The organism is Massilia genomosp. 1 (assembly GCF_011682185.1).
Lineage (GTDB): Bacteria > Pseudomonadota > Gammaproteobacteria > Burkholderiales > Burkholderiaceae_D > Telluria_A > Telluria_A rubra.
Genome location: NZ_WHJF01000008.1, coordinates 1 through 111,567, shown reverse-complemented (window position 1 = coordinate 111,567; position 111,567 = coordinate 1). Strand labels below are relative to the sequence as shown.

Here is a 111,567-nt window from a genome sequence, read left to right as displayed (position 1 = left end):
GCTCTTATCGATCGGCCGCCCCAGCACGATTTCATACACGCGCTGTAAATCGGAGAGGGTGAATTCCGGCGCCAGCAGGTGTGCCGGCAGCGAGGTGTATTCGACCTTGTTGCGCAGCCGCTGGACTGCCGTGGCCAGGATCACGCCGTGATCGAACGCCAGGTCCAGGTCCACCCCGGCCGCGCCGACCGGATGCCAGGAGGCGGCGTCGGCTCCCGCTCCGTGCTGCAATGCGATATGGCTTGATCCGATCAGTGCAAAATAGGCGAACGTGGCCGACCAGCCGCGCGGATCGCGCGTGCTGCTGCCGAATCCCTGCAATTGCTCGAGATAGGGCGCCGTCACCCCGGTCTTTTCGCGCAGCTTGCGCAAGGCCGTTCCGTCCAGGTCCGGGTCGTTACGGATATCGATAAACCCGCCGGGCAGCGCCCATTGCCCTTTGGCCGGATGGGCGCCACGGCGTACCAGCAGCACGTGCAAGGCTTGCTCCCGTACCGTGAAAATCACCAGGTCGACGCTGGTCAATGGCACATCGAATGCGTGGACGTTGTAGCTGGCGAGATATTCCTGTTCAGTGAGATCGGCGTTACCCATCGTTGTCCCCGTTGTCGTGAAGACGGATTCTATCACTTTTGCCGCGTTAGTTAAAAAATACAACTAAGTTAGTTGTATTTTTCCACTAAGTCATTTATGCTGGAGCGATGCAAATCAATGGCAACCATAAAAAGAAGGAACGGCAATGAGTATCAATCGGGATCGTCGCGCATCGATTGCGCAAGAAACCCTGGCGGTCATGGAACGGGGAAGTTACCAGAACGGGCGCGGGGAGGAGGTGTCGATAACCGCTGCGCAGGCGCTGGCCGTGGCGCAGTCGCGCCATTACTCGTCCGACAGCCTGGCGCAATTGCGCCAGGCGCCGGTTCGCGGCGAAGCGACAACCACGCAGTTCGAGGTGCGCAACGAATCGAGCCTGGCCGCCGCGCGGCGCATTGTCGGCGCGGGACGCCCGGACCCGCTGTGCCTCAATTTCGCCTCCGCGAAAAACCCGGGCGGCGGTTTTCTCGGCGGCGCCGAAGCGCAGGAAGAAAACCTGGCCAAGTCGTCCGGCCTGTATGCGTGCATCGTGCAGATGACGCAGATGTACGCCGCCAACCGTGCGCTGCGCTCGTGCATCTACAACGACGACATGATCTATTCGCCCAAGGTGCCGGTGTTCCGCGACGATGCGTACGGGTTTCTCGACGCGCCTTATCTGGCCAGTTTCGTCACCGCGCCCGCCGTCAACCGCGGTGCGCTGGCGCGCAATGAACCGGAACGCATGCCGGATGTGGAAGCGTGCATGCTGCGGCGGATCGACAAGCTGCTGGCGCTGGCCCTGCATCACGGCCACACCGACCTGATTCTCGGCGCCTGGGGTTGCGGCGTGTTCGGCAACCTGCCCGGTGAGATGGCCGGCTGGTTTGGCGCGCAGTTGCTGCATAACCCGCGCTACCAGAATGCGTTCGCCCACGTTACGTTTGCGGTGCTCGACCGACACGATCGCGGCACCTTCGCCGCATTCGATGAGGTATTCGGCAGGCTGTAAGATGGCGCCATGCGTGCCATGTGCATGTCAGCCTGATCGGAAACTTTGATCATTCGGCCGCAATCTGGTAAAACCATGCTCCGCGTATCCGGCCGATTCCCGGCCGCACGCATATGCATATCTACAAGGAGCGTCATGCCGAAGTCCCCCACCACCATTCGCACCATTCGTGCCGCCGTCGCGCTGGCCATGCTGTCGCTGTGCGCCGCTGTTTCCGCCGCCGAACCCGCGTGGGTCACCAAAAGTAATGCCAACGCCAAGCTGGTACTGAACGTCATGGCCAAGTACGAGCCCGAAAGCGCCAGCGACCTCGGCGTCGACGGTTATGACGAGCAGATTAGCGACCTCTCGCGCGATCACTTCGAGCAGACCAATAAAGATACCCGCGCCGTCATCGCCGAACTGCAAAAACGCCGCAAAGCCGAGCTTGATGCCAAAATCCGTCAGGATATCGATATCCTGATCGGCAGCGCCGAAGACCAGCTGCGCGCGGCCAGTCTCAATCGTCAATACTTTGTGCCGTTCGATAACCTGGCCGCGCAGCTGTTTGGCGTGGTGCGCCAGACGCTCGATCCGCGCATTCCGAAAGAACGCCAGAAGACCCTGCTGGTGCGCCTGCAGAAATACGCCGGCCTGGCCAAGGGCTATCGCCCGGTCACCGAGCTGGCGGCCGAGCGCCTGCAGGAACGCCTGAAAGCGAACAAGGCCCTGATCGGTCCTTTCAAGGATGAAGTTGAACAAGCGATCAACGATAGCCCGACCCTGATCAAGGGCATCAAGGAGCTGCTCGCCAAAAGCGAGCTGCAAGGCTGGGAACCGAGTTTCGCCGCGCTCGAAACGCAGCTGACCGCCTACAATGAACACGTGAAAAAGCAGATCCTGCCGCGCGCCCGTAGCGACCATCGTTTGCCGGCCGAGGTGTATGCGAACAACCTGCGCCAGTTCGGCGTCGATATCAGTCCGCAGGAATTGATCGCCAAGGCGCTGACCTCGTTTGCCGAAATCCGCAACCAGATGAATATCACGGCAGGCCTGATCGCGCGCGAGCGCAAGCTGGCCAATCCGGATTACCGCGCCGTCATGGCCGAGCTGAAAAAGCAGCAGATCGCGCCCGAGCGCGTGATGACCTTGTACGCCGACCGCCTGACCCAGATCGAAGCGGCTGTGCGCGAACAGAAGATCGTGTCGCTGCCCGAGCGCAAGGCGGTGATCCGCATGGCCAGCACGGCCGAGAGCGCCGCGCAGCCGGCTCCGCACATGAATCCGCCACGCCTGATCGGCAACACCGGCGAATACGGCGAGTTCGTCCTGACCGCCGGCATGCCGCCCGACGCCAAGGGGAACATGCTCGCTTTCGACGACTTTACCCACGAAGCGGCCACCTGGACCCTGACCGCGCACGAAGCGCGGCCCGGCCACGAGCTGCAATTTGCCAAGATGATCGAAACCGGGGTGTCGACCGCGCGCGCGGTGTTTGCGTTTAACAGCGTCAACGTCGAGGGCTGGGCCTTGTACGCGGAAGCCGAAATGCAAGCGTACGAACCGCTCGACGGCCAGTTGTTTGCGCTGCAAGCGCGCATGCATCGCGCCGCCCGCGCCTTCCTCGATCCGATGGTCAACCTGGGCGAGATCACGCCCGAGGGCGTGAAAGCCTTTCTGATGGACGAGGTCGGTATGTCGGAAGGCATGGCGACCCAGGAAGTGCAGCGCTACACCTTCCGCGCGCCGGGCCAGGCGACCTCGTATTTCTACGGTTACCAGCGCTTGATGGAAACGCGCCAGGCGGCCGAGGTGGCTTTGCGCCGCAAGTTCAAGCGCCAGGCCTTCAACGACTTCGTGCTGGCGCAGGGGCTGGTGCCGCCGACCTTGCTGCGCCAGGCCGTGCTGCAGGAATTCGTCCCGGCCCAGCGCTAACGCGCAGCGGCACGCAATGTGCCGCATAACAACACTCCTTGACGATATCGCACGCGGCGGGCTTACAATCGTTGGCATTGGTTCGCCCCCTGAACGTTCGTCAAGGAGATTGTCGTGATGTTTTCCCATCTGAAAATTGGTGCGCGCCTGGCAATCGGGTTCGGCTTGACGATTTGCATCTTGCTGGTGATGTCGCTGCTCGGCATCAACCGCATCCGCTACACCAGTTCCCTGACCGACCATATCGTCAACGACCGCTACGTGCAGGTCGAGCTGACCAATGTGATGCGCAGCTACGCCAACCGTGGCGCCCAGTCGCTGCGCAACGCCATGCTGGCGCCCGATCCGGCCCAGGCCACAGCCTTGTTGAACAGCATGCTCGACGCCGACCGCACCGGCGCCGAGGCAGCCGCCAAGCTGGGCGCGATGATGCTCTCCGATGAAGCTAAACAATTGTTCCAGGACCAGGCCAAGGCTTTCGATGCCTATTTCCAGCTGCGTTCGCAAGCGGTCAAGCTGTTCGGGCAGGGCGGGCGCGAGGGCGCCGTGGCCTTCCTGTTCAAGGATGTCATTCCGGTGCAGAACGCCTACTTCGGGCGGCTCGACGCGGTCCTCAAGTACCAGACGGGCCTGATGGCGCGCGATGGCCAGGAGGCGGCGGATGCGTCGAGCTCGGCCGCAATGTTGATGTTGCTGCTGCTGGCGCTGGCGAGCGCGGTGTCGGCGCTGGCGGGCTGGCTGATCACGCGCTCGGTGACCGTGCCCATCGGCGAGGCGGTGGCGCTGGCCGAGACGGTGGCGCGCGGCGACCTGACCACCCGCATCGTCGTCACCCGCCAGGATGAAACCGGGCGCCTTCTCAATGCGCTCAAAGACATGGTCGAGAGCCTGACCCGTACCGTCGGCGCGGTGCGCAGCGGCACCGATACGATCACCACCGCCTCGACGGAAATTGCGGCCGGCAACATGGACCTGGCCTCGCGCACCGAAAACCAGGCCGCCAGCCTCGAAGAAACCGCCTCGTCGATGGAAGAACTGACCTCGATCGTCAAGCAAAACGCCGACAACGCGCGCCAGGCCAACACCTTGGTGGTTTCCGCCGCCGAGCACGCCAACAAGGGTGGCCGGGTGGTCAGCGACGTGGTCGGCACGATGGGGGCGATTCGTGAAAGTTCGGGCAAGATCGTCGATATTATCAGCGTGATCGATGGCATTGCGTTCCAGACCAATATCCTGGCCCTGAACGCGGCGGTCGAGGCGGCCCGCGCCGGCGAGCAGGGTCGCGGCTTTGCGGTGGTGGCGTCCGAAGTGCGCAACCTGGCGCAGCGCTCGGCCAGCGCGGCCAAGGAAATCAAGGCGCTGATCGACGATTCCGTGGGCAAGGTCGAGACCGGTAGCGGGTTGGTGACTCAGGCCGGCGCGACCATGGACCAAATCATGGGCTCGGTGCGCCAGGTGGCCGATATCATGGGCGAAATTGCCGCCGCCAGCGCCGAGCAGAGCGCCGGGATCAACCAGGTGAATGGGGCGATCGTGGCGATGGACAATGCCACCCAACAAAACGCGGCCCTGGTCGAGCAGGCCGCCGCGGCGGCGGCGAGCATGCAAAGCCAGGCCGTGCAACTGGCCGAGGCGGTCAGCGTGTTCAAGCTGCATGGCGACGAGGTGGCTGGCGCGGCGCTGCGCACGCCGGCGCGCGCCAGGGCCGTGCCTGCGGCGACGGCCAGGCCGGCCGTCAAGCCAGCCACCCGGCTCGCCGGCGCCGCTCCGAAGCCCGCGTCCAAGCCGACGCCCAAGGCGGCCGCCGATGCCGACGCGTGGGAAGCGTTTTAGGATTCTGCGCCGCTGCCGATCTTGGCGTCCAGGCCGCTCAGGATCAGGTCCAGTCCGGCCTCGAAGCGGGCGTCGAAATCGAGGTCGAACAAGTCTTCCATGACCGCCAGCACATGCGGATAGCGTTGCGCGGCCAGCGCTTCGAAGGGAGCGCGGCGGCCGGCAATGTCGGGCGCGGCCGGGGCTGACGGATCGAGCGCCTGTTCTTCCATCACAAAACCGAGCACGTAGTAGAGGATCGAAAACGCGCCCCAGCCGGCCATGCGGGTGCCGGCGCCGGCCTCGCGCAGCGGGCCGATCATCGACTCGGCCACGCGCAGCACATTGTCGGTGACGACGTACGTGCCGGCAAACACGCGCGCGCCGTCGCGCCGGGCCAGCAGGGCGGCGCGCACCGCCCGCGCCGTGGCGCCCACCGCGGTGCGCCATGCGGGGGGCGCTGCCCCGTCCGCAGGCGCGGGCGGCGCGACGCCGGCCATCAGTGCATCGGCCATGCCATCCATCAAAACCTGCTTGTTGGCAAAGTGCCAGTAGAGCGACGCCGCCTTGATGCCGAGCGCGTCGGCCAGGCGCCGCATCGTCAATCCTTCCAGTCCCACTTCATCGAGCAAACCCAATGCCGTGGCGATCGCCACCTCGCGCGAAATTCCCATGCGGTCCTCTTTTTCTTGACAATCTAACGTTGTTAGGCGTACCTTGATGACTCCCCTAACAATGTTAGCTTATATGACGATGACAAGCAATGCAGAGGTAATCGTAGCCGGGGCGGGCCCGGTCGGGCTGTTGCTGGCGTGCGAACTGGCGCTGGCGGGCGTGTGCGTGACGGTGCTGGAACGGCGCACCGAGCCGGTGCCGCAGTCGCGCGCACTGACCATGCACGGGCGCACCCTGGAAATGCTGGCGCTGCGCGGCGTGGCCGGGCGCTTTCTGGCGCGCGGCATGCCGATTCCCAGCGGCCACTTTGCCGGCCTGCCGACCCGGCTCGATTTCAGCGCCTGCGACAGCACCTATCCTTTCACCTTGTTCCTTGCCCAGCGCGTGACCGAAGAATTGCTCGAAGCCTGGGCGGGCGAGCTGGGCGTGGACCTGCGGCGCGGCGTGACGGTCGAATCGACCGGGCAGGACGAGGACGGCGTGTGGGTCATGGGTACCCAGCGCGGCACGCCATTGCGGCTGGCGGCGCGCTACCTGGTCGGCGCCGACGGCGCGCGCAGCCTGGTGCGGCGCCAGGCCGGCATCGCCTTCGATGGCTTGCCGCCAACGAAGACGGCGATGCTTGGCGATGTGCTGCTGGGCGCGCCGCCGGCCGGGCGTGCCTTAAGTCTCGGCAACCCGGCCGGCGGCTTGATGGTGGTGCCGCTTGGCGGCGAACTGTACCGGGTGATCGTGGTCGATGCGCAAGAGATCGACTTGCCGGTGGAAACGCCGCTCACCTTGGACGGACTGGCGGCGGCGACGCGGCGCGTGGCCGGGGACGACTTCGGCATGCATGCGCCGCAATGGCTGTCGCGTTTTTCGAACCAAACCTGCCTGGCGCAGTCCTACCGTCAGGGGCGCATATTCCTGGCGGGCGACGCCGCGCACATTCATTTGCCGGCTGGCGGGCAGGGCATGAATGTGGGCATGCAGGACGCCATGAACCTGGGCTGGAAGCTGGCCGGCGTGCTGCGCGGCAGGGCGGATCCGGCGTGGCTTGCGGGTTTGCTCGACACGTACGAAGCGGAGCGCCATCCGGTCGGGGCGGCGCTGTATCGCAACACCCTGGCGCAAAGTGTACTGATGATGGATGCGTTCGACCCGGCGGGCCAGGCCTTGCGCGCCACGTTGAGCGAGCTGATGAAGGGGGCGGAACTGAACGCGGTGCTGGCGCATGACTTGTCGGGCTTTGGCATTCGCTACCCGGCGGCGCTGCTTCCCGTGGAAGTGGGGGGAGGGGCGTGCGCGCACTGGACGGGGCGGCGCCTGCCCGATTGGCCGCTGCGGCATGCCGATGGCACGGCGTCGTCGCTGTACCGGCACCTCGCTGGCGGGCGCTGGGTGGTGTTGCGTGTCGATGGCGGCGCGCAGGCTGGCGTGCCGCGCGTGTTCGATGGCGCCTGGGCTGGCGCGCGATGCGATCGCGGCTGGGTGGACATGATCACGGCAGCGGTGCCGGGAAGGGAGGCGGAACTCGATGGCGTGGCGGCGCTGGTCGTGCGGCCGGATGGCTATGTGGACCACGCCATTGCGGCCATGCAGTCAGCGCACGCCTGAGGCCGACGGTTTCAAGGCCGTCGCCCCGCGCAGGCTGGGGGCCAGGTTCGTCGCCCTGATCCCGACGTCCCCAATATCGTCGCTCTGGTTCCGACGTCCTCAACATCGTCGCTCTGGTCCCAGAGTCCTCAACATTGTCGCCCCCGCGCAGGCGGAGGCCCAAGTACCTCATTGCGTCGCCGGCGGCGGGAACGATGGGATGGCGCCCAGTCAGGCCAGCTATGCGCCGCCCTCGCCGGCATGGCGTGCCAGGGCGTCGTGGAGCGGGAGGTTGGCGTCATGCACGGCGGCATAGTGCTCATTAGCGGCAACGAGGCGCTTGGCCTCGGCAAGCGTCATGCCATACGATGCACGGATCGCCACGATTGCTGCGGCAATCGCGCATCGCTGCGAGAACAACAGGGCAATCATGTCCTGCGGCGACGTTCCGTTCGCCGCCAGGGCCTTGAGACTGTCGTTCGAGGTGTCATCGAGCCGATGTCGCTTTGTGATCATCGCCGGCATTGCCTGCTCATTCGCCCAGTTGCAGGCGTTGCTGGTGCCGCACGACCCAGTCGACTTGCTCGGCCGTGTCCGGCACCTCGACGCCGCGCGCAGCCGATATCAGCTTGAACGCCGCCCCGGCCGTGTAACCGTGCCGTACCAGCACGGCGGCGGCCAGCAAGCCGGTACGCCCGATCCCCGCGCGGCAATGGATCACCGTATGCGCACCATCGTCGATCCGTTGCGCGATTTCGCGCACCAGGGCAAACACGCCGGGTGAGGCTGGCAAGCCACGGTCGGCAATCGGGAACGAGGTGAACGCGATCCCGTTGGAGGCGCACAGCGCCGGCGCGTCGGTCAAACCCAGTTCGCGGATTTCGTGCCGCTCAAGCAAGGACACCATCTCCGTCACGCCATGTCTGGCGATCGCGGAAAATTCGTCCTCAATCCATTCGCCCGCGACCGGTTTGGCCATCACAGCCAGCCATCCCCGGCCAATGTTGGCGACTTTGTAAATGTCCGGCCCCATTTTGTCCTTGCTTGTTCCATCAATGTGCATGCAGGCGAGAGCGTCTTACTCGCGATCGCCATCGCCTTCGTCGAGCGCGACAGAGGCCTTGCTTTTCGCGCCCGAGGGCGAGCGCAAGGGCCGGCGCCGGCGTGCCGCGCGCGCCGCCCGCACCCCGTCCAGCCAGTCGCGCCCGGACCCGGCCAGCGCCGCGTCGATCACCTCTTGCGGCAGGCAATACACCGACGCCCAGCCGGCCCGGCCATCGGCCGTGTTGGTCGGAAAATCCCTGCGCTCGATCGGCCAGCCGTACTTGCGGATCAGCGCCCGGATCACCGTGCTCAAGCTTTGCTTTCTTTGGTCGAAAATACTCTCAATCCCTGTCATGTCGTCGGACGCCAGCAACACCGCCAGCACATCGGCGCGCAGGGTGCCTGGCATTTTGGGATAGCGGAATGGTTTGTCGCTGGCGCTGCTGGTGCTTCTGATTGTCACTATAACGTCCTGTCGGGCCGGGTGGTCGAAACGATATTGACGATGATAACGTGCTATGTGGGGTAACGGACAGAACAAATATTCCTTTCGGAGGATAAGGTAAGCAGCGTAGAATCAATTGTACGGAGTGCCGCCATGAAAACATCTTCTCTTGCCTTTGTTGCCTTATGCGCTTGCGCAGCGGGTGTACAAGCCCAGACCCAGACACAAACGTCCGTGTACCGGGCCGCCATTGCCGGGACCGAGGCGAAGCACGGCCTTGCCCTGGTCGATGTCAGCGACCTGTTCGAACCGGGCAGCCCGGAGACCGCCACCAGGGTGTTCGGCTATCCGGGCAAGCGCATGGGCTTGCAAGACATGACGGAGCCGCGCGGCATTGCGCTCAGTAATTTCGAGCGCGACCGCCAGAACAGCCGCGCCTGGGGCTTGTCGGTTGGCGTTTCAGGCGGACCGCTCACCCTGCGCCTGGCGCACCAGAACAAAAGCGTTGCCAAAGTGGCGCCATCGACCGCCCTCGGCGTGCGCATGGATGCCAAGAATTCCATCGCTGCCGCCAATGTGGACCTGGGCAGCATGAAGGTGTACGCCGCCTACAGCGCCAATCGCGGCTGGGGCAACTCGCCTTTGTGGAATCCCGACAATCCGTACGGCGCCGCCATGGCCAGCACGCCATCGACCGACAGCCGCGACATCCTGGTCGGCGTTGCCGTGCCGATGCGCGCCATGACCTACCTGGTCTCGTTCGTGCGCAAGAACGACCGCGACCGCGCCAACCGCGATGTCGATATGCTGGCTTTCGGCGCCACCTATCAGATTTCGCGCCGCACCGATTTCTATACCGCCTTTTCGCTGGTGAAACACCGCACCGGTCCCGGCTACATGGCCATGACCGCGCCCGACGGCGGCAAGGGCTGGTCGGCCCTGAACGTGGGCATGCGCCACGCGTTTTAAGTCATTCCCGCATGCGCGCCGTTCAGGCCATCGCACACCTTCCTTGCGCCACCAGATGTTCGAATTCCAGTGCGCCCACCGGGCGGCTGAAGAAGTAGCCCTGTACCTCGTCGCAGCCATGCTCGCGCAGGAAGGCCAGCTGTTCGGCTGTTTCCACCCCCTCGGCAATGACTTTCAGGCGCAGGCTGTGCGCCAGGGAAATGATCGACACCACGATGGCCGCTCCGTCGGCCCCGAGCGCAATATCGGCCACGAAGGATTGGTCGATCTTTAACACGTCGATCGGAAAGCGGCGCAGGTACGAGAGGCTGGAGTAACCGGTGCCGAAATCGTCGATGGCGATGTGGACGCCCAGCTCCTTGAGCCCGCGCAGGACGGTAATGGCGCTGTCGACGTCGCTCATGACCATGCTTTCGGTCAATTCCAGCTCCAGGTAGCGCGCCGCCAGTCTGCTTTCTTCCAGCGCATCGCCCACCGATTGCAGCAAGTCCTTGCCGGTGAACTGGCGCGCCGACAGGTTGACCGCCATGCGCAGCTTGCCCAGCCCGGCCTCTTGCCACGCCATGTTTTGCTGGCAGGCGGTACGGATCACCCAGGCGCCGATCGGGATGATCAGGCCCATTTCTTCGGCCAGGGCGATGAAGCTTGCCGGAGAGATCACCCCCAGCACCGGATGCTCCCAGCGCAGCAGCGCTTCCATGCCGACGATGGCGCCGCTGAGGACGTCGACCTGCGGCTGGTAATGCAGCACCAGTTCGTTGCGTTCGAGTGCGTGGCGCAGGTCGGCTTCGATCCGCAGGCGCTCCAGGGTGCGCGCATTCATCGCCGGGCAATAGAACTGATAGTTGTTGCGGCCCAGTTCCTTGGCCCGGTACATGGCGATATCGGCGTGCTTGGTCAAGGTCTCGGCGGTGGCGCCGTCCGCCGGATACACCGCCACGCCCAGGCTGCACGTGACAAAAAACTCGTGCGCCTGGATCAGCAGCGGTTCGGCGATGGCTTCCGTGATGCGCTGCAGCACGCGCAAGCCGGCGCCATTGCCCGGGTCGCCCGGCAGCACCACCACGAATTCGTCGCCGCCCATGCGCGCCACCGTGTCGGCCTCGCGCACGGCGCTTTTGAGGCGCTCGCCCAGCACGCGCAGCATGGCGTCGCCGGCTTCGTGGCCAAGCGTGTCGTTGACGAACTTGAAGCGGTCGAGGTCGACAAACACCACCCACAGCCCGGTGCCGGCGCGCGCCGCGTCGGCAATCGCACCCGACAGCCGTTCGTTGAGCAGGTGGCGGTTGGCCAGCCCGGTCAGGGCGTCATGGCCAGCCTGGTATTGCAGCTCGGCTTCGAAACGCATCACCGCGCTGATGTCGTACTGGGCCACCACGAAATGGCTGATCTGGCCGGCGTCGTCGCGCACCGGGGCGATGAACAGGTCGTTCCAGTAACCGCTGCCATCCTTGCGGTAGTTGCGCAGCACGGCGTGGCCTTCGCGCTGTTCGCTCAGGGCGGCGCTGATTTCGGCGATGTTCTGCTGGTCGTGGCCGGCGCCCTGCATCGACTTGAGGCTTTTGCCGATCACCTCGGCGGCGCTGTAGCCGGTAATCGCCTCGAACGCGGGATTGACGTACTCGACGGCGTAATCGGGACCCTCGGCGTTACAGATGATGACCGCGTTGGCCGACACCTCGATGACTTTTTCGCGCAGGCGCAGGGCTTTTTCGGTGCGTTTGCGCAAGGCCAGGTCTTCCGACAGGCGCAGGTTGGCAAATTGCAGCGCGGCGGTGCGCTCGCCGGCCACGCGCTCGATGGTGGAGTGGCGCGACACCAGGCTGTAGATGTACGCGGCCGCCAGCAGGCTCGACAGAATGCCGCCGAGCAGCGCGTACCAGGAGCCGGCGTGGCTCTCGATGAAGGAGCGCGGTTCCTGCGTCACTTCGATGAACCAGGGCTCGCCGGCCACCTGGAACACGGCGCCCACCGGCGCCGGGTGGTCGTACACCAGCCAGGCCGGCAGCAGCGCGCGGGCGCCGCCGCGCTCGGGAGGGCGCGGCGCCACGCCGTTCGAAAACGCCAGTTGCGCCGGCTCGGCCGAGGCGGTGGCGTAGATATTGATCGACATGCCGGGCCGGTCGAGCAGGCTGGCGCGGCCGAGCAGGGTATGGATCAGGTGGTCGACCCGGAACACGGCGGCCGTCTCGCCGATCACGGCGCGCTCGCGCTGGTAGGTGCTGGCCTGCGGCGCCTGGCGCTGGTAGACCGGCGCGAGCACCAGGAAGCCCGTATGAAAGCCGCGCTGCTGCACCAGCGACAGCAGGCCGGTGGCGGTGGCGCGGCCATTGCGGCGCGAGCGCGAGCGGGCGTCGTCATAGGTCAGCAGGGCTGCCGTGTCGAGCCCGAGCGCGGCGCTGTTGCCCTCGGCCGGTTCGATGTACTCGACCACGTTGTAGGATGCACGCCGCGGTGCCGGCCGCTGGCGCTCGTCGACGTACTCGGTGATGGCAAAACCGGGCGCGCGGTGGCGCATGGACGCCTCGTAGGCGGGGCGCTCGGCATCGCGCACCAGGCGCTGGAAACTGAGGCCGTGCAGCTCGGGATAGCGCGCCAGCAAGGGCGCGGTGAAGGCATGGAATTGTTCGCGGCTGATCACGCCGACCGTGTTGAACAGCTGGTTTACCACCATCAACTGCTCGATCGCGTCCGCCAGCCCGTCGGAGACGGCATGGATGCGCAGGCTGGCGTCCTGCTGGAAGGCCAGCGTGCGCGCCTGCGATTCAATCCGCCGCACCGAGGCGAACAGCAGCGCCGTCAGGCACAGGCCGACCAGCAGCGCAAGCGCGGCCGAGACCGAAACCGATATCCGAACCCGGTGTAGCAAATTTTTCATCGGCGAACCTCCTGCGTAGGCGCATCCGGATAATTGACGATCTGGTTGGCCGGATGACCACACTATATGCTTCCTGCCGATCCGTATGTGCGGTTCCGTACGGACGGTTGTGCCCAATTGTAATAGAATTGCGTCCAAGAATGACTGCGTGATATTCTGTCGGACTAACTCAACGCAGTATTCACTGGAAGAAGGGGCAGTTTCCAATGTCCAGTAAGCACGACCCAAATCAGAACCACTTGTTGGCCGCGCTGCTCGACGCCGAATTCGACCGTCTTGCCCCGCACCTCGAACTGCTTCCCTTGCTCCTGGGCGATGTATTGTCCGAATCGGGGGACAAGTTGCATCATTTGTATTTTCCCACCAGCGCGATCGTGTCCTTGCACTATTTGCTGGAAAACGGCGGCTCGTCCGAGATTGCCGGCGTCGGCAATGAAGGCGTGCTCGGCGTGTCGGTGTTCATGGGCGGCGACAGCACGCCCAGTCGCGCCGTGGTACAGACGCGCGGTCACGCTTACCGCTTGCCGGCGGCGATCCTGATGGAAGAATTCAACCGCGGCGGCCATGTGATGCGCCTGCTGCTGCGCTACACCCAGGCCCTGCTGACGCAAATGTCGCAAACGGCCGTGTGCAACCGCCACCATTCGGTCGAGCAGCAACTGTGCCGCTGGCTCTTGCTCACGCTCGACCGCCTGCCCACCAACGAACTGACCATGACGCAGGAACTGATCGCCAACATGCTCGGCGTGCGGCGCGAGGGCGTGACCGAAGCGGCCGGGCGCTTGCAGGGCTACGGCTACATCAGCTACCGGCGCGGCCACATCACGGTGCTCGACCGCGCCGGGCTGGAGCAGGACGTCTGCGAATGCTACGCGGTCGTCAAGAAGGAATTCGGACGCCTGTTGTCGGACACGCGCCACCGCCAGGGAAACCTGGCATGAGCGGTTTTCTGCAAAAAACCTCGGTCGAACGCCTGATGGTGATCGGCTTCGGCGCCACCCTGACGGTGCTGCTGCTGGTCGGCGCCATCGCCCTGAGCTATGCGGTCGATTCGGAAGGGGCGGTCAACCTGATCAAGGCGAGCATCATCCTGCTGCTGATTTTCCTGGCGCTGCTGTTCGTGCGCGTGCAACAGGCGATCAGCCTGCGCACGGAAACGGAACGCGCGCTGCACGCGGTGCCGCTGCTCAAGTCCGGCGCCTTGCAGGATGCGATTTTCAACAGCGCCAATTTTTCCAGCATCGCCACCGACGCCCAGGGCGTGATCCAGATTTTCAATGTTGGCGCGGCGCGCATGCTGGGCTACACGGCCGCCGAAGTGGTCGACAAGATGACCCCGGCCGATATTTCCGACCACCAGGAGCTGGAGGGACGTGCGGCTGAGCTGAGCCATGAAATGGGCGAAGCGATCGCCCCCGGCTTCGAATCGATGATCTACAAGGCGCTGCGCGGCATCGAAGATATTTACGAGCTCACGTATGTGCGCAAGGATGGCACCCGCTTTCCGGCGCTGGTCTCGGTCAGTGCCCTGCGCGACGCGGCCGGCACGGTGATCGGCTACCTGCTGATCGGCAGCGACAACACGGCCCGCAAGCAGGTCGAAGCCGAGCAAGCCTTGCTCGACCAGCGCCTGCGCGACCAGCAGTTCTACACCCGCTCGCTGATCGAATCGAATACCGACGCCCTGATCGCCACCGATCCGCGCGGCATCATCAGCGACGTCAACCAGCAGATGGAAGCGCTGACCGGCTGCACCCGCGACGAATTGATCGGCGCGCCGTTCAAGAGCTATTTTTCCGAGCCCGAACGGGCGCACGACGCCGTCACGCGCGTGCTGCGCGAAGGCAAGGTCACCAATGTCGAGCTGACCGCGGTGGCGCGCGACGGCACCCGGACCGTGGTGTCGTACAGTGCCAGCACGTTTTACGACCGCGACCGCAAGCTGCAGGGCGTCTTCGCCGCCGCGCGCGACGTGACCGAGCGCAAGCAGTTCGAACACGCTTTGCAGGAAACCAATGTTGAGCTGGAAAGCGCGCGCGCCACGGCCGACAAGGCCAACCGCGCCAAGTCCGAATTCCTGTCGTCGATGAGCCACGAACTGCGCACCCCGCTCAACGCCGTGCTCGGCTTTGCCCAGCTGATGGCGTCCGACGTGCCGCCGCCGGCGCCGCACCAGCAGCGCTCGATCGACCAGATCCTCAAGGGCGGCTGGTACCTGCTGCGCCTGATCAACGAAATCCTCGACCTGGCGATGGTCGAGTCGGGCAAGGTGACCATGTCGCAGGAATCGATGTCGCTCGGCGACGTGCTGATCGACTGCGAAGGCATGATCAGCCCGCAGGCCGCGACCCGCAATCTGGGCCTGCATTTCCCGATTGTCAGCAAGCAGCTGTTCATCCACGCCGACCGCACCCGCGTGAAACAGGTAATGATCAACCTGCTGTCGAACGCCATCAAATACAACCGCGAAGGCGGCTCGGTGAGCGTGACTTGCGACCTGGTGGCGGACGGGCGCGTGCGCGTGAGCGTGGAAGACACCGGCGCCGGCCTGGCGCCGTCGCAGGTGGCGCAGCTGTTCCAGCCGTTTAACCGCCTGGGCCAGGAAAACAGTAGCGAAGAAGGCACCGGCATCGGCCTGGTGGTCACCAAGCGCCTGGTCGAACTGATGGATGGGCGCATCGGCGTCGACAGCACGGTCGGCTCGGGCACCGTGTTCTGGGTCGAGTTCGCCGGGGCCGCCGAACCGGCGCTGGCGCTGGAGAACGACGACGACCTGGCGCGCGAGCGCCTGGCCGCCTCGCGCACCACCGGCAAGCAGCCGACCTTGCTGTATGTGGAAGACAACCCGGCCAACCTGGCGCTGGTGGAGCAACTGATGGAGCGCCGCGGCGACCTGCAACTGCTCACCGCCGTGGACGGCTACCACGGCGTCGAAATGGCGCGCGCCTGCAAGCCGGACGTGATCCTGATGGACATCAACCTGCCCGGCATGAGCGGCTACGGTGCGCTCAAGATCTTGCGCGAGGACAAGAGTACGGCGCACATTCCCGTGGTGGCGCTGTCGGCCAACGCCATGCCGCGCGACATAGAAAAGGGACTGGAAGCGGGATTTTTCCAATACCTCACCAAGCCGATCCGGGTACGCGAATTCATGGATGCGCTCGACCTGGCCATGCGGCACGCGGTCGAACAAAACGTCGTCGCCCCTGTGGCACCCGGCACTACTTTGAAAGAACCACATGCTTGACCCTTCTGAAATCCTGAGCGGAAACATCCTGATCGTCGATGATCAGGAAGCGAACGTCATGCTGCTTGAACAAATGTTGCGTAACGCGGGTTACAGCAACATTTCGACGACCCAGGATCCGCGCACCGTGTGCGCCGCGCACGCCGAACACGGCTACGACCTGATTCTGCTCGACTTGCAGATGCCGGAGATGGACGGATTCGACGTGATCGAAGGACTCAAGGAAATCGAAAAGGGCGGCTACCTGCCGGTGCTGGTGATTACCGCCCAGCCGGGGCACAAGCTGCGCGCGCTCAAGGCGGGCGCCAAGGATTTCGTCAGCAAGCCGTTCGACCTGATCGAGGTGCAGACGCGCATCCACAACATGCTGGAAGTGCGGCTGCTGTATCGTCGCCTGGCCGACTACAACCGCCAGCTGGAGCAGACGGTGCTGGAACGCACGGCCGAGCTGCGCGCCAGCGAGGCGCGCTTCCAGCGGTTTACCGAGCTGTCCTCTGACTGGTACTGGGAGCAGGATGCGCAAGGACAGCTGACCCGGTTTTCGGGGCCGGTCAGCGAGATGCTGGGGATCGGCGCGGAAGGCGAGGGCGGGGGTGGCTGGAACCCGGAGGAGCGCGCCGAGTTGCAGGAAAATATCGCCAGCCGCACGCCGTTTCTCGACTTCATCTTCACGCGCACGCGCGCCGACGGCAGCGTACAGTACCTGCAGGTGAGCGGCGAGCCGATGTTCGATAGCTCGAGCCGGTTCACGGGCTACCGCGGGATCGGGATGGATATCACCGAGCGCATGAACTGGCGCCCGCCGGTGAGCCCTTCGGTCAGCCGATAGCGTCAATGCCGTCATTCCCGGCCTCGGCGGCCCCCTTGTCGGGAATGACGGTTCTGAATTGATCGATCCGACAAACCATCAACCTTGTCCGTGCGACACCATCTTGCGTTTTTGCTTACGCTGTCATCTCACCATCCATTCTTTCAGGAGGCATCATGACAGGCACCAGCACGCTCGACCCCGATAACTTCCCGGAAACTCCCGACCGCACCCTGGGCAGCGGCCACGGCACGGGCGCCCTCGGCCCCAGCGATTCGTCCGACAGCGGCAGCGACCTGGTCGGCGCGGCCGGCAGGTCGCAAGACGAGGTGCTCGACCTCGGCAGCGGCACCACCTCCGACCTCGAAGCCGGCAGCGCGCTTGGCGCCGGCCCCGACCTCGGCGACCCCGACCTCGACAGCGATACCGATGCAAGCGGCACCGGCGAGCGCGCCGCCGCCGGACGCGACACCGTGGTGCGCGACGGCGCCGACATCGACGTCGATCATGTCGAATCGATTTCCTCGGTCCCGCTCGACGAGGACGACCTAGCATTCATGGCCAGTGCGCCGCCGGGCCAGGCGCCAGGCGGCAAAAAGGGCACCCACCGCTAACAGCGCGCCAAGCAAGGGCCGGGTGCGCATCGACAAGGCGGTGTAGGTGCTCGATTCTTCCACCCGCGCCACCATGCCCATGCCCTGGCGTTCGCGCATGGTATTGGCGGGGTCGGGCGCGTGCAGGGCGTCGCGCCGGGCCCGCGTGGCCGGCATGCCGCAAGGCGCGCGCTTCTGCCGGCGCAGCAGCGGGCCGCCCAGCAAGCGGTCGGTCAGCGCCGGCAGGTGATAGGCCGCCAGCGACATCAGGCGCGCGGCGCCGCCCACGTACACATCGCGGCGCGGATGGCGGGCCGCATACAAGATGGCCTGCGCCACCAGTTCCGGCGCGTAGATGGGCGGCAGCAGCGCCGGTTCTTTCTCCATATAGTTTTTCGCGTGTACCGTGAACAGGGTATCGACCGATGCCGGCTTGATCAGGGTGACCGCCACCGGCGCGCCCTGGTGCGCCAGTTCGATCCGCAGCGCATCCGTAAACGCCTTGACCGCGTGCTTCGAGGCCGCATACATCCCTTGCAGCGGCAGCGCCACGTCCGACGCTTCGCTGCCCACGTTGACCAGGGCGCCGCCGCGCCCCTTCATGTGCTTGAGCGCTTCGAGCGAGCCATGCACCACGCCCCAGTAGTTGGTCTGGAACAGGCGCTGATGGTCTTGCGGCGCGACCTCGTCGAGCTTGCCGAAAATAGCCACGCCGGCGTTGTTGACCCAGGTATCGATGCGCCCGAAGCGTTCCATCGCGGCGTGGCCGATGCGCGACACGTCGTGCGGCACGCCGACGTCGGCCGTGACGACGGCGACCTGGGCGCCATGCAGGCGCAGCTCGCCGGCCAGCTGTTCGAGCGCATCGCGCCCGCGCGCGGCCAGCACCAGGCTGGCGCCCTCGTCGGCGGCCATGCGCGCGGTGGTCAGGCCGATGCCGCTGGTGGCGCCGGTGATCACCATCACCTGGTCCTTGAGGGGTTTGAGTCGGGGTTTCATCACGCATCCTTTCGTCGGTGGGCTCACCAAGGACAGACAGCGCGGGAGGGTATTTGGTTCGCCGCCAGCGGGGCGCTGGCGGCGCGGGGCGCTTGCTTAGCCGAGATGTTTCTTGAAGAAGACCATGGTGCGCTGCCATGCCAGTTTGGCCGCCGCTTCATCGTAGCGCGGCGTGGTGTCGTTGTTGAAGCCGTGTTCGACGCCGGGATAGATGTAGTGCTGGTAGTCGACCTTGTTGGCCTTGAGCGCCGCTTCGTACGCGGGCCAGCCGGCCAGGATGCGTTCGTCTTTTTCGGCGTCGTGGATCAGCAGCGGTGTTGTGATCTTCGGCACTTCGGCCGCCGGTGCCTGGGCGCCGTAGAACGGCACCGACGCGGCCAGGTGCTTGACCACGGTCGGCAGGTAGTTGGCGATGCCGCCGCCGTAGCAGAAACCCACCACGCCGACTTTGCCGCTGCCGCCCGGCATGGCCTTGAGGATGGCGCTCGCTTCGACGAAGTCGGCGCGCGTCTTGGCCTGGTCGAGTTTGCCGAACAGTTCGCGCGCCTTGTCTTCGTCGCCGGGATAGCCGCCCAGCGGGAACAGGGCGTCGGGGGCGAAGGCGATGTAGTTCTCGAGCGCGACGCGGCGGGCGATGTCTTCGATGTGCGGATTCAAGCCACGGTTTTCATGCACGACCAGGATGGTGGGCAGCTTGCCTTTGGTCTCGGCCGGCTGGACCAGGTAGCCGCGCAACTTGCCGTAGCCCTGGGGGGAGGGATACTCGACATAGCTGGCCTTGATGCGCGGATCTGCCGGGGCGACGACCTGGGCCGCGAAACTGGGGGAGAGGGCCGCCAGCATGCCGGCCGCGGTGGCGCCGCCGACCGCATAGCGGCCGGCCTGCGACAGGAAGCCGCGGCGGTCGAGCTGGCCGTGTACATACTGGTCGAATAACTTCAGCACGTCGGGATCGAAATCGTTAGCGGTCATGCGGGTCATCGTTGACGTCTCCTCATCGTTGCGGTGGAGCCGGGAATGGCGCCGTGGCGATCCGATCATACCTTGCTTGAGGGCTTGATGCAGGGTGGGTGCGGGAGGGTGAAACAGGCATGCGTCGAACCGCCGTCCAGAGCCGCCCGGAGCCGTCGCAAGCAGTCCGCGAACGTCGCTCCCGCGCCAAGGCGGCCCTCGGCGGGGGGGCCAAGTTTTTGGCGCGGTTACCGGCTGCGGAACATACTTGGGCCCCCGCCGAGGGCCGCCTTGGCGCGGGGGCGACGGTGCAGGCGCGATGGTCCCGGGGCGACCTTGCAGAGGCAATGCCGCCCGGGCGGCCGCGATTACTTCTTGCCCGTCAGGTAAACCTGATCGAACACGCCACCATCGGCAAAGTGGGCCTTCTGCGCCTTGGTCCAGCCGCCCGCCGCTTCGTCAATCGTGAACAACTTGACCTTGGGGAACTGCGCGGCGTATTTGGCGGCAATCTTCGGCACCACCGGACGGTAGTAATTCTTGGCCGCGATTTCTTGCCCTTCGTCGGTGTACAGGAATTCCAGGTACGCTTGCGCCACCTTGCGCGTGCCGCGCTTGTCCACCACCTTGTCGACCACCGACACCGGCGGCTCGGCCAGGATACTGAGCGATGGTGCAACAATATCGACCTTGTCCGGGCCAAGTTCCTTGATCGCCAGCAAAGCTTCGTTTTCCCAGGCGATCAGCACGTCGCCAATGCCGCGTTCCACGAACGTCGTGGTGGCGCCGCGCGCGCCCGAATCGAGCACCGGCACGTTCTTGTACAGCTTGCTGATGAATTCCCTGGCCGTCGCTTCGGTGGCGCCCGGCTGGCGCAGGGCGTAGCCCCAGGCCGCCAGGTGGTTCCAGCGCGCGCCGCCCGAGGTTTTCGGATTCGGGGTGATCACGGCAACGCCCGGCTTGACCAGGTCGTTCCAATCCTTGATGCCTTTCGGATTGCCCTTGCGCACCAAAAACACGATGGTCGAGGTGTACGGCGCGCTGTTGTGCTGCAAGCGCTTTTGCCACTGCGGCGCGACAATGCCGCGCTCGGCGATGGCGTCGATGTCGTAGGCCAGCGCGAGCGTGACCACGTCCGCTTCCAGGCCGTCGATGACGCCACGGGCCTGCTTGCCCGAACCGCCGTGCGATTGCTTGATCGAGACCTTGTCGCCGGTCTTGGCTTTCCATTGCTTGGCGAACGCGACATTGACGTCCTGGTACAGCTCGCGGGTCGGATCGTACGACACATTGAGCAAGGTGACGTCAGCGGCGATGGCAGCTTGTGACAGCAGGGTCAGTGCGATCAGTGACTGGCTTATTGTTTTTAACAGCATGGCGGGCTCTCTCGGTGGGAAGTTCGGGAACACTCAGCATAAATGCCACCCACCGCAAAGAACACGAATTAAATCAGCTTTGCATATGCGTTTAATGCGCCTTGGAGAGGATCAGCAGCCAGCGGCGCATCAGCAGCACTTCGACGTGGCCCGGTTCGACCCCGGTGTCGCATTCGATGATGGGATTGACCGCGTAGAAGCGTTTGCGGAAATCGCGCGTGACCAGCACTTCGCGGCGGCCGAGGCGCATCATGAATGGGGTTGGAGCGTATTCGAGGCCGAAGTTACCGTTCAGTGGTGTCATGACAAATTCCTTTGTGGGTTTGCGTTGATCGAGTGATTCAAGAATAGCACAACGACTGTATAAAACCACAGGGCTGTATAAATAAACAGTTGTTTGTCGTTTTGGAGCATCGGGGGCCCGGCGCGCGATTCCGCCCGGCAAGGACGGGTAACATTTGGCTCTCAGCAACATTTTGATTGACTCCTGTGCAAGTCGCGGCGATACTGCGCGCACCCCGGCTGTTGCCGCATGTGATCTGGCGTATGATTCCAAATGTCACGTCCATGCCAGATGGAACCGGGAAAACGGTTTTCATGCAGCCCGCAGTGCTCCTCCAGGCCTGTTGCGGCGCGTTCATTGATTGGGGCTTTCCTTATGCCTGACCCAAAGGCGGTCGATACGGCGCTGTACAATTCCGTGCGCAAAGAGGTGGCGCGCCACATCCGGCACAAGCTGCGCAGCATGGAGTTCGACGTCACCGCACTCGAACTGCATAACTCGAGCTCGACCAAGACGCTGCGGGTGTACGTGACCATCAGCCGCACCACCAACCTCAAGGCACTCTACCTGGCCGAAACCATCGTCTGCCAGGAGTTGCAGGCGCAATTCGGCTTGCAGCCGCACGCCTTTTACTGGCGCTACTGTCCCGAGCACAAAGCGGCGGAGGCGGCCACGCCCGGGCCGGCAGCACACTGAAATGATTTGTCATGGCTAGTCAAAAAATCCTTGTCGTCGACGATTCGCTGGTGCAGCGCCTGATCGTCTCCGAATTGCTGACCCTGCACGGGCACCGCGTCATCCTGGCCACCGACGGCAGGGAAGCGGTGGCCATGGCGCGCAGCGAGCTGCCGGACCTGATCGTCATGGATGTGGTCATGCCCAACCTGAATGGCTTCCAGGCCACGCGCGCCATCACCAGCGACGAAGCGACCTGGCATATCCCGGTGATCCTGCTCACCAGCAAGGACATGGAGTCGGACCGGGTCTGGGCCTTGCGCCAGGGCGCCACCGCGTTCCTGAACAAGCCGCTCGACCACGCGGCGCTGCTGGAACTGGTCAACAGGCTGGAATAGACGGACTGGGGGAGCGTAGCGGCGGTCTGTGCGCTACCAAGGGCGGCGCCTCATGTAAGATTGCAAACGTTGCCGTGCCGCTGGTGCCGGCCGAGAACAATCGTCCATCGTCATCGTGATCAAAGTCCCTCCGCGTGTCCGCAGTTTCGTGGCCGCCCGCCTCAGTCCCGAAGGCGAGCTCGGCCTGCACGTGACCATCGGCGCCATCCTGATGATGATCGCCGCCGCCGTGTTCGGCAACCTGGCCGCCGACGTGGTCTCGCACGACGACATCACCGAGCTCGACGCTTTCCTGGCCGACTGGTTCCACAGCCACAAGAACAGCATCTGGACCAATCCCATGCTGTTCATCACCCACACCCACGACGTGCTGGGCGTGTCGATCATGGCGAGCGCGCTGGGCCTGTATTTCTACCTGAAAAAAGCGCGCTACTGGCTGATCTGCCTGGTGCTGGCAGTGCCCGGCGGACAATTGCTGAACGTGCTGCTCAAGACCATTTTCCAGCGCGCTCGCCCCAGCTTCGAGGAACCCCTGCTGACCCTGACCACCTACAGTTTCCCCAGCGGCCATACGCTGGGCGCCACCGTGTTCTACGGGGTGCTGGCGGCCTACCTGGTGTGCGTCGTGCCGCGCTGGAAGGTGCGCATCCCGGTGCTGCTGGGCGCCTGCGCCATGGTGGCGCTGGTGGCCCTGAGCCGGGTGTACCTGGGCGCACACTATTTGAGCGACGTGCTCGGCGCCATGGTAGAAGGCTGCGGCTGGCTGGCGGTGTGCATCACCTCCTGCTCGACCCTGCGGCGGCGGCGCGCCGCCCGCATCAGCGAATGAACTTTTTCCTTATCAACCCACTCCAAGGAGCGCTATCCTGACCTCCCCGACCCCGATCGCCGTCATCATCAACGGCAGCGCCGGCAGCGGCCATGACGACGCGCGCGCCGCCGAGCTGCGCGCCAAGTTCGCCGCCCACGGCATGGCGGCCGACGTCACCCTGGCGCGCGGCGGCGCCGAGTTGATCGGCGCGGCCAGGGCGGCGCGCGCCAGCGGCAAGCAGATCGTGGTGGCGGGCGGCGGCGACGGCACCATCAACGCGGTCGCCTCGCAACTGGTCGACAGCGATATCGCCTTCGGCGTGCTGCCGATGGGTACCCTGAACCACTTCGCCAAGGATCTCGGCATTCCGCTGGCGCTCGACGACGCCATCCGCAACGTGGCGCAGGGGCGGCGCACCAGGGTCGATGTGGGCGAGGTGAACGGCACGATATTCCTCAACAATTCCAGCCTCGGGCTGTATCCGGACATCGTGCGCGACCGCGAAAAGCAGCAGCGCCGGCTGGGACGCGGCAAGTGGCTGGCGGCTGGCTGGGCCACGCTGGCCGCGCTGCGCCGTTATCCTTTCCTGAGCCTGCGCCTGAAGGTGGGCGACGACGAGCACGCGCGGCGCACGCCGTTTGTGTTCATCGGCAATAATGAATATACGATGCAGGGCTTGAGCGTGGGCGAGCGCCAGCGCCTCGACGGCGGCAAGCTGAGCCTGTACGTGGCGCAGCGCCCGGGTCGGCTGGGCTTGCTGCGGCTGGGCTGGAGCGCCTTGTGGGGCAGCCTGGCGCAGGAGCGCGATTTCGACGTGCTCACCGTGGAAAACATGGAAATCGCCACCCGCCACACGCGTTTGCGGGTGGCCACCGATGGCGAGGTCACCGTCATGACGACTCCGCTGCGCTACCGGATCCGTCCGGCCGCGCTGACGGTCGTGGTCCCAACTTGAGGAGTTAACAATGCGTACATTGGTTCATCTGTCGGATTTGCACTTTGGCCGTGTCGACGAAAAATTGCTTGCCCCCTTGCGCGAGCTGGTCGAACGCATCGCGCCGGACGTGGTGGTGGTCTCGGGCGACCTGACCCAGCGCGCCAAGAGCGAGGAGTTCGAGGCCGCCAAGGCCTGGCTCGACACCTTGCCGGGGCCGCAGATCATCGTGCCCGGCAATCACGATATTTCGCTGTACAACGTGTTCCGGCGCTTTTTGCAGCCGCTCACGCGCTACAAGCGCTACATCACCGACGATCTCGACCCGATCTTCGTGGATGACGAAATCGCGGTACTGGGCGTCAATACCGCGCGTTCGCTGACCTTCAAGGACGGCCGGGTCAACGACGAGCAGGTGGCCATGATCCGCAAGCAGTTGGCCGGACTGGACCCGGCCATCACGCGCATCATCGTCACCCATCACCCGTTCGACCTGCCCAAGACCGAGGATGACGACGACCTGGTCGAGCGCGCGCCGGCGGCGATGAAGGCGTTCGCCGAATGCGGCGTCGACTTGCTGCTGTCGGGGCATATGCACACCAGTCATGCGGGCAACACCTCGGAGCGCTACCAGATGAGCGAGTACGCGGCGCTGGTGGTGCAGGCGGGCACGGCCACCTCGACGCGCGGGCGCGGGGAAGTAAACTCGTTCAACGTGGTGCGGGTCGAGCAACAGCGGGTCGAAGTGGACCGCTACGGCTGGGACGAGGTGGGCTTGCGCTTTTCGCTGATGAAGACCGAGCCGTTTTTGCGCACCGGCAATATCTGGTCGGGCCATACCGAAGGCTTGATGGCCAGCGGGATTTAAGGTACACGGCGCGCTGCCGGACAGTACAATAGCCCTTGAGCGGCGGCCGCAGCCGATGGCCACCCTCATTGACGGACGGGCTCAATGGCTGATATATCTTCTGCAAGTGTACGCGCCGCGCCGCTGACGATCGTGCGGGTGCAGGTGTGGAAGGTGCGCATTCCGTATCTGGCGCCCATGCAGTCCTCGCGCGGGCGCCTGGAAGTGGGCGAGAAGGTGTTGCTGCGCTTGAGCGCGCGCGACGGCACGGTGGGCCTGGGCGAGGCCTCGATCATCTTCCCGGCGCGCGATGGCGAAAGCGCGGACTCCGTGTTCCAGCGCCTGGCCGAGGTCAGCGGGCCGCTCCTGCTGGGCCAGGACGGCGCGCGCATCGTCACCTTGTTGCAGATGCTGGCCGGCCTGTCGTCGGAACGGCACGCCTTTCCCACTTCCCTGTGCGCGGTCGACCTGGCGCTGCACGACCTGAAGGCGCGCCACCTCGGCATTGCGGTGGCCGACCTGCTCGGCGGCGCCACGCGCGAGCGCTTTCCCCTCTCGCGCAGCATGGCCATGCCGGACGAGCGCACGGCGGTGCAGTCGGCCTGCGCCCTGGTGGAGAGGGGATACCGCCTGCTGACCCTGAAAGGCAGCGCCGACTGGCGCCACGATATCCGCATGGCGCGCGCGGTGCAGCGCGCCGTGGGCGAGCAGGCGCGCCTCGAAATCGATCCCAACCAGGCCTGGCAGTGCAAGGCGGCGCTGGCGGTCGATGTCGCCTTGCGCGAATGCGCGCTCGCATGCATCGAGCAGCCGTGCGCCTGGTGGGATATCGAGGCCATGCAACTGATCACGGAGCGCGCGCACGCGCCCATCGCGGCCGACGAAAGCGTGCTCAGCCCGGCCGACGCGATGCGCGTGGTGCGGGCGCGCGCGGCCGACATCATCACGGTCAAGCTGGCCAAGTCGGGCGGCTTGCGCGCCTCGGCCGCCATTGTCGAGATTGCCTCGGCCGGCGGACTGCAGTGCAACCTCGGCTCGAAACACACCTTCGGGGTGGGCAGCGCGGCCCTGTTGCACTTTGCCGCCGCGCACCCCGCCGTGGGCGAATTCATCGGCTACGGTTCCGCGCGCGAGCGCTTCGCCGGCGACATCATCAATGAAACCATCGATATCCGCGATGGCCAGGCGCGCTTGCCGCCCGGCCCCGGCTTCGGCGTGACGCTCGACGAGGCGGCCGTGGCGCGTTTCGCCCTGGCCAGCGCCGACCTGGCGCTGGCCAGGTGAGGCCGGTGTCCGCTTTCAGCGCGGAGGCGCGCCGCGCGCTGCTGCTGCAAGCCTTGCCCGACTTGTTGCCGATGGCCTCGGCCTACCATGCCGGCTGGGTGGTGCTGCAACTGCTGGGCGTGATCAGCGGCCTGGCCAGCGAGCGCGCGCAGATGGTGCGCCACCTGCGCGCACTGGCGCGTACACGGCCGCTCTCCTCGGCCTGCATCGCCGGCAGCGCCGATTGCGGCCTGCTGTCGGTGCTGCACGAGGCCTTTGGCGAGGGCGTCGCCGCGCTCGATGTGGGCATCGCCGACCGCTCCCCGGCGCCGCTGGCGCTGTGCCGGCGCTACGCCGGGGCGATGGGGTTTGCGGTGACGCCGCAGGAGTGCGACCTGCGCGCGCCGCCCGACCCGGACGCGCCGGGCGTGGACCTGGTGCTGGCCCATTCCCTGCTCAGTTTTATCGCGCCGCACGAGCGCGCCGCGCTGATCGGGCAACTGGCGGCGCGGCTGGCGCCGGGGGGCAGCTTGCTGCTGTATCAAAGCGTGCGCGCGCAGCATGGCGCAGCATTGCTGGCGTATGCGCCGCAGCAGGTCGAGCGCATGGTCGCGGCCAGCCTGGCCGCCCAGCGCACGGCGGCGCTGCACTTGCCGCTGCTGGGCGAGAGCGCGCTGGAAGGCATCGTGCGCGCCTTTTGCGCCGCCAAGACCACCCATGCGGTGGCGTCAGGGGACGAGCTGGCCGCCGCTGCCCGCGCCGCCGGCCTGGGCGCGGTGCGCTGCGCGCCGCTGGCGGCGCGCGAACTGGCCGGGCACCGGTCCGCCACGCCGGACAGCCTGTATGTCAAATGGATGTTGCAGGGACAGCGGATGCGCTGAGCTCAGGACGCCGGCGCCGCCACCAGCGAGATGAATTCTTCGAACTTGCCGCTCGCGCTGCGGGCAATGTGGTCCACCCGCAGCGCGTCGACGCGCACGCCGGGCGGCAGGCGCCGCGCCACCTGCGCCGCCAGGCTGGTTTCCTGGTCGGGCGAGAGCGCATCGGTGCTGACATAGCGGATCTGCACCTGGTCGGGCGCCCTCTGGACCACCTGGCGCTGGACGATGCCGGTCGCGCCGCTGTCGCGAAAGCCGAAGGTGGGCCAGTAGCGCTTGCCATCGGCCGTCACCAGCATGTTGCGGGTGCGCCCCAGGATGCGCGTGAGCACCGGCAGGCCGCGCCCGCAGGGGCAGGGCGGGCCGGCTTCGGCCATGTCGCCCAGCTCGTAACGGATCAGGGGCATGGCAAAATTGAGCAGGCCGCTCACCACCACCCGTCCGCAAGCGCCCGGCGCGCAGGCATTGCCGGCGTCGTCGAGCACTTCGAGCAGCACGTTTTCGGACTGGACATGATAGTGGCCGCTGTGCGGGCAACGGATCGCCAGGTAACCGAATTCCTCGGATGAATAGCTGTCGTTGACCGGCACGCCCCAGGCTTCGTGGCAGGCCTGGCGCACGTGCGCATCGAGCGGTTCGCCGAAGGTGCGCACTTCGCGCAGGCTTGGGAGGCGCACGCCTTGCTCGAGCGCGAGTGTGGCCAGTTGCAGGGCCAGCGAGGGGTAGGTCAGCAGGTAGCCCGGCGCGCGTTGCACCAGCCATGCCAGCTGGGCCTGGACATCGACGCTGACCGGGCACAGATAGGCTGGGCCGGTGTGGAACATGCGGGTCGCCATGCCCCAGTTGTCGGCCTCGGCGGCCTCGCCGCGCCGGATGATGCACAGCGTTTGCAGCAGGTCGCGACGGTGCCAGGCATGGTCGCGCAGGGTCAGCGCTTCCCAGATCAGCTGGTTCAGGCAGGTTTTGCGGAAGCGCACCGGCGTGCCGGTCGAGCCGGAACTGCTGCCGTCCGCCAGCGGGCCGTGCTCGGACGGCACGGCGTTGCTCTGAAGCTGGTCGAACTGCGCTTGCAGCTCACGCCGGGACAAGCACGGCAGCCGTGCGACATCGTCCGCATGCACGGGCGCGCCCTCGCTCCATTGCGCCACCAGGCCGGCTGGCCAGTGGGCGCGGTACCAGAGTACGCTGCGCGCGGCGTGGCGCACGATCTGCGCCAGCTGGACCGACTGGCGCGCCGCGATCTCATGCGGGGCCAGCCATTGCTCGCTTTCCATCTGGCGCAACAGGGAGCAGACCAGGCCGCCCCGCACATCCGGGACGGCCGGCCACGCGATGCCGGCCAGGTTGCTTTTCAAACGCCATGCGGGTGGGTCGGTCGGCATCGCTCTCCTCAGGCCAGGTTCGGCGGCGGCGCTCAGAACTGCTTGCGCAGCTTGAACGAGACGCTTTGCGCCCGGAAGCCGCGATGGGCTTCGGCGTCGTAGCGCGCCGTCAGTTCGGTGTTACCGTCGCGCAGCAAGGTCACGCCGGCGCCGGCGCGCGCAAACAGCGGCTTGGCGTCGATCCCGCTGGTGGTGAAGGCCGGTCCGCCGCCGGCAAAGGCCGCCACCAGCGCGGTTTGCTCGGCCAGGAAATCATAGCCGAGCCCGAAGTTGCCGGAGAACGTCAATTGCTTCGATGGCGAATGATTGAACTTGGCGTCGGCGTACAGGATGAACTGCTTGGCGCGCTGGCTGTTCACCAGCAGGTTCAAGGCGCCGGCCCCGCTTTCGGTGTAGGCCTTGTTCTTGACGGTGGTGTAGTCCAGGCGCACCGATGGGACAAGGCTGGTTTGCTCGCTGAGCCGCACAACGCGCCCGATGCCGCTGCCGGCATGCAGGCTCATGCCGCGATAATCGCTGCTGGCGACACGCGTCAGGCCGCCGAAACTGATGAGCCGGCGAGCTTCGGTCTTGTTGCTGCCCGCGTCGAGTTGCCAGCTGATGTCGGTATCGGCGTCGAGCTTGTGGCTGCCGTAGGTCATCAGTTGCAGCAGGTCGATATCGGCCGACTGCGGGCGCGCGCCGTTGCCGTCCAGATTGGTCCGGGCGTAGGTCAGCGCAACGCCGATCCGGTCGGCGCTGCTGACAACGCCGTCCGCTCCGACGATCAGGCCGCCGCTGTCGGCCTTGTAGCCGAGCGTGCCATCGCGCTCGCTCTGGCGCGCCCAGGCGCCGAACGGCTTGGCCCACATGGCGCGCTCGCTGCCGTAGCCGTCGCCGGCCGACAGGCCGCGATTGGCTTCGATGCGCGCTTGCACCACGCGGTCGGTCAGGTTCATGGTGGCGGCCACGGCGGCGGCCATGCCGCCACCCGCCAGCGGCAGGGTCTGGCCGACCGCATCCGAAACTTCTTGCGCGGTCGACAGCTTGCCCAGCGCGGTGATGACCTGGCCCATGTCGCCGCCGGCGCTGCTGGCGATCAGGCCGTCGAACACGCGCGCCGCGCCGCCGCCGGACGAGTTGCCGGTGGTGACGATGGCCGAGACGGCGGTATTGGCCGGCTGCGGCTCGATTGGCGGCACCGGGGTCGGCACCGGCGTCGGTACCGGCGTCGGAACAGGGACCGGCACCGGCACTGGAACCGGCACCGGCACCGGCGGCGGCACCGGCACCGGCGGCGGCACCGGCACCGGCGTCGGCACAGGCACAGGTGTCGGGACCGGAACCGGCGTCGGCACAGGCACAGGCACAGGCACCGGCGTTGGCACGGGAACGGGCGTCGGCACCGGCACCGGCACAGGCACAGGCACAGGAACCGGCGTCGGCACAGGCACAGGTGTCGGGACGGGTGTCGGTTCCGGCGTCGGCACGGGTGTTGGTGTCGGAACCGGCGTTGGCGTTGGCACTGGTGTCGGCGTCGGGGTTGGTGTCGGCGTCGGGGTTGGCGTCGCCGAGGCGATCACCAGGTCGATGGACTTGCCGTTTTTAACGCCGGTCAGGTTGAACAGGAAGCTGTTGTCGGTGACAGGCATGATGGACGCCGTGGTCAGCGTGCCGCCAGCCTTGATGACATCGGCCAGGATGGTGCCGTTGGCCAGCACCGGCGCGCCGCCGACATCGACATCGATGTTGCTGCTGGCGGACATGTCGACATTGCCTGTGACGTTCAGTTTGCCGTAGGTGGTGGCGTTGGTCAGGCCGGTGCGGAAGATGCCGCCGACGCTCTGGAGATAGTCGCCGGTCAAGGTCACGGTATGGCCGGCGGCGACCGACAGGATCCCGCTGTTGCTCATGCTTGTGGCGCCGATGGCCAGCGCGCTGCTTGAGCGCAGGGTGCTGCCGGCGCTGATATTCATCTGGCCCAGGCCGGCGAAATTGCCGCCGGGCGTGAACGCGGCGGTATTGAGCGCACCGGTGCCGAGATTGACCACGCTGCCGGCGCCGCCGGTGACGTTGCCGGTCACGCTGGCGCTCGTGCCCAGGATAGTCAAGGTATTGATGCCGAGCGCGAGTGCGCCAGTCAGGCTGCCCCGGTTGGTGACGATAAAGGCGCTGCCGCTGTTGGTGAAGTTGAGCGAATTGGCGCCGCTGATCGTACCGGTGTTCAGGATGCCGCCATCGAGCACGCTGGTACCGGTAATCGCAATGCCGGTATTGGTGCCGCTGATGGTCCCCGCGTTGGTGATGCCGCCGTGGATCAGTCCATTCGGCACGGTGATGCCGATGTCGGTGGCGGTGATGGTGGCGCCGGCCTGGTTGACGATGCCGCCGGACACGATATTGGCGGCGCTGCCGATCCGGATGCCGCGCGGGGCATTCAGCGCACCGGCGTTGACGATGCCGGTGGCCACGCTGGCGCCGGTGCCGTTGACATTGATGGCGTGGTTTGTGCTGGTGATCACGCCGGTCGCGGTATTGCTGATCGACCCCGCCGTGGCGCTGCTCGCCAGGGTGATGCCGTTGCCTTTACTGCTAATGAGCGAGCTGTTGACGATCTGGCCCGTGACATTGGAATTGTTGTTGATGAATATTCCCGCGCCGTCCAGGCCATCTCTGCCGCTCGATGTGGTGGTGGTGATGGTGCCGGCGTTATGGATGTTGCCGGTGATCGTGGTGCCATTGAAGGCGGCGATGCCGCCTTCGCCCCCGTCCATCAGGCCGCGGTTGATGATGTCGCCGCTGATCTGCGTCGTGGCCAGGCTGATGCCGCGCTGGCCGTGGGTCTCGGCGCCGGTATCGTTCAGGATGCCGCCGCCGGTGATGATGGCGGTGCTCAGGTCGATGGGGTGGATGCCGGTGAGCTTGCCGGCATTGACGATGCCGCTGGTCACCGTCGAATTGGCGACGCCGATCATCTGGGTGCCGCCGCTCATGATGCCGGTCGCGGTATTCTCGATCATGCCGACGGTGGAGCCGCCTTGCACCGACAGGGCGTTCGAGTTGATGCCGCCGATCGTGCCGCTATTGCTGATTTTGCCGCTCACGGTGCTTCCCGCCAGCGCCAGCGCCGGGTTGCCGCCCTGGGTGTCGATGCTGCCGCTGTTGAGGATGTCGCCGGTGAGCGTGACGGTCGACAAGATGATGCCGCGCGCGTTTTGTCCCGCCGTCTTGCCGATGTGCCCCTGGTTGACAATGCTGGCGCCGAGCTGGGAATTGCTGATGTCGAGCGCGGCGAAGCCGCCGGCAGCGTTGATGTTGCCGCCGGCCGCATTCGCGATGCCGCCCTGTAGCGAACTGTTGACGATATGGATCGCGGTGCCGTTGACGGCGCTGATCGCGCCGGCCGGGCCGTTGCTGATGGCGCCGCTAACCGTGGCGCCGCTCAGGCGGATGCCTTCCTCGGTGATGCCGCCCCACGGTCCGGTGGACGCGATGGTGCCGGTATTGGTGATCCCGCCGGTGAGGGTGCCTTCAATGTTGAGAGCGACCGCGACCGGGTTGATGGTGCCGGCATTGGTGATCGAGCCGGCGCTGACGCCGGTAGCGAGCTGGACGCCATTGTTGGGTGTGTTTGCCAGGGGCACGGTAATCACCCCGGTGGCGGTCACGTTGAGGCTCTCGCCGGCGCCGATGGTGCAGACGCTATCGACGGTTATGTTGTCCACCGTGATGATGGCCCCGCTGGCGGCCGGGCAAGGATTGCCGACCGCCGCCGCGTTGGCCATTACCAGGCAGGCGCCCGCCACCAGCACCGCCATTTGTTTTTTCTGAAAGGTGTAATTCGGCATGAGATCGCTTCCCGGACAGGTCCGCACCATTTGCGGGGGCAGCTGCAACGCTCGCGTATGCCCGATGAATCAAGGCTTTGCTTGATCCATCTCAAGCCGCGATGATCCCTATGTGCTTTGAATATAGCGAAACGAAAATATTGTGTAAATGCGTTTCCCGCGCAAGCGCTCGGGAATCTGGACGGCGAACAACACTTTGCTGGCCGCCGTGGCTGCGCTGCGCTTGCGCGCGATCAGATCCAGTATTCGGTCAGGCGTGCCGCCCACTCCTTGACCCGGTCGCTCCACGGCCGGTCGCGCCACTGTGCCAGGGTGATTTCCTTCGAATCGCGCATGTCTTCGGAGAACGCGCTTTCCATATCGGCGCCGAAGCCGGCGTCGAGCACGACCACGTTGAGCTCGTAATTGTGCAGAAAACTGCGGCGGTCGATATTGGCCGAGCCGACCGTCGACCAGGTGCCATCGATCACCGCCGTCTTGGCGTGCAGGATCGCTACTTGCAACTGGTGGATCTTGACCCCGTTGCGCAGCAGTTCATCGTAAAACCCGCGTCCCGCATGAAACACCAGGCCGTGATCGGTCACGCCCGGCAGCACCAGGCGCACGTCCACGCCGCGCCTGGCGGCCGCGCTCAGGGCGTCGACAAACTGGCGGTCCGGCACAAAATACGCCGAGGTGATGTGGACCGATTTTTTCGCTTCCTGGATCGCCAGCATGAACGACTTGTAAATCTCCGACTCGCGCTCGGGATCGGTGGCCAGCACGCGCACGATCTTGTCGCCGACCGGCGCCAGCGGCGGGAAGTACTCGCGCTCGGGCAATTCGCCGGCATCCTGGTTGACCCAGGCGTCGATGAAGTGATATTGCAGCGAGGCCACCGCCGGCCCCTCGATCTTGATGTGGGTGTCGCGCCAGCCGACTTTCTTGCCGTCGGTCGCGTCCGGCTTGCGCTTGGAGCGGAAGAAGGAACTGTTGGCATACGTGCTGCTGATGTTGATGCCGCCCGTGAACGCCACCGTGCCATCGACCACCATCAGCTTGCGGTGGTCGCGGTTGTTCAATTCCCACTTGCCGACCCGCGCCGCCGGATTGACGGGGTTAAAGGCGATCATGGCAATGCCGGCCTGTTTCATGCGTTCGAAAAATTCCTTGGGCGTGGCCAGGGTGCCGACGCTGTCGTACAGGACGTTGACGGTGACGCCCTGTTTCTGCTTGTCGATCAGGACATCGGCGAACTGCAGGCCGATCTCATCCTGGTCGAAAATATACGTTTCCAGGTTGATCGAGGTCTTCGCGTTGGCGGCGGCGCTCATCATTTCCTTCATGGTGGCCGGGCCGTCGAACAGCAGGGTGACCTTGTTGCCGGCCACCAAGGGCACGCCGGTGGCGGCTTCTTCCAGCACCGCCAGCGCCTTCATGTCGGGGGTGGCCTTGGCCCAGCGCCGCGCCAGCAGGTCGGCGGCTCTTTTCTTGTCCATCCGGCCTTTGCCGGTGGCAACCGTCGGGTGCTTCTGCGCCACCGCGGTCTCGCCCACCCCCTCCATCGAGGGCAGGGAGGCGCAGGAGGCCAGGCCGACCGTCAGGGCCAGCACGGCCAGCCAGGCGGCGACACGGGTTTTCGTCATTTTGATCCCCTAAATGGTACGGCGTCGGGCGACTCGGACGGCAGGTCCTTGGGTCCGATGAAAAAATCGATGGGGGCGGCCAGGAAGCGCCGTCCAAGTGCTTTCAACAACAAAATACCGTGTTCGAAGTGAATCTTGCGCGCACGAAGCGCAACCAACAGTGCCAATCCGAAACTTACCACGAGATTGACCGTGCCGATCGATAAAAAGCCGCCGATCGAGGTCAATGCGACTTCCCAGCTCATCTTGTGGTCGAGCGCGACCAGCGCGGTGGCGAAGTTGGCTGACGAAAAAGTGACGTGGCGGATGTCGAGCGGCAGGCCGAACAGGAAGCCGAGGGTGCCGATGGTGCCCAGCAGCACGCCGAAGTACATATTGCCCATCAGGCTGCCCAGGTTGTTCTCGATGTACAGCGACAGGCGCAGCAACCGTTCCGGCCCCAGCAGGCGGCCCAGGCCGCGCAACTGGTAGACGCGCTGCGCCATGCGCGTGTAGAGCGCCTTGTTGTCGAAATAGCCCGAGATCAGCCCGGCCACGAACAGGCACACGCCGGCGATGGCGGCGTAGAACAGGGCCAGGCTGTGGATCGGGTCGATGTCATGCAGCAGGTGCATGGCTTTGTCCGGTGTGACCAGGTGATGTCCGGTCGCGTAGTGGTAGCCGGTGGCGATCAGGTAGGCGGTCGGGATCGCCGTGGCCAGGTTGCCCAGCACGGCGACGCATTGGGTGCGGAACACCTTGTTGATGAGCTCCGCCATGCTGTCGAGGTCGATATTCCTGCCATCCTTGCTCGACAGCCCGGCGGCGATGCGCGAGGCGGTCATGGCCGGCTGCTTGGTGGCCACGGTGAAGTGCAGCACGTGGATCAGCATGAAGCCGAGCGAATAGTTCAGGCTGAACAAAAAGGCTTCGACCAGCGGCGCGGCGCGCAGGGTCCCGAGCAGAATCTTGAACAGCGCCATGAAACCGACGATGAAGCCGGCCCCGGCCGAGGAGTTGAACATGCTGCGCAGCTGGACCCGCGTGTCGGCAATGTAGTGTTCGCCGGTGCGGCTGGCGTTTTCCGTCACATTGCGCGCCAGCAGGTCGATATTGTCGGCGAACAGGTCGCGCACCGTGTATTTGTTGTTGTGCGCTTCGACCAGTTCCTGCGCCAGGGCAATGCCGCCGGCGCGCCGCAGGCTGGTGGGCGGGGCGTACTCGGGGGTGGCCTCGTTGGCCAGGGTGGCCAGGTCGACTCCGGGAGCGGCCGGCAAGTGACCGCTCACATCGACCAGGAACAGCAGTTTGCGCAGGCGGTCGATGCTCTGGGTGAGCGCGACCAGCAGGTAGGTCAGGGCCACGCTGGTGCCGTGGCTGAGCGCGTTCTTGCGGATCTTGGCGACCACGCTGTCGCACTGGTCGAGCATGACCAGCAGGTGGCGCGCATCGTCGACCTCGGCCACTTCGCCGGCCATCAGGCGCGCATAACCGTCGAGGTAGTTGTTGACCTCGATGTTTTGCATGAGGAAGGGCGAATCGAAGTTTTCGATGTCGGCATGGCTGCTGATCAGGCGCGGTTCGAAGCCGAGCGCGCAGACGCGGCAAGAGATGGTGCGGATCGCTTCGAGCATGCCGAGCACGGTAGTGCGGGCCGCGTTGGCCGGGCCTGTGAGCGGCGCGGACGGGGCGTTCGCGACCACGTCGAACAGTTCCAGCCAGTCGGCGGCGGGCACGGTACGGATCCAGCGGTAATCGGTCTGGACGTACAGCACCTGGTCGATGGCGTCGCTCAGGTAGACATCGCCGAGCGCGGGCGGCAGGAAGCGGTAGGAAACGCGGCGTTTCAATTCGGTGAAGAAACCGTCGTTGGACAACACGCCGATGTCGGTGTACAGGCTGGCGTGGCGGCGGCTGTCGAGCAGGCGTGTGAGGTAGCTGCGCAGGGCGGACGCTTGCTCTGGATTGCCTTTGAGTAGCTGGCACAGGGTGCGCACGCGCTCGGTGCTGGTGGCGATCTCGGCGCGGCGGCGCGGGCGCAGTTTTTCGACCAGGTCGACCAGCACGTCAATGCGGTCGCTATGGGGATCGATTCGTTCTAAAGTGGGAAGCATGAAATATAGCCGGAGCAACAGATACTAAAGACGTAGTGTACGTGGTGTTGCCCTGAAACTTGGTACGCTAGCGTACAGACCGCTCCGACGGCTACTTGGGGCACAGTTCATATCTCTTTTGGCCCATTGGATCGTTGACGGATGGATAGGTAACGCAATACGTTCCCAGGCCCGTCTTGATCTTGTATTTGCGCGCCCCGCTGTCGCTGTTGCCGGTTGTAATTTCCTCGATCTCGGCTTTCTCGAACAAGGTGGGGTTGCGCCGGGCCGACTGGATGCCGGCGATCAGGCGCTGTTGCGGCGAATCGTCGGGCACGGCGAACTTGTTGAGCGATGCCTTGCGCAAGTCCTTGTCGATCTTGCCCAGGTCGGCAAACGCGCGCTTGCGGATGGCGTCGGCGGAATGCGACGGTGCGGTTGCGGCCGGCTCGGCGAAGGGATCGGGCGGCACGACGGTCATGGCCGGCGCCTCGCTGGCGGGCGCGGCCGGGACGCTGACGGCAGGGGCGGGCGGCGCCGGTGCCGTCAGCGGCGTGGCGCGGCGCGCTCGCGTGGCGCGCACCGGTGTACTACTGGCGCTGACGGGCGGCGCGGGGCGGGTTGGCGGCGCCCGCTCGGCCGCCTTGGGGGCGATGGTGTCGATCCACTGGATGCGCGGGCCACTGTCCTCGTCGTGCTCCGGGTCTTTCTCGCGCGCATGGCGCCACGCCAGCAACAGGGCCGCGTGCAGGGCGATCACGAGGCCGATGGTGAGCCAGCGGCCTGGCTGTCGGGGGAGAGTCATATTAATTGCGAGGTGCATCAGCCTTGACGTCCAAGGACGTGCGTTAAGTTAAATATATGATTGCAGCATTTTCAATGCTAACAGGTATGGAGCGATTGTTGCTGAGTTGCATTGGAGCTCGCCCTCTAACCGGGCCGTGGGCGTGGCCGAACGTGGCCGGCGAGTTCGGTTAAACTGCCTGTATAACAATGAATAGGGAGCAATTATGTATCTGACGTATTTCAAAGGACAATGGGCCGAAGGTAATGTGCCGCTGTTCGGCGCGATGGATCACAGCGTCTGGCTCGGCTCGTCGGTGTTCGACGGCGCGCGCGCCATCCGCGGCCGCTTGCCCGACCTGCGCCCGCATCTGGAACGGGTGATCCGCTCGGCCGAGCGGCTCGGTTTGCAGTGCCCGCTGACGGTCGATGAAATGGAAGCGCTGGTGCGCGAGGGCGTCGCCAAGTTCCCGGCCGACGCCGAATTGTATGTACGCCCGCTGGTGTTCGGCGCCGAAGGCTTTCTGGTGCCGGTGCCCGACAAGAGCGCTTTCGCATTGACCTTGTTCGATGCGCCGATGCCGCCGTTCACCGGTTTTTCGGCCTGCCTGTCCACCCTGTGCCGGCCGGACGCCAGCATGGCGCCGACCGACGCCAAGGCCTCGGCCCTGTACGCCAACACCACGCGCGCGATTCGCGCAGCGACTGCGTGCGGCTACGACAATGCGGTGGTGGTCGACAGCGATGGCAATGTGGCCGAGTTCGCGACCTCGAATTTGTTCCTGGTCACGCCGGAGGGCAAGGTGGTGACGCCGGTGCCGAATGGCACGTTCCTGGCGGGTATTACGCGGGCGCGGGTGATTGCTTTGCTGGCCGAGGCCGGTGTGGCGGTGGAAGAGCGCAGCGTCCATCCGGACGAACTGCTGACAGCGCTGGAAATCTTTAATACCGGTAACTACGGCAAGGTCACGCCCTGCATCCGCTACGAGCAGCGCACGCTTGCCATCGGGCCGGTGGCAAGCCTGGCGCGCGAGCGCTACCTGGCGTTTACCGGCGCGACGTAAGCGCCGCGCCGGTGTGGGCGCCGCGTTGGCGCCGCCCACATGGCCACACTTACTTCTTGGCCGGGGTCGGCTTGATTTCCACCGGCTTGATGGCGCCGCAATCGGCGCCGAGCCACTTGCCTTTGGTCTCGCTCGTCATGACGTCCTTCTTGCCGCTGGCGGTGGTGCTCATCTTCACGGTCGAGGTGTAATCGTTACCCTGGTACACGGTCTTGCCTTCACCCGAGGACGGCGGCGTGGCGCAGGCGTACGAATACGTCTGGGTGCCGCCCACGTTGGCGCCTTGCTTGAATTTGCAGTTGCCGTCATCGACGCCAATGTTGGCGCCGGCGTCGATCTGTTTCTGGCTGATGCAGGTCTTGACGGTGATGCTGCCGTCGGCATTCATGGTCATGACCGGGCCGCCCGGGTGGTTCATCGACTTTTCCATTTCCTTGCGCTGGGCCGCTGGCATCTTGGCCATCTGCTTTAGCGAATCAGCCATCGCTTTGTTGGTTTCCGGATCGGCCGAGGTGGTTTTGCTGGTGCTTTCCCACAGACCTGGCTTCATGGTCTGGGCGAATGCAGGCGTGATTGCCAATGCTGCGGCGGAAACGAGGGCGAGGGTGGTCAGGCGGAAACGTTGATTCATAGTTACTCCAAGTGTGAATCCGCTAGTTTAGCGCGAAACGGGCACTGGATGTTGTTGTTTCAATATTGCCGGATGCATAGCGCGGTGCGAGTCTATTGCGCCCCGGGCGGCTTCAGATCGATCGGCTTGACATTGCCACAACTGGCGCCCAGCCATTTTCCCTTGCCTTCCAGAAGCATGATGTCTTCCTGGCCGGTGGCGCTGGAGGACATCGTCATGGTCGAGGTATAGCTGGTACCGCCCTGGAAGGTGATCTTGCCCTGGCCGGAGGCGGGCGGCTTGTTGCACGTGAAGGAAAAGCGCTGCGTCCCGCCGAGCAGCGGGCTTTTCTTGTGGCTGCAATTGCCGTCTTGCGGGCCGAGGAAGTTGCCGCCCGCATCGTCGATCATTTTCTGGGTGAGGCACAGCTTCATGGTCACGCTGCCGTCGGGGTTCATGGCGAAATGCGGCGCGCCCGCCTGGCCGCCCATTTGCCCGATCGCCGCGCGTTGTTCCGGGGTCATGGAAGCGAGCTGCTTTTGCATCTCGGCCATGGCCTGGGCGATCTGCGGGTTTTGCGAGGTGGTTTTGCTGGTGTTTTCCCACAGGCCCGGTTGCATGGTCTGGGCGCGGGCCGGGGAGAGGCAGGCGGCTGCGGCGCAAACGAGCGCGGCGGCGATAGGGCGAAGGCGTGGGATCATGGCGGCTCCTGTGAGAAGCCGCCAGTCTAGCGCGAAACGGGCGCGCTGACGCGCCGCTCAGTTGAAGTCCTCGTCCTCGTCGTCGCGGGCGTCGTCAAGTTCATCGATGGCGCCGGCCTGGTTGTCGTTGCCGGCCAGGACGTCCCCGCGCGCGCGCCAGGCCGACTCCGATCCGACCGCTTCCAGCAGCCCCTTGACGCGGCGCACGCGCGCGCTCTGGTTGGCGTTGGTCTGGCCGGCGGCGCTGGCCGGCGCAGGGGCCGGCGCTGGCGCTTCGGCGCTCCAGGATTGCAGAGAATCCAAAAAATGGGCAAAACGCTCCGTGCTCATACCGTGCTCCTGTGCGAGTGGTCAACCTGCGAAAAATGGGTGGGGACTGCAAACAACAACTGCGCTGCGGCAAGGCCGGCAGCGCAGCTCAATGAAGCTGTTGGAACACGGCCAGCAGATGCGCGTAGCCGAGCAAGTACGCGAGCAGCAACACCAGGGCGCAAGGCAGCGCGATCGCCCAGGAGCGGCGCGCATAGTCGGTGCCGAAGCGTTCGCGCACGAAGCGCTCCTGCGGGCTGGCGACGGCGATGTACCAGATCAGCAGCAGGATGATGGGACCCGTTTGCAGCGGCGAGGACGCTTCGCGCAGCAGGGACATATAGATATTGAGGATGAACGCCACGAGGCAGGCGGCGAACCACCAGCAGGCCTGGACGGCGCGCTTCGGCTCGCCCAGTGCTTCCCAGTTGCGGATCAAGAGGATGGTGCCGAACAGGGGCGTGAACAGCAAGCTCCAGCAGGCGGCGGCGTCCGGGTTCCACAGCGGCGCGCGCTGCTCCGTGCGCGCTGCGTGGGTGTCTGGGAGGGAAGAATGCGCATTCATGTGTGCAACTATCGCGTGCCTCCCACGCCGATGTATTGATCTGGCGCTAGCTTTGCGCCGACATCAGATGCAACTGGAGATATTGCAACAGCAGGACCGTTTTGCCATCCATGATCTCGCCGCTGGCCATCATCGCCAACGCCTGGTCGAAACCGAGTTCGAGTACGTCGATATCTTCGCCTTCGGCGGCCAGCCCTCCGCCGTCGCCCACCTTGTCGGCGGGCTGGTAGGCGCCGACGAAAAAGTGCAGGCGTTCGGTGACCGAACCGGGGCTCATGAAGAGGTCGTAGATCTTTTTCACGTTTTCGATGCGGTAGCCGGTTTCTTCCTCGGCTTCCGCGCGGATGCGCTGTTCCGGGCTGGCATGGTCGAGCAGGCCGGCGGCCGCTTCGATCAGAAAGCCGTCGTGGCCGTTGACAAAAGCCGGAATCCGGAACTGGCGCGTGAGCAGCACCGTGCGCTGGCGCAGGTTGTACGGCAGGATGACGGCGCCGTTGCCGCGGTCGTAGACTTCGCGCGTCTGGCTTTGCCAGGCGCCGTCGCGCCGGCGCAGCGAGAAGGTCAGGCGTTTCAGGATGTACCAGTTGTCCGACAGCAGTTCTTCCCGGTCGATGCGTACCCGCGGCTCATGCATGATGTTCCTTTGTGATTGTGATTGTGCTTGGTGTTTTTTAGAATATCGTGCAAAATCGTGCAATGTCAAGAAAATACGTGTAGAGGCAAGGATGCTGACAAGCCAGCGAAAGCAGTACCTGATGGACCTGTTGCGGCGCGACGGGCAAGTGGTGGCCAAGACCGTGAGCGAGGCCTTGGGCTTGTCGGAAGACACCATCCGGCGCGACTTGCGCGAGCTGGCGCGCGACGGCTTGCTGCGGCGCGTGCATGGCGGCGCGCTGCCGGCCTTGCCGGCGTCGCCGGCGCTGGCCGACTTTGGCGCGCGCGAGCGGATCTCGGCGCACGCCAAGGCGGCCATCGGGCGCGCCGCCGCCGCCCTGGTCGTGCCGGGGCAGGTGCTGTTTGTCGATGGCGGCACCACCTCGGGCCACCTGGTGCGTTGCCTGGCGCCGGACTTGCGCGCCACGGTGATCACCCACAGCCCCTCGGTGGCGCTGGCGCTGCTGGGGCACGAACAGGTCGAGGTGATCATGCTGGGCGGGCGCCTGTACCGCCATTCGGTGGTGGGGGTGGGCGCGGCCACCCTGGAGGCGATCGCCCAGGTGCGCGCCGACCTGTATTTCATGGGGGTGAGCAGCATCGATCCGGAGGCGGGATTGTCGACCGGCGACTTCGAGGAAGCGGCCGTCAAGCGCGCCATGTGGCGGGCGGCGGCGCACACGGTGGTGCTGGCATCGCCGGAAAAGCTGGCGACGACGTCGCCTTACCGGATCGTCGGTGCCGATGAGATCGGGGCAATCGTGGTCGCGCACGGCGCCGATGAGGCTTTGCTGGCGCGTTATCGGGCGCTGGGGGTGGGCGTGCATGTGGCGCAGGGGCATTAATGGCGTGAGTCGATGATCCATTTGTTCGCCGGGTGTCGAAGGGGACGCGGACCAGATCTCACAGCTGCAGGCCTGCCCGCCGATAAGCAGTAGGCGCGGCGATATTGTTATGCAACGCCGCCCCGAAATCTCCAGTTAGAATGGCATCTTTAGTCGCCTTGGAGACGTCGTGGGGATAGAGCAGGAGATTGAAGGCATACGAGCAGGCATCAAAGCCGGTCGCTTTCCAAATGAGGCTTCGGTGTCACAAGGCATCGTGCTACGCCTTCTGAACGGCCTCGGCTGGCCTACGTACGACACCGAGAGCGTCTGGCCCGAATACTCACTTGGCACCCGCCGCGTCGATTTCGCCCTGTGCAGCCCGCCTGGCAAGCCCATCGCCTTTATCGAAGTCAAACAGATCGGCCAGAGCGACGGCGCCGAGCGCCAGCTCTTCGAATATGCTTTCCACATCGGCGTTCCACTGGCCATCCTCACGGACGGGCGGGAGTGGAATTTTTTCCTCCCTGGCGGCCAGGGCGATTACGGCGAGCGGCGCGTCTACAAACTCGACATCGTCGAACGCGATTTGGCCGAATGCGCGCAGCGCTTGAAGCGCTACTTGTGCCACGTCAATATCGCCTCTGGTGCCGCAATCGAGGCCGCGCAGGATGACTATCGAAACGTGTCGCGGGAGCGCCAGATGCTGGCGACACTGCCTAAGGCGTGGGGCCAGATCATCGCCGACGAGGATGAGATGTTGTTGGAGATCGTGGCGGACCGGGTGGAAAGTCTCTGCGGCTTCAAGCCAGACCCGGATATGGTCGCCAAGTTTCTTAAAGAGGGCGTGGTTACGCGCGTTGCCTCCGCCGTCTACGACAACGGTATCGACCGACACCGAAAGTCTTTGCCTGTAGCGCCTGCAACAACCGTCAGGGCTCCTTTGCTGGCGCCAATTGTAAGCGCTCGCTCGCTCGGCTTCACCCTATTCGGCGTATTGCATCCAGCCCGTAACGGCATCGATGCGCTTCGCCAATTTTTCGAGTTGTTAATCGCCAAGGACCCTGCGTTCGCTGAACGCTTCGCGAGTCTTCCGAAGCATGGCCGCTCGCGTCGATATCTCGCCAAGGAGGTGGCGGACCTTTATCCTGGGCGGCCCGATTTGGCGCGCGAGTGCTCGAAAAAAGTCGCGCCGGGGTGGTGGCTGAGCACGAACCATAGCAAGCAAACGATCGGGCGAATTTTTGAAATGGCTTGTGAGGTGGCGGGAGTGGTCCCGGGCAAAGATCTCGTTGCCCACTTGGGCGACTAGGCGAGCGATTGTTATCCGCCTTTGCTGCGGATGGTTTTGTTTTCTAATTACTGTCCGCTTGCGTCAGGCTATCGATGAACTTTCCAGGCGTGACTATACGAACACCGAGTTGCTTCATGTCTGTGGCCGCGATGTTTCAGATTGCTTGACACGATGTAGACCTTGTCGTTGACATTGAACTGCCGAGCGTAATCCAGCAACACCAACCCTGCTGCGGCAACATGCTTGTCGCCAGCGTCCACGGCATCTGGCACCCTGTCCAGCACTGAGGCGTCTTTGTGTCCAAGAACCTCGTAGTCCGCGACGGCGTTCCGGTAGCAGGTCAATCGCATTTCTGCTTTGGCTTTTTCGGCGGCAGCCTGCTGCGCTGTCAGCGGCAAGCCACTGCTGACCACTCCGGCCGCCACGCGTGGCCAGTTGCGCAAAAATTCGATCTCGATATCAACGGTCCACCGAGCAGAAAACAGGTCCACCAGATACAAGTCGAAAAGAACGTCGGAAAGCCGCGGTGGCAGTAAAATATTCGCATCCAAAACCACATGGGTGATGCCACTTGGCGACAGCCGGTGGTGGGCCGTCATGTCATGAACGGCGAGGGGTCCTGTTTTCCACAAACAAATGCTCGGGAACGTCATACATGCCCGACTCGGCCGCCGCTGCGCGGTAGTCGCCCTGCTTGGCCTTGGCTTCGCGCTCAGCTACCCAAGCGTGAACCGAGGATTCCGGTACGCGGCGGTGGCCGTCCTCGGTGACCGATGCGCCGGCCAATTTCTTATGGTCAATGAGCATGGCCACATAGGGCCGGCTACATTGCATTAACTCAGCCGCTGCCTCTGTCGTCAACATCGAGTCTGAGCCTTGCGAATCTCGGTCGTGCCGTTCCGCTGTCTCGCGCAGATAACGTTGCATGCCGATGCGCCTGATTTGAGATAACTCATCGTTGCCGCTCAACAGCTCGTGCAAAGCCCGGGCAATTGTTTCTATGGATTCAGGCGCGAGGTCAGGCACGCGCAACACCAAGCCTTGCGCGATGTCGGCGAGCGCGTCGCGCCGGACGACCGGCAAAAGTCCTTGCTTTTCAGATGCTGCGCTCATGATAAGGCTCGTTCCCTGGTCGTCTTATTCTAATCCAAAACGTCAAAAGCGAAACCTGACTGTGGCGAGGGCAGCGAACGAAAAAACGGCCAACGCTTGTGGCGTTGGCCGTTTTCAATTTTCTGCAGCGCTACAGCGCGGGGCTTAACCCTGGCGGTTCGGCTCGGCGACGTAGATCTCGACGCGGCGGTTGCGCGCGCGGCCGGACGGGTCGTCGTTCGAAGCGACCGGCTCGCGCTCGCCACGGCCGTCGATCATGATGCGGTTCGGCGACACGCCGCGCGCCGCGAGGTAGTCGCGGGTCTGGGCGGCACGGTCGACCGACAGCGGCTGGTTGACCGAGTCGCTGCCGGTGCTGTCGGTGTGGCCGATGATGGTCACGGTGGTCGACGGATTGTCTTGCAAGGTGGTGGCAAAACGCTCGAGCACCGGACGGAAATTGGCTTTGATCGCGGAGCGGCCGGTGTCGAACGAAACGTCGGCAGGCACTTCGAGTTTCAGGCGGTTATCCTGGGTCTGGGTGACCTGGATGCCGGTGCCGCGCGTGGCTTGTTCCATGGCTTGCTTTTGCTGTTCCATGCGGTTCGACCAGATATTGCCGATCAGCGCGCCCGCGGCGCCGCCGATCAGGGCGCCCTTGCCGGCACGTCCGCCGTGGCCGGAGGTGGCGCCAATGATGGCGCCAATGCCGGCGCCGACACCAGCGCCTGTTGCCGTACCGCGCTGGGTGGCGGACATGTCGGCGCAACCGGTCGCCATCAGGGCGAGGACGGTGATGCCGAGCAGGGATTTAGTCAGGTTCTTTTTCATAGTGTGGCTCCTAAAAGTAATTGATCCGTTTCGCTGTCACACCAAGCTACGCCAGGCACGACCGCGAAACGGATCGGACATCAGTCGATGGCCGGATGATGCGTCAGCTAGATACCTCGGCCGCTGATAAGGCGAACCAGGATCATGATAACAGCGACAACCAGCAGAATGTGGATGAAGCCGCCAATTGTATAGGAAGTGACCAAGCCAAGCAGCCACAGGATCAGAAGTACGACGGCGATTGTATAGAGCATGATTTTGTCCTCGGTGGGTTTTTATAGACGACTGGTATGTCGTGAGTGCAGTATGCAGAACTCTTGCATGCCGCTCCGTACGCTGGCGTACATTAAGAATATGTTTTTTGTTCGTTTTGCAAGGCGGGCAACCATCCCAATACGCCCGCCAGGCCAACGAGACCGATCAGGCAGGCCACCAGGCCGCCGGCAATCAGGAACACCACGTCCTGGGCCTGCATTGTGGCGCTGCTGCCCGCCGCGACAGGTCCCGCGGCGCTGAAACCAAACAGCGTTACGATAATGCCCCAAGCTAAAATGCCGATCCAAACCATACGGTTCATGATAATTCCTTCGTCTCTGGTGATACTGCCGCGCCTTTTGCGACAGGCGTGAAGCTATTTTCGCGCTTGCTCATCAGCAGATCAGTTCGTTGCCGCACATTGCAAAGAAGAAAAGAAAAAGCCGTGTGGAAATAACCACACGGCCTTGTTTTTTAGTACAGCCGGGTCGGATCAGGCGACCGGACGCAAGGTCCCGTTGACCACCTTGACCCGGTCGCCGGTGCGCCAGCCGGCCGCGCTCTGCTGGTGGAAGGTGCGCGCGCCGCCATCGTCGAGGCGCACCCGGATTTCGTAGCTGCGGGTCGCTTTCAGATTGCCTTCGACCTGGTTGCCGACCACCGCGCCACCGACCGCACCGGCGACGGTGGCCAGCTTGCGGCCATTGCCGCCGCCGACCTGGTTACCGAGCAAGCCGCCGAGCACGGCGCCGCCGGCGGCGCCCAGGCCGCTGCCTTGGGCGCGCTGGGTCACTTCACGCACCGATTCGATGTTGCCGCAATGATTGCACCAGCGCTCTTGCGCCGCTTCCGAGGCGGCGTGGCGTGGCGGCGGCGCCGGCTTGCGCGGGGCCGGTTCGCGCGCCGGCGCCGGTCCGTTGTTGTACAGCGCGGCGCGGTCGAGTTCCTGCTGCGACGGGCGGCGCGCGGCTTCCTCGGCGGCCTCGCGCTTTTCTTCACGGTCGCGCGCGGCACGCAGGTCGTCCTCGCGCTGGTTCTCGGCGCGCTGCGCGGCGCGGTAGCGGGCGGCATTGCGTTCGGCATCGGTGCCGGGCGCATCGAGTGCGGCCAGGGTGCGCGGCATGACATTGGACGCGCTACCCGACCCGCCGTTTTGCAGTTTCGAGGCCAGCACCGCGCGGTCGATTTCGCTCAGCTCGGTCGCGGCGGGCGTGCCGCCGATGGACGAGGGAATCCAGCCGAGGATGGCGGCGGTGCCGGCTCCGCAAAACACGATCACCGCGACGGCGGCGGCGATCAGCAGCGGATGCTGGGCGCTCCGGGGCGCGGGAGAGGAGGGCGTCGTCATGATGATTCCTTATTGATGATGTGTGGTGCTGCACTGTCGGGTTGATGGAGGCCATTCTCCCGAGGATGGGGCGGTCCTTCCGTGCGTCACCGTACATACTTTGCCTATTATTGCCGTTACGCTGATTGAAATTGTTTGTAAATGTATTTGTACTACCAACCTGGCCTTACCTATCTAATGATCGCTATCCGTTTTGTCTCTTGGTCGCCAACGCGCACTGCCCCTCGGAGGGAGCGATGAATCACGTTTCCGCCGTTGAGTTCGACCACCCGAACGGCAACCAGCTGCTCGCCGCCTTGCCGCCCAGCGACCTGGCGCGGTTGTCGCACTTGCTCGAACCGGTCCAGGTGGAAGTGGGCGAGGTGCTGTACGAGCCGGCCGAGCCGGTCCGCCATATCTACTTCCCCCACGACAGCCTGATTTCGCTGCTGGGCGTGGCCGAAGGGCGCATGACGCTCGAGGTCGGCCTGGTCGGGCGCGAAGGCATGCTCGGCGCTACCGTCGCGCTCGGGCACGACACGGCGCAAACGCGCGCCATCGTCCAGCGCGCCGGTTGCGCCAGCCGCATGGACAGCGCCAGGTTCCGCACCGAGTTCGCGCGCAATCCCGCCTTGCAGCGGGTGCTGTACCGGTACACCGATACCTTGCTGGCGCAGGCGATCCAGATCGCCGTGTGCAGCCGCTTCCACGTGCTCGAAGCGCGCCTGGCGCGCTCGCTGCTCATCACGCGCGACCGCCTCAAGTCCGACAAATTTCATCTGACCCATGAATTCCTGGCGCATGCGCTGGGCGTGCGCAGGGTCGGCGTGACCAAGGCCGCCAGCGCCCTGCAGCAGCAGGGGCTGATCATCTACAGCCGTGGCAATATCGAGATCCTCGACGTGCGGGGCCTGGCCGCGGCCTCCTGCAAATGCTACGAGATCGTCAAGGAAGCGGGCGCCAGCGCGCTGTCGACCGCCTTCGTGTGAGCTTGCGGGCAGCGCCGGCCTGTCATGCCGGTGTCGCCCGGCCCTTCTCTATCTGTTCAGTCGGCAACCCCGACGCGTCTCGTTTTTTTGCTACGAATGCGCACCGCCTCCGGCCTTGTCTCTGGCCGTTTCTCTCCGCAATCGAATTGATCACCGCGCTCGCACTCGTGGCCTCTTTGTGCTGCGGGCCAACGCGTGCTCATTTGTGCCTCCCGCACGCGGAGCAGACGTAAAAAAACCCCGCGAGCGGGGCAGCCGGCGGGGTTTTTCATCAATCAGGCAAGCGGGATCATTTCGGTGGCTTGACCTGATTGCCGATGACGCCGCCGACGGCTGCGCCGCCAACGGTACCGATAGCGCTGCCGCCGGTCAGTACGCCACCGACAACTGCGCCGGCACCGGCGCCGATGGCCGTGTTTTTATCCTGGGCCGACATGCCTGCGCAGCCACCCAAGCCGAGCGCCACGGTGACCAGTGTCGCGCTCATTACCAGTTGCTTGATTGTTTTCATGATGATACCTCTTTAAGGGTAAAACTTATTTCATGCGGATATCGTTTTTCACTTGCTTGACACCTTTGACGTCGCGCGCAACTTTGCCGGCGGTAGCGATGCTGTCATGGGCAGCGACGAAGCCGCTCAGCTGAACAACGCCTTTGAAGGTTTCAACGTTGATTTCCGAGACTTTCAGGGTAGGCTCATTGACGATGGCCGCCTTGACGCTGGTCGTGATCACGCTGTCGTCCACGTATTCGCCCACGCTTTCTTTTTTGTCGGTCGACGCGCAGCCAACAACGGTGGTCAGCATCAGGGCGGCGATCAGGGTCGATACGATTTTCAGGTTTTTCATGGTGTATTCCTCTATGGTGGTGGTCTATATTGTTATGCGTTCGGCGGTGCATGTCGCCCAACCGATATGTCTAGATTAGGGCTTGCCCGGCTCATGGTCTGTTCGGCAACGCACATAAGTGACAAAACGCAATTTTTTGCGCTCAGCGCCGCGGGCGCACGTTTTGGGCGCTGGCGTTGCCCTTGCTATTGCTCGTGGCCGCGCGCTGGCCGGGCGGCGGCGCCACCGGCTTCTCGCGCGCCTCGGCCAGCAAGCGCCCGCAGCCGCTCTCCTGGCCCGGACCGGTGTTAACCAGGGGCAGCAAGGCTGCCGGCGCCGCGACCAGGCCCAGCGCCACCGCGCCGCCCGCCTTCAGGGCCAGCACGCCCTTGTCGACGCTCACCTCGGGCTTGGAAAAGCTGCCGCGCAAATGCAGGGGCGAGCGCAGCGAGAAAATGCGCAAGCCCTTGGTCTTGGGATCGAGCGTCAGGTCCATCTGTTCGTTGGCCAGGTTGATGGTGCCGTCGCCGGTGATGGCCGCCTCTTCGGTATCGACCACGAAAGTGCGCGTCTGCATCAGGCCGTTGGTAACCTGGAAGTCGCTCGCCATGCAATTGAGCTTGACCTGCTTGTCGCCGAACAGCTTGGTCAGCACGATATTGCCGATGTTCAGGCCCATCTGTTCGAGCAGCATCTTGCTGACCGTACCTTCGTCGATCAGCGCCTTGACTTCGCCATTCGAGGCCGCCAGCAGCGAGGCCACCGAATTGCCGGTGCTGGAAAGTTGCGCGTCGCCGTTGATCTGGCCGACCGTGGCCTTCATTTCGGCAATCGAGGGGAACAGTTCCTTGATCTTGATGTGGCGCGCGCTGACCTTGGCGGTGGCCTTGATGGCTTGCTTGCCCTTGCCGCTGCCGTCAAGCTTGATGGTGGAGGTGACGTTGCCGCCGGCCATCTGGAAATTCAGCGGCGCCAGGGTCAGCACGCCCTCCTGCAGGATCAGGTGGGTGGTCATTTTGCTGATCGGCAGCTGTTTTTCGCGCACGATGCGATCGGCCGCGTAGCGCACGTCGGCGTCGATCGCGGTCCAGCGCTCGGTACGGAAGGCTTCTACCGGCAACACCTTGCCGGTCGGCTGCACCGCCTCGACCCCGCGCGCCTCTTTGCTGGCGTTCGAATCGGCGCCCACCAGCGGCCCCAGGTCGGCGAACTGGAGCAGTTTGGACGCCACAGTGCCGCTCAGTTTGCCGCGTGGCTTGCCCGTTTGGTATGCGAGGCGGCCGGCGATGTCGCTCGAACCGACCTTGCCGGTAAATTTGTCGTAGACCCAGCGGCTGCTGGTTTCGTCCAGCTCGCCGGTCAGGCGGCCCTCGGTGCGAAAGGCCGGCGTTTCCGGCAGCAGCACCCCGGTCAGCGTATACAAGCGCGCCATGCTGGCGCCGGAGAGTTTCAGGCGCAGGTCGAGCGCGGCCAGCTTGGTCGGCTTGGTGACCGTGCCCTCGACTTCGATGTGGGTCTTGCCGACCCGCAGATCGGCCTGGACCGGGTAGGGCGTGGTTTGCTGCTTGAGCGAGAGCACCGCGCCGGCCTTGCCGCCGCCGCTGACAGGGCCGTTGTTGTAGCTGCCGCGCAGCTTCCAGCTGATGCCGTAAGCCGGGTCGGCGTTGACGGTGTCGACGTCGGCGGTGAGGTCGATGTTTTCGAGCGCGTCATTGAACTTGACCACGCCCTTGGTGAAAATCACGCGTTCCAGGTCGAGCTTCCAGCGCGCCGGCTGGTCGTCGTTGCGGAAGGTCCAGTTGTTCTTGCCTTCCTTGTCGCGCCGCAGGTCGATGGCCGGCGCATCGAAGCGCAGCACGGGAATGGCGATGGTCTTGTGGAGCAGGGCGAAGGGGTTGAGCGAAAACGAGAACTGCTTGACGGAAGCCATGTCGCCGGTCCCCATCCCCGCCGGCTGGCCGACATGCACATCGTTGGCGACCAGGTGCGGCCAGGGCACCGCGTCGCGCCAGGTGCGGTCGCGCTCGGCCATCACGGCGGCCGGCTTTTCCCAGCTCAGGTCCAGCTTGCCCTTGACTTCGAAGGGGCGCTCGATCGCTTCGCTGGCCTTGGCGTTGAGCCAGGGCCGGGCCTTGTTCCAGTCGTAGGTGAGCACGATGGCGAGCGCGATGAGCGGAATGGCGACCAGCACGGCCACGATGGCGAGAATAATGTTGGTGCGGCGCGCGCGCGGTGGGCGGGGGGCGGGCGGGACCGGGGCGGCTTGACTCATGATTATCCTTATTGTGGTAACAGGCTCACTTTAAGCGATAAGGGTGGCGCTCTTGTGTACGTTAGCGCACGGTCGGCAGCCCCCTTGCACGTAAAACATTTGCTATGTGCGGCAGCGAACCGAACTTGCCAATAAATCAGCTTATAACGTTATCACGACATCACTACACCTCATGGAGAAACACGATGAATGCACAAATCAAGAATCAAGTCAGTAAAGTACTTTGCGCCGCACTGGTTATGACACTGGCCGCTTGCGCCAGTTCGCAAAAAGCACCGGCCACCGCCGATGTTGCCGTATCGAAGAATGCGGTCGAAAACGCCGTGAGCGCCGGCGCCGCCGATCTGGCTCCCGAAGAAATCAATGCTGCCCGCAGCAAGATGATGCAAGCGAACCAGGCCCTGGCCGCCAAGGATTACAAACTGGCGCGCGAACTGGCTACCCAAGCCCAGGCCGACGCCAAGCTGGCCCAGAGCAAAGCCAATTCGGCCAAGGCGACCACGGCCGCCAACGCACTCCAGGATGACCTGCGCGTGCTGCGCGAAGAAGTCGACCGCGCCAACAAGCCACAACAATAAAAACAAAAAAGTCTGACAAACAGACAGCGCCGCGCGCCCTCACAGCGGCAGCGCAGGCCGACCGGTCCGCGCACAGCAGTACCCAGAGCACAAGAAAACGATTGAATTCCGCGCCATATGGCGCCATGACAACAAAAGGAACACTTCCATGAAACATACCCTGATCAAATCCGCCATCCTCGCCGCCGTCTTCACACTGGGTGCTTGCAGCAGCGTGCCGACCACCACGCCATTGCTGGACCAGGCCCGTGGCGATTTCGTCGCCGCCAACAACAATTCGCGCGTGTCGACCTTCGCCCCGCTGGAATTCAAGCAAGCGAGCGAAGCGCTGGATCAAGCCAACGCCGCCGCCGCCCGCAAGGATAGCCTGGAGCAGATCGACAAGCTGGCCTACCTGGCCAAGCAAAAAATCGCCACCGCACAAGAAATAGCCAAGCAGAAGCAGGCTGAAGCCGATATCGCCGCTTCCGGCAAAGAACGCGACGCCGTGCGCCTCGAAGCGCGCACCGTCGAAGCCGACCGCGCCAAGATGGATGCCGCCGCCGCCAAGGCCGCCGCCGCCGCCGCTTCGGCCGATGCCGCCGCCGCCCAGAACCAGGCTGCCGCCGCCCAGGGCCAGGTCGCCGCCGCCGAAGCCCAGACCCGCGAAGCCCAGGCTCGCGCCGCCCAGCTCGAAGCGCTGATGACGGACCTGCAAGCGAAGAAAACCGAACGCGGCCTGGTCATCACGATCGGCGATGTGCTGTTCGGCGTGGACCAGGCCAACCTGACCGCCAATGGCCAGGCCACCTTGCGCAAACTGGCCGACGCACTGGCACAGAACCCGAACCGCAGCGTGCTGGTCGAAGGCTTTACCGACAGTACCGGCAGCAGCGCGCATAACCAGCAGTTGTCGGAAAAACGCGCCGCCGCCGTGCGCGCCGCCCTGGTCGAGATGGGCGTTGCCCGTGACCGCGTCGCGATGCGCGCCTATGGCGAAGCTTTCCCGGTCGCCGCCAATGATTCGGCCGGTAACCGCCAGATGAACCGCCGCGTGGAAATCGTGCTGTCGAACGAAGGTGCCGCGATCGCGCCGCGTCGTTAATACCGACCAAATTGAAGTCGTAATCTACAAGCAAAAGGAATCATCATGGAAAACAATACCAAGCCACTGGCGCACGGATTCGACGTGAAAGCCATCCGCCAGGCAGCCGCCAATCTCGACGACGGCGCCGTCACCGACGGCTACGCAGCCGATCGTGAAGCGGTCATCAACATGCTGAACGACGCGCTTGCCACCGAACTGGTGTGCGTGTTGCGCTACAAGCGCCATTACTACACCGTCAGCGGCGTGGGCAACGGCCCGATCAAGGCCGAATTCCTGGAGCACGCACAGCAGGAGCAGGAACACGCCGACTCGCTGGCCGAGCGCATCGTCCAGCTCAATGGTTCGCCGAATTTCAATCCGGCCACCCTGACCGCGCGCAGCCACGCCGAGTACGACGATTCGGACGACGTGCAAGCGATGATCCGTTCCAACCTGATCGCCGAGCGCGTGGCGATCGAGTCGTACCGTCAAATGATTGCCGCCATTGGCGAGAAGGACCCGACCACCAAGGCGCTGCTGGTAAGCATCATGGCGGTCGAAGAAGAGCACGCGGACGACATGCGTGACTTGCTGGCTCATTAAGAGCCTAAAAGCAAAAACGGTAACACTGTACAGACTTTTTTCAACCCACCACTGGAGTTCATCATGTTAGATACCAACACCCGCACGAACGGCTCGTCCAACCTGAACGGCAATGTGAACGCCGTACAAACCGACGTCAAAACCCTGGTCAAGGATGCCCAGACCCTGCTGTCGGCAGCGGCCTCGCTGACCGGCGAGAAAGCTGAAGACATGCGCGCGCGCGGCATGGAAATGCTGGACGTAGCGCTGGGCAAGGCATCGCAAGTGCAAGGTCAAGCCATCGTCAAAGGCAAGGAACTGGCGCACACCGCCGATGTCTATGTCAAGGACAACCCATGGCGCACCATCGCCGCCGCTGCCAGCGTCGGCTTGCTGGTCGGTGTGATCCTGGGCCGTAAATAATCCAAGCCGGGAGAAGCCATGGACAAAACAACCGCAGCAGTACATGGCCCCGGCCTGATGGGCGGCCTGACAGGGCTGGCAAAAAATGTCTTCGGACTCGTGGTGTCGCGCGTGGAACTGGCGGCACTCGAGTTGTCCGAAGTGCGCAATCATGTGCTTGAATTGCTGGTGATTTTTTCCCTGGCCGTCCTGTGCGCCATGTTTGCGTTGGCCTACGGCACCGCGACAATTGTTGCGCTCGCCTGGGAAAGCATGGGCTGGAAAATCCTCTTGCTGATGTTTGCCGTGTTCATCGCCGTGACGATCGGCCTCGTGCTCAAGGCCAAGGCCATGCTGAAAGAGGGCAAGCTGGCTTTCCCCGAGACCATGAACGAACTGAAGAACGATCGCGACATGCTGCTTTAAGCGGCCATTCAGACGGGAGGATCACAATGGATAACATTATCGGGCTCGAAAAGAGGCCGGGTACGGGTGGCGACAAGGCCGATTCGCTGGCCGAACGCAAGGCGCGCTTGCTGCGCCAGGGCGATTTCTACCGCGTCGGCATCGCCCATGCCAAGGCCCGGATCACACACGATGCGCGCCCCGACGTGCTGTTTCACTCGGCGCTAGACCATGCGAGCTGGGCGATCCGTTCGCGGATCGACAGCGTGCTGCATCCGACCGGCATCACTGTCGCGTCGATCATGCCGTACGCCGCGACCATCGTCGGCTTCATCACGCGGCGCCGGCTGATCAAGCCCGCGCTCGGCGTGGCGGCCGTGCTGGGCGGCGTGGCCTGGTACTTGCAGCAGCGCCGCACGGGGCAGGCGCAGGAGTTATAACGCAGCGCAGGTGACGCAAAACATGTGACGCAATACATGTGAGGCAAAACATGTGACGCATGCCGCTGTACTGGTTGGCGACCATGCCGGGCAAGCGAACCCGGCCTTGCAATAAGAATGGAAAAATATGGTGGGGCTTGAGCGGCGTCGCAATCTTCGGATTCGGCGCCGTCTTTTTTTGTTGACATCGTTTTCATCTATACTTGTTTGTTCACTTTTTCCCTCTCCATCTCGACTTCATTCCGGCCCATCTTATGACTGACGTAAACAAACTCAATCCCGACAAGCTGCGTATCGTGCTCGTCCTGCAAGGCGGCGGTGCGCTGGGCGCCTACCAGGCCGGGGTGTATCAAGCCCTGCACGAGCACAATCTGGTGCCGGACTGGATCGTCGGCACCTCGATCGGCGCCATCAATGCGGCGCTGATCGCCGGCAATGAACAATCGGTACGGCTGGAAAAGATCAAGGCCTTCTGGGACCGCGTCTCGCATCCCGACACGCTGGACATGACCCGGGTCGACGACCGCCAGCGGCGCTCGAATATCTGGCTCAACACGTTCGATACCGTCATGCGCGGGGTGCCGGGCTTTTTCACGCCGCGCCTGTTCAGCGGCTTCCCGTTCGGGATGACGGTGGCCCCCGAAGAAGCCTCGTTCTACGACACCACGCCGCTGCGCGACACCTTGCGCGAACTGGTCGACTTCGACTATCTGAACGAAGAGGGCGGCATGCGCCTGACGGTCAACGCCGTCAATGTGCGCACGGGCGAACTGGCGCACTTCGACAGCCAGGGCGGGCAGCTGTGCGCCGACCATGTGCGCGCCAGCGGCAGCCTGCCGCCTGCCTTTGCCCCGGTGCGCATCGACGGCGAACTGTACTGGGATGGCGGCCTGTACTCGAACACCCCGCTCGAATCGGTGCTGCGCGAGCTGCCCGGTGGCGACACCATCTGCTTCATGGTCGACTTGTGGAGCGCGGAAGGGGAGGAGCCGGTGACGATGGATGAAGTCAATACGCGCCAGAAAGACGTGACATTCGCCTCACGCTCGAAACGCCATATCGACGACTACAGCACCACCCATGCGCTGCAACACAAGCTGCGCCAGATGTACGCGCGCATGCCCGAATCCGGGCGCACCGAGGACGACCGGCGCGAACTCGAAGCGCTCGGTTGCGACGCCACCTTGCACATTGTGCGCATTCCCTACGCCGGGCACGACTGGCACATGGCGTCCAAGGATGTCAATTTTTCAAAGGGATCGATCGAGTGGCGCTGGGAGCAGGGCTACCGCGATGCGCTGCGCGCGCTCAAGCACGCGGGCTGGCTGGTGATGGTGGCCGAAGAAACGGCCGTGGTGGTGCATGAATTGCCGCCGGAGCAGGATGACTGGATCGCGGCGGCGTAGCGGCGCTGCCGGCCGCGCCGCTAGAGGGCGCGCCGGCGCGGGGCGGATCAGCCGCCCGCGGCAGCCTGGGCGCGGGCGCCGGCCATGTCTTTCTGATAGTTCGCTTGCGCCTCTTTATTGCAAGCGCTGCGCTCGGACGCCGGCAAGGCGCGGCATGCGCCCTTCGCTTCCTGCAGGGCCGCGCCCATTTCCTTGCGCAAGGTACGCAGGCGCGCGTCGGGCGTGAGGTCTTCGCGCGACCAGCGGGCCGGGTCGCCACGGGCGATTTCGGCCGCTTGCTGGCGCGCGGTGGCGGCCGGCACATTCTGGTCGGTCGAGGTCTGGGGCAACTGGGCGTTGGCAAAACCCATTCCCAGCAGGCAGGCGGCGGCCATGGTGGCGCGCAGTACGCTGCCCAGCGGGGCGGTGGTGCGTGGCGATGCGCATGGCATCGTATTGTCGTCGGGCTTGCGCATGGCAGCTCCTTGTTGCTTGTGTAGGATGGGGCAAAAAAAACCGGCGCACGCGGCGCCGGTTCTCGACTTTCTTACAGGCGCCCGGTGACGAGCAGCACAATCAGCACCACCACGATCAGGCCGGTGATGCCGGTTGGGCCATATCCCCAGCTGCGGCTGTGGTTCCAGGTAGGAAGAACGCCGATCAGCGCGAGAATGAGGATAACGAGAAGAATGGTACCCATGGTGGGCTCCTTAAAGGTGGTCGAAATGTTTACACAGATCGTGAGTTATTGTAAGTAGGTGGGTCGTGCGAAAAATCAGTAACGGTAGACGCGGCCGTCGACCAGGCGCACGCGGTTGCCCACGCGCAGGTCATACACGCTGTCTTGCACAACAGTGCGGGTTTCGCCGTTTTGCAGGCGAACGTTGATCTGGTACATCTCCTGGCCATTGCCTTGATTGCGGTTCGCTTCAACCTTGTTGCCGACCACGGCGCCGCCGACAGCGCCGGCCACGGTGGCCGCAGTACGGCCGCTGCCGCTACCGACCTGGTTGCCGACCAGCGCGCCGACGATGCCGCCGACCACGGCGCCGGTGCCGTTGGTGTGGCCCTCGTTGCGGGTGACCTGGATCGATTCGATGGTGCCGTAGCCAGCCGAGGACGAGGCGGGATTGTCGTAAGCGCCGTTGTTATAGGGCTGGGACGGGGTGCTGGCGCAGCCGCTGAGCATGGCGGTGGTGGCGATGACGATTGCTGCGATAGTCTGAGTCGATTTCATGTTGTTCTCCTGACAAAGTGTGAAGCCAGCATAATCAGCGCGCCGCATGGGGTCTGTGCGCTGCCGCACTCAGGTCGATCCAGTTGAGTTTGGCTCAAACTGTTGGGTTTTTGCCACTAATCACGCTGTGTTCGCCAGCGAACAGATGGGCGGCGGCACATCCCGTACAAGGGTAAACAGCGCGGTAAGCAGCGATGTATTGTCACCGGAGAAAAGCAAGATGAAACGAGCAGTCACCCCCGCCTTGATCGGCGCTTTCCTGATGTCGGCCGCCCTGTCCGCCGGCGCGGCCACGCCGGAAGCGAAGGCGGCATACAGCCAGGCCAAGGAGGCCGCGATCGCCAACTACCAGGCGGCCCGCGCGCGCTGCGACGTGATCACCGGTAACCCCAAGGATGTCTGCGTGGAAGAAGCCAAGGCGGCGCGCGTGCGCGCCGTGGAAGAAGCCGACGCCAACTACAAGAACACGCTCAAGGCCTACACCCAGTCGCGCCTGACGATCGCCTCGGCCAACTATGACCTCGACAAGGTCAAGTGCCGTGCGCTGACCGGCAACGACAAGGATGTCTGCGTGCAGCAGGCGAAATCGACCCTGATCGCGGCCCAGGCTGACGCCAGGGCCGACAAGAAAGCGATCGAAGCGCGCACCGATGCGCGCGACGACAAACGAACGGCCGAGTACAAAGTCGCGCGTGAAAAATGCGATGCGTTTGCCGGTGCGGTCAAGGACACGTGTGTCTCAACCGCAAAATCGCAGTATGGTAAATAAGTAACAATCAAGCTATGCTGCAAGCGCTCACATCGAGCATATTTTTTTGAACCACCCACCAAGGAGTCCACTATGAAAATTGCAAAACGTCTGTCGACCATGCTGTTTGCCGCCACCCTCGTCGCCACCATGGCTGGTTGCGCTTCGACCGCCACCAAAGAAGGTACGGGCGAATTTATCGACGACACCGTGATCACCGCGAAAGTCAAAGCATCGATCTTCAACGAGCCTACCCTCAAAGCGTCGGAAATCAATGTCGAAACCTTCAAGGGCGACGTGCAATTGTCCGGCTTCGTGGCCGACCCGGCTGACGCCACCAAAGCGGCCGATGTGGCACGCGGCGTGAAGGGTGTAGTATCGGTCAAGAACGACGTACGTGTGAAGTAAGCTGAGCTCTTCAGGCCGGCCCGCAGTGGCCGGCCTGCGGCGCCGGCTCTATAATGTAAAGATTTTATGCAGCTTGCAGATCCGATTCCGGCACCCGCCAATGAAAATCCCGCTCCGTCCACCGAGAGCGTCGCCGTCAAGGCCGCCCCCGCCACCGCCGACGCCGGCGCGGAGCATCACGATCCACTCACTGCCACCGCTGCGCAGGCGTTGCGCATCCCGATCCATGTCAATGCGCGCGGGCTGGCGCTGGGCATCATCGCGACGATTGCCTTTGTCTACGCCTTGCAGTGGGCGCAAAAATTCCTGGTCCCGCTCTTGCTCGGGATCTTTATCGCCTACACGCTCAACCCGCTGGTCCTGTTTCTCGAACGGCGCATGCACGTCAAGCGCGCGATCGGCGCCACCATCGTCACGGTCGTCATCCTGGTGCTGATGGGCGGGGTGCTGAACCGGGTGCAGGGCGAGTTTTTCAACATCATCGACGAATTGCCGACGATTACGCAGAAGGTCACGCGCGTCCTGACCCGGGCCAGCGGTGGACAGCCGAGCACGATCCAGCAGATGCAGGCCGCCGCCTCCCAGATCGAGCAAGCCACCTCCAGCGTCGGCGGGCAAAAGTCGGCGGCGCGCAAGGCGATGCCGGCCGCGGCCGCCGCCGGCGGCAGTTTCAAGATCATGGACTGGGTGCTGGCCGGCTCGATGGGCTTCATCGGTTTCGTCACGCAAGCGACGATGGTGGTGTTCCTGGTGTTCTTTTTGCTTCTTGCGGGCGATACCTTCAAACGCAAGCTGGTCAAACTGACCGGGCCGTCGCTGAGCCGCAAGAAGGTGACCGTGCATATCCTGGACGACATCAATACTTCGATCCAGAACTATATGTTCATGCTGCTGGTCACCAATACCTTGCTGGCGCTGCTGATGTGGGTCGCCCTGAGCGCCATCGGCCTCGAAAATGCGGGCGCCTGGGCGATTTTTGCCGGCCTGATGCACATCATGCCCTACTTCGGCCCGCTGTTGATCACCGCACTGACCGCTCTGGTTGCCTTCATGCAGTTCGAATCGCTGGAAATGACCTTGCTGGTGGCCGGCGCCTCGCTCGCCATCGCCACCCTGGTCGGCACCGTCATTGCGACCTGGATGACCGGCAAGATCGCCAAGATGAACCCGGCCGCCGTGTTCGTCAGCCTGTTGTTCTGGGGCTGGCTGTGGGGCATGTGGGGCTTGCTGCTCGGCGTTCCGGTGGTGGTGATGATCAAGGTCGTGGCCGAACGGGTCGAAGGCATGGAAGTATTGGCCGAGCTGCTGGGCGAGTAAGAGCCTATCTCAGTAGATCGGAGTCGCTGCTGGCGCGCCTGGCAAGCGTGGGCTGCGTTGCTCGTCGTTGCATGGCTAGCCATGCGGCCTCCTTGCGCCTTGCCCACGCTTGCCATGCATCGCCATCCGCTTCCCCCGATCTGCTGAGATAGGCTCTAAGCCGGCGGCGGCGGGGCGGCATGCCTTTGCGCCCGCGCCGCCGTATGTTAGGCTTGCAGATCGTCAATTCAAAAGCGCGCCTTGTTCATGCTCCAGTCAAAAAATCTTGCGCTCAGGCTAGCCGGTGTCGCTTGCGCCGTGCTCTGTTGCGGCGTGTTCGCCGGCGCCGCCTGCGCGCAATCGGTCGCGTTCACCTTCGACGACGGTCCCTCGCTGGACGCCACGCCACGCCTGACGCCCCAGCAACGCAACGACGCCATGCTCGCCGCGCTGGCCAGGCATCAGGTCAAGGCCGCGCTGTTCGTTACCGCCGGCAATGGCGCCGACAAGCCGGCCGGCTATGCGCTGGCGCGCGCCTGGGGCGAAGCCGGGCACGCCATCGGCAACCACACGATGACCCATCCCGACCTCGATAGCGCCAAGCTCAGCCTTGCGCAATACCAGCGCGAAGTGCTCGATTGCGACAAGATCATCGCCACCTTGCCCGGTTACCAGAAGTGGTTCCGCTACACCTACCTGCGCGAAGGCAGCACGCCCGACAAACGCGACGGCATGCGCGACTTTCTCGCCGCGCAGGGCTACCGCAATGCGTATGTCAGCCTCGACACGAGCGACTGGCGCCTCGACCAACACCTGGCCGTGACCTTGGACAAGAACAGCAAGGCCGACCTGGCGCCCTTGAAAAAAGCCTACCTGGCGCATGTGCGGGAGCGCGCGCTGGCCTACCGCGCCTTGTCGCAGCGGCTGCAGGGACGCGACATTGCCCAGGTCATCCTGCTGCACCACAATTTGCTCAACGCGCTGTTTCTCGATGACGTGATCGGGATGTTCAAGGACATGGGCTGGACCATCGTGTCGCCGGCCAAGGCCTTCGAAGACCCGGTTTACCAGTTCTCGCCGCAGCATCCGGCGCACGGACAGAGCCTGCTGCTGTCGATGTCGCGCAGCCTCGGCATGGACAAGCCCGATGAGAAGAAACGCTTGCAAGACGATGGCGAAGCCGACATCGGCCGCCTGAAAGCACAAGGATACTAGGAATACATGCTCGCTAATTTACCTTACGAATTACAGATCGCCCTGCGTTACACCAGCGCGCAACGCCGCAGCGAACGCAATCCGATGCTGTCGGTCATTTCCCTCATTTCGGTGAGCGGCATTGCGCTCGGCGTGGCCGCGCTCATCGTGGTGTTGTCGGTGATGAACGGCTTCCAGAAAGAGGTGGCGGCGCGCATGCTGTCGATGATTCCGCACATTGAAGTCATCGACGAGCGCGGCGGCTTGCGCAATTGGGAGCAAACCTTGGCACAGGCGCGCAGCAATCCGGCCGTGTCCGGCGGGGCGCCGTTCGTCACCTTGCAGGGCATGCTGCTGTACGACGAAACCATGCGCCCGGTGGCGGTGCAAGGCATCTTGCCGGCGGCCGAAAAAACCGTGTCGAGCATCGCCGATCGCATCAAAGGCGGCACGCTCGACGATTTGCAACCGGGCCGCTTCAATATCGTGCTTGGCTACGAGCTGGCCAGCAAGCTGGGCGTGAAAGTAGGCGACAAATTGTCGCTGCTGGTGGCGCCGCAGGGTGGCGCGGCCACCGCCTGGACCCCGCGCCGGCAAGTGTTCACGGTGACCGGGACCTTCAATGTGGGGCACAACGAATACGATTCGAGCGTGGCGCTGGCGCATATCGACGACGCGCGCGCGGTCGAGCAGTTGCCCTTGCCATCCGGATTGCGCCTGAGTTTGCACGACTTGCACCAGGCGCCGAAAGTCGCGCAGGAATTGTCCAGCAGCATGCCGCAGGAGTTGATGTTCCGCGACTGGACGCGCCAGAACGAGGTCTGGTTCGCGGCCCTGCAATCGCAAAAGCGCATGATGTTCCTGATCCTGGTGCTCATTATTGCGGTGGCGGCGTTCAATCTGGTGTCCACCCTGGTGATGAAGGTCAACGACAAGCAGGCCGATATTGCGATTTTGCGCACCCTGGGCGCCTCGCCGCGTTCGATCATGGCGGTGTTCATGATGCAGGGCGCGCTGGTCGGGGTGATCGGGACCGCGGCCGGGGTGGCGGCGGGCGTGCTGGTGGCCATGAATATCGATGTGATCATGCCGGTGGTGGAGAAGCTGCTGGGCAGCAAGCTGCTGTCGAAAGAGATTTACTTCCTCAGTTCGGTGCCGTCGGACCCGCAATGGCAAGATATCGTCATGATTGGCGGGGTCTCGGTGGCGCTGGCCTTCGTGGCGACCTTGTATCCGAGTTATGGGGCGGCGCGGATTAATCCGGCGGAGTCCTTGCGGTATGAGTAGACGGGCTTTGGCGTTCGCTGACCAGAACAGGCTTGAAGAAACAATATGACTCATTTTCGCCAATTTGAGTTGGACGTGCTCGGTATGTTAGGGAGCCCGACACCCTACGGTGACAGGCTCCCGCTGCTTGCCCGGTCCGCAAGCACTATCGAGGTCGAGTACACTGGTGTCGGATATTTTCTGAGCTTTGGCTCTTCCAGCCTGCCCCTGGCTCGCGCAGTACTTTGCGATCCATTGGTCATTGGTGAGGTGGACGGCATTGTGTGTGGCTTTATCGCCTTTGTAGAAAATCATTCGCTGACGCTGGAGTGTTACACGTATGGCGACGCCGGCTTGCCGCCGCACTGTCGGGATCGCGACGTGGTCCTGAGGATTGGCAGCGCTGTTTCGTCGTGAGTAGTCCGCCAGCGTCAGGCGATAGCGGGCTCAGCGAATTCGCGTCACCTTCGCCGCCGAAGTCTGCTGCCCGCCACCGGTGATTTCATCGGGCTTGTGCTTCAAACTGCCCAGCTGCAGCGCATATTGCCGCGCGAATTCCGCGCCCAAAAAGAAAATCTGCGCCGAGTAATACACCCACAGCAGCAGCGCGATCATCGAGCCGGCCGCGCCGAAACTGTTGGCCACGCCGCTGTTGCCGATATACAGCCCTATGGCAAATTTCCCCAGGCTGAACAAGGCCGCCGTGCCGAGCGCGCCGATGGTCACGTCGCGCCATGAAAGCTTGATGCGCGGGAGCATTTTGTAGATCACGCCGAACAGGGTGGCAATGACCAGGAAACTGATGCCCCACGATACCCACGACAGCAACACTGCGGCGTCTTTCCACAATCCGTTCATGTATTTTTCCAGCACCGCCAGCGCGGCGCTGACCACCAGCGACACCATCAGCAAAAAGCCCAGCACCAGGATCAGCCCGAACGACAGCAAACGTGTGCGGAGGATGTCCCACCAGGTTGCATCGGTCGAGGCCGGCACCGCCCAGATCTCGTCCAGGCTGTCCTTGAGTTCGGAAAACACGGTGGTCGCGCCGAACAGCAGCAGGCCGGTGGCGATGACGGTCGCCCAGATACCGCTTTCCTTGTTTTGCGCGCCGGCCAGGACCAGCTGGATCGCTTCCGCGCCCTGCTTGCCGACCAGTCCGCGCAGTTCGTTAATCAGCTGGCCCTGGGCCGCCTCGGCGCCGTAGAAAAAGCCGGCGATGGCAATGACCAGCACCAGGATCGGCGCCATCGAAAACAGGGTGTAGAACGCCAGCGCCGCGCCCTTGCTGGCGGCGCGGTGCGCGAACCATTCGGTGACCGCGCAGCGCATCACATTGAGCAGTTGTTTGGAGTACGGCGCCCATTCCTTGATTTCCATTATTGTCACTTTCCTTGAATTCGCGCGGGGAGCCTGCGCCCCCGCAAAACAGGCCGCAGCCTTCTTATTGAACACGTCGTTCGATGGTGATTTGCTCGACTTCCACGCGCCGGTTCGGCTCCAGGCACTTGATCAGGTCGGCGCGCCGCTTGTCGTTGCAGCTTACCACCGGATTGGCCTCGCCCTTGCCGTAGGCTTTCAGGCGCGCGCCGTCGATGCCCTTGGCCACCAGGTAGTCGCGCAGCGCATTGGCGCGCCGCTCCGATAATGTGAGGTTGTATTTCTCCGATCCGAGCCGGTCGGCGTAGCCGGTGATGTCGACGTCGGTGATGCTCGGGTCGGCCGTCAGCGCGGCGGCGATCTCGTCCAGGCGGGTCTGGATCAGGTTGAGGCTTGCGCTACTAAAGGCGAACAACTCGGTGGCCGCCAGCGTGACTTTTTCGAAGCGGGCCGGTGGCGGCGGTGCGCCCGGTTCCGGCGGCGGCACGGGTGCTGGCGGTGGCGTCGGCGCCGGTGGCGGCGCCGGCGGAACCGGTTTGTTGAAGGCGTAGTTGACGCCGATCGTCAGGTATTTGTTGTTGCTGCGATCGACACCGAAGGCCTCGTCGCCGCGCAGGCGCCCGCGCACCGTGCGCAGGTCGGCCTGCATCGACCATTGGTTCGTCAGGCCCAGCTGGAAGCCGAGGCCGGCGGTCGCGTACGGCGAGCTCTTGCTGACCCGGCGCAGCGGATTGTCTACCCGGTCGCGCTCGGCGCCGACGCCGATCAGCAGGAAGGGGCGGAAATTCTGGCGCGACAGCATCAGCAGCGCGTCCGCGCCCACCAGCATCTGGCGATAGTTGGCCAGGCCTTCCTTGGCGCGCGCGTGGGTGACGCCCATCTGCACGTCCCACATCCCGGCAACGGGCTTGCCGATCTTGAGGCCGCCACCGTAGTCGCGCTCGTCGACACCGAAATCCTTGTCGGGCCTGAACGCATTGATGCTGGGCTGGATGTACCACGAGGGGTTGATGTCTTGCGCCAAGGCCAGTGGCGCGCCGCACGCTAGCGCCGCCGCCAAGGCCGTCTTTCTCAATTTGCTCACAGGGAACTCCTATTCGATAGGTCAGTCGGCTTGTCATCACTGGAATGCAGCAGTGTGAGGTTCGACTTGAGATTAAGTGGGGGAGTTCAATGCAACCGTTCGATAGCACACCGTGATTGTGGTCTTGTCTTTTTAATACAACAATTTGTACGAGTACCAAGAAAAATCGCGCCGGACCAGGCGAACCTGATGCGGCGCGAGATGTCGCGCAATCAATAGCCGGGGGGCTATTAGTTGGTTTTTTCCGGTACGACGATCACGGTGTCGCCGCCGGTTTTGCCTTGGTCGCCTTTGGCGCCGTCTGCGCCTGGGGTGCCAGTCGCGCCAGCAGCGCCTGGGGTGCCGGTGGCGCCCGAGTTGCCGTCGGTACCAGCAGCGCCGGTCGCGCCGGTTGCGCCAGGAGCGCCGGCCGGGCCAGGTACGGCTACTGGAACTTCAACGGTTGGGGTGACAACCGTTGCAGGTGGGTTAACAGTGGTTTTTTCGCATGCGGTCAGGCCGGCGATTGCCAGCAGTGCTGCCAGGATAGTCGTTTTCATGGTGGTTTCCTTTTATATGTGTCCGGTGCCGGCGGCAACCAGACTGAACGTCAGTGAAGTCATTGCACACACGAATTTGTGCGAACGAGCCCAGAATACGGTCTTGTTTAGTTGGAATCTGTACGCCAACGCACACAGCCGGGCCTGTCGGCGCAATTGCAACGATGAAAAGATGATCATAGGAAGTAAATTGTGCGAAATGTTCGATGGCGCACAGACCATCGAGGTCCGCACAGGCAATCTTGCACTCAGTTGTGCGGAACCGAATTATTGTCAGGCTGTCAAACGACATGTACCGGATCCGGACGAAATGAATCTCTTCTCATGGAGTACTCAACATGCATGCAACGACACAGCACCACAATGCGGCCCAAGGCGAAATGACCACATTGCACACCAACGCCAATTCTTCGCTGATCGAGCGCGTCGCGCCCCAGCCGGCAGAGCGCGCCCCGATCTCGATGGCGCCGATCGAGCGCGTGCGTTCGACCTCGGCCACCCAGCGCCGCATCGAAAACATGCAAAAGCTCATTGGCGAACTGTCGACCCACGAAATGCTGGCCGACGAAATCGCCTGGTTCCTCAAATTCTCGCCATCCGGGGCGCGTAAGTACATCCGCGACCTGCGCGAAGCGGGCGTGATCGAACTGGCGCGCTATATCGAAGGCACCGCCACCTACCTGGGCAAGGCCGTGTACCAGATTTCGCCGGACCCGGAACGGGTCAAGGCTTTCCTGGCCGCGATCGTGCAGCCGAAACGCGAAGGCGCCGCACCGCGCAAGGAACGTCCGGGCCTGCGCGAGCAGAGCATGGCCGGCACCGGTCGTCACTTCCACATCCTGGCGGACGACACCCACTATGCCATTCGCGTCAATCGCAGCCCGGTGGCGCGCGATCCGCTGGTCGCCGCCTTGTTCGGCGCGGCGCCGTCGGCCAAAGACCAGGCGTGACCTTGCGCTGAGCGGCGCCCGCTGCGCCTGCGTCCGCCATCCGGTCGGACTGCGGGGCAGGCCCGTTCGCGTGTTTTTGCTCGAGGTTTAGCATTATCTTCCAGGCAGGACCGGCGTAGCACGGTCCGCCCTTGGGCTTTGCCGTTCAGCCGCGCCGGCCACGCCGTCCGGCCTCGTGCCGTCCCGCTTGTCATACCGCTTATCCTTCACGCTTTCCACCGCGGACGCGTGTGCTTCGGCACGTCCGCTGTTTTTCTGTCATCGTCCCCAATTGAAAACCCCCGAACCAGCCCCACTTGTGGCGGTGCGGGGATGTTCGCTCGTCCCACCCACTCACTCAAAGGAACGCCATGTTACCGACACCAGAATCGCTGGAAGGCAAGCCCGTACCGAATGTCACGTTCAAGGCCCGGCCCAACGACCAGTGGAAAGACATCACCACCGACGAACTGTTCAAGGGCAGGACCGTCGTCCTGTTTTCCCTGCCCGGCGCTTACACGCCCACCTGTTCGTCCACCCATTTGCCGCGCTATAACGAACTGGCCCCCGTATTCAAGCAGAACGGCGTCGACGAGATCGTCTGCATCTCGGTCAACGATGCGTTTGTCATGAACGAGTGGAAAGTCGGCCAGGATGCCGGGAATATCACCGTGATCCCGGATGGCAATGGCGACTTCAGCGAGGGCATGGGCATGCTGGTCGACAAGCGCAACGTGGGCTTCGGCATGCGTTCGTGGCGCTATTCCATGCTGGTCAAGGATGGCGTCATCGAGAAGATATTCATCGAGGCCGACAAGGACGGCGACCCGTTCGAGGTCTCGGACGCCGAAACCATGCTGCGCCATGTCAATCCCGACGCGCAAATTCCCGAGCCGGTCGTGGTGTTTTCCAAGCCCGGCTGCCCGCACTGCGCGCGCGCCAAGGCCACGCTCAAGGCGCACGGCCTGACATTCACCGAGATTTCGCAAGACCAGAAAATCAATTCCAGCGTGCTGCGCGCGGTCTCGGGCCAGTCGACCTGGCCGCAGGTCTTCATCGGCGGCAAGCTGATCGGTAACGCCGACGCCGTCGACGCTTACTTCGGCCTCGCCAAGGCGGCCTGAGCCACGCCGGCGCCGTCCGCTCCCGCGCCAACGTCGCGCGCGAGCGCTCGCCAAGGCGCGGCGCCCTCGTTTTCCCCTCGTTTTCGTATCGCACCCGACAAGGACCAAGATGGAAGCGCTGCTCTGGACCACCGCCATCGTGGTGGCAATCGCGCTCGGCATGGGCTATCCCGGCTGGCGCCTCAAGCGCGCGCTGGCCCAGCCGTTCCCGCCCGCCTGGCTGGCTATCCTGGAACGCAATATCCCGATTTATCACCGCATGCAGCCCGAGCTGCAGGCGCAATTGCAGCGCCTGGTGCTGCAATTCCTGTTCCAGAAAAAATTCGTCGGCTGCGAAGGGCTGGAGGTGGACGACGAAATCCGCGTCACCATCGCCGGCCAGGCCTGCCTGCTGCTGCTGAACCGCTTTACCCGCGTGTACCGCAAGCTGCACACCATCCTGGTCTACCCGAGCGCCTTCCTGGTGCCGCGCAACCACGCCGACGAAGCCGGCATCGTGCATCCGGCGCGCCAGGAACTGCTGGGCGAATCGTGGGGCGACGGCCGCGTCGTGTTGTCGTGGGACCACGTCCAGCGCGGCGCCGGCGACTGGACCGACGGCCAGAACGTGGTGCTGCACGAATTCGCGCACCAGCTCGACAGCGAATCGGGCAGCAACAACGGCGCCCCCTTCCTGGGCCATCCGGGCAGCTACCGCAACTGGTCCGAGGTGCTCTCGCGCGACTTCAACAACCTGCGTCACGAAGCCATGTTCCACCGTCAAAGCGTGCTCGACCACTATGGCGCAGTCAGTCCCGCCGAGTTTTTCGCGGTCGCCACCGAAACGTTTTTCGAAAAGCCCTGGCAGATGGCCGAACGCCACGCCGAGCTGTACGAGCAGTTCCAGCAGTACTACCGGGTCGACCCGCGCGCCTGGCTCGCGCCGCCGGAAGCGGAACCGGCGCCGGGGCCGGAAGCGCGCTTCGACGACCCGGGGCCGCCCGCCTCCTGCGGCACGGTGTACGGCCAGTGGCGATGATGCTGGCGCCGTCATGAATACTGGGTCATAATCGCCTGAAGTACTTTCCCACGGGATTGATCATGGCGATGCAGTTCGAGGAATTTGAATCCTTCGCGTCCGACACGCCGGTGGCAGCGCGTGCCCCGGCCGCGGATGCCGCTTCGCCGCTGGTGCGGCTGCAGTACCTGATCGACAATACCCCGGCCATCATCTATTGCACCGTGCCCAGCGGTGACTTCAAGATGACTTTTGTCAGCAACAACGCCTACAACGTGCTCGGCTACCGGCCCGAGGACATGGTGGCCGACCCCAATTTCTGGTTCGATCATATTCATCCGGACGACGCCCCGGCCATCTTTTCCAGCCTGGCGCTGGTCTTCGTCGAAGGCCAGCGCGCCTATGAGTACCGTTTCCGCGCGGCCGACGGGGCTTACCTGTGGATGCACGACACCTTGCGCCTGATCCGCGACGAGCAGGGCGCGCCGCTCGAAGTGATCGGCTCGCTGACCGACATCACGATCCGCAAGAACATGGAAGAGGCGCTCCACAGCAAGGGCCAGGAACAGCAGTTGCTGATCGGGCGCTTGCAGGAAGCCCAGAACCAGTTGCTGCAATCGGAAAAAATGGCCTCGATCGGCCAGCTGGCGGCCGGCATCGCGCACGAGATCAACAACCCGGTCGGCTTCGTCAATTCGAATATGGGGACCTTGCAGAAGTACGTGGCGACCCTGTTCGGCGTGGTGCGCGAGTACGATGCCGCGATTGCCGGGCACAGCCCGCCGCCGGCCCTGAGCAGCCGCATTGCCCAGATCGGCAAAAGCGCGGACCTGGCGTTCCTGCAGGATGACGCGACCGACCTGATCCGCGAGTCGATGGACGGGCTCAAGCGGGTCAAGGATATCGTGCAGGCGCTCAAGGATTTTTCGCATGTGGGCGAGACCGAGTGGCAGGTGGCCGACCTGCATCATGGGCTCGACAGCACCTTGAATATCGTGTCGAACGAGATCAAGTACAAGGCCACGGTCGACAAGCAGTACGGGCAAATTCCGCAGGTCACTTGCCTGGCCTCGCAGCTGAATCAGGTGTTCATGAATCTGCTGGTCAATGCCGGGCACGCGATCAAGGAAAAAGGGGTGATCACGATCCGCACCGGGGCCGAGGATGGCTGGGTCTGGGTGGCCATTAGCGACACCGGCTGCGGCATCGCGCAGGAGCATGTGAACCGGATCTTCGAGCCGTTTTTCACCACCAAGCCGGTGGGCAGCGGAACCGGGCTCGGCTTGTCGCTGTCGTACGGGATCGTGAACAAGCACGGGGGGCGCATCGACGTGGCGTCCACGCCGGGCGAGGGGACCACGTTTACGGTGCGCTTGCCGGTGCTGCCGCCGGGGGCGGGCGCGCAGGGGTAGGAGTGTGCGCGTTCAGCGTTGCGCCGTCGTTCGCGCCAGCGCGCCGCCGCAGCTGGCAACGACCGAGGCGGGCCACCCTCGCCACCCAAGCTACATGATAATCTCCCCGTTCGGCCCCCAGTTCACCTTCAGCAGCCCCGGTTCCTCTTCCTCCATCTTGCGGATCGCCAGTTCTTCGCGGCTCAGGGTGCCGTCGTGCAGCCGTTGCCGGTCCGCCAGTTGATGCTGTTCGTGCAGCGTATCGCGGTATTCCAGCGCGAGCCGGATATTTTCGCGCAAATCGCCCACCTGCCACGGCTTTGGAATGAAGCGGAACACCTGCGCCTCGTTAATCGCGCTCATCACCGTCTCGAACTCGGTCGAGGCCGACAAAATCATGCGCACCGTGTCGGGCGCCACTTCCATGATCGCGTGCAAAAACTCCACGCCCGTCATCTGCGGCATCCTGAAATCGGAAATCACCAGGTCGAACGTGACCTCGGCGCAGCGCGTGAGCGCATCGAACGGATCGGTGAAGGTCTCGATCTGCAAGTCGGGAATCTCGACGTGCTGGCGCATCGCCCGCACCAGCGCATTGAGCACGTTGATTTCATCGTCAACCAAAAGAATGCGGCGCATGTCAAGCCTCCTTCACCGGCAAAGGCCACACCCAGATATTCAGGCGGACCTCGTTCTTGTTTTCAAAATCCTGGACTTGCTGGATCAGGCGCTCGTCCAGCACGTGGTCGGCCGAGAGCAGCATCAAGCCCTCCGGGCTGACCAGGTCGCGCGACAAGGTCATGCCCGGCGCCAGGTACTTGGCCATGGTGGCCAGGTCTTTGATTTTTTCAATCTTGTCGCCATCCATCAGCGCCCGGAACGCCGCCACCACGTTCGGATCGTAGCGCTTGCCCACGGCGTCGTAAATGATCTGCTTGGCGTCGGGCGCCAGCACGCGGCGCTGGATCAGCGCGCCGATCTGCAAATTGTCGTAGTCCGACGCCAGCGCCAGGATGCGCGCGCCGAGCGGAATCAAGGGGCCGGCCACGCCGTCCGGAAAACCGGCGCCGTCGAAGCGCTCCATCTGCGCGCGCAACACGGTCGCCACGCCCTGCAAGTCGTCGAGCGGCATCAAGAGTTGCTCGGCGCGCAGCGGATGCTTGCGGAACACGCCCAGCAGGTCGCCCGCCAGCAAATTGACCGGCGTGGCCAGCAAGTCGTCCGTAAAGCCGATCTTGCCGATATCGTGCAGCAGCGCGGCGATGAACACTTCCTGGGTCGCGTTCGCATCGAGCCCGAGCTTGACGGCGAGGCGCCGCGCCAGGTCCGCCACCCGGCGCGAATGCCCGGCCAGGTTGCCGCCGCGCATTTCGATCATGCTCGAGAGGATCTTGATCGTCGTGATGAAATTGCTCTTGAGCTTTTTGTTGGTCTCGAGGATGGTGTCGCGCGAGTTGCGCAACTCTTCGGTGCGGATTTCGACCTTCGCTTCCAGGCTCTGGTTGAGGGTTTTCAATTCCTCGTTCTGGCGCGCGGTCAACACTTCCAGGCGCTCTTTTTCCTGCTCCAGCGCATGGCGTTCGAGCGCGTGGCGCACCACCAGCAAAATATCGGTGTCGTCCCACGGCTTGGTGATGTAGCGGTAGATTTCGCCGCGGTTGATCGCCGCCAGGATCGAGGACACGTCCGAATAGCCGGTCAGCAGCAGACGCAAGGTGCCGGGCCAGCGTTCGCGCACGTGTTCCAGGAAGCGGGCCCCGTCCATTTCGGGCATGCGCATGTCGGAAATGACCAGGTCGACTTTTTCCTGTTCCAGGATGGCCAGGCCGGCCGCGCCGCCGTCGGCCACCAGCACCCGGTAGCCCTCCGGGCGGAACAGCCGGCGCAGCGCCGACAGGATGTTCGGTTCGTCGTCAACGCACAGCACGGTGGCCGGGGGTGGGGCGGTATCGTCGGTCAGGGGCTCTGTCATGGGCTGCTCTCCTCGCTTGTGCTTCTCTGATGCACCGGCAGCACGATGCGGAACGTGGTGCCACGTCCGATCTCGCTGTCGACATCGATGCTGCCACGGTGTTTTTGAATGATGCCATAGGCCAGGGACAGGCCCAGGCCCGTTCCCTTGCCCACCGCCTTGGTGGTGAAAAAGGGGTCGAAGATGCGCGACAGGTTTTCGCGTGGGATGCCGCTGCCGTCATCGGCGATCTCGATCCACACTTGTTCGCCGGCGGCGCCGGAGTCGCCCAGGGTGCCGCTGCGCAGCGTGATCGTGCCGCGCCGCTCGCTCATCGCGTGCGCCGCGTTGACCACCAGGTTCATGATGACCTGGTTGATCTGGGACGGCAGGCATTCGATGTCGGGAATGGCGCCATACTGCTTGACCACGTCGGCCTTGTACTTGACCTCGTTGGAGACGATGTTCAGGGTCGAATCGATACCGCCATGCACATTGGCCCAGACCCAGTCCTGGTTGGCGTCGACCCGCGAAAAATCCTTGAGGTCCTGCACGATGTGACGTACGCGCACGATGCCTTCTTTCGATTCGCTCATCAGCACCGGAATGTCTTCGCGCAAAAAATCGAGGTCGAGCGTCTTGCGCATGGCCGCCAGGCGCGCCGCCGTTTCCGGGGTGGCCTGGCTTTCCGCTTCCTGGTACAGGTGCAACATGTCGAACAACTGGTCGAGGTAGCTTTGCAGGGTGCCGAAATTGGAGAAGATATAGCCGATCGGGTTGTTGATTTCGTGCGCCACGCCGGCCGCCAGTTGCCCGATCGAGGCCAGTTTTTCCGACTGCACCAGCTGCTCCTGGGCCATCGACAGTTTGGCGTTCAGTTCGGTCAGGGCCAGGTGCTTGGCGCGCAGTTCGGCGTCGGCGACCTGGCGCTGGCGCAGGTCGTCTTCGAGCCGTTCGTTCGCTTCGGCCAACTGCGCGGTGCGCTTTTCGATCAGGTGTTCGAGGTTGTCGTGGGCGCGCCGCAGGGCGTTTTCGGCGACCCGCCGCTCGGTCACGTCGCGCATGGTTTCGATGGCGCCGACCACCTGGCCGGAGGCGTCGCGCAGGGGCGCGGCGGTGAAGTGCAGCCAGTGCCCGCCGACGCCGAGGTTTTCGAAAAAGCCTTCGGTCTCATACGCGCCGGGAATCAGGGCCGACTGGCGGTGCGCGCCGAGGCCATCGCCGTCGCCCGAGACGATCATGTCCGACAGCATCTGCCGCTCATGCGCGTAAAACGCCACGCCGTGATTGCGCGTGCCGATCATCGCTTCCGTGCTCCAGCCGAGCAAGTGCTCGCACGCCTTGTTCCAGTGCGTGATGGTGTGATCGCGGTCGATCACGAAGGTGGCCACCGGGTGCCCGTCGAGCAGTTCCGACAGGGCGATGGCGCTGCCGTCGTCGGCGCCGGGAGGGCAGTTAGAGAACGCTTGTTCGCGGTTGGGCATCGGGATCGGTCTCCATGGCGTTCGTCGCCTTAGCTGACGAGAATTTTGCACATGTCGACAAAGGTCGACTCGGTATCGCGGAACAGCTTGGCGCAGTCCGCTTCGCTCAGCGCCAGGCTCACCCACAGCGCCTGCGACATCGGCGGCGCCAGGTCGTTTTCCTCGCCGGTCAGGTCCAGCGCGGTGGCGACGATATTGGCGGCGCGCACCAGCAGCGCCAGCGTCGGCTTGCCGCCGGCGTCGACCTGGTGGTGCTTGGCCACCGCCTCCTGCATGTCGGCCGGGAACTTCCAGTAAGCGGCCAGGGCGGCCCCGGCGGCGGCGTGGTCGATCCCGATCACGGCGCGCTCGGCGTCGATGATGTAGCAATCGTGCTCGTTGCGGTAGGCCAGCATGGCGGCGTATTCGGCCGGGAAGCGGGTGGCCAGCACCAGGGTGCCGATATCGTGCAGCAGGCCGGCCGTGAAGGCAGTGTCGGGATTGAGTTTCAGGTGTACCGCCAGCAGCTTGGCGCACACGGCGGTGGCCACCGAATGGCGCCAGAAGGCCTGGAAATTGAGGCCGCCGGCCGCGTTCGGCGGAAAGCTGCCAGTCACCGCGCACGCCGTCACCAGGGTGCGGATGCTGTGAAAACCGAGCACCGCGATGGCCTGGTGGATGGTGGTGACCTTGGACGACATGCCGTAGAACGACGAGTTGGCCAGGCGCAGGGTCTTGGCCGTCAGCGACTGGTCGAGTGCGATCTTGCCGCCCAGGACATGCACATCGATGTCTTCCTGGTCCATGGAGGAGAGCAGTTCGACCACCACCGCCGACAGCGAGGGCAGGTCGCGGATGCGCTTGACGACGTCGTCGATCGAGGTGTTCGGCGGCGCGCTCATCGTGCGCTCCTGCGGTAGGCCAGCAGGCGTTCGAGCAGCACCGCGCTGGCGCCGCCGCTCGCCGCGCCGTTCAGGCAGCGCCGGAACAGGTGCGCGAGGCGCGCGCACTGGCGTTCGCGTTCGGCCTGCAAGGCGGCCGCATCGAGCGCGGCGTCGGCCGCGTTCATGCTGCCTACCACCTGCAGCTGTTCGATGCCGCGCCGCCGCAGCGAGGTCAGCGCCGCCGCGCTCAGGGTGGCGCCGGCCGGCAGCAGCACGGCGCCGCCAGCGTCGCGCAGGTCGCACGCCAGCACCATGCCTTCGCTGGCGTCGTCGATTCCGATGGTGTCTTGAACTGGCGATGTTGCAGTGCTCATAGCGTTTCCTCGCAAGCGCTAATGGTGATCAGGCTGCCGCGCGACTGCGAGTTCGCGCCCATGGGATGGGCCACCACCTGGAAGCAGCGACCGTCGATGTCGACCTGGTGGCTGCCGCTGGGGGCCAGGCCGTCGGGAAACAGTTCAGGCAGCACAATCTGCGCCTCATTGCCGAGTATCGCACCATTCTGGCGGAACATGCGCTCGGCAGCATCGTTTACAAACGCCACCATGCCCTCGTCGTCCAGGCCGATGACCGCCAGCGGCACGAATTGCAACAGTTCGCGCGCCACGTTCAGGCTGATCTCGTCGCGCGTGATCTGTTGCTGCTTCAGGCGCAGCACGTCTTCCATGCGCCGGTTGGTCGCCGCCAGTTCGTGGTTGGCGGTGCGCAATTCCAGGTTCAGGCGATCGTTGTCGTCGGCGATTTCCTTCAGGCGGAAGGCCTCGGCGATGTGGGTGCGCAGTTGTTCGTCATCCCACGGCTTGGTCAGGAACTTGAAGATCGCGCCCTCGTTGACGGCGTCGGTCACCGATTGCAGCTCGGTGTAACCGGAGAGCATGATGCGGATCGTGTCCGGATACAGGTTCTTGGCCGCGCGCAGAAAATCGGCGCCGATCATGCCCGGCATGCGCTGGTCCGACACGATCACGTCGACCGCGTTGGCGGCCAGCACATCGAGTCCTTCCTGGCCGCTGTTGGCCGACAGGATCTGGTAGCCGTCGCGCCGCAGCAGGCGTTTCAGGGCCGAAACGATATTCTGCTCGTCGTCGACCAGCAGCAAGGTGCGCGGCAGCTTCTGGATGCGCAGCAGGTGCGGCGGCACCGCGTGGCCCGAGGCCAGCAGGCTGGCGACCTGGTCGCGGTCGCACGGCTTGCCAAAAAAATAGCCCTGGATCTGGTCGCACATATTGCGCCGTAAAAAATCGCACTGGGCTTCCGTTTCCACGCCTTCGGCCGCCACTTCGATGCCCAGGTGGTGCGCCATCGAAATGATGGTCTTGACCAGGGCGGCGTCGTCGGCGCCGGTGACGATATTGCCGGTCAGGCCGCAATCGATCTTGACCAGGTCGAGCGGGAAACGCTTGAGGTAGTTCAGCGAGGAGTAGCCGGTGCCGAAGTCGTCCAGGGTCAGGCCGACCCCGAGCGCCTTGAGCTGGGCCAGGGTGGCGTCGCTCGCTTGCGGGTCCTGCATCAGGGCCGCCTCGGTGATTTCGAGCGAGATCTGGAGCGGCGGCAAGCCCGATTGCGCCAGCGCGTCGGCCACCGCCTGGGGCAGGGCGGCGTCGCGAAATTGCTTGGGCGAGATGTTGATCGCCACCCGCACCGGCGGCAGGCCGGCCGTGCGCCAGGCCACCATGTCCTCGACCGCGCGGCGCAGGCTCCAGTAGCCGAGCGCGACGGTCAGCCCGGTCGCTTCGGCCAGCGGGATGAAGCGCCCGGCGGGAATCAAGCCCATCACCGGGTGCTGCCAGCGCACCAGCGCCTCCAGCGCGCAGATGGCGCCCCGCTGCAGGTCGGCCATGGGCTGGTATTGCAGTTGCAGCTGGCTTTCGGTCAGGGCCACGCGCAGCGCCGCTTCCATCTGGGCGCGCTCGGTGGTGCGCTGGTTCATCTCGGGCGCGAAAAATTGCAACTGGTTGCCGCCCAGGCCGCGCGCGTGCGACAGCGCCATGTCGGCGTAGCGCAGCAAGGTCACGCCATCGTCGGCGTCTTGCGGATAGCGGGCGATGCCGATGCTGCACCCGGCGTGCAGGCTCTGGCCGATGACCGGGAAGGGCGCGCCGATCACGCGCACGATGTGCTCGCACACGGCATGCACCTCGGCGCTGTCGGTCACGTCGGCCAGCACCAGCACGAACTCGTTGCCGCCGTGGCGCGACAGGGTGTCCTGCGCGCGCATGCAGCCATGTACCCGCATCGCCACGCTGATCAGGAGCTGGTCGCCGGCCACGTAGCCCAGGCTCTCATTGACCAGGTTGAAACCATCGAGGGCCAGGCACAGCACGGCGACCCCGCCGGCGCGCCCCTGCGCCTGCGTCATGGCCGCTTGCAGGCGCTCGTTGAACAGGGCGCGGTTGGCCAGGCCGGTCAGGGCGTCGTGGCTCGACAGGTGAGCCAGCAGGGCTTGCTGCTCTTGCAGCTCGCTGACATCCTCGACGATGCAGAGCAGCTGGGGCGCAACAGCGGCCCCCGCCGCTGGCGCCACGCTGATGGTCCAGCGGCACCACGGCGCGCTGGCGCTGGCGCGCAGCAGCAGGGTGTGGGGCGCGCCCGCGCCGGCCACCGCCTGCAGGGCGGCGCCAAGGGGATTGTCGGGCTGGGCCTCGCCTGGCGACGCGCCAAGCGCCAGCGCGCTGGTGCCGATCAGCCCGGCCTCGGTGCGGCCCTGAAGGCGGCAAAAAGCCGGGTTGACGGCCAGGATGGGGAACGCGGCCTCGCCGGCGCCGACCAGCAGCACGCCGTTGGCGCAGGCGTCCCAGGCTGCCGCAGCGGCACCGGGGAGCGGTCGGGGGGGATGCGCGGTGTCCAATTCCATCAGCGTCTTTCAATAAAGAATGCGATTGTGCTGGCCGTGCCGGGACCGCCGCGCAAGCGGCAGTCCTTCGATTTATTATACGGAGAAATATTTATACAACGGAAGGGAAGATTTCTTTTTGTTGCTCTATGGCCTTAGGTGCGTTTGCGTACAGAGCAAAGAGGAGGGATGGTGCATGCTGGGCCATCATTAATGCAGGAGGAGTTAGCATGTCTACAATTGTTGCAGGTCATTTTCAGCTTCAGGACGACGTTGACAACGCGCGTCGCGAGCTGGTACGCGCCGGTTTTCCAGAGGACCGCATCTCGGCCTTTTTCCTGAACCAGCCGGGCCAGCATGACCAGACCGCGATCGGCGGCGACAATATGCAGTCGCCGGGCGCCAAGGAAACCCCGGAGGGCGTGGTGGCGGGCGCGGCCACCGGCGGCGCCATCGGTGTGGCGATCGGCGCGGCCACCTCGGTCGTGACCGGTCCGGCCGGCCCGATTGTCGGCGGCCTGGTCGGGGCGCACGTGGGTTCGCTGTTCAGCTTGTCGAAGATGAAGGATGCCGGCGAGACGGAAGAGGGCAGCAATGCCAACCGCTACGAGCCGCGCCAGTCGGGCATGTTGATTGCGGTGGCGGCCGAGCGGCCGGACGACGAAACGCGCGCCATCGAGGTGCTGCGCGGTTTGGGTTCGCACCATATCGAGCGCGCCAAGGGCACCATCGAAGGTGGCGACTGGACCGATTTCGATCCGCTCAGTATTCCGGTGCTGGTGTAGTAAACCGCTCGCCCGGCGGCGCTCGACGCAGCGTCCTTCATGCGCCGCCCCTGCCTTTGCGCCGGGCGGCGCGTTTGCGTTTCGATACCTGTTTCATGGCGCCTGCAACAACCCTCAGATATCGCTTCGCATGAGCAGCTTTTTGGGTATTATGCTCTTTACATAGTGCATCCACGTACCAGTCCAGCCGGGGCATCCGCGCCGGTGACTGCGTGCCTCCGGGAGAACGCGACCATGACTCAAGCCTGGCTCACCCTGACGAGCATGGACGGACGCGACATCGCCGCGCCCACCGAGGCACAGCTGGCGGCGGTCTTGGCCGAGTTGTACGCGCCGCTGCGCCAGGTAAAGGGCAAAGGCAAAGGCAAGGCCAGTGGCGCGCCCGCTGCCGCGCCCGAACCGGCCAGCGCGGCTTTGCGCTTCGGCTACGACGATGGCCTCATGTATGTGATCGAAGTGAGCAGCGGCGGCCATATCCGTTTCGAAGAATGGTCCGACCGCGACTGCGAACTGGCGCTCGCGCCGCCGCGCCGGATGAGCGCCGACCTGCCCCTGGCCCAGCAACTGTGGGCCTTGATGGCGCGCCGCCAGGTCTCGCGCATCCGCGAACTCGACTGGCATTGAGACGCTGTCCGGGCGCCTGGCGCCTGTTTCGGTATACCGCCCGCGCGCCATACTTGAACAACCGGCTCCTGCTAGCGGCTCATCGCGCAAACATGGAAGCCGTGGCCATCTGGCTCAATCAAGTCGATGTGGCCGCCGTTCGCTGCGCCCGCACCGCGGATGCAGAAAAACGCGACGACGCCGCTTCGATTGGCGATGCCATGGCGCGCAGCGTCCCGGTTTTTGCGGACTTCATGACTTGCCTGCGTTTGGCTTGCAAGGATAGAGACGGGACAGGGTTTCCAGCACCAGGACGGCAGCGTTCGTCCTGCGCCGATCAGCGCTTGATTGAGCGATGGCCTGGACGACGTCGATATGAATTTCGTGCGGTGGCGCATTGCGCGGATCGCACCAACGCTCGCCTTCCGTCAAATCCTTGACGCCATCCATATAGCCCCTGGCCGTTTCCCGATCGACGTAGGCGTCGCCTGTTGGCGTGGTATGACGCTGCGACGGGTCGCCAAGGTATTGCCGGACCAGCCTGTCACCGCTGATAGCGGTGCTGAGTGGCGCTACATGGGACATCAATCACCAGCCTTTCCGGTCGATTTATTCTGTCGTTGTCTCCAGAGCCTGCCTCGTTAGATCCGCGAAAACGTTGCGGACATGGCCTCAGGCAATGCATGGTCAGCGCGGACAAGGCGCGGGGAGCTTGCATGGCTTGCCATGCAAGGACGAACGACGCTGCCCTCTCTGGCAGGCGCGCCAGTAGGGGACCTCGAAAAACCTACTGCGCGGCGTTATTTTCACCCGGCGATGCTCACCGTACATTCGTACGGCTGCGCTTCTCGGACGAAACTGACGCCGCTCGCTACGGTTTTTCGAGCCCCCCCAGTAGCGGCGCCGATCTGGCGAGATGTGTTTTAGTGCGCCATCAGCACCGGCACGCTCATCGATTCGAACAAGGTGCGCGTGACCCCGCCCAGGATGGTTTCGCGCATGCGCGAGTGACCGTAGGCGCCCATTACCAGCAGGTCGGCATTTTTCTGCGCGACCAGCGCCAGCAGGGCCTCGCCCACGTGCTGGCGCTTGTGGGCCAGCGGGTGGATCGCGAAACTGGCGCGCACCCCGTGCCGCGCCAGCCAGGCGCGCGGATCGGCCGCCTGCGCTTCGGCCACCGTGTGACCGCCCGGCCCGGTATCGAACACCGCCAGCTCGACGCTGGTCGCGTGGCGCAGCAGCGGCAGCGCCAGGCGCAGCGCGATGGCCGCTTCGCGGCTGGCGTCCCACGACACCAGCACGCGCTGCCCGACGCTGGCGCGCTCGCCCGAGAACGGCGCGATCAGCACCGGGGTGCCGGCGTGCAGCACCACGTCGGCGGGCAGGTCGGCCAGCAGGCCCGGTCCGCCCCGATCGGGATCGGACTGGCTGAGCACGATCACATCGGCCACCCGGCCATGCAGGCACAGGCCGCCGGCGGCGTCGTCGTCGATCACGCGCCCTTCGTAGGAGGTCAGCCCGGCCGCCGCGCAGCGCGCGCTAAACGCCGCCAGCGCGGCCTGCGCCTGTTCGCGCAAAAAGCCCAGGTGCAGCGCCAGGGTGGGGTCGCTCTGGCCGGGCGGCAGGCTCGGATGGAGCGCGCGCGCCACGCCCGTCGGCGCCACCCCGACCAGGTGTCCGCCTTGCCTGGCCAGCGCGATGGCCACGCCGATGCGCCCGGAAACCGAGGGATTGTCGTCGACGTGAACGAGGATAGTCTGGTACGCCATGCATGCTCCTGTTTCGATGGCCGTGATAGGCATCATCTTAAACCATCTTTCCCCAAGCTTTGATATTGCTCAATGTTGCGCACGGTAAGCACCCTAGACTTGGGTTCGGACTTCACCACGATGACAGGAAAGCATGATGGAAATCAAAAGAGTGGCACTCGTAACCGGGGGCATGGGAGGTTTGGGTACGGCAATTTGCCAGCGTTTGCACCGGGCAGGATTCAGCGTGGCGGCCACCTATTCGCCGCACAACAGTTCGCCCGAGGGCTGGCTGGCGGCGCAGCGCGACGAAGGCTTCCGCTTTTCCGCGTACAAGGTCGATGTGGGCGACTTTGCCGACAGCGAATGGATGGTGCAAAAACTGTTGTCCGAACAGGGGCGCCTGGATGTGCTGGTCAATAACGCCGGCATCACGCGCGACCGCAGCCTGGCCAAGATGGCCCACGACGACTGGGTCGATGTCATGCGCACCAATCTCGACAGCGTGTTCAACCTGTCCAAGCAGGCGATCGAACCGATGATCGCGCAGGGCTGGGGGCGGATCATCAATATTTCGTCGGTGAACGGACAGAAAGGCGCTTTCGGGCAGACCAACTATGCCGCCGCCAAGGCCGGCATGCACGGTTTCACCAAGGCGCTGGCGCTCGAAATGGCGCGCCATCACGTGACCGTCAACACGGTCTCGCCGGGCTACCTGCGCACCAATATGGCGATGGCGGTGCCGGAGGAGGTGATGAGCAGCCGCATCCTGCCGCAGATTCCGGTCGGACGGCTGGGCGAGCCGGAGGAAGTGGCGGGCCTGGTCGCCTACCTGTCGTCGGACGAGGCGGCGTTCGTGACGGGCGCCAACATCGCCATCAATGGCGGACAGCACATGAGCTGAAAACGCCCGCGGGCGCGCGCCGGTTGGCCGCGCCTTGCGGCTCGCTGTGCGCCTGGCGCGCCCGATGGACGCGTGCGTCAGCGCTTCTCGGCGCGGGTCTGGCAGGCGATGCACAGGCGCGCTTCCGGGCGCGCCTGCAGGCGCGAAAAGCCGATCGGATTGCCGCATTCCTCGCATTCCCCGTAACTGCCGTCGTCGATGCGCGCCAGCGCCTGGCCGATGGTGCGCTGTTGCGCCACGTGGTGGCCGGCCGCTTCCAGCGCCAGGTCGTTGAGCAGGCGCACGGTGGCTTTGTCGGCGGGTGAGGTTTCGACCTCCTGCACCGCCAGGTCGCGCGGGCCGGCCGCCACCTCGGCCTCGTCGTGGCGGGCCAGTTCGGCCAGCCGCTGTTCGAGGACGGCTTTGAGAAGCGCAAGCTGCCCAGGTTCCAGTCCGTTCATGATCGAGGCTCGGGAAAGTTGATGTTGTGTTGGCGTAGCGGCCCGGGTGGCCGCGCGCGCATTGAGAGGAGTGTAGCGCGTTCGCGCGGCGCTGAATACCGGCGCACGCGCGCCGGCGCTGATGGCTATCTGGCCGGACAGAACCTTATTTGGCCTTGATCGCCTTGATATGGTCGCGCACATCCTTGAGCGCCAGCGAGACGGTGCCGGGCGCGCCGCTGGCCGCCGCGCCGGCCAGTCCGACCACCGCCGCCACCAGCCCGGTGATGTTGGCGATGACGGTGATCTTGCGGATTTTTTCGGCGGCGTCGGCGGTCAGGGCCAGCACGTGCTGTTGCGGCTGGCCCAGGCCCTTGACCACGGCGCGCGCGGCGTCCAGGTACAGGGCATGCACGTGCTGGCGCAACAGCAGTTCGTCGTCGAGCAGGGCGAAGGCGCCGTTGCGCTCGTCCTCGCCCAGCCTGGCGTCGGCCGGCGCGCGGATGGCCACCAGCGCGCGTTCATGGATGGCGCCGGCGACGCCTGATAATTGCGCGGCCAGCGCCATGATGTCTTCCACACTGGCCAGTCCGTCTTGATCGGTCTTCATAGCACACCTCGGGTCGGTTTAGTCGGTTGCCAGGCCGGCGCGAATCAGGCGCAGGTCGCGCACCACGCCGGAGAGCATGTGGCGCATCTCGGACGCGGACATGGTGGCGAGGTTTTCGCGCAGTTGCTGGTGTCCCTGCACCACCTTGGCCAGGCCCTGGCGCGCCAGGTCGATGCGGCGGTCGATCAGGCGGTACTCGCTGGTCTTGGCTTGCACATGGGCGCGCGCCAGGGTGTACAGCAGGCGGTCCTGCGGCCGGTCGGCCAGGGGCAGGGCCACCTCGAAAAAGCCGAGCACGGTTTTCTTTTCATTCTCGTGGGCGCTGGCGTAGATGTCGGTCAGGCTGATCATCGCGTCGAGCAGCACGCGCACATCGGCGTCGCCTTCGCGCACCATGGTTTCCACGCTCTCTTTCTGGAAGTGCGAGGTGATCGCGCGCGTCAGCAGGCGCGTCAGGCCGGTGTAGGCGGCCACCTGCTTCTGGCCGAGCGTGGTGTTGCTCATGCCGCTCAGGCCCACGCTAAAGGTGTCGATCTGCGGCGTGAAATCGTAGCGCCCCTGGCCCGCCAGCTGGCTCAATGTCTGCATGTACAGCACCACGGCTTGCTGGATGGCCACGAAGTCGTTGTAGGCGGCGTGCCGCCTGGCGTCGTTGTCCCTGGCGACTTTTTCGGCGGCGGGCGGCAGGTAGGGTTGCTCGCGCAGATAGGTGTCGCGGTAGCGCGTGGACAGTTCGTCGTAGCCGCCCAGCCGGGCCGAGGCGTCGGCGAATTCGCGCACCTCCTCCAGGTTGACCCGGTTGCTGGCGCAGCCGCCCAGCAGCAGGCTGGCGGCGAGGAGGGCGGAGGTGCAGAGGGTGCGAAGGGCGTTCATACATCCTTTCAGGCTGGCGCGGGAAGGCTGGCCAGAAGTTCCTATTCTTGCGCCGTTGATTTGAATCCAGTTTGCTTAAAGTCAAACTTCGCTCATGTTTCCATTGGCGAAATATGCCGACGATCATGTTGTTGATTTTGCCATGAATTAAGTAAATACGCGACGCCAATGCAGGCCGGCGATGGTCTCGCCGCGCGGATGGTATTCGCAGCCGACCCAGCCTTTGTAGCCGAGTTCGTCGAGCAGGGCGAACAGGTAGCGGTAATGGATTTCGCCGGTGCCCGGTTCGTGGCGGCCCGGGTTGTCGGCGGCCTGGATGTGGCCGATCAGGGGCAGGTGGGCGCGGATCGTATTGGCCAGTTCGCCTTCCATGCGCTGCATGTGATAGATGTCGTATTGCATGAACAGGTTCGGCGCGGCGCACTCGGCGATCACCGCCGCAGCCTGGGCGCTGCCGGTGAGGAAGTAGCCCGGCATGTCGTAGGTGTTGATCGGCTCGATCATGAGGTCGATGCCATGCGCGGCCAGTTGGGCGGCGGCGAAGCGCAGGTTGGCGATGTAGGTCTGGTGCGCGTGTTCGGGCGCGAGGCCGGGCGGCACGATGCCGGCCAGGCAGTGCAGGCGGCGCACGCCGAGCGCGACGGCGTAGTCGAGGGCCAGCGCCACGCTGTCCTGGAATTGGCCGGTGCGGCGCGGGTCGCAGGCCAGGCCGCGCTCGCCCGCGTTCCAGTCGCCCGGCGGCAGGTTGTGCAGCACCAGTTGCACGCCGCAGCGCGCCAGGCGCTCGGCGATCTGGTCGGCGTCGACAGCGTAGGGGAACAAGAACTCGACGCCGTCGAAACCATTGGCGCGCGCGGCGGCGAAGCGGTCGAGGAAGCTCACTTCGGTGAACATCAGGCTGAGGTTGGCGCAGAATTTGGGCATCGGGAGACCTGGACGTTGGCAAGCCGCTATCGTAAACCACATTGTTGGTCGTGGCGTGACCTCAATACGCCGGGTATTGAAGCGTCGGCGCTGCATCTTCTTATCACTAGCGAGGCTACTTCCCCGGCGGTATTGAGATCACAGATTGTGACCTCAATACCGCAGGTTCGCAGGCATCGTGCCGGAGGCTGTCCGGATCACGCTGTCCGCGCCCCTGGACCTTACTTGCCTGACGTCGGCATTGCCCCATCCGCAATCGTCCCCATCGGCGTGAGCAGCCAGGCCAGCAGCGCCGCCCCCACCAGGAACAATCCGGCGCCACCGAACAGTTGCGCCAGGGTCATGTATTGCAGCAGCCAGCCGGTCAGCGCGGCCGACAGTGGCGCCACGCCCATGACGATGAACATGAAGATGCTCATGGCCCGCCCCAGCATGGCGCGCGGCACGCGTTGCTGCAGCCAGCTGAACACGGCCACCTGCATGAAGCCGCCCAGTACGCCGATCGCCAGCAGCAGAGCCGCCGCCTGCCAGGTCGCCGCCACCAGCCCCAGCGGGACGAGCAGCAGCCCGACCAGCACATCGACCAGCAGCACCGTGGTGCCGAAATTGCGGACCCGGAACTTGCCCAGCACGCCGCTGAGCGCCATCCCGGCCAGGCTGCCGGCCCCATGCACGCCCATGATCAGGCCCAGCGCCGAGGCGCCGTGCAGCACCGTCTTGGCCAGCACCGGCAGCGCCACCTGCATCGCGCCGCCCACCACGAAAGCGCACAGGCCCCAGTACAGCATGCTGGTGCGCAGCGCCATGTCGTTCCACACCATCTTGACGCCGGCGCCGACCGCGCGCAGCACCGGTTGCGGCGCCGTTTTCGGCGCCGCATGCAGCAGGCGCACCTTGGACAAGGTCCAGGCCGACAGCAAGAAGCTGGCGCTGTCGAGCGCGAAGGCGATGCCGATGCCGTTCGCGTTAGCGGCGCCGCCGGCGCGGCTGCCGTCGCCGAACAGCGCGATCAGCATGCCGGCCAGCAGCGGCCCGGCCAGCATGATCACCTGGCGGATCCCCATCATCACGCCGTTGGCCAGCGGCAGTTGCGCCGGCGCCACCACGTTCGGCAGCATCGAGGTGCCGGCCGGGATGCTGAAGGCCGAGGCGAAGCCGATCGCCAGCGCCAGCGCGCCGATCAGCAACAATTGTGTGTGGCCGCTCAAGACCATCGCTGCCAGCAAGCCCAGCAAGACGGTATTCACGTACTTGCTGATCATCAGCATCGACTTGGGCGAGTAGTGGTCGACCAGGGCGCCGCCGAGCAAGATAAACACGGCGCGCGGCACGCTCATCAGGGCAATCACCAGGCCCATCTTGAGCGGGTCGCCGGTGCTCACCAGCACCAGCCAGGGCAGGGCGATCATGGTGAACTGGTCGCCCATGGCCGAGATGATGGCGCCGCCCATCATCCAGCGGAAATTCGGCTCGCCCAGCAGGGCCGCGCGCGCTTGTTGTTGATCGTCCATGGGCTTAGCTGTTGCTCAGGTTGATGCCGGCGATCTGGCCCAGGATGGCCGACATCGCTTCGAGCTGGTCCGGTGGGAAGGGACGCAGCGCTTCGCGGCTGATCAGGTCGACGACATCGCTGGCGTTGAGCGCCAGTTCCTGCCCGCTGGCGGTGATGACGGCAAAGCCGACGCGGGCGTCGCGCGGATCGGCTTCGCGCGTGACCAGGCCGATCTTTTCCAGCGGCAGCAGGCTGCGCGTGATGCCGGACGCGGTCAGTCCCAGCCGCTCGGCCAGGTCGACCCGGCGCAGGCGGCCGCCCGGTGCGCGGCTCAGGTGGTTGAGGATCTGGAAGTCCGAAAAGCTGATACCGTGGTGTCCGCCCAGGGAATTGTCGAAGCGGCGCAGGAGGGCCGCGTTGGCGCGCGCCATGCGCAGGCACAGTTCGGCATGGGAATTCAGTTCATTCATTGCGATCTCCTTTAGTAAAGCAGTATAGATGTTTGATTGAGCAAGTATATATGCTTTTCAAGCGCATGCACACACATTCATACAGCCGATGTGGCAACGCGGTGGAATGAGCACCCGCGGAAGGTGTTGTGGAGCAATCATTCACCGATAAATAGTGTCTGAAAAATAACTTGTTATGTTAGCATCCCGATTTGCCCGACACCCTGCGCGCCAGGCCGTGGCGAACGTGACCTTGGCAGGCGATCGACCGGCCGAGCTCGTTTTTTGAAAGGCGCCGCGTTGAGCGGCATATCACAAAGGGTAAAGCAGTGTATTCAAACGGGTGGATCCATCAAATGAGTTGTGCAGTGGCGTGCGCCATTGCATGCGCTTTTGCAAGTGGCATGGATGTGCGACCTGCCTCTGAAGTTGCGGGGAAGTGTATTTTGGAACCGGAATACGACGCAGCCGTCAAGCTGTCGGGACGGGCGGATCAGTTCATTGACGACGGCGATTACGTCGCTGCGATGACCTTGCTCGATCAGGGAATTGGCATCGTGGGAACTGCGTATTACAGTGAGGATATCATTGACGACACGGGAATGAAGCTGGTGCTTTCTCACATCAAGCAAGAGGAGGGGGTGCTCGCCATGGCGGCAAATTTGAGAAGCAGGGTGCTTTCTTCAAGGTTGGCAGTGTATGGCCGGCGTCTTGAATGCAAGAAGAAAAAATAGGAGGCAGCCAATGCGTGTCCAGGCTGTGTTTCCTGCTTGCCTTGTCGCGGGCAGCGCAACACTCGCCATCGCCATCTCTGGCTCCCTGAAATAGTGCTGCACAGGTGTTTGAGTGCGCAAGCATGCGCACCTTAAAAGCGCGTAGTCACCAAGGTCCGTCCATCGTTGCGGATGAATGGACAGATGACCACGCGCCAAGGCGTGCGTCCGGCCAGCCGGACTAGCTGCTTACTTAACGGCCACGGCCACCCGAACGGTGCGGCGCCGCCGGACGCGGACCGCGCGCGCCAGCCGTACCGCCACCACCGCCGCCGCCGCCACCAGCGCTGCGTGGCTTGGCCGGAGCACGGCCACCGCCAACCTTGACCACTTGCCCGCCGCCGGAGCGGCCACCACGGCCGCCATGGCCTGGCGCGCCGCTACGCAGTTGCACAGGCTGTGCGCGTGCGGTCGGGTCCGGCTCGAAACCGGCGATGATCTGGCGCGGCAGGGTTTGCTTGATCAGCTTTTCGATATCCTTGAGCATGTCGTGCTCGTCCACGCAGACCAGCGACACGGCTTCGCCGGTGGCGCCGGCGCGGCCGGTACGGCCGATCCGGTGTACATAGTCTTCAGGAATGTTCGGCAGGTCGTAGTTGACCACGTGCGGCAATTGGTCGATATCGATACCGCGCGCGGCGATGTCGGTCGCGACCAGCACTTGCAGCGCGCCATCCTTGAATTCCGACAGCGCCTTGGTGCGCGCCGACTGGCTCTTGTTGCCGTGGATCGCCATGGCGCCGATGCCATCGGCGCCGAGTTGCTCGACCAGCTTGTTGGCGCCGTGCTTGGTGCGGGTAAATACCAGCACCTGCGTCCATTTGTTCGACTTGATCAGGTGCGACAGCATCGGATGCTTCTTGTCGCGGTCGACCGGGTGGATCTTCTGCGAAATGACTTCGACCGTCGAATTGCGGCGCGCCACTTCGATCATGGCCGGCTTGTTCAGCAAGCCATCGGCCAGGGCCTTGATCTCTTCCGAGAAGGTGGCCGAGAACAGCAGGTTCTGGCGCTTCGGCGGCAGGGCGGCCAGCACTTTTTTGATGTCGCGGATGAAACCCATGTCGAGCATGCGGTCGGCTTCGTCCAGGATCAGGATTTCGACCTTCGACAGGTCGACCGTGCGCTGTTCCATGTGGTCGAGCAGGCGGCCTGGCGTTGCCACCAGGATGTCGACGCCGTGCTTGAGCTGCTTGATCTGCGGATTGATGCCGACGCCGCCGAAGATCACGGCCGAGTTCAGGTTGGTGTACTTGCCGTACACGCGCACGCTTTCCTCGACCTGGGCCGCCAGTTCGCGGGTCGGGGTCAGGATCAGCGCGCGCACCGAGCGCGGCGAGGTTTTGCTGCCCTGGGCCGCGCCGACCGCATCGGTCGAGAGGCGGTTCAGGATCGGCAGGGTAAAACCGGCGGTCTTGCCGGTGCCGGTCTGTGCGCCCGCCAGCAGGTCGCCGCCGTTCAGCACGGCGGGAATCGCCTGGGTCTGGATCGGGGTCGGGACGGTGTAACCGTGTTCGGTTACGGCACGAACGATAGCATCGGACAGGCCGAGTTTAGAAAATGACATGATAACTTTATGGTGGAGATCGGCCCGTCGCTCATGCAATAAGCGCCAGTCGCAGGCAATCAATATTAGAAAATCGTGGTGGCAAAGGCACTGGAAACGGTGCCACCCGACATTGCGGCATACACAGCGATGCTAAATTTAACAGAAATCAGTTTCGCTGTGGAAATTTCACGTGCGGCTTGTGAAGCCTGGCGGAGGGAAAGCGGAGGCCTTACACGGCCTCCGGTACAGCGTCACGGCGTATTTTACGCGAAAGGCGCGAGCAGCGTGACCATCTGGCCAAACACCTTCGGGCTGGCGGCGATGATATCGCCCTTGTGCAGGTAGTCGGACTCGCCGTTGAACTCGCCGACGATGCCGCCCGCTTCCGTCACCAGCAGCGAGCCGGCGGCGATATCCCAGGCTTTCAAGCCCTTTTCGTAGAAGCCGTCGCTGCGGCCGGCGGCCACGTTGGCCAGTTCCAGCGCGGCCGAGCCGGCGCTGCGCACGGCCTGGCAACGTTCGGCGACGACGCCGTACATTTTCATGTATTCAGCCAGCGCGCGCGGGCCGGCGGCGTGGCCGGAGCACAGCAGGGTGTTGGCCAGGCGGTCGTGTTTGGTGACGCGGATACGCTTGTCGTTCAGGTAGGCGCCGGCGCCTTTGCTGGCGGTGTACAGGTCGTTACGCACCGGATCGTAGATCACGGCCTGCGTGACGATGCCGCGCTGGGTCAGCGCGATCGAGACGCAATAGTTGGGATAGCCGTGCATGAAATTGGTGGTGCCATCGATCGGGTCGATGATCCAGGCGAATTCACTCTCGTCGTTCAGGTTGGCGGATGCACCCGATTCCTCGGCCAGGATGGCATGGTCGGGATAGGCTTTGAGCAAGGTCTCGATGATCGCCTGTTCGGCCGCCTGGTCGACATCGGTGACGAAATCGTTGTGTTGTTTTTCAGTAACACTGATCCGGTCGACGTCGAAGGACGCGCGCTGGATCACGGTGGCGGCGCGGCGAGCTGCCTTGATCGCCGTATTGAGCATTGGGTGCATGTGGAGCTTCCGTTAAAAGAACGCTAACGCCCACGGCGCCCCCTTGGGCGCAGCGTACGGTAGAGAACAAGAATGAATTAAAGAGCGGTGCGGCGGCGAACTGGTTAAAATCGCGGGCTGGTCAGCCCTGTTTTTACTCATACGCCACTGCGCGATAGCGCTATTTTAAATGAACACGCCCGAAATCAACACGTCTGTTTTCAAACGCCTGCGATTTGTCCTGGTCGAGACCAGCCGCGCCGGCAATATCGGCGCGGTCGCGCGCGCCATCAAAACCATGGGATTTTCCGACCTGGTGCTGGTCAACCCGCGCTTCCCCGATGCCTTGCAAGACCCGGAAGCGGTGGCGTTCGCCAGCGGCGCCCAGGACGTGCTGACCGGGGCGCGCATCGTCGGCAGCATCGGCCAGGCCCTGGAAGGGTGCAATTTCGCCGCGGCGGTGTCGGCGCGCCTGCGCGAATTCTCGCCGCCGGTGTGGACTCCACGCGCGTTCGCCGGCCATGTGGCGGGGCAGGGCGAGTTGTCGGCCGCGCTCATTTTCGGCAACGAGCGCTTCGGTTTGCCGAACCAGATCGTCGAGCAGTGCAATGTGCTGATCAATATTCCCGCCAATCCCGACTATTCCTCGCTCAACCTGGCCCAGGCGGCCCAGGTGCTGGCCTATGAATGCCGGGTGGCCGGCGACACCGAGGCCCCGGCGCCGAGCGCGATCGGCTTTCATGGCGATTCGGCCAGCCTGGACCAGGTCGAGGGCATGTATGTACACCTGGAACAGGCGCTGGTGGCGATCGACTTTCTCGACGCCGACAATCCCAAGAAGCTCATGCCGCGCCTGAAACGCCTGTTTGCGCGCACCCAGCTCGAGACCGAGGAAGTAAACATCCTGCGCGGCATTGCGCGCCATATCCTCAAGGCGCGCGGCCAATCGTGATGCGCCCCGGCCCCCGGGCGCAAGCGCAGCTGGCTCGGGAAATAGATAATTCCCCTAAGTAAAATCTAATGTTATAAAATAAGCAATCAAAAACCGTCCGAGCTGTCCATGTCAGAAGAATCCAGCGCCAGTCACTTTTCCGTCCTCCAGCAGAGCGGCCTGATCACGCGCTACCAGTGCCGGCAAGCGCTGGCCCATCCCCAGGCGGGCGAGCTGGCCGACTATCCGCTGCTGGCCGACCATCTGGTGTGGCTGGTCTTGCGCGACATTCTCGAAGAAGACGATCTCGAGCAGAAATACCAGCGTTTCCTGACCAGCTACAGCGGCGACGACCGCGAACAGATCAAGAACGCGATCGACATGGCATTGCTGAAGATTAAAGGCGTGCGCGAAGGCTTGAACCGCGACTGGTTCGACACCCTGGTGGCCGAAAACATCATCACCGATGAGGAGCGCACGCGCGCCCTCGAGGCGCTGCCGGGCGACCAGGTGCTGGCCTCGGCGGCGGCGGCCTTCGTCTGGATGGCGTATGCCGAGCTCATCACCCATGAACGGCTCGACGCCATCCGCGCGGTGAGCGGCGGCGGCGCCGGACGCGCCGCCATCCTGGCCGAAGTGCAAGCGATGTTCGGCAAGATATCCGCGTCCGCGCGCAGCGCCGTCATCCATGGCATCTTCCCCGGGCCCTTGTGGCTGTGGATCGGCGCCGCGCTGATGTTTGTCGGCTATATCGTCTGGTCGCTGGTGCGGCCGACCCCGATCCCGAAATGCACCGACCGCGAGGTCACCTCCACCGTCGCGTCGATCATGTTCCGCCTGAACGTGGACGAAGGCGTCAACGCTTACCTGCGCCCCGGCGGCGAGCGCGCGCCGCGCGCCTCGGTCGATGGCATCCGCGAAGTCGGTTTCGACGAGGTCGGCCGGGTGCGCGGCTGCATCGGCACCTTGACCATGGGCCCGATCGAACGGCCGTACGCCTTCACGGTGGCGCGCGGCAAGGACGGCGGCTACAGCGTCACCGGCGCCGATCCGGACATCGTGCAAGCGCGCTTCGGCAAGGGCGCCGGCCCCGCCAGCGCCGACAGCAAGGGCGCGCCGGTGGGGCGCGCCAATATCGACAAGGCGTTTCGGGCCGCGGCCGACAAGTTCAAGGCCGATGCCGGCGACGCGCGCCTGGCAAAGATGATGGAGAGCGTGGCCGGCACGCCGCGCCTCGGCGCGCGCACCAGCCAGAGCGCGCCGGAGCGCACGCGCGACATTCCCGAGATCGAGCCGCTGGCGCCATGCCGCGAAATCACGCCCGGCGGCGCCTACCGTTGCCGCCTGCTGGTCGAGCGCAAGGATCCCATGCTGGCGCTGTTCGGCGGCGCATCGGCGAGCGTGTTCGAGGCCGATTTCAGCTTCGTGCGCCAGGGGGACGGCTGGGCCATGGCCGACAGTTTCACGCAGGAGTACCAGGAGGCCATCGACGCGGCGCGCAAAAAAGCGCTCGCCGCCGCGCGCGCGGATGCGCCCGCAGATGCGCCCAAGTAATATGCGCCCGGGTCATCTGTACCATCTCATGCGCATGTGCGCCCGCTTCCAGTCCAGCCCGGTTCCCGCATGACAGGCGCCGCGCCTTCTTCGCCTTCTTCGCCTTCTTCGCCTTCTTCGCCGCCATCCTGTCCGTTTGCTTACCTGCGGCACATCGACCTGCTGAGCGCCAAGCGATGCCGGCTTGCCCTGGCGGACCCCGAGGCGCAAGCGCTGGCGGCCAATCCCTCCCTGGTGGAGCCCCTGGCGTGGCTGATGCGCAAAGGGATGGTGTCGGCGGACGAGCTGGTCGCCGCCTTCGATCACCTTGAACTGGCCAGCGACCAGGACATGTTCGATCAGGCGCTGGAACAATACGCGTTGTTTTGCATCGAGGGCAGCGGCCTGTGCATTGACCTGATGGTGCGCGAAGGCCTGCTGCGCGCGGACGAGCGCGACAGCGTGCTGCAAAGCATGGGGTACGAGAAGGTGCTCACCTTGCCCGGCGACGTGCTGTTCCAGATGGTACACCGCGGTGTGATGACGCGCGCGCGTTTCGACGCCTTGCATGGCCTCATCGGCGGCAGCGCCAGGCGCGCCGCCATCCTCGATTATGCCGATTTCTTGTTTACCTCTGAGCAACAACGCAAGGACTTCAAACCCATCGCGCCACCGAAGGGAATGTGGATCCAACTCGCGCTGTTGCTGCCCGGACCGGTGGTGCTGGTGTTCGCCATCGCCGGCGTCATGCGGCTGTTTACCGCGCTGCCGGCCTGCGATGGCTGGTCGGTGCGCAACAAGATCGACAGCATGCTGCCGCGCGGCGTTGGTGCCACGTCCAGCGGCATGCGCGAGGTCGGCTATGCCAAACAGGCCGGGGTGCGCGGTTGCGGCGCCATGGTCCATATCGACGGCAAGGCCTTTGCGTTCGCCTACACCGTCGCCAAGGACGAGAAAGAGGGCGACTTGCTGGTGGCCCAGGCCGATCCGGCGATTGTCGAGGCGCGCTTCGGCCGCCTCGACGCCGACGGCGAGGCCCCCGACCTGAGCTACCCGATCAAGCGCAGGATGCTCGAAAGCGCCTTGCGCTACGCGGTGGCGTCGTCGAAGACGCAGGCCGAACTCCTCGACGCCGAACTGCGGGAGCGGCTGGCACGCAAAAAAATGGGCTACCGATGGAAATTGTCGGCCCGCGAACGGCGCGGCGAAATCGCCGACATCGAACCGGTCGCGCCGTGCCGTGCGCTGGTGGTGAACAAGCGCTACAGCTGCCGCCTGCTGATCGAACGTAACGACCCGCTGCGCATGGGCGTGGGCGCTCGTCCCACCCTGCATGAGGGCGAGTTCACCTTCGTGCCGGGCGGGTATGACGGCGTGTGGACGGTCGGCGCGTATTTCAAGTCGGAATACCAGTCGGCCATTGCCGCCCCGCGCGCCACAGCGCCCCACTGAGCGGCGCAGCCAACAACGCGGCCGGCGCGCGCGCTTATCCTGTCGTCGATACTAAAACACGTCGAACGGTTCTTTGCGCCCGGCGTAGATGTGGCCCATGGCGCGCCGTTCGCGCCCGACGATGGTGTCCACGAAATGGGCCGGCTTTTTCATCTTCTTGAAGCTGGAGAAGCCACGATCGAGGAACTGGTGCAGCTCGCTCACGCCGGCCAGTCTGGCCGGCCCGCGCATCACCGACAGGGTCAGCGACAAGAGCGGAATGCGCACCAGCGAGCACAGCGAGTCGCCCAGCTGCTGCACCAGCTCGAGCTGGCGCGCGCGATCTTGCGGCGCGCTGGCGCTGCGGTAGGCCATCAGGTAGGCCGCTTCATCGACCTCGGCGCCGAGCACGCGCGCCATGCCGGTATCGAGCTTTTCGGTCAGCGCATCGAGCGCGATGGCGCCGGTGATGGTGTGCAGCGATTCGAGCGGCAGCAGTCGTTGCAGGCTGGGCACGATGCGTTCGAGGTCGGCTTCGCGCTGGCCCAGGTTGTGGGCGCCGTAGATATCGTTGAGAAAGAACGCGGCCGCTTCGCGCGTATCGGGCGCGGCCAGCAGGTCGGGATGGGTGGCCGCCAGGCGCGCCGCCTGGTAGCGCTTGACGGCCGTGCGCGCCGCCTGCAGCGCCGGATCGCGGCGCGCCGCCTCGCGCTCGGCGGCAAGCGCGCGCAGATGGCGTTCCAGTTCGATGACCAAGGTGTCTTTGTTCATGTTTCTTGCACCGGAAACAGGCAGGGGAAAGACCGTACACTACCTCAAAAACAGCACGACGGCCAGCAGCAGGGCCTGCGCCAGTAGCAGTCCGATTTGCCACAGCAGGAAGCGGCGCGCGCCTTGCCAGCGCTGCGCCAGTGTGCGTTGCGGCAAGGGATCGCTGCGGCCCATGCAGGCGCCGAGGGCGGCGTCGAAGGCGGCCTCGTGCCCGGGGTCGCGCGCCAGCACGGCGAACAGGTCGGCGTCGAGCGCGGCACGCCAGGCGACGTATTTCTCGGCCAGGCCGAGCAGCAGGGCCAGCACCGGCGCCACCGGACTTGAGGAGCCGAGCAGCGCGCACACCACGCCCAGCGCCAGCAGCAGGGACGAGGCCTGGTCGATCGGGGCGCCCACGCGCAGGAAGGACGCCATCACGCCGGCGGCCGTGGCTTGCTCGCGCAGGATTGGCTCAGCCATGGGCGCGCGTTTCCAGCAGCGTTAATTGAGCCTGGTTCAGCACCACCTGGGGGCGCGCCTGGCGCAGCATGGCCAGCGCCTGCGCGGCGTCGGCCGCCAGGCCGCGCCGCAGCAGCCAGCCGGCGATCACCAGCGCGCTGCGCGAGTAACCGAGGGCGCAATGGACCAGCACCGGTCCGTGTACGCGCAGGCGCTCGAGGGCGTCGATGGCGGCGTCGAGCTGGGCCCGCGAGGGCGCGCGCAGGTCGAGCATCGGCACGCTCTCGTAATGGGTGCGCTTGTGCGGCGCGGCGTGGAATTCGGCGGTCAGGTCGAGCACCGCCATGCCGGGCAGCGCTTCGCGCCCGGGCACGCGCCCGATCCACACGCCCGGCGCCACTTCGGCGCGCGCGGCAATCGCGCGCGTGAACCAGCGCGACGAGGTCCAGGCGCCCATCTGGTAGGGCAGCAGCAGGGTGCGCGCGGCCCAGCTGGTGCGCCCGCCGTGTTTTTGGAACACGCTGACGCCGAAGTGGCTGTAGGCCAGCGCCACCAGCAGCAAGGCGGTGCCGGGCCATGTCAGCAGCCAGGCCCAGCCGCCCAGCAGCGCCGCCGCCGCCCACAAGAGCGCGCCGGCAAGGCCATACAACAGCGCCAGCGGCTTGCCGCGTGTACCCGGGGTGTCGGCGCGCCGCCAGCCGTGCGGGGCGTCGGGAAACACGTAGACGCAGGCCAGCGCCACCAGCAGGCCGCCGACGATGTCGATCGCGTGGTGCTGGAAGGTGGTCAGGACCGATACGCCGATCAGGAAGAACCAGATGTGCAGCAGCGACCGCGCCAGAGCGCGCAAGTGGCGCGCGTACACCAGCCACAGCACGACCAGCAGGCTGATATGCAGCGAGGGCGCCTGGTTGAACGGCTTGTCGAAGCCGGCCAGCGCCGTAAACAGGGCGCCGTTCAAGCCGGCGGTCTCGGGCCGGTCGAAGGAAAAGCGCAGCGGGAACAGGACAAAGAAGAGCACCGAGACGCAGGTGGCCATCAGGAGGCGCTTGGCGTGGGTGTCGAGCTCGGTTTTGGTGACGCACATGAACAGCGAGACGGCATAAAAGGCGTCGATCGACATGTACGGCAGGATGGTCCAGTCCCAGAACGGGATATGCCGTTCCCATTCGAAGGCCAGGCTGCCCACGTGCGGCAGGCTGGCGCTCCACCAGTTGGCCAGCCCGTAGGTCAGGAAGAAGAAGGGGCCGAGGAAGGCCAGCCAGACGCAGGCGCGGCGCCATGGCCGCCCGGCTGCGTCTGGCGAATCCAGCGGCGTCGCGAGCGCCTCCATTTAACGCACGGCCGCGCCGGTGCGGCGTGCCAGCGAGACGGTGAAAATGCCCCATTCGTCGGTGAACTGGTCGATTTTCTCGAAGCCGGCGGCGGCCACCAGCTGGTCCATCTCGCCCTGGGTGCGGCGGCGCATGACCCAGGCCTGGCCCTGGCGGTGGCTGGTCAGCGAACGGGCGATCAGTTCGAGCTGCGGATGCCACGGCTGGCCGGTGTAGACCAGGTAGCCGCCTTCATCGACCGCTTCGGCCAGGCCCGCCAGCGAAGCGCGGATCAGGGCATTGTCGGGGAACAGTTCGTACAGGCCCGACACCACCGCCAGGGTCGGGCGCGGCGTGAGCGTGGCCAGCGAGGCGCGATCGAAAGCGTCGCCGAGCACGAAGCGGGCGCGCCCGGCCAGGCCCATCGATTCGATCAGGCGCGAGCCGCCATCGACATTGAGCTCGCTGTAGTCGCGCAGCAGGATCTGCTCGACCCGCTGTTGTTGCGGCGCCAGCGCTTCCAGGATGTAGCGGCCGTGGCCGGCGGCGATGTCGACGATGCGCACCGGCGTAGCCGCCGCTTCCAGGCGCGTGATGGCGCTGGCGATCAGGCGTTCCAGGTGGGTCTTGCGCACGCGGATGCCGCGCCAGCCGACGCTGTCGAGGTAAATCCGGTCGACCAGGGTGCCCAGCAGGGGCACGCCGGTGGCCTTGTTGCGGTACACATAGTCGAGCGTGGTGCCGGAGTCGAAGCCGGTGTTGGCGCCGATGCGCAAGCCTTGCGAGAGCTTGGCGCCCACCCCGATCCAGAAGCGCGACATGGCCCAGTAGGCGCTGGCGGCGGCCGAGGAAGGCGGCAGGCTGATGTGGTCGAATTCGGCCTTGGTCAAGCCGTGCTTGTCGGCGTCCAGCAGGCTCGGCACTGATGCCGGGGCGGCGAACTGGCGCACGATGAAGGCGCGCGCCAGGTCGACCGCCTTGGCCCGGTCGAGTTCGCCCAAGGTGTCGTGATAAAAGCCGTCGAGCACGTGCTTTTCCTTGACCGGGCTGCCCAGGCGATCGAAAAAGGCGTGCTGCGGGCCGTGATGCACCACCCAGTCGGCGCCGGAGATCAGCAACTGGGTCGGCACCGTGATGGCGCCGGCGTCGGCCACCACGCGCTCGCCCGTGTCGTACAGGCCGAGCAGGATGTTGACGGCGATCGGGCGGGTGATCAGCGGGTCGGCGTTGTAGGAGGCGATGCGGGCCGGATCGTGGGTCAGGAACTTGGCCTTGACGTAGGAATTGACAAAGAACTTGCCGCGCAAGGCTTGCATCAGCTTCAGGCCGGGGCGCGCCAGCGGCACGTACAGCTTGACCTTGAAGGCGGGCGAAGCGAGCACCAGGGCGCGGATCGCCGGTGCGTAGTCATGCACCCAGGCCGAGGCCACCACCGCGCCCACGCTTTGCGCAATCACCGCCAGCTCGGCCGGGGCGATGGCGTAGGTGGCGCCAATGTGGGCGATGAAGGCGTCCATGTCCTTGATCAGGGTGGCCATGCTTTCGGCGTAGCCGCGTTCGCCGCTTGATCGGCCCAGGCCGCGCGCATCCCAGGCGAAGAAGGCAAAGTCCGGCAGTTTCAACTCGTCGACCAGGTGCGCCACGCGACCCCCGTGTTCGTGCCCCCGGTGAAACAGCACGACGGCACGCTGGCCGCTCGTTGCCGCGCCAGGCCAGTAGCGGTAAAACAGGCGCGTACCGTCGAAGCTGTCGAAGCCGCATTCCTGGCATGTGCGTTGCGTGTTGTTGTCAGTGGTCATCGGTCAAGGTCCTGGGGGTGGGGGAGCGTGTAGTGGAGGAGGTTGGTCAGGCCGTGCCGTCAGGGCGCGCCGTCAGGCCGCGCCGTCAGGCCGCGCCGTCAGGCCGTGCCGTCAGGGCGCGCCGGCGGCCGCGCGCCGGGCGCGGTTCCAGCAAGTGAGCGCCAGCAAGACCAACAGGAGGATCAGCACCGGATTGAGGTAAGGCAGGACCGGCACGCCGAGGCCGATCAACAGGCCCAGCAGGCCGAAGAGGAAGGCGCGGTCGCTTTTGCCGGACGGGCCGTCGTAACGCCGTCCGGCGCCGGTCACTTGTCCCATGACGCCGACAAATTCGGTCAGGGCCGACAGGTACACGACCGCGTACACCAGCTGCGGGCTGACCCCGGCCAGCGTGGCGAACGGCACCAGCAGGGCGGCGTCGGCGATCAGGTCGCCCACTTCATTGAGCACGGCGCCCAGTTTGCTCTGTTGCCCGTGTTCGCGCGCCAGCATGCCGTCGACCGCGTTCAGGGCCATGCGCGCGAACATGAACAGCGGCAGCAGCAGGTAGGGCAGGGTCGAGGCGGCCAGCAACATCCATGCGCCGTACGCCACCGAGGCCAGCATGGCCGCCACGGTGACCATATTGGCCGTGACGGCGCGGCGGAACAGCCACGTGGTGAATGGGCGCAGCAGAGCCTGGAAGCGTGGCTTGAGATCGTATATCGTCATCGTCGGGCAAGAAAAGTAGCGGGCAAAGTGGGTAAAAAGAGGAACGCGCGCGCAGGCGCGGATCGATGGCGCCCGGGTTCGCCGGCAGCGCCTGTCCTGATGAATCCGGCGAAAAAACAGATTCTCTATAGTAATACATTCTATTATTACACGAAATTACGGTTCCTCAAAGTAATAAAACATAGTAATAACTATACGTTTAAAGTTAACCCAGGCGCGTCCTTGTACCAGAATCTACTAGATGGATGACTCTAGTTTGTGCGATTTCGCGGTTCCCGCTTTGGCGTACACTAGCCCAAAAAATAGTATGGAAAACAACGACATGGAGACAAAACGCAGAACCTTCCTCAAGGTCGGCGCCTTTTCGGCGCTGGCCCTGGCGGCGGGCGGCGGGATTTACCGTTACACCCACCCTTCGCCGCTGGGGCGTTTCGCGCTCGACGGCGAAGCCAAGGCGGTCATCGACGCCATCGTGCCGGCCATGCTGGCCGGGGCCTTGCCGGCCGATCCGGGTGCGCGCGGCGCGGCCGTGGCGGCCACCACCGCGCGCGTACACCAGGCCATCCTTGGCTTGCCGCTGGCGGCGCAAAAGGAAGTCCAGGACTTGTTCGGCTTGCTGTCGCTGGCGCCCGCGCGGCGCCTGCTGGCGGGCGTCCCGGGCGGCTGGGCCGGCGCCAGCGTCGAGCAGGTCGCCGTGTTCCTGCACGACTGGCGCTTTCACCGCCTCGGCATGCTGCAAAGCGCCTACCACGCGCTGCACGACCTGATTATCGGCTCCTGGTATGCCGATCCGTCGAGCTGGGCCGCGATTGGCTATCCCGGACCGATGAAGGAACTGGCATGAGCGCCGCATCTCCTGTGATCCCCGACCCGGTCCAGGCCGGCATCGCCGCCGGCTGGAAGGTGATCGACGGCGCCGCCCTGCAAGCGGACCGCGTCATCGAGGCCGATGTCGTCATTATCGGCAGCGGCGCCGGCGGCGGCGTCTCCGCCGAAATCCTGACCTTGGCCGGCCTGAAGGTGATCATCGTGGAAGAGGGCGCGCTCAAGTCCTCGAGCGACTTCAAGATGCGCGAAGCGCACGCCTATCCGGCCCTGTACCAGGAGTCGGCCGCGCGCAAGACGCGCGACAAGGCGATCAACATCCTGCAGGGCCGCACCGTGGGCGGCTCGACCACCGTCAACTGGACGTCGAGCTTTCGCACGCCGGATGCGACCCTGGCCTACTGGCAGAAAAACTTCGGCCTGTCGAGCTACACCGGCGCGGCGCTGGCCCCCTGGTTCGCGATGATGGAAGCGCGCCTGTCGATCGGCGCCTGGCCAGCCCCGCCCAACGAAAACAACGACTTGCTGCGGCGCGGCGCCGAACGGCTCGGCATTTCCTCGGGCGCGATCAAGCGCAACGTCAAAGGCTGCTGGAACCTCGGCTACTGCGGCATGGGCTGTCCCACCAACGCCAAGCAGTCGATGCTGGTGACGACGATTCCGTCGGCGCTCAGCCACGGCGCCACCCTGGTCACGCATGCGCGCGCCCAGCGCCTGGTCTTCAAAGGCGACGCGGTCGATCACCTGCTGTGCGAGGCCCTGGGCGCGGACGGCCTGGCCGCCAGCGGATACACCCTCACCTTGCGCGCGAAACACTTCATCGTGGCCGGCGGGGCGATCAACTCGCCGGCGCTGCTGCTGCGTTCACGCGCCCCCGATCCGCATGGCTTGCTGGGGCGGCGCACCTTTCTGCACCCGACCGTGATCTCGGCGGCGATTTTCGCGCAGCGCGTGGACGGCTTTGCCGGCGCGCCGCAGACCATCTATTCCGACCATTTCTTGCAGAATGGCCCGATCGACGGCCCGATCGGCTACAAGCTCGAAGCGCCGCCCCTGCATCCCTTGCTGCTCTCGACCACCATGGCCGGCTACGGCCAGGCGCACGCCGACACCATGCGCCAGTTCCCGCACGTGCATGGCTTGCTGGCGCTGCTGCGCGACGGCTTCCATGACGACTCCCCCGGCGGCAGCGTGGGCCTCACCCGCGAGGGCGCGGCGCTGCTCGACTACCCGCTCGGCGACTTTTTGTGGGACGGCGTGCGGCGCGCCTTTTTGTCGATGGCCGAAATCCAGTTCGCCGCCGGCGCCGCCAGCGTGCAGCCGGTGCATGAACTGGCCGCGCGCTACACCAGCTGGGAGGCCGCCAAGAAAGGCATAGGCGCGCTGCCGCTCAAAGAGCACATCACGCGCGTGGTGTCGGCCCACGTGATGGGCGGCTGCACCATGAGCGACGATGAGCGGCGCGGCGTGGTCGGGGCCAATGGCCGCTACCACGGGGTGCGCAACCTGTCGGTGCATGACGGTTCGCTGTTCCCGACCGCCATCGGCGCCAATCCGCAACTGTCGGTGTACGGCATCACGGCGCGCCTGGCGAGCGAGCTGGCGCAGGCGCTGACCGGGCGTCCCACCGCGCCGCTGGCGCCGGCGGCATGAGCGCGCGCGCCATGCTGCGCTGGGTGCTGCTGGCGCAGCTGGCGCTGGCCGGCGCCATCGCGTATGGCGCGCTGCGTTACGGCGCAGTGGCCTCGACGCCGCTGGCGCTGGCCTGCGGCATGGCCTGCGTGCTGCTGGCCCGGATGCTGCTCACGGCGAACAACTTCAGGGCCACGGCGCGCTTTTCCAGCGCCACCCCGGCGCCGTTCAGGATCGGCGCGGGGGCCATGCTGCGCCTGTTTGCCGAAGAATTCATCGCGACCCTGACCCATTCCTCGTGGTTCATGGCGCACGCGCTGGCGCACCAGCGCATCCACGCGGGCAGCACGGCGCCGCCGCTGCTGCTGCTGCACGGGTACGGCTGCAACAGCGGCTACTGGGCCCACCTGGTGCGCGAGCTCGATGCGGCGCGCATCAGCCACGCCACGCTCGACCTGGAACCGATGCTGGCCGGGATCGACGACTTCGTGCCGGCGGTGCGGCGCGCCATCGACGCCCTGTGCGCCGCCAGCGGCGCGCCGCGCGTGATCATCGTCGGCCACAGCATGGGCGGGCTGGTGGCGCGCGCCTACCTGCGCGCCCATGGCAGCGCGCAGGTGGCGCATGTATTTACCATCGGTACGCCGCACCACGGCACCAGCCTGGCCAGCAAAGGCCCCGGCCTGAACGCGGTCCAGATGCAGTACGACGAGGGCGGCGACGCCGCCGCCGGCACCTGGCTGCGCCAACTGGCCGCCAGCGAAAGCGCGCACACGCGCGCGCTGATCACGTCGATCTTCACCCACCACGACAACATCGTCGCCCCGCAAACGTCGAGCGTGCTCGAAGGCGCCCGGAATATCGCTTTCGGCGGCGTCGGCCACGTGGCGCTGGGACGCAACCGGCGCGTGCTGGCGCGCCTGATGCTGGAAATTGCCAAGCTGTCCACACCCCAGGATAATCTTTAGCAACACCTGCTGGAGCCGTGATACATTCATCAGGAAATTGATTGTCATGGACAACCCGATTTTCTTCTTGTGATTATTGGTGAGATTATTGTCTGGCCAGCATGGCCGAAGCGGGTTTTGTCGCCGAATAGCGACTGCTTTGGTCCCTGTCCCCTTGATTGCGTCGTGCGCAATTGCGTTTCTGCGCACGGATGTGTCAGGATGCAACGGACGAGTTCAAAATGCGATTCCACCAGTTGCACGAGTACAGGCATAACCCAGGAGCGCAACAGTGTCCGCACGCATCCTCATAATCGAAGACAACACCACCAACATGGAGTTGATGGTGTATCTGCTGAAGGCATTCGGCTATACCCCATTGACGGCGTACGACGGCGTGAGCGGCGTCGACACCGCCCGGGAGACGCTGCCGGACCTGATCATCTGCGATGTGCATCTGCCCAGGCTGGACGGCTACGGCGTGGTGGCCGCGCTCAAGGGCGATGCCGCGCTGGCCGTGATTCCGGTGCTGGCGGTGACCGCGCTGGCCATGGTGGGCGACCGCGAACGCCTGCTCGACGCCGGCTTCGACGGCTACATCGGCAAACCGATCGAGCCCGATACCTTCGTGGCCCAGCTGGAGAGCTTCTTGCCGCTGCAGGCGCCGTCCGCGCTGGTGACCAGTATCGAGGAAAGCGTGGCCGTGCCGACCGCCGCGCCGGCGCGGGAGGGCCGCGCCGACAAGCAGGCCACCATCCTGATCGTGGACGACCATGTACTGAACCGCGAATTTTTGATGACCCTGCTCGGCTACGGCGGCCACCGCCTGGTGGAAGCGGCCAACGGCGTCGAAGGCCTGAAGATGGTGCATGCCGAGCGGCCCGACCTGGTCATCTCGGACATCCTCATGCCGAACATGGATGGCTACGAATTCGTCACGCGCCTGCACAGCGATCCGGCCACGGCCGACCTGCCGGTGATCTTCTACACCGCCACCTACCGCGAACGCGAAGCGAACAAGATGGCGCAGGCCTGCGGGGTGCATTGGGTGCTGCCGAAACCGTCCGACCCGGATGTGATCCTGCGCACCGTACACGAGGCGCTCGGGATCACCGACCCGGTCATGCTGCCCTCGTTCACGGCGCCGCCGGCCGAGCCGAGCCGTATGTTCTCGATCGATAACACGGTGGCCGAATACCTGGTCGAAGTCGAGTCGAGCAGCAGCCAGGTACTCTCGCGCATCGCCAGCCACGGCCTGCCCGAGCCCTCGTACGACCTGTCCCAGATGACCGACCGGCTCTCGAGTTCCTTATCGAGCCTGCAGGCGGTGAGCCTGCGCCTGACGGCCCTGATCGAACTCGGGATCGAACTCGGGGCCGAGCGCGATCCGACCGCGCTGCTGGCCATCGGCTGCCGCGTGGCGCAGAACATCTGCGTGTCCAAATACGCCTGCATCGGCGTGCTCGATGAAGGCGCCGATGAACTGAGCTACTTTTCCTCGTGCGGCGAAAACCGCCAGGCGCGCGTGGTGGCGGCCACCCCGCGCGCCGGGGTGCTGGCCAAACTGCTCGACGACAAAATCCCGGTGCGCATGGACGGCATCGACGGCGACCCGCGCTCGGTCGGCCTGCCGCAGGGCCACCCGCCCGTGCATTCCTTCCTCGGCGTGCCGATCGCCTCGCGCGAGCGCGTGCATGGCTGGCTGTACCTGGTCGACAAACTCGGCGCCGACGGCTTTTCGGAAGTCGACGAGCGCGTTGCGGTGACGGTCAGCGCGCAGATCGCGGCGGCCTACGAAAACCTGCTGCTGTACGAAGAGATCAAGCGCCACCACTCGCAGCTGACGGCCGACATGACCGCGCGCATTCGCCTCGACGAAGACTTGCGGCGCTTTCGCACGGCGATGGACGCCACCGCCGACGCCATTTTCCTGATCGACCGCTCGGGCATGGCGTTTGTCGACGTCAACGCCACCGCCTGCCGCATGCTCGGTTTTTTTCGCGACGACTTCCTGGCGCTGTCGGCGCCGGCCCGGCCGGGCGAGGACGAGAACGACAAGCTGCGCCTGAAAGAGCTGTACGACAAGCTGCTCTCGGGCGACCAGTCGGGCGCCATGGCCGAACTGCTCCTGCAGCGCAAGGATGGCTCGCCGCTGTCGGTCGAAGTGCAGCGCCGCACCTTGCGCTCCGGTTCGAGCTGGATCCTGGTGGCGGTGGCGCGCGATATCACCGAGCGCAAGGAAGCCGAACTGCGCCTGCTCAAACTGGCCCACTTCGACACCCTGACCGGGCTGCCCAACCGCAGCCAGTTCTATTCGTCGCTCACGCGCGCGCTGGAACAGGCCGGGGAACACCGCTGGGCGGTGGGGGTGCTGTTTCTCGACGTGGACCGCTTCAAGACCGTCAACGACACGCTCGGCCATCCGATCGGCGACGAGTTGCTGCGCCAGTTCGCCGGCCGCCTGGTCGACTGCCTGCGCGTGCGCGACACCATCGGCCGCTTCGGCGGCGACGAATTCGCCGCCATCCTGATGCTGCCGGAAGGGCCGCAGACGGCGATCGCCGTGGTCGACAAGATCCGCGAAACCCTGCGCCGCCCGTTCGACCTGGAAGGGCACGAGGTGACCGTCACGGCCAGCATCGGCATCACCGTCTACCCGGACGATGGGCTCGACGCCGACACCCTGATCAAGTACGCCGACACGGCCATGTACCGCGCCAAGGAAGCCGGGCGCGATGCGTTCCGCTTTTTCACGGCCGAGATGAACGCGCAGTCGCTGGCCCGGCTGGACCTGGAAAACGCGCTGCGGCGCGCCATCGACCATGGCGAATTCGTGCTGTACTACCAGCCCAAGGTGCATATCGGGTCGGGCCGCATCAGCGGCGCCGAAGCGCTGATCCGCTGGAAGCGGCCGGGCCATGGCATGGTGTCCCCGGGCCTGTTCATCCCGATCCTGGAAGAGACGGGCCTGATCGTGCGGGTCGGCACCTGGGTGCTCAATGAAGCGTGCCGCAAGATCAGCGACTGGGGCAAGAGCAAGATCGGGCCGGTACACCTGTCGGTAAACGTCTCGGGCATCCAGTTTTTCGTCGGCGGCCTGGAACAGGAAGTGCTCAACGCGATCAAGGTACACGACATCGCGCCCGAACTGCTGGAGCTCGAACTGACCGAAAGTTCGCTCATGTCGAACGCGGAAGACACGATTACCGTGCTGCGCAACCTGAAGGCGCTCGGCATCCAGATTTCGATCGACGATTTCGGTACCGGCTATTCGAGCCTGGCGTACCTGAAGCGCTTCCCGATCGACAAGCTGAAGATCGACATCGCGTTCGTGCGCGAAGTGACCAGCAACCCGGACGACGCGGCCATCGTGCTGGCCATCATCAACATGGCGCACAGCCTGAAACTGCAGGTGATCGCCGAAGGCGTGGAGAAGGATGCGCAACTGGCCTACCTGCGCCGCCACGGCTGCGACGAGATGCAGGGCTACTACTTCAGCCGCCCGCTGCCGGAAGAAGAATTCGAACAGATGCTCGGCGAAGGCAAGTACCTGATGCCGCCGCTCGACGAGTCGCTGCTGAACCAGCAAACCCTGCTCATCGTCGACGACGACGCCTTCATGCTCGACGTGCTGTCGGACTTCCTGGCGCAGGACGGCTACCGCATCCTGACCGCGCAGACGGCGGCCGAAGGCTTCGATATCCTGGCGCGCCACAAGGTGCAGGTGATCCTGTGCGACCAGTGCATGCCGCTCATGAGCGGGACCGAATTCATGGAGCGGGTCAAGAACCTGTGCCCGGATACCTTCCGCATCATGCTGTCGGCGTATTCGGACCTCACGCCCATCATGGCGGCGATTAACCACGGGGCGATCGACCGTTTTTACACCAAGCCGTGGAAGGGAGCGGTCCTGCGCGAGAATATCCGCGAGGGCTTCCGCCTGCACCGCCAGATGCACGGGCGCCAGGCGGCCTGATAGCGCGCCCATAAATCTCCGGGACCCGGCCCGCATGATACGATTGCGCTTCGTCCAACCGGGTTTTCGCGCAAGAGAGATTGATGCAAACAGATATAGCTGCCGATATCGCCGCCATCGAGGCGATTTCATCAGTGCCAACCATCCTCGAAGCGGTGGCCGCGATCACGGGGCTGCGCTTGGTCTGCATCGCGCGCGTGGCGCAAGATTCGTGGACCACCTGCGCGGTGCGCGACGAACTCGGGTTCGGCCTGAAGGTCGGCGACGGCCTCGATGTGGCCAGCACCTTGTGCGAGCAAGTGCGCGACACCAAGCGGCCCGTCATCATCGACAATGTGAGCGAAGATACGCGCTACCGCCACCACCACACCCCGCGCATGTACGGCTTCCAGAGTTACATCTCGCTGCCGATCCAGCGGCCGGACGGCTCCTGTTTCGGCACCTTGTGCGGGCTCGATCCCTTGCCGGCGCAGTTGTCGAACACGGCCACCGTGTCGAGCATGACGCTGTTCGCCCAGCTCATCTCCAAGCACCTCGAAACCGAACTGAAACTGAGCGAATCGCAGTCGGCCCTGCTGGGCGAGCGCGATACGTCGGAGTTGCGCGAGCAGTTCATCGCCGTGCTCGGGCACGATGTGCGCACCCCGCTGTCGTCGATCATGCTCGGCACCGAGCTGCTGCGGCGCGAGCACTTGAGCGCGCAGGCCGAGGGCGTGCTCGAGCGCATGCGGCGCAGTGCGCTGCGCATTTCGGCGCTGGTCAACGACGTCATGGATTTTACGCGAGGACGCATGGGTGGCGGCATCGCGCTCGACTTGCGTAACGAGAGCGGCTTGCGGCAGTCGCTCGAACAGGTGGTGGCCGAGCTGCAGGGCGCCTATCCGGAACAGCGCATCGGGCTCGAAATCGACCTGCCCGAGACCGTGTACTGCGACCCGGCGCGCATCCAGCAGTTGCTGTCGAACCTGCTCAAGAACGCGCTGGTGCATGGCGCGCGCAGCGAGCCGGTGCAGGTCAGCGCCCGCGCGCGCGACGGCCAGTTCGAGATCAGCGTCAGCAACGGCGGGCCGGCCATCGCGCCGGCCAGGATCGGGCAGCTGTTCAAGCCATTCTGGCGCGCGTCCAGCCAGGTCGCCAGCGAGGGCCTGGGCTTGGGCCTGTTCATCGCGTCCGAAATCGCCCGTTCGCACGGCGCTACGCTGGACGTGGTTTCCGACGATGGCGCCACCCGCTTCACGTTCGGCATGCGCGCCGGCGCATCGGTCGAGCGGCGCCTGCTGGCGCGCGCATGAGGGGCGCACGGGCGCTGGCGATGCTGTCGATGCTGGCGGCGGGCGCGCCTGCCGCCGCCGAAACCATGATTCCCCTCCAGGCGCGCGCGCCGTCCGAGGCCGAGGTGAAAACCTTCCATGCGTATTACCAGAAGCGCTTTCCCGATAATCACGGTGCGCAGCCGGCGTTTGCCGTCACGCGCCCGCACATTGACGCGCGGTGGCAGCTCACGGCAACGGTCAATATGGCGCCGCGGCGCGGACTCAAGCTGCTGTGCCGCATGCAGCGCATCGAATTTACTTACGCCGCCAGCGGCCAGTGGAGCGCCGACGAGCATCTGCGCCAGTTCGTCTGGCTCGACCGCGCCAGCGGCTGTGCGATCCCGGCCAAGCCGGTGGAGCTGTTGCAGCGCATGCCCGACACGGAGTTGACGGCCGTGCTGGCGCAGCAGGCCACATTGCTGGACAAAGCGCGCTTGCTGATGGCCGGAAACAGCGACTGTGCGCGCTATCGTTCGCTGCCGTTCGCGCTGCACGCGATCGATGTCGGCGCCACCGGATCGAGTAGCGAGGAAATGGTGGCGCTGAACTACCGCACCGCGTACGACGCCGACGTTACCGTCTGGGCGCGCCGCAGCGGCGCCGACTACGATCCGTGGAACGCCGCATGCGGCAGGACGATCAAGCCCTGGACAACGCAAGACAGACCTTGAGCCGCGTCTATACAACATGGCGATGAGGCAATGCAAATCTCGGGTGCGGCCGTTCGCGAGCCGTTACAATCAATGTCCAAATATGCAGGAGGCCCTGGCGGGTGCGCGCCGATCGCCTGGCTCGGCGCCCGGTTTTGCCGAGACGCTCCTGGAAATTCTGCGCAATCATTACCGTCTTTCGCAGAGCGACCCGGAGAGCGGCAACAGGCAATAGCGATGCGGGCCGGCGCTGTGGGCCCGGTCCTTCGCTGCACCCCTTCGAATACGACCAACTGCGCACGGTGCATATCGAAGCGCTGGTGGAGTATCCCGATTCGGAAGCGGCCAAGGCATGGACCGACCATTTTGCGTACGGCCGCGCTGTGCGGCATGACGCCATCTATTTTTTGAGCGCGAATACGCGTCTGACCGTGTTCGCATCCGATGTGGTGCTGCTGGATATGGAGTAAGCCCGATGACGCCAGATAAACAAGCCAGCGTGGGCCAGGTGGGCAGCGTGTTGTTCATGAGCGCCGACGACGCCAGCGAGGTGCCGCCAGAGGTGGCCGCGCGCACCTACGTCATCCGCATCCTCGACGGCCAGGCGGTCGGGCACCACGTCTATCCGCCGCTGCGCGCGGGACACGCCTGGGTGCGCGAATATGCCTTCGACGACGTCGAGCCGGACGCTGCCCGCGCGCCGGCGCGGCATCTGTTCACGGAAGCGATCGCCCAGGCCATCTTGCGCGACCTGCGGGAGGTGCTCGTACACGACGGGATCGACCTGCTGCTGGTGCATTGTTTCGCCGGCGCCAGCCGTTCCCCGGCCGTGGCCGAGGTGCTCGCCGGCCTGTATGGCGTGTCGATTGCGGACACGTGCTATCCGCGCGATCCGCGCTTCAAGCTTACGCCCAACAAGCATGTGTATGCCACAATGGCGCGCGTCGCGTCCCGGGACTGACTGGCACCCGGTGCGCTTTAGAACGCACTCTCTAGCGTAGCTCACTAGAATGGACCGCAGCGATCCGACCCACATTTCATTCACGGAGTTCCGCAATGACAAAAAAACTCAAGCCGCAGGCCGTCGAGGACGACTCGCAACTGGCCGACGCCGTACGCACCTCGGCGCACCAGATCTGGCAAGCCGGCCTTGGCGCGTTCGCCAAGGCGCAGGAAGAGGGCAGCCGGGTGTTCAGCAAACTGGTCCAGGAAGGCAACGACCTGCAAAAACGCACCCGCTCGATGGCCGAGGACAAGGCCGGCGGCGTGGCCGAGGGCGCCGCCAGCGTGGCCGAACTGGTGGCGCGCCAGGCGTCCGGATCGTGGGACAAGATGGAGCAGGTGTTCGAAGACCGCGTCACGCGCGCCCTGGCCGGCATGGGCGTGCCGACCCGGGCGGAAGTCGAGGCGCTGGCCGTGCGCGTCGAGGAACTGAGCAAGCTGGTGGCGCAACTGAGCGCTCAAGCGGCTCCCGCCAGGCCGGTAGCAGCCAAGCCGGCCCCCAAGCCGGCAGCCAAGCGCGCGGCCGGGGCGCCTGCCAAGCCGGCCGCCAAGGCGGTAGCCAAGGCCGCAGCGGCGCCACGCAAGCGCGCAGCGGCCAAAACGCCCGCGCCGAAAGGCGGGCAGGGCGCCTGACCGTACGCCGGGGTATTGTCATTTGACCCTGTGAGGGCAGCCATGTTCGGTGTTATGCTTGCATGAGAAAAAACACCGACCGCCCCGCCATGCTACAGAAAGCTCCCCGCCGCACCCGTGAACGCATCCTCGAATTGTCGTTGCGGCTGTTTAACGAGTTCGGCGAGCCGAATATCACCACCACGGTGATCGCCGAGGAGATGAATATTTCTCCGGGCAATCTCTACTACCATTTTCGCAACAAGGATGACATCGTCAATTCGATCTTCGTGCAGTTCGAAGCCGAGATCGAGCGCATCCTGACGGTGCCGGACGGGCGCCGCTCGAACATCGAGGATGTGTGGATCTACCTGCATCTGATGTTCGAACTGATCTGGCGCTACCGTTTTTTCTATCGCGACCTGAACGACCTGCTCTCGCGCAACCGCAAGCTCGAACTGCATTTCAAGCTGATCCTGGCGCACAAGATCAAGGTGGCCAAGGAGTTGTGCGAAGACCTGCGCAGCGAAAAGTCGCTCGAAGCGTCGGACGCCGACATCAACGCCATGGCCACCAACATGGTGGTGGTGGCCACCTACTGGCTGTCGTACGAATACGTGCTCAATCCGCGCAAGTATTCGGAGCAGCAGGCCATGTCGGACGCGCTGGCGCGCGGCTGCTACCAGGTGCTCTCGCAGATCGGTCCCTACCTGCGCGGCGACACGCACCTGCTGTTCCAGAAGCTGTCCGAGGAATACCTCAAAAAGCTTAAATAAGAAAACTCAGACAAGAAGCGGCACACAATGAAGTCAATCGCAGTCTATTGCGGCGCCTCGTACGGCGCCTCGCCGCTGTACGCGGACAGCGCGCGCGCCATGGGCCGCGCGCTGGTGGAACAGGGCATCGGCCTGGTATATGGCGGCGGCAAGGTCGGCCTGATGGGCGTCATCGCCGACGAAGTGCTGCGCCTGGGCGGCGACGCGGTCGGCGTGATTCCGCAGGCGCTGGTCGAACGCGAACTGGCGCACGGCGGCCTGAGCAAGCTGTTCATCGTGCGCGACATGCATGAGCGCAAAGCCATGATGGCCGAGCTGTCGGATGGCTTCATCGCCATGCCGGGCGGGATGGGCACGCTCGAAGAACTGTTCGAGATGCTGACCTGGTCGCAGCTCGGCATCCACCGCAAGCCGGTCGGCGTGCTCAATACCGGCGGCTTCTACGACCTGCTGGCCGCGTTTGTCATGCACCAGCATCGCGAAGCCTTCGTGCGCGAAGACCATGTGGGGCTGATGATGGTCGAAGCCGAGCCGCAGGCGCTGCTGGCGCGCCTGCTGGCCCGCTAGGCAAGGCCGGCCGCCCGTGTCCGGCGCCATCGTGCTGCTGGTGCTGCTCGCCGCGCTGCTGCACGCGAGCTGGAATGCACTGGTCAAGGCCGGCCCCGATAAACTCCTTTCCACGGTGCTGGTGGCCAGCGGCGGCGCTGTGCTGGCCGCGCTGGCGCTGCCGTTCCTGGCGCTGCCGGCGCCGGCCAGCTGGCCGTGGCTGATCGCGTCGGCCTGCTGCCACCTGGCTTACTACCGGCTGCTGGCCGCCGCCTATGCGCATGGCGACATGAGCCACGCGTATCCGCTGATGCGCGGCAGCGCGCCCTTGCTGGTGGCATTCGCTTCCGCCGCGTTCGTCGGGGAAGTGCTCAGCCTGCGGCAGTATGGCGCGATCGCGCTCATTTGCGCCGGCGTGCTGGCGATGAGCCTGTGGCGCGCCGCTGGCGCCACGCCGCCCTCGCGCCGCGCCACCTTGTTCGCCTTGCTCAACGCCGCCGTGATCGCGTGCTACACGCTGGTCGACGGCATCGGCGTGCGCCGCTCCGGCGCGCCGCTGGCCTACACACTGTGGCTGTTCGCGCTGTCGGCCGCTGTGCTGCTCGTGTCGGTGATGGGCGAGCGCCAGGCCTTGCGCGCTTATGCGGGCCGGTACTGGAAGACCGGCCTGCTCGGCGGCTTTGTTTCGATGGCCTCGTACGGGCTGGCCCTGTGGGCGATGACGGCGGCGCCGGTGGCCGTCATCGCCGCGCTGCGCGAAACGTCGATCCTGTTTGCGGCGCTGATCGCCAGCGTGTTCCTGCGCGAGCGGCTCGGCGTGCGGCGCCTGTGCGCGGTCGGCATGATTGCCGGCGGTGCGGTGGCGATGCGTTTTGCGTAATGCGCCCGAGGTGTTTCCGGGCCTCTCGCCACCTGGCATCAGGGCGGACGTGGCGGAACATGGCGGGTTTGATGAAAGCGATTGTTCGTTTAGCCGTACGCCATCGCCCAATAATCCCAGGGAAGATCTGCGGTCATTTGACGTCAGTTCCTTCATCTATGATGCGCAGGAACGCCTGATAGGCATAAACCCGGCCGCGTAGCTTGCCGGTGATTTCTTTCACGAGCTGGAGTTTTTCCAACCCGGTCAACGCATTATTCACCGTTGGCATGCTAAGGCCTGTTCGTTCGCAAACCTGGCTCGCGTTCACGAACGGTTGATTTTGGAGCAGCTCATGCACGCGCAACATGGAATTGGCTTGTTCACCGACCGCTACGATGCGAGCTCGATCAGCGGCGAACAATGCCACAATGCGCAGCGCGCTGTCGTGGGCATTGTTGGCGGTTGCCGCCACGCCTGTCAGGAAGAATTCCAGCCAGGCCTCCCACGTGCCTCGCTGACGGACCTCCTGCAGCAGGCGATAATAGTCAGCCCGGTGAGTTTTCAAGTACAGGCTCAGGTACAGTAAAGGTTCCCTCAGCACTTGTTGCTCGACCAGGAACAGGGCGATCAGCAATCTACCCAATCGGCCGTTGCCATCCAAGAACGGATGGATTGATTCAAACTGTACGTGCAGCAGGCCAGCTTTGATTAATGGCGGCAGGTCATTGTCCTCGTGCAGGAAGGTTTCCAACGCCGCCAGGCAAATCTTCATTTCAGGAACCGGGGGAGGGACGTAAGTGGCATTGCCTGGACGTGTGCCGCCCAGCCAATTTTGGGAACGGCGGAAAACGCCGGGTTCTTTGCCGCTGCCACGCCCGTCTTTCAGCAGCAGCGCGTGCATGTCGCATAGCAGTCGAAGACATAGTGGTAATCCCTGTGGACCAGGGTCGCGCATGCGCTCAAGTCCGGACATCATCGCTTTCACATAATTTGACACCTCGCTGACATCGTCGATTGGTTTCCCGGCAGCGGCGGCGAGCTCAAAGCGCAGAAGATCGTCAAGAGTGGACTGCGTGCCTTCGATCTGCGACGATAACACCGCCTCTTTTCTAACGTACATGTATAGAAATAGGGCCTTGTCCGGTAACATCATGGCGATGCCGTCCAAGCGCCCGATAGCGCGATCGGCGTCGCTCAATTTGCGTATCAGCAAAGGCGATAGTTCCAATGCGGGCACTGGTGGCAGTGGTGCTGGTACATAGGCTCGCACCGTCTCATCGAACGCGATAGTGGTGACGTAGTGGGGCTCTATGCCGTTTTGAGTGGAACTGGACAGCCGGCACGGTAGATGGTAGATCGCAACGGAGCGGCGGCTGGTTGTAGTGGATTGGCCGGAAGGTTTTTAAACTTGGACATGCGAAGGTAGGCGAT

The 111,567-nt window shown here is 64.7% G+C and carries 113 protein-coding genes (1 of these 113 only partly in view); 56 read left to right on the top strand and 57 right to left on the bottom strand.

Annotation, left to right across the window (positions count from 1 at the left end; translation table 11 throughout):
• Positions 1-594, bottom strand: partial view of an NUDIX hydrolase gene (locus F1735_RS05135; RefSeq protein WP_167235917.1) — the 5' portion only. It extends 144 nt beyond the left edge of the window; only the first 594 of its 738 coding nucleotides appear in the window; it begins with the start codon at positions 592-594; its stop codon lies off the left edge, out of view.
• Between the two features lie 145 nt (positions 595-739).
• Here F1735_RS05135 and F1735_RS05130 point away from each other — a divergent pair, with 145 nt between their 5' ends.
• From F1735_RS05130 to F1735_RS37400, 3 genes are all read left to right on the top strand, one after another.
• Entirely contained in the window at positions 740-1,585 is an 846-nt protein-coding gene (locus F1735_RS05130; protein WP_167235916.1) for a TIGR02452 family protein, read from the top strand.
• Positions 1,586-1,720: 135 nt separating this feature from the next.
• Entirely contained in the window at positions 1,721-3,499 is a 1,779-nt protein-coding gene (locus tag F1735_RS05125; RefSeq protein WP_222852946.1) for a DUF885 domain-containing protein, read from the top strand.
• Positions 3,500-3,616: 117 nt separating this feature from the next.
• A complete protein-coding gene (locus tag F1735_RS37400; RefSeq protein ID WP_167235926.1) occupies positions 3,617-5,332 on the top strand; it encodes a methyl-accepting chemotaxis protein in 1,716 nt (571 codons plus the stop codon).
• Here F1735_RS37400 and F1735_RS05115 read toward each other — a convergent pair.
• Positions 5,329-5,985 (bottom strand): TetR/AcrR family transcriptional regulator C-terminal domain-containing protein, encoded by a 657-nt coding sequence (locus F1735_RS05115; protein WP_167235915.1) that lies wholly within the window; start codon positions 5,983-5,985, stop codon positions 5,329-5,331. The genes F1735_RS37400 and F1735_RS05115 overlap by 4 nt on opposite strands.
• 79 nt (positions 5,986-6,064) lie before the next feature.
• Between F1735_RS05115 and F1735_RS05110 the strand changes: the two genes are divergently transcribed.
• Positions 6,065-7,585, top strand: coding sequence for an FAD-dependent monooxygenase (locus tag F1735_RS05110; protein WP_167235914.1), 1,521 nt, complete (start codon positions 6,065-6,067; stop codon positions 7,583-7,585).
• A 219-nt stretch (positions 7,586-7,804) separates the two neighbouring features.
• On the opposite strand, the gene F1735_RS05105 is transcribed toward F1735_RS05110, so the two are convergent.
• The 3 genes from F1735_RS05105 to F1735_RS05095 are packed head-to-tail and all read right to left on the bottom strand — an operon-like array spanning position 7,805 to position 9,071.
• Positions 7,805-8,089 (bottom strand): hypothetical protein, encoded by a 285-nt coding sequence (locus F1735_RS05105; protein WP_167235913.1) that lies wholly within the window; start codon positions 8,087-8,089, stop codon positions 7,805-7,807.
• A 7-nt stretch (positions 8,090-8,096) separates the two neighbouring features.
• Entirely contained in the window at positions 8,097-8,597 is a 501-nt protein-coding gene (locus tag F1735_RS05100; RefSeq protein WP_167235912.1) for a protein-tyrosine phosphatase family protein, read from the bottom strand.
• Between the two features lie 45 nt (positions 8,598-8,642).
• Positions 8,643-9,071: a hypothetical protein gene (locus F1735_RS05095; protein ID WP_229505629.1), complete on the bottom strand. Its 429-nt coding sequence runs from the start codon at positions 9,069-9,071 to the stop codon at positions 8,643-8,645.
• Positions 9,072-9,206: 135 nt separating this feature from the next.
• On the opposite strand from F1735_RS05095, the gene F1735_RS05090 reads away from it, so the two are divergent.
• Positions 9,207-10,022 carry a porin gene (locus F1735_RS05090; RefSeq protein ID WP_167235911.1) on the top strand — a complete coding sequence of 272 codons (816 nt, stop codon included), beginning with the start codon at positions 9,207-9,209 and terminating at the stop codon, positions 10,020-10,022.
• Positions 10,023-10,044: 22 nt separating this feature from the next.
• On the opposite strand, the gene F1735_RS05085 is transcribed toward F1735_RS05090, so the two are convergent.
• A complete protein-coding gene (locus F1735_RS05085; protein WP_167235910.1) occupies positions 10,045-12,900 on the bottom strand; it encodes a bifunctional diguanylate cyclase/phosphodiesterase in 2,856 nt (951 codons plus the stop codon).
• Between the two features lie 206 nt (positions 12,901-13,106).
• Here F1735_RS05085 and F1735_RS05080 point away from each other — a divergent pair, with 206 nt between their 5' ends.
• The 4 genes from F1735_RS05080 (at position 13,107) to F1735_RS05065 (ending at position 17,569) form a co-directional block, all read left to right on the top strand.
• Complete coding sequence (locus F1735_RS05080; RefSeq protein WP_167235909.1) at positions 13,107-13,841, top strand: Crp/Fnr family transcriptional regulator; 735 nt, start codon at positions 13,107-13,109, stop codon at positions 13,839-13,841.
• Entirely contained in the window at positions 13,838-16,147 is a 2,310-nt protein-coding gene (locus F1735_RS05075) for a PAS domain-containing hybrid sensor histidine kinase/response regulator (protein WP_187364156.1), read from the top strand. The genes F1735_RS05080 and F1735_RS05075 overlap by 4 nt, the downstream gene beginning before the upstream one ends.
• Positions 16,140-16,976 carry a response regulator gene (locus F1735_RS05070; protein ID WP_167235908.1) on the top strand — a complete coding sequence of 279 codons (837 nt, stop codon included), beginning with the start codon at positions 16,140-16,142 and terminating at the stop codon, positions 16,974-16,976. The genes F1735_RS05075 and F1735_RS05070 overlap by 8 nt, the downstream gene beginning before the upstream one ends.
• A gap of 155 nt (positions 16,977-17,131) precedes the next feature.
• Positions 17,132-17,569, top strand: a complete 438-nt coding sequence (locus F1735_RS05065) for a hypothetical protein (protein ID WP_167235907.1) — start codon at positions 17,132-17,134, stop codon at positions 17,567-17,569.
• On the opposite strand, the gene F1735_RS05060 is transcribed toward F1735_RS05065, so the two are convergent.
• From F1735_RS05060 to F1735_RS05045, 4 genes are all read right to left on the bottom strand, one after another.
• Positions 17,504-18,547 (bottom strand): SDR family oxidoreductase, encoded by a 1,044-nt coding sequence (locus tag F1735_RS05060; RefSeq protein WP_167235906.1) that lies wholly within the window; start codon positions 18,545-18,547, stop codon positions 17,504-17,506. The genes F1735_RS05065 and F1735_RS05060 overlap by 66 nt on opposite strands.
• A 96-nt stretch (positions 18,548-18,643) precedes the next feature.
• Positions 18,644-19,528 (bottom strand): dienelactone hydrolase family protein, encoded by an 885-nt coding sequence (locus F1735_RS05055; protein ID WP_167235905.1) that lies wholly within the window; start codon positions 19,526-19,528, stop codon positions 18,644-18,646.
• Between the two features lie 338 nt (positions 19,529-19,866).
• Positions 19,867-20,874 carry a sulfate ABC transporter substrate-binding protein gene (locus F1735_RS05050; RefSeq protein WP_167235904.1) on the bottom strand — a complete coding sequence of 336 codons (1,008 nt, stop codon included), beginning with the start codon at positions 20,872-20,874 and terminating at the stop codon, positions 19,867-19,869.
• Between the two features lie 91 nt (positions 20,875-20,965).
• Complete coding sequence (locus F1735_RS05045; protein ID WP_126075708.1) at positions 20,966-21,178, bottom strand: hypothetical protein; 213 nt, start codon at positions 21,176-21,178, stop codon at positions 20,966-20,968.
• A 354-nt stretch (positions 21,179-21,532) separates the two neighbouring features.
• On the opposite strand from F1735_RS05045, the gene F1735_RS05040 reads away from it, so the two are divergent.
• The 7 genes from F1735_RS05040 (at position 21,533) to F1735_RS05010 (ending at position 26,966) form a co-directional block, all read left to right on the top strand.
• The gene (locus F1735_RS05040; RefSeq protein ID WP_167235903.1) at positions 21,533-21,853 is read left to right on the top strand and encodes a hypothetical protein; all 321 of its coding nucleotides are present in this window, start codon (positions 21,533-21,535) and stop codon (positions 21,851-21,853) included.
• A gap of 11 nt (positions 21,854-21,864) precedes the next feature.
• The gene (locus tag F1735_RS05035; RefSeq protein WP_166896008.1) at positions 21,865-22,230 is read left to right on the top strand and encodes a response regulator; all 366 of its coding nucleotides are present in this window, start codon (positions 21,865-21,867) and stop codon (positions 22,228-22,230) included.
• A 115-nt stretch (positions 22,231-22,345) separates the two neighbouring features.
• Complete coding sequence (locus tag F1735_RS05030) at positions 22,346-23,059, top strand: phosphatase PAP2 family protein (protein ID WP_373888473.1); 714 nt, start codon at positions 22,346-22,348, stop codon at positions 23,057-23,059.
• Positions 23,060-23,093: 34 nt separating this feature from the next.
• Positions 23,094-23,996: a diacylglycerol/lipid kinase family protein gene (locus F1735_RS05025; protein ID WP_373888474.1), complete on the top strand. Its 903-nt coding sequence runs from the start codon at positions 23,094-23,096 to the stop codon at positions 23,994-23,996.
• Positions 23,997-24,006: 10 nt separating this feature from the next.
• Positions 24,007-24,843 carry a metallophosphoesterase family protein gene (locus F1735_RS05020; RefSeq protein WP_167235902.1) on the top strand — a complete coding sequence of 279 codons (837 nt, stop codon included), beginning with the start codon at positions 24,007-24,009 and terminating at the stop codon, positions 24,841-24,843.
• Positions 24,844-24,927: 84 nt separating this feature from the next.
• Positions 24,928-26,106, top strand: coding sequence for a mandelate racemase/muconate lactonizing enzyme family protein (locus tag F1735_RS05015; RefSeq protein ID WP_167235901.1), 1,179 nt, complete (start codon positions 24,928-24,930; stop codon positions 26,104-26,106).
• 5 nt (positions 26,107-26,111) lie between these two features.
• A complete protein-coding gene (locus F1735_RS05010) occupies positions 26,112-26,966 on the top strand; it encodes a class I SAM-dependent methyltransferase (protein ID WP_167235900.1) in 855 nt (284 codons plus the stop codon).
• 2 nt (positions 26,967-26,968) lie between these two features.
• Here the strand turns inward: F1735_RS05010 and F1735_RS05005 are convergent, their stop codons facing one another.
• From F1735_RS05005 to F1735_RS04985, 5 genes are all read right to left on the bottom strand, one after another.
• On the bottom strand, positions 26,969-28,345 hold the full coding sequence (locus F1735_RS05005; protein ID WP_167235899.1) for a phenylacetate--CoA ligase family protein: 1,377 nt from the start codon (positions 28,343-28,345) through the stop codon (positions 26,969-26,971).
• 32 nt (positions 28,346-28,377) lie between these two features.
• Positions 28,378-32,172 carry an autotransporter outer membrane beta-barrel domain-containing protein gene (locus F1735_RS05000; RefSeq protein ID WP_167235898.1) on the bottom strand — a complete coding sequence of 1,265 codons (3,795 nt, stop codon included), beginning with the start codon at positions 32,170-32,172 and terminating at the stop codon, positions 28,378-28,380.
• Positions 32,173-32,405: 233 nt separating this feature from the next.
• A complete protein-coding gene (gene cls, locus F1735_RS04995; RefSeq protein ID WP_167235897.1) occupies positions 32,406-33,797 on the bottom strand; it encodes a cardiolipin synthase in 1,392 nt (463 codons plus the stop codon).
• Positions 33,794-35,890 carry a site-specific recombinase gene (locus F1735_RS04990; RefSeq protein ID WP_167235896.1) on the bottom strand — a complete coding sequence of 699 codons (2,097 nt, stop codon included), beginning with the start codon at positions 35,888-35,890 and terminating at the stop codon, positions 33,794-33,796. The genes cls and F1735_RS04990 overlap by 4 nt, the downstream gene beginning before the upstream one ends.
• A gap of 91 nt (positions 35,891-35,981) precedes the next feature.
• Positions 35,982-36,674, bottom strand: a complete 693-nt coding sequence (locus F1735_RS04985) for a hypothetical protein (protein WP_167235895.1) — start codon at positions 36,672-36,674, stop codon at positions 35,982-35,984.
• A 205-nt stretch (positions 36,675-36,879) separates the two neighbouring features.
• On the opposite strand from F1735_RS04985, the gene F1735_RS04980 reads away from it, so the two are divergent.
• Positions 36,880-37,716 (top strand): branched-chain amino acid aminotransferase, encoded by an 837-nt coding sequence (locus tag F1735_RS04980; RefSeq protein WP_167235894.1) that lies wholly within the window; start codon positions 36,880-36,882, stop codon positions 37,714-37,716.
• Positions 37,717-37,765: 49 nt separating this feature from the next.
• On the opposite strand, the gene F1735_RS04975 is transcribed toward F1735_RS04980, so the two are convergent.
• The 5 genes from F1735_RS04975 to F1735_RS04955 all read right to left on the bottom strand — a co-directional run bounded on the left by F1735_RS04975 (position 37,766) and on the right by F1735_RS04955 (position 40,535).
• Positions 37,766-38,347 (bottom strand): DUF3617 domain-containing protein, encoded by a 582-nt coding sequence (locus F1735_RS04975; protein WP_167235893.1) that lies wholly within the window; start codon positions 38,345-38,347, stop codon positions 37,766-37,768.
• A gap of 92 nt (positions 38,348-38,439) precedes the next feature.
• Positions 38,440-39,027, bottom strand: a complete 588-nt coding sequence (locus F1735_RS04970) for a DUF3617 domain-containing protein (protein ID WP_167235892.1) — start codon at positions 39,025-39,027, stop codon at positions 38,440-38,442.
• Between the two features lie 57 nt (positions 39,028-39,084).
• Positions 39,085-39,357 (bottom strand): hypothetical protein, encoded by a 273-nt coding sequence (locus F1735_RS04965; RefSeq protein ID WP_167235891.1) that lies wholly within the window; start codon positions 39,355-39,357, stop codon positions 39,085-39,087.
• Between the two features lie 88 nt (positions 39,358-39,445).
• On the bottom strand, positions 39,446-39,901 hold the full coding sequence (locus F1735_RS04960) for a hypothetical protein (protein WP_167235890.1): 456 nt from the start codon (positions 39,899-39,901) through the stop codon (positions 39,446-39,448).
• 46 nt (positions 39,902-39,947) lie between these two features.
• Positions 39,948-40,535 (bottom strand): NUDIX domain-containing protein, encoded by a 588-nt coding sequence (locus F1735_RS04955; protein WP_167235889.1) that lies wholly within the window; start codon positions 40,533-40,535, stop codon positions 39,948-39,950.
• A gap of 91 nt (positions 40,536-40,626) precedes the next feature.
• Here F1735_RS04955 and F1735_RS04950 point away from each other — a divergent pair, with 91 nt between their 5' ends.
• Both F1735_RS04950 and F1735_RS04945 read left to right on the top strand, forming a co-directional pair.
• Positions 40,627-41,400, top strand: a complete 774-nt coding sequence (locus tag F1735_RS04950) for a DeoR/GlpR family DNA-binding transcription regulator (protein WP_167235888.1) — start codon at positions 40,627-40,629, stop codon at positions 41,398-41,400.
• Between the two features lie 169 nt (positions 41,401-41,569).
• Positions 41,570-42,691, top strand: a complete 1,122-nt coding sequence (locus F1735_RS04945) for a type I restriction endonuclease (protein ID WP_167235887.1) — start codon at positions 41,570-41,572, stop codon at positions 42,689-42,691.
• A 68-nt stretch (positions 42,692-42,759) separates the two neighbouring features.
• Here the strand turns inward: F1735_RS04945 and F1735_RS04940 are convergent, their stop codons facing one another.
• From F1735_RS04940 to F1735_RS04915, 6 genes are all read right to left on the bottom strand, one after another.
• Positions 42,760-43,272, bottom strand: a complete 513-nt coding sequence (locus F1735_RS04940) for a hypothetical protein (RefSeq protein WP_167235886.1) — start codon at positions 43,270-43,272, stop codon at positions 42,760-42,762.
• A gap of 1 nt (position 43,273) precedes the next feature.
• Positions 43,274-43,786: an excisionase family DNA-binding protein gene (locus tag F1735_RS04935; RefSeq protein WP_167235885.1), complete on the bottom strand. Its 513-nt coding sequence runs from the start codon at positions 43,784-43,786 to the stop codon at positions 43,274-43,276.
• Between the two features lie 144 nt (positions 43,787-43,930).
• Positions 43,931-44,596, bottom strand: coding sequence for an OmpA family protein (locus F1735_RS04930; RefSeq protein ID WP_167235884.1), 666 nt, complete (start codon positions 44,594-44,596; stop codon positions 43,931-43,933).
• 107 nt (positions 44,597-44,703) lie between these two features.
• Positions 44,704-44,850 (bottom strand): lmo0937 family membrane protein, encoded by a 147-nt coding sequence (locus F1735_RS04925; RefSeq protein WP_103170603.1) that lies wholly within the window; start codon positions 44,848-44,850, stop codon positions 44,704-44,706.
• A gap of 92 nt (positions 44,851-44,942) precedes the next feature.
• Complete coding sequence (locus F1735_RS04920; RefSeq protein ID WP_166896042.1) at positions 44,943-45,173, bottom strand: hypothetical protein; 231 nt, start codon at positions 45,171-45,173, stop codon at positions 44,943-44,945.
• Positions 45,174-45,344: 171 nt separating this feature from the next.
• Entirely contained in the window at positions 45,345-46,199 is an 855-nt protein-coding gene (locus F1735_RS04915) for a glycine zipper 2TM domain-containing protein (protein ID WP_167235883.1), read from the bottom strand.
• Between the two features lie 236 nt (positions 46,200-46,435).
• On the opposite strand from F1735_RS04915, the gene F1735_RS04910 reads away from it, so the two are divergent.
• Positions 46,436-47,167 carry a Crp/Fnr family transcriptional regulator gene (locus tag F1735_RS04910; protein WP_167235882.1) on the top strand — a complete coding sequence of 244 codons (732 nt, stop codon included), beginning with the start codon at positions 46,436-46,438 and terminating at the stop codon, positions 47,165-47,167.
• A gap of 289 nt (positions 47,168-47,456) precedes the next feature.
• Here the strand turns inward: F1735_RS04910 and F1735_RS04905 are convergent, their stop codons facing one another.
• The 3 genes from F1735_RS04905 to F1735_RS04895 all read right to left on the bottom strand — a co-directional run bounded on the left by F1735_RS04905 (position 47,457) and on the right by F1735_RS04895 (position 50,266).
• A complete protein-coding gene (locus F1735_RS04905; protein WP_167235881.1) occupies positions 47,457-47,678 on the bottom strand; it encodes a glycine zipper 2TM domain-containing protein in 222 nt (73 codons plus the stop codon).
• 25 nt (positions 47,679-47,703) lie between these two features.
• Positions 47,704-48,015, bottom strand: a complete 312-nt coding sequence (locus tag F1735_RS04900; RefSeq protein WP_167226952.1) for a BON domain-containing protein — start codon at positions 48,013-48,015, stop codon at positions 47,704-47,706.
• A 142-nt stretch (positions 48,016-48,157) separates the two neighbouring features.
• On the bottom strand, positions 48,158-50,266 hold the full coding sequence (locus tag F1735_RS04895) for an AsmA family protein (RefSeq protein ID WP_167235880.1): 2,109 nt from the start codon (positions 50,264-50,266) through the stop codon (positions 48,158-48,160).
• A 185-nt stretch (positions 50,267-50,451) separates the two neighbouring features.
• On the opposite strand from F1735_RS04895, the gene F1735_RS04890 reads away from it, so the two are divergent.
• The 7 genes from F1735_RS04890 to F1735_RS04860 all read left to right on the top strand — a co-directional run bounded on the left by F1735_RS04890 (position 50,452) and on the right by F1735_RS04860 (position 55,145).
• Positions 50,452-50,844, top strand: a complete 393-nt coding sequence (locus tag F1735_RS04890) for a DUF4398 domain-containing protein (protein ID WP_167235879.1) — start codon at positions 50,452-50,454, stop codon at positions 50,842-50,844.
• 148 nt (positions 50,845-50,992) lie between these two features.
• A complete protein-coding gene (locus F1735_RS04885) occupies positions 50,993-51,928 on the top strand; it encodes an OmpA family protein (protein WP_166896053.1) in 936 nt (311 codons plus the stop codon).
• A 45-nt stretch (positions 51,929-51,973) separates the two neighbouring features.
• Entirely contained in the window at positions 51,974-52,513 is a 540-nt protein-coding gene (locus F1735_RS04880; protein ID WP_167235878.1) for a ferritin-like domain-containing protein, read from the top strand.
• 63 nt (positions 52,514-52,576) lie between these two features.
• Complete coding sequence (locus tag F1735_RS04875) at positions 52,577-52,915, top strand: DUF883 family protein (protein WP_167235877.1); 339 nt, start codon at positions 52,577-52,579, stop codon at positions 52,913-52,915.
• An 18-nt stretch (positions 52,916-52,933) separates the two neighbouring features.
• Entirely contained in the window at positions 52,934-53,320 is a 387-nt protein-coding gene (locus F1735_RS04870; protein WP_166896059.1) for a phage holin family protein, read from the top strand.
• A gap of 26 nt (positions 53,321-53,346) precedes the next feature.
• Complete coding sequence (locus tag F1735_RS04865; RefSeq protein WP_187364155.1) at positions 53,347-53,739, top strand: hypothetical protein; 393 nt, start codon at positions 53,347-53,349, stop codon at positions 53,737-53,739.
• 254 nt (positions 53,740-53,993) lie between these two features.
• On the top strand, positions 53,994-55,145 hold the full coding sequence (locus tag F1735_RS04860; protein WP_167235876.1) for a patatin-like phospholipase family protein: 1,152 nt from the start codon (positions 53,994-53,996) through the stop codon (positions 55,143-55,145).
• 47 nt (positions 55,146-55,192) lie between these two features.
• Here the strand turns inward: F1735_RS04860 and F1735_RS04855 are convergent, their stop codons facing one another.
• From F1735_RS04855 to F1735_RS04845, 3 genes are all read right to left on the bottom strand, one after another.
• On the bottom strand, positions 55,193-55,600 hold the full coding sequence (locus tag F1735_RS04855; RefSeq protein WP_167235875.1) for a hypothetical protein: 408 nt from the start codon (positions 55,598-55,600) through the stop codon (positions 55,193-55,195).
• Between the two features lie 71 nt (positions 55,601-55,671).
• On the bottom strand, positions 55,672-55,824 hold the full coding sequence (locus F1735_RS04850) for a DUF3309 family protein (protein WP_166896067.1): 153 nt from the start codon (positions 55,822-55,824) through the stop codon (positions 55,672-55,674).
• A 75-nt stretch (positions 55,825-55,899) separates the two neighbouring features.
• A complete protein-coding gene (locus tag F1735_RS04845) occupies positions 55,900-56,361 on the bottom strand; it encodes an outer membrane lipoprotein (protein ID WP_167235874.1) in 462 nt (153 codons plus the stop codon).
• A gap of 220 nt (positions 56,362-56,581) precedes the next feature.
• Here F1735_RS04845 and F1735_RS04840 point away from each other — a divergent pair, with 220 nt between their 5' ends.
• From F1735_RS04840 to F1735_RS04815, 6 genes are all read left to right on the top strand, one after another.
• The gene (locus tag F1735_RS04840) at positions 56,582-57,130 is read left to right on the top strand and encodes a hypothetical protein (RefSeq protein ID WP_167235873.1); all 549 of its coding nucleotides are present in this window, start codon (positions 56,582-56,584) and stop codon (positions 57,128-57,130) included.
• 72 nt (positions 57,131-57,202) lie between these two features.
• Positions 57,203-57,517 (top strand): BON domain-containing protein, encoded by a 315-nt coding sequence (locus tag F1735_RS04835; RefSeq protein ID WP_166880422.1) that lies wholly within the window; start codon positions 57,203-57,205, stop codon positions 57,515-57,517.
• A 66-nt stretch (positions 57,518-57,583) separates the two neighbouring features.
• A complete protein-coding gene (locus F1735_RS04830; protein WP_167235872.1) occupies positions 57,584-58,834 on the top strand; it encodes an AI-2E family transporter in 1,251 nt (416 codons plus the stop codon).
• Positions 58,835-59,080: 246 nt separating this feature from the next.
• Positions 59,081-60,028: a polysaccharide deacetylase family protein gene (locus F1735_RS04825; RefSeq protein WP_167235871.1), complete on the top strand. Its 948-nt coding sequence runs from the start codon at positions 59,081-59,083 to the stop codon at positions 60,026-60,028.
• A 6-nt stretch (positions 60,029-60,034) separates the two neighbouring features.
• A complete protein-coding gene (locus tag F1735_RS04820) occupies positions 60,035-61,294 on the top strand; it encodes a lipoprotein-releasing ABC transporter permease subunit (protein ID WP_167235870.1) in 1,260 nt (419 codons plus the stop codon).
• 45 nt (positions 61,295-61,339) lie between these two features.
• Complete coding sequence (locus tag F1735_RS04815) at positions 61,340-61,690, top strand: hypothetical protein (RefSeq protein ID WP_167235869.1); 351 nt, start codon at positions 61,340-61,342, stop codon at positions 61,688-61,690.
• Positions 61,691-61,720: 30 nt separating this feature from the next.
• Here the strand turns inward: F1735_RS04815 and F1735_RS04810 are convergent, their stop codons facing one another.
• From F1735_RS04810 to F1735_RS37395, 3 genes are all read right to left on the bottom strand, one after another.
• Complete coding sequence (locus tag F1735_RS04810; protein ID WP_167235868.1) at positions 61,721-62,653, bottom strand: YihY/virulence factor BrkB family protein; 933 nt, start codon at positions 62,651-62,653, stop codon at positions 61,721-61,723.
• Positions 62,654-62,717: 64 nt separating this feature from the next.
• Positions 62,718-63,737 (bottom strand): OmpA family protein, encoded by a 1,020-nt coding sequence (locus F1735_RS04805; protein ID WP_167235867.1) that lies wholly within the window; start codon positions 63,735-63,737, stop codon positions 62,718-62,720.
• Between the two features lie 230 nt (positions 63,738-63,967).
• Positions 63,968-64,276, bottom strand: coding sequence for a collagen-like protein (locus F1735_RS37395; protein WP_167235866.1), 309 nt, complete (start codon positions 64,274-64,276; stop codon positions 63,968-63,970).
• 338 nt (positions 64,277-64,614) lie between these two features.
• On the opposite strand from F1735_RS37395, the gene F1735_RS04795 reads away from it, so the two are divergent.
• From F1735_RS04795 to F1735_RS04780, 4 genes are all read left to right on the top strand, one after another.
• Positions 64,615-65,226: a winged helix-turn-helix domain-containing protein gene (locus F1735_RS04795; protein WP_229421934.1), complete on the top strand. Its 612-nt coding sequence runs from the start codon at positions 64,615-64,617 to the stop codon at positions 65,224-65,226.
• 350 nt (positions 65,227-65,576) lie between these two features.
• Positions 65,577-66,329, top strand: coding sequence for a glutathione peroxidase (locus F1735_RS04790; protein WP_167235865.1), 753 nt, complete (start codon positions 65,577-65,579; stop codon positions 66,327-66,329).
• A 109-nt stretch (positions 66,330-66,438) separates the two neighbouring features.
• Positions 66,439-67,347 (top strand): M90 family metallopeptidase, encoded by a 909-nt coding sequence (locus F1735_RS04785; protein ID WP_167235864.1) that lies wholly within the window; start codon positions 66,439-66,441, stop codon positions 67,345-67,347.
• A 68-nt stretch (positions 67,348-67,415) separates the two neighbouring features.
• Positions 67,416-68,738: an ATP-binding protein gene (locus F1735_RS04780; protein WP_167235921.1), complete on the top strand. Its 1,323-nt coding sequence runs from the start codon at positions 67,416-67,418 to the stop codon at positions 68,736-68,738.
• A 90-nt stretch (positions 68,739-68,828) separates the two neighbouring features.
• On the opposite strand, the gene F1735_RS04775 is transcribed toward F1735_RS04780, so the two are convergent.
• Genes F1735_RS04775 through F1735_RS04750 form a run of 6 tightly spaced genes read right to left on the bottom strand, consistent with a single transcriptional unit; the run spans position 68,829 to position 75,929 of the window.
• Positions 68,829-69,356: a response regulator gene (locus F1735_RS04775; protein ID WP_167235863.1), complete on the bottom strand. Its 528-nt coding sequence runs from the start codon at positions 69,354-69,356 to the stop codon at positions 68,829-68,831.
• Between the two features lies 1 nt (position 69,357).
• A complete protein-coding gene (locus F1735_RS04770) occupies positions 69,358-70,689 on the bottom strand; it encodes an HD domain-containing phosphohydrolase (protein WP_167235862.1) in 1,332 nt (443 codons plus the stop codon).
• Entirely contained in the window at positions 70,686-72,152 is a 1,467-nt protein-coding gene (locus F1735_RS04765) for an ATP-binding protein (RefSeq protein WP_167235861.1), read from the bottom strand. The genes F1735_RS04770 and F1735_RS04765 overlap by 4 nt, the downstream gene beginning before the upstream one ends.
• 29 nt (positions 72,153-72,181) lie before the next feature.
• Positions 72,182-73,033, bottom strand: a complete 852-nt coding sequence (locus tag F1735_RS04760; protein WP_167235860.1) for an HDOD domain-containing protein — start codon at positions 73,031-73,033, stop codon at positions 72,182-72,184.
• Positions 73,030-73,389, bottom strand: coding sequence for a hypothetical protein (locus F1735_RS04755; RefSeq protein ID WP_167235859.1), 360 nt, complete (start codon positions 73,387-73,389; stop codon positions 73,030-73,032). Before F1735_RS04755 ends, F1735_RS04760 begins: the two co-directional genes overlap by 4 nt.
• Positions 73,386-75,929 carry an EAL domain-containing protein gene (locus F1735_RS04750; RefSeq protein ID WP_167235858.1) on the bottom strand — a complete coding sequence of 848 codons (2,544 nt, stop codon included), beginning with the start codon at positions 75,927-75,929 and terminating at the stop codon, positions 73,386-73,388. The genes F1735_RS04755 and F1735_RS04750 overlap by 4 nt, the downstream gene beginning before the upstream one ends.
• Before the next feature lie 209 nt (positions 75,930-76,138).
• Here F1735_RS04750 and F1735_RS04745 point away from each other — a divergent pair, with 209 nt between their 5' ends.
• Together F1735_RS04745 and F1735_RS04740 are read left to right on the top strand one after the other, a co-directional pair.
• Positions 76,139-76,693: a hypothetical protein gene (locus F1735_RS04745; protein WP_167235857.1), complete on the top strand. Its 555-nt coding sequence runs from the start codon at positions 76,139-76,141 to the stop codon at positions 76,691-76,693.
• A gap of 234 nt (positions 76,694-76,927) precedes the next feature.
• A complete protein-coding gene (locus F1735_RS04740; protein ID WP_167235856.1) occupies positions 76,928-77,317 on the top strand; it encodes a hypothetical protein in 390 nt (129 codons plus the stop codon).
• Positions 77,318-77,548: 231 nt separating this feature from the next.
• Here F1735_RS04740 and F1735_RS04735 read toward each other — a convergent pair whose 3' ends face one another.
• Positions 77,549-77,881 carry a Rap1a/Tai family immunity protein gene (locus F1735_RS04735; RefSeq protein ID WP_167235855.1) on the bottom strand — a complete coding sequence of 111 codons (333 nt, stop codon included), beginning with the start codon at positions 77,879-77,881 and terminating at the stop codon, positions 77,549-77,551.
• A 338-nt stretch (positions 77,882-78,219) separates the two neighbouring features.
• Entirely contained in the window at positions 78,220-79,065 is an 846-nt protein-coding gene (locus tag F1735_RS04730; RefSeq protein WP_167235854.1) for a universal stress protein, read from the bottom strand.
• A gap of 136 nt (positions 79,066-79,201) precedes the next feature.
• Here F1735_RS04730 and phbB point away from each other — a divergent pair, with 136 nt between their 5' ends.
• Positions 79,202-79,948, top strand: coding sequence for an acetoacetyl-CoA reductase (gene phbB, locus F1735_RS04725; protein ID WP_187364154.1), 747 nt, complete (start codon positions 79,202-79,204; stop codon positions 79,946-79,948).
• A 77-nt stretch (positions 79,949-80,025) separates the two neighbouring features.
• Here the strand turns inward: phbB and F1735_RS04720 are convergent, their stop codons facing one another.
• The 6 genes from F1735_RS04720 to F1735_RS04695 all read right to left on the bottom strand — a co-directional run bounded on the left by F1735_RS04720 (position 80,026) and on the right by F1735_RS04695 (position 84,736).
• Positions 80,026-80,388, bottom strand: a complete 363-nt coding sequence (locus tag F1735_RS04720) for a TraR/DksA family transcriptional regulator (RefSeq protein ID WP_167235853.1) — start codon at positions 80,386-80,388, stop codon at positions 80,026-80,028.
• Positions 80,389-80,533: 145 nt separating this feature from the next.
• On the bottom strand, positions 80,534-80,977 hold the full coding sequence (locus tag F1735_RS04715; RefSeq protein WP_167235852.1) for a hypothetical protein: 444 nt from the start codon (positions 80,975-80,977) through the stop codon (positions 80,534-80,536).
• A gap of 18 nt (positions 80,978-80,995) precedes the next feature.
• On the bottom strand, positions 80,996-81,850 hold the full coding sequence (locus tag F1735_RS04710; RefSeq protein ID WP_167235851.1) for a hypothetical protein: 855 nt from the start codon (positions 81,848-81,850) through the stop codon (positions 80,996-80,998).
• A gap of 147 nt (positions 81,851-81,997) precedes the next feature.
• Positions 81,998-82,774 (bottom strand): hydroxypyruvate isomerase, encoded by a 777-nt coding sequence (gene hyi, locus F1735_RS04705; RefSeq protein ID WP_167235850.1) that lies wholly within the window; start codon positions 82,772-82,774, stop codon positions 81,998-82,000.
• Positions 82,775-82,995: 221 nt separating this feature from the next.
• A complete protein-coding gene (locus F1735_RS04700) occupies positions 82,996-84,285 on the bottom strand; it encodes an MFS transporter (RefSeq protein WP_167235849.1) in 1,290 nt (429 codons plus the stop codon).
• Positions 84,286-84,289: 4 nt separating this feature from the next.
• Positions 84,290-84,736 carry a MarR family winged helix-turn-helix transcriptional regulator gene (locus F1735_RS04695; protein WP_167227020.1) on the bottom strand — a complete coding sequence of 149 codons (447 nt, stop codon included), beginning with the start codon at positions 84,734-84,736 and terminating at the stop codon, positions 84,290-84,292.
• A gap of 335 nt (positions 84,737-85,071) precedes the next feature.
• On the opposite strand from F1735_RS04695, the gene F1735_RS04690 reads away from it, so the two are divergent.
• Complete coding sequence (locus tag F1735_RS04690; RefSeq protein WP_167235848.1) at positions 85,072-85,449, top strand: hypothetical protein; 378 nt, start codon at positions 85,072-85,074, stop codon at positions 85,447-85,449.
• A 232-nt stretch (positions 85,450-85,681) separates the two neighbouring features.
• On the opposite strand, the gene F1735_RS04685 is transcribed toward F1735_RS04690, so the two are convergent.
• Both F1735_RS04685 and F1735_RS04680 read right to left on the bottom strand, forming a co-directional pair.
• Positions 85,682-87,055: a DEAD/DEAH box helicase gene (locus tag F1735_RS04685; RefSeq protein ID WP_167235847.1), complete on the bottom strand. Its 1,374-nt coding sequence runs from the start codon at positions 87,053-87,055 to the stop codon at positions 85,682-85,684.
• A 245-nt stretch (positions 87,056-87,300) separates the two neighbouring features.
• Positions 87,301-88,080 carry an inositol monophosphatase family protein gene (locus F1735_RS04680; RefSeq protein WP_167227123.1) on the bottom strand — a complete coding sequence of 260 codons (780 nt, stop codon included), beginning with the start codon at positions 88,078-88,080 and terminating at the stop codon, positions 87,301-87,303.
• A 178-nt stretch (positions 88,081-88,258) separates the two neighbouring features.
• On the opposite strand from F1735_RS04680, the gene F1735_RS04675 reads away from it, so the two are divergent.
• From F1735_RS04675 to F1735_RS04665, 3 genes are all read left to right on the top strand, one after another.
• On the top strand, positions 88,259-89,020 hold the full coding sequence (locus F1735_RS04675; RefSeq protein ID WP_167235846.1) for an RNA methyltransferase: 762 nt from the start codon (positions 88,259-88,261) through the stop codon (positions 89,018-89,020).
• Between the two features lie 108 nt (positions 89,021-89,128).
• Complete coding sequence (locus F1735_RS04670) at positions 89,129-90,553, top strand: hypothetical protein (RefSeq protein ID WP_167235845.1); 1,425 nt, start codon at positions 89,129-89,131, stop codon at positions 90,551-90,553.
• A 69-nt stretch (positions 90,554-90,622) separates the two neighbouring features.
• Complete coding sequence (locus tag F1735_RS04665; protein ID WP_167235844.1) at positions 90,623-91,984, top strand: hypothetical protein; 1,362 nt, start codon at positions 90,623-90,625, stop codon at positions 91,982-91,984.
• A 51-nt stretch (positions 91,985-92,035) separates the two neighbouring features.
• On the opposite strand, the gene F1735_RS04660 is transcribed toward F1735_RS04665, so the two are convergent.
• The 5 genes from F1735_RS04660 to F1735_RS04640 form a co-directional block, all read right to left on the bottom strand.
• Positions 92,036-92,734 carry an FFLEELY motif protein gene (locus F1735_RS04660; RefSeq protein WP_167235843.1) on the bottom strand — a complete coding sequence of 233 codons (699 nt, stop codon included), beginning with the start codon at positions 92,732-92,734 and terminating at the stop codon, positions 92,036-92,038.
• Positions 92,735-92,773: 39 nt separating this feature from the next.
• A complete protein-coding gene (locus F1735_RS04655; protein WP_167235842.1) occupies positions 92,774-93,193 on the bottom strand; it encodes a hypothetical protein in 420 nt (139 codons plus the stop codon).
• Complete coding sequence (locus tag F1735_RS04650; RefSeq protein WP_167235841.1) at positions 93,186-94,505, bottom strand: phosphatase PAP2/dual specificity phosphatase family protein; 1,320 nt, start codon at positions 94,503-94,505, stop codon at positions 93,186-93,188. The genes F1735_RS04655 and F1735_RS04650 overlap by 8 nt, the downstream gene beginning before the upstream one ends.
• A complete protein-coding gene (locus tag F1735_RS04645; RefSeq protein WP_167235840.1) occupies positions 94,506-96,284 on the bottom strand; it encodes a bifunctional alpha/beta hydrolase/class I SAM-dependent methyltransferase in 1,779 nt (592 codons plus the stop codon). It lies immediately after the preceding gene.
• Positions 96,285-96,395: 111 nt separating this feature from the next.
• Complete coding sequence (locus F1735_RS04640; RefSeq protein WP_167235839.1) at positions 96,396-96,995, bottom strand: CDP-alcohol phosphatidyltransferase family protein; 600 nt, start codon at positions 96,993-96,995, stop codon at positions 96,396-96,398.
• 322 nt (positions 96,996-97,317) lie between these two features.
• Between F1735_RS04640 and F1735_RS04635 the strand changes: the two genes are divergently transcribed.
• The 12 genes from F1735_RS04635 to F1735_RS04580 all read left to right on the top strand — a co-directional run bounded on the left by F1735_RS04635 (position 97,318) and on the right by F1735_RS04580 (position 110,154).
• Entirely contained in the window at positions 97,318-97,839 is a 522-nt protein-coding gene (locus F1735_RS04635; protein ID WP_167235838.1) for a hypothetical protein, read from the top strand.
• Entirely contained in the window at positions 97,836-99,473 is a 1,638-nt protein-coding gene (locus tag F1735_RS04630) for a GMC family oxidoreductase N-terminal domain-containing protein (protein ID WP_167235837.1), read from the top strand. Before F1735_RS04635 ends, F1735_RS04630 begins: the two co-directional genes overlap by 4 nt.
• Positions 99,470-100,420, top strand: coding sequence for an esterase/lipase family protein (locus tag F1735_RS04625; RefSeq protein WP_167235836.1), 951 nt, complete (start codon positions 99,470-99,472; stop codon positions 100,418-100,420). Before F1735_RS04630 ends, F1735_RS04625 begins: the two co-directional genes overlap by 4 nt.
• Before the next feature lie 271 nt (positions 100,421-100,691).
• Entirely contained in the window at positions 100,692-104,375 is a 3,684-nt protein-coding gene (locus tag F1735_RS04620) for an EAL domain-containing protein (protein WP_167235835.1), read from the top strand.
• Positions 104,376-104,458: 83 nt separating this feature from the next.
• Complete coding sequence (locus tag F1735_RS04615; protein ID WP_167235834.1) at positions 104,459-105,667, top strand: GAF domain-containing sensor histidine kinase; 1,209 nt, start codon at positions 104,459-104,461, stop codon at positions 105,665-105,667.
• Entirely contained in the window at positions 105,664-106,359 is a 696-nt protein-coding gene (locus F1735_RS04610) for a hypothetical protein (RefSeq protein ID WP_167235833.1), read from the top strand. The genes F1735_RS04615 and F1735_RS04610 overlap by 4 nt, the downstream gene beginning before the upstream one ends.
• Before the next feature lie 101 nt (positions 106,360-106,460).
• A complete protein-coding gene (locus F1735_RS04605; RefSeq protein ID WP_167235832.1) occupies positions 106,461-106,808 on the top strand; it encodes a hypothetical protein in 348 nt (115 codons plus the stop codon).
• A 5-nt stretch (positions 106,809-106,813) separates the two neighbouring features.
• Positions 106,814-107,299, top strand: a complete 486-nt coding sequence (locus F1735_RS04600) for a hypothetical protein (RefSeq protein WP_167235831.1) — start codon at positions 106,814-106,816, stop codon at positions 107,297-107,299.
• A 95-nt stretch (positions 107,300-107,394) separates the two neighbouring features.
• Positions 107,395-107,973: a phasin family protein gene (locus F1735_RS04595; protein ID WP_167235830.1), complete on the top strand. Its 579-nt coding sequence runs from the start codon at positions 107,395-107,397 to the stop codon at positions 107,971-107,973.
• 89 nt (positions 107,974-108,062) lie between these two features.
• Entirely contained in the window at positions 108,063-108,728 is a 666-nt protein-coding gene (locus tag F1735_RS04590; protein ID WP_054263370.1) for a TetR/AcrR family transcriptional regulator, read from the top strand.
• A gap of 27 nt (positions 108,729-108,755) precedes the next feature.
• Positions 108,756-109,295, top strand: coding sequence for an LOG family protein (locus tag F1735_RS04585; RefSeq protein WP_167235829.1), 540 nt, complete (start codon positions 108,756-108,758; stop codon positions 109,293-109,295).
• 16 nt (positions 109,296-109,311) lie between these two features.
• Positions 109,312-110,154, top strand: coding sequence for an EamA family transporter (locus tag F1735_RS04580; RefSeq protein ID WP_167235828.1), 843 nt, complete (start codon positions 109,312-109,314; stop codon positions 110,152-110,154).
• 133 nt (positions 110,155-110,287) lie between these two features.
• Here F1735_RS04580 and F1735_RS04575 read toward each other — a convergent pair whose 3' ends face one another.
• A complete protein-coding gene (locus F1735_RS04575; RefSeq protein WP_229505628.1) occupies positions 110,288-111,334 on the bottom strand; it encodes a Fic family protein in 1,047 nt (348 codons plus the stop codon).
• Positions 111,335-111,567: the final 233 nt, after the last annotated feature.

Bases quoted from the DNA above. Each gene is read 5' to 3' on its own strand.
- F1735_RS05130 (WP_167235916.1), top strand. From the start codon at position 740: ATGAGTATCAATCGGGATCGTCGCGCATCGATTGCGCAAGAAACCCTG.
- F1735_RS05125 (WP_222852946.1), top strand. From the start codon at position 1,721: ATGCCGAAGTCCCCCACCACCATTCGCACCATTCGTGCCGCCGTCGCG.
- F1735_RS37400 (WP_167235926.1), top strand. From the start codon at position 3,617: ATGTTTTCCCATCTGAAAATTGGTGCGCGCCTGGCAATCGGGTTCGGC.
- F1735_RS05115 (WP_167235915.1), bottom strand. From the start codon at position 5,985: ATGGGAATTTCGCGCGAGGTGGCGATCGCCACGGCATTGGGTTTGCTC.
- F1735_RS05110 (WP_167235914.1), top strand. From the start codon at position 6,065: ATGACAAGCAATGCAGAGGTAATCGTAGCCGGGGCGGGCCCGGTCGGG.
- F1735_RS05105 (WP_167235913.1), bottom strand. From the start codon at position 8,089: ATGCCGGCGATGATCACAAAGCGACATCGGCTCGATGACACCTCGAAC.
- F1735_RS05100 (WP_167235912.1), bottom strand. From the start codon at position 8,597: ATGGGGCCGGACATTTACAAAGTCGCCAACATTGGCCGGGGATGGCTG.
- F1735_RS05090 (WP_167235911.1), top strand. From the start codon at position 9,207: ATGAAAACATCTTCTCTTGCCTTTGTTGCCTTATGCGCTTGCGCAGCG.
- F1735_RS05085 (WP_167235910.1), bottom strand. From the start codon at position 12,900: ATGAAAAATTTGCTACACCGGGTTCGGATATCGGTTTCGGTCTCGGCC.
- F1735_RS05080 (WP_167235909.1), top strand. From the start codon at position 13,107: ATGTCCAGTAAGCACGACCCAAATCAGAACCACTTGTTGGCCGCGCTG.
- F1735_RS05075 (WP_187364156.1), top strand. From the start codon at position 13,838: ATGAGCGGTTTTCTGCAAAAAACCTCGGTCGAACGCCTGATGGTGATC.
- F1735_RS05070 (WP_167235908.1), top strand. From the start codon at position 16,140: ATGCTTGACCCTTCTGAAATCCTGAGCGGAAACATCCTGATCGTCGAT.
- F1735_RS05065 (WP_167235907.1), top strand. From the start codon at position 17,132: ATGACAGGCACCAGCACGCTCGACCCCGATAACTTCCCGGAAACTCCC.
- F1735_RS05060 (WP_167235906.1), bottom strand. From the start codon at position 18,547: ATGAAACCCCGACTCAAACCCCTCAAGGACCAGGTGATGGTGATCACC.
- F1735_RS05055 (WP_167235905.1), bottom strand. From the start codon at position 19,528: ATGACCCGCATGACCGCTAACGATTTCGATCCCGACGTGCTGAAGTTA.
- F1735_RS05050 (WP_167235904.1), bottom strand. From the start codon at position 20,874: ATGCTGTTAAAAACAATAAGCCAGTCACTGATCGCACTGACCCTGCTG.
- F1735_RS05045 (WP_126075708.1), bottom strand. From the start codon at position 21,178: ATGACACCACTGAACGGTAACTTCGGCCTCGAATACGCTCCAACCCCA.
- F1735_RS05040 (WP_167235903.1), top strand. From the start codon at position 21,533: ATGCCTGACCCAAAGGCGGTCGATACGGCGCTGTACAATTCCGTGCGC.
- F1735_RS05035 (WP_166896008.1), top strand. From the start codon at position 21,865: ATGGCTAGTCAAAAAATCCTTGTCGTCGACGATTCGCTGGTGCAGCGC.
- F1735_RS05020 (WP_167235902.1), top strand. From the start codon at position 24,007: ATGCGTACATTGGTTCATCTGTCGGATTTGCACTTTGGCCGTGTCGAC.
- F1735_RS05015 (WP_167235901.1), top strand. From the start codon at position 24,928: ATGGCTGATATATCTTCTGCAAGTGTACGCGCCGCGCCGCTGACGATC.
- F1735_RS05005 (WP_167235899.1), bottom strand. From the start codon at position 28,345: ATGCCGACCGACCCACCCGCATGGCGTTTGAAAAGCAACCTGGCCGGC.
- F1735_RS05000 (WP_167235898.1), bottom strand. From the start codon at position 32,172: ATGCCGAATTACACCTTTCAGAAAAAACAAATGGCGGTGCTGGTGGCG.
- cls (WP_167235897.1), bottom strand. From the start codon at position 33,797: ATGACGAAAACCCGTGTCGCCGCCTGGCTGGCCGTGCTGGCCCTGACG.
- F1735_RS04990 (WP_167235896.1), bottom strand. From the start codon at position 35,890: ATGCTTCCCACTTTAGAACGAATCGATCCCCATAGCGACCGCATTGAC.
- F1735_RS04985 (WP_167235895.1), bottom strand. From the start codon at position 36,674: ATGACTCTCCCCCGACAGCCAGGCCGCTGGCTCACCATCGGCCTCGTG.
- F1735_RS04980 (WP_167235894.1), top strand. From the start codon at position 36,880: ATGTATCTGACGTATTTCAAAGGACAATGGGCCGAAGGTAATGTGCCG.
- F1735_RS04975 (WP_167235893.1), bottom strand. From the start codon at position 38,347: ATGAATCAACGTTTCCGCCTGACCACCCTCGCCCTCGTTTCCGCCGCA.
- F1735_RS04970 (WP_167235892.1), bottom strand. From the start codon at position 39,027: ATGATCCCACGCCTTCGCCCTATCGCCGCCGCGCTCGTTTGCGCCGCA.
- F1735_RS04965 (WP_167235891.1), bottom strand. From the start codon at position 39,357: ATGAGCACGGAGCGTTTTGCCCATTTTTTGGATTCTCTGCAATCCTGG.
- F1735_RS04960 (WP_167235890.1), bottom strand. From the start codon at position 39,901: ATGAATGCGCATTCTTCCCTCCCAGACACCCACGCAGCGCGCACGGAG.
- F1735_RS04955 (WP_167235889.1), bottom strand. From the start codon at position 40,535: ATGCATGAGCCGCGGGTACGCATCGACCGGGAAGAACTGCTGTCGGAC.
- F1735_RS04950 (WP_167235888.1), top strand. From the start codon at position 40,627: ATGCTGACAAGCCAGCGAAAGCAGTACCTGATGGACCTGTTGCGGCGC.
- F1735_RS04940 (WP_167235886.1), bottom strand. From the start codon at position 43,272: ATGACGGCCCACCACCGGCTGTCGCCAAGTGGCATCACCCATGTGGTT.
- F1735_RS04935 (WP_167235885.1), bottom strand. From the start codon at position 43,786: ATGAGCGCAGCATCTGAAAAGCAAGGACTTTTGCCGGTCGTCCGGCGC.
- F1735_RS04930 (WP_167235884.1), bottom strand. From the start codon at position 44,596: ATGAAAAAGAACCTGACTAAATCCCTGCTCGGCATCACCGTCCTCGCC.
- F1735_RS04925 (WP_103170603.1), bottom strand. From the start codon at position 44,850: ATGCTCTATACAATCGCCGTCGTACTTCTGATCCTGTGGCTGCTTGGC.
- F1735_RS04920 (WP_166896042.1), bottom strand. From the start codon at position 45,173: ATGAACCGTATGGTTTGGATCGGCATTTTAGCTTGGGGCATTATCGTA.
- F1735_RS04915 (WP_167235883.1), bottom strand. From the start codon at position 46,199: ATGACGACGCCCTCCTCTCCCGCGCCCCGGAGCGCCCAGCATCCGCTG.
- F1735_RS04910 (WP_167235882.1), top strand. From the start codon at position 46,436: ATGAATCACGTTTCCGCCGTTGAGTTCGACCACCCGAACGGCAACCAG.
- F1735_RS04905 (WP_167235881.1), bottom strand. From the start codon at position 47,678: ATGAAAACAATCAAGCAACTGGTAATGAGCGCGACACTGGTCACCGTG.
- F1735_RS04900 (WP_167226952.1), bottom strand. From the start codon at position 48,015: ATGAAAAACCTGAAAATCGTATCGACCCTGATCGCCGCCCTGATGCTG.
- F1735_RS04895 (WP_167235880.1), bottom strand. From the start codon at position 50,266: ATGAGTCAAGCCGCCCCGGTCCCGCCCGCCCCCCGCCCACCGCGCGCG.
- F1735_RS04890 (WP_167235879.1), top strand. From the start codon at position 50,452: ATGAATGCACAAATCAAGAATCAAGTCAGTAAAGTACTTTGCGCCGCA.
- F1735_RS04885 (WP_166896053.1), top strand. From the start codon at position 50,993: ATGAAACATACCCTGATCAAATCCGCCATCCTCGCCGCCGTCTTCACA.
- F1735_RS04880 (WP_167235878.1), top strand. From the start codon at position 51,974: ATGGAAAACAATACCAAGCCACTGGCGCACGGATTCGACGTGAAAGCC.
- F1735_RS04875 (WP_167235877.1), top strand. From the start codon at position 52,577: ATGTTAGATACCAACACCCGCACGAACGGCTCGTCCAACCTGAACGGC.
- F1735_RS04870 (WP_166896059.1), top strand. From the start codon at position 52,934: ATGGACAAAACAACCGCAGCAGTACATGGCCCCGGCCTGATGGGCGGC.
- F1735_RS04865 (WP_187364155.1), top strand. From the start codon at position 53,347: ATGGATAACATTATCGGGCTCGAAAAGAGGCCGGGTACGGGTGGCGAC.
- F1735_RS04860 (WP_167235876.1), top strand. From the start codon at position 53,994: ATGACTGACGTAAACAAACTCAATCCCGACAAGCTGCGTATCGTGCTC.
- F1735_RS04855 (WP_167235875.1), bottom strand. From the start codon at position 55,600: ATGCGCAAGCCCGACGACAATACGATGCCATGCGCATCGCCACGCACC.
- F1735_RS04850 (WP_166896067.1), bottom strand. From the start codon at position 55,824: ATGGGTACCATTCTTCTCGTTATCCTCATTCTCGCGCTGATCGGCGTT.
- F1735_RS04845 (WP_167235874.1), bottom strand. From the start codon at position 56,361: ATGAAATCGACTCAGACTATCGCAGCAATCGTCATCGCCACCACCGCC.
- F1735_RS04840 (WP_167235873.1), top strand. From the start codon at position 56,582: ATGAAACGAGCAGTCACCCCCGCCTTGATCGGCGCTTTCCTGATGTCG.
- F1735_RS04835 (WP_166880422.1), top strand. From the start codon at position 57,203: ATGAAAATTGCAAAACGTCTGTCGACCATGCTGTTTGCCGCCACCCTC.
- F1735_RS04830 (WP_167235872.1), top strand. From the start codon at position 57,584: ATGCAGCTTGCAGATCCGATTCCGGCACCCGCCAATGAAAATCCCGCT.
- F1735_RS04825 (WP_167235871.1), top strand. From the start codon at position 59,081: ATGCTCCAGTCAAAAAATCTTGCGCTCAGGCTAGCCGGTGTCGCTTGC.
- F1735_RS04820 (WP_167235870.1), top strand. From the start codon at position 60,035: ATGCTCGCTAATTTACCTTACGAATTACAGATCGCCCTGCGTTACACC.
- F1735_RS04815 (WP_167235869.1), top strand. From the start codon at position 61,340: ATGACTCATTTTCGCCAATTTGAGTTGGACGTGCTCGGTATGTTAGGG.
- F1735_RS04810 (WP_167235868.1), bottom strand. From the start codon at position 62,653: ATGGAAATCAAGGAATGGGCGCCGTACTCCAAACAACTGCTCAATGTG.
- F1735_RS37395 (WP_167235866.1), bottom strand. From the start codon at position 64,276: ATGAAAACGACTATCCTGGCAGCACTGCTGGCAATCGCCGGCCTGACC.
- F1735_RS04795 (WP_229421934.1), top strand. From the start codon at position 64,615: ATGCATGCAACGACACAGCACCACAATGCGGCCCAAGGCGAAATGACC.
- F1735_RS04790 (WP_167235865.1), top strand. From the start codon at position 65,577: ATGTTACCGACACCAGAATCGCTGGAAGGCAAGCCCGTACCGAATGTC.
- F1735_RS04785 (WP_167235864.1), top strand. From the start codon at position 66,439: ATGGAAGCGCTGCTCTGGACCACCGCCATCGTGGTGGCAATCGCGCTC.
- F1735_RS04780 (WP_167235921.1), top strand. From the start codon at position 67,416: ATGCAGTTCGAGGAATTTGAATCCTTCGCGTCCGACACGCCGGTGGCA.
- F1735_RS04775 (WP_167235863.1), bottom strand. From the start codon at position 69,356: ATGCGCCGCATTCTTTTGGTTGACGATGAAATCAACGTGCTCAATGCG.
- F1735_RS04770 (WP_167235862.1), bottom strand. From the start codon at position 70,689: ATGACAGAGCCCCTGACCGACGATACCGCCCCACCCCCGGCCACCGTG.
- F1735_RS04765 (WP_167235861.1), bottom strand. From the start codon at position 72,152: ATGCCCAACCGCGAACAAGCGTTCTCTAACTGCCCTCCCGGCGCCGAC.
- F1735_RS04760 (WP_167235860.1), bottom strand. From the start codon at position 73,033: ATGAGCGCGCCGCCGAACACCTCGATCGACGACGTCGTCAAGCGCATC.
- F1735_RS04755 (WP_167235859.1), bottom strand. From the start codon at position 73,389: ATGAGCACTGCAACATCGCCAGTTCAAGACACCATCGGAATCGACGAC.
- F1735_RS04750 (WP_167235858.1), bottom strand. From the start codon at position 75,929: ATGGAATTGGACACCGCGCATCCCCCCCGACCGCTCCCCGGTGCCGCT.
- F1735_RS04745 (WP_167235857.1), top strand. From the start codon at position 76,139: ATGTCTACAATTGTTGCAGGTCATTTTCAGCTTCAGGACGACGTTGAC.
- F1735_RS04740 (WP_167235856.1), top strand. From the start codon at position 76,928: ATGACTCAAGCCTGGCTCACCCTGACGAGCATGGACGGACGCGACATC.
- F1735_RS04735 (WP_167235855.1), bottom strand. From the start codon at position 77,881: ATGTCCCATGTAGCGCCACTCAGCACCGCTATCAGCGGTGACAGGCTG.
- F1735_RS04730 (WP_167235854.1), bottom strand. From the start codon at position 79,065: ATGGCGTACCAGACTATCCTCGTTCACGTCGACGACAATCCCTCGGTT.
- phbB (WP_187364154.1), top strand. From the start codon at position 79,202: ATGGAAATCAAAAGAGTGGCACTCGTAACCGGGGGCATGGGAGGTTTG.
- F1735_RS04720 (WP_167235853.1), bottom strand. From the start codon at position 80,388: ATGAACGGACTGGAACCTGGGCAGCTTGCGCTTCTCAAAGCCGTCCTC.
- F1735_RS04715 (WP_167235852.1), bottom strand. From the start codon at position 80,977: ATGAAGACCGATCAAGACGGACTGGCCAGTGTGGAAGACATCATGGCG.
- F1735_RS04710 (WP_167235851.1), bottom strand. From the start codon at position 81,850: ATGAACGCCCTTCGCACCCTCTGCACCTCCGCCCTCCTCGCCGCCAGC.
- hyi (WP_167235850.1), bottom strand. From the start codon at position 82,774: ATGCCCAAATTCTGCGCCAACCTCAGCCTGATGTTCACCGAAGTGAGC.
- F1735_RS04700 (WP_167235849.1), bottom strand. From the start codon at position 84,285: ATGGACGATCAACAACAAGCGCGCGCGGCCCTGCTGGGCGAGCCGAAT.
- F1735_RS04695 (WP_167227020.1), bottom strand. From the start codon at position 84,736: ATGAATGAACTGAATTCCCATGCCGAACTGTGCCTGCGCATGGCGCGC.
- F1735_RS04690 (WP_167235848.1), top strand. From the start codon at position 85,072: ATGAGTTGTGCAGTGGCGTGCGCCATTGCATGCGCTTTTGCAAGTGGC.
- F1735_RS04685 (WP_167235847.1), bottom strand. From the start codon at position 87,055: ATGTCATTTTCTAAACTCGGCCTGTCCGATGCTATCGTTCGTGCCGTA.
- F1735_RS04680 (WP_167227123.1), bottom strand. From the start codon at position 88,080: ATGCTCAATACGGCGATCAAGGCAGCTCGCCGCGCCGCCACCGTGATC.
- F1735_RS04675 (WP_167235846.1), top strand. From the start codon at position 88,259: ATGAACACGCCCGAAATCAACACGTCTGTTTTCAAACGCCTGCGATTT.
- F1735_RS04670 (WP_167235845.1), top strand. From the start codon at position 89,129: ATGTCAGAAGAATCCAGCGCCAGTCACTTTTCCGTCCTCCAGCAGAGC.
- F1735_RS04665 (WP_167235844.1), top strand. From the start codon at position 90,623: ATGACAGGCGCCGCGCCTTCTTCGCCTTCTTCGCCTTCTTCGCCTTCT.
- F1735_RS04660 (WP_167235843.1), bottom strand. From the start codon at position 92,734: ATGAACAAAGACACCTTGGTCATCGAACTGGAACGCCATCTGCGCGCG.
- F1735_RS04655 (WP_167235842.1), bottom strand. From the start codon at position 93,193: ATGGCTGAGCCAATCCTGCGCGAGCAAGCCACGGCCGCCGGCGTGATG.
- F1735_RS04650 (WP_167235841.1), bottom strand. From the start codon at position 94,505: ATGGAGGCGCTCGCGACGCCGCTGGATTCGCCAGACGCAGCCGGGCGG.
- F1735_RS04645 (WP_167235840.1), bottom strand. From the start codon at position 96,284: ATGACCACTGACAACAACACGCAACGCACATGCCAGGAATGCGGCTTC.
- F1735_RS04640 (WP_167235839.1), bottom strand. From the start codon at position 96,995: ATGACGATATACGATCTCAAGCCACGCTTCCAGGCTCTGCTGCGCCCA.
- F1735_RS04635 (WP_167235838.1), top strand. From the start codon at position 97,318: ATGGAGACAAAACGCAGAACCTTCCTCAAGGTCGGCGCCTTTTCGGCG.
- F1735_RS04630 (WP_167235837.1), top strand. From the start codon at position 97,836: ATGAGCGCCGCATCTCCTGTGATCCCCGACCCGGTCCAGGCCGGCATC.
- F1735_RS04625 (WP_167235836.1), top strand. From the start codon at position 99,470: ATGAGCGCGCGCGCCATGCTGCGCTGGGTGCTGCTGGCGCAGCTGGCG.
- F1735_RS04615 (WP_167235834.1), top strand. From the start codon at position 104,459: ATGCAAACAGATATAGCTGCCGATATCGCCGCCATCGAGGCGATTTCA.
- F1735_RS04610 (WP_167235833.1), top strand. From the start codon at position 105,664: ATGAGGGGCGCACGGGCGCTGGCGATGCTGTCGATGCTGGCGGCGGGC.
- F1735_RS04600 (WP_167235831.1), top strand. From the start codon at position 106,814: ATGACGCCAGATAAACAAGCCAGCGTGGGCCAGGTGGGCAGCGTGTTG.
- F1735_RS04595 (WP_167235830.1), top strand. From the start codon at position 107,395: ATGACAAAAAAACTCAAGCCGCAGGCCGTCGAGGACGACTCGCAACTG.
- F1735_RS04590 (WP_054263370.1), top strand. From the start codon at position 108,063: ATGCTACAGAAAGCTCCCCGCCGCACCCGTGAACGCATCCTCGAATTG.
- F1735_RS04585 (WP_167235829.1), top strand. From the start codon at position 108,756: ATGAAGTCAATCGCAGTCTATTGCGGCGCCTCGTACGGCGCCTCGCCG.